Genomic DNA, 113601 nt, shown 5'->3' with positions numbered 1-113601 from the left:
AGGCCGATCGCGTCGATCATGAAGAGGACCCCGGGGTGCGTGCCGGGGCGGTCGGACATGCTGAGGTAGCAGTCAGCGACCCCGTCAGGGGTCGGTACGTCGATCATCGAACCGTTCATGGGGTCAGCTTCGCAGGTCTCCGGTATGCCCGACGTCTGACGGGGACCGGGGCAGCCGGCACATGAGAGTCCTGTCATGCACCCCGGAATCGGCGGCCCCACCTGACATCGTTGGGGCGTGCCCGGAGAACAGTGCCAGCGGATCGGCCACGGCGGCGCGAGCGCGCTCGCGCCCGCCAACACGCTCGACTCCTTCGACGCCGCCGTCGGCGTCGGCGTCGACATGGTCGAATTCGACGTGCGCGCTCGGGGACGCCAGCTTGTCCTCGCCCACAGCCCGCTCGATCTCCACCGCCGCGACTGCCTCACCCTCACCGCCGCTCTCGCCCACCTCAGCCTGCCCCGATTCCACGGCGTCGGGATCAACCTCGACGTCAAGCACGTCGGCTGTGAGGCCGCCCTGCTGGAGGCGCTCGGCCACCGCAACCTGCGTGATCGTGCCCTCGTCTCCTCCCAGGTGAGCGGTGTCCTCGACCGTATCCGGACCCGGGACGAGCAGGTGCTGACGGGCATCTCCATCGGCGGGCGGCTTGCCCGTTTCAGCCGGCGCTGGGCCGACTGGCGCGGGCAGGTGCTCGCCGGGCTGGCCACCCGGCGCTGGGACGCGCTCATGGCCCAACATCGGCTCATCGATCCGGAGCTGCTGGCCGCCATCCGCGACCGGGACGGCCGGCTATATGCATGGACGGTGAACGACCGCGCGAACATCGAGTCGCTACGCGGCCTCGGGGTGGATGGGATCACCTCCGCCGACCCGCGTCTGTTCGCGGCCTGAGAAGGTCATCCCCTCCGCCCCCTGCGGGCGTCCGGCAGCCGTCGGATCCGCGGTGGGCAGGCAGCCCGGCCGGGCGAGCCCGGACGGAGCGCCCCGGCGCTTGAGTTCGGCGAAGAACGGCTCGTGTGCGTCACCGGCGAGAACGGTTTCAGCGTCGGCACAGCGGTGACGGCGGCGCCACCCGGGCCACCCACGCGGACGGATCAGGGGATCACGACGACGAGCTGCGCCGCGGCCCCGACCGCCGCCGCGGTCGCCCCGACCGCCGCCGCGGTGCCGCTGCTGATCGGCATCACCGTCGGGTGGGTGTCGGAGATCATCCGGGCCAACCGTTCGGCTTGGCCCCGCTCACCGGGCCGGTAGAGGACCTGATAGCCGTGGGCCGGGTCATTTTGGAGATTGCCCTCCCCGATCACGTGCACGCGGCGGTGGGTCAGGGCGAGCGCGAGGCGGTGAGCCGCGTTCGTCACCGAACCGGCGTTGAGGACGACGGCGGGGACCGTCGGGACCGCCGGGGCGACCCGCCGTCGGCCGAGCGCTCCGGAAACGGCGAGCGCGGCGAACACCGCCGCGGCGAGCACAACGGCCACCACGAGCACGGCGACGACGGTGGCCCGCCGCGGCAGATGCCGGCGAACCCCGGACCGGGCGATCGGCCGGCTGGCCGGACGGGCCCGGAGGCCGCCGAGTCCCGCCGATCGGGCGGCGGACCCACGCCCCGCCGCGGTGACCGATCCTCGTCCTGCCACCGGGCCCAAGGGCACGGCGAGGCTGGCGAGGTGGCGTTCGAGCACGACCGCCTTGGACACCTGGCCGGCCACCTCCACGCGCATCCGACCGAGTCGCCGGCGGTCGCGGACGGCGACGATGAGGCCGAGGGGCACGAGGATGATCGCAACGATCCCACCGATCCGCCCGAGTGACTGGATGGCCGAGGTGCCGGTGGCCGTCGCCGGCACAGCGACGGTGAAGGGCCTCAGCGTGGCGTGCTCGGGCTGGGGCCGCACCGGGCCGACGGGACGGGTCTGTTCGGCCAGGTCGAGCATCTCCGGGTTGGACACGCCGTTGAGGAGGGTGTTGTGAATCCAGTAGACGGCGCCGTACTGATGCCAGGCGACGGTCGTGAGGTGGCTGCCGATGTAGTACAGCGCGTAGGTGCGTCCGCCGGTGCGGAGCGTCTGCTGAGGGTCGCGCAACAGCGGCGGGTTCGGCCACGTCGTCCCCTGGACGTCGTAGAACTGTCCGAGATCGCCGTTGGAGAACACCTCGACATAGGCGGGATAGGTACGGCGACCGGGAGCGTGGATCAGGTAGTTGCGGATGCAGTCCTGCACATACTCGGTGCAGCTCGGGGCCACCGGGACGATGCTTCCCGCGAGGTCCTGCACCTGGGGGTACTCGCCGGTGAAGGACAGCTTGGCCGCCGACGCCTGCTCGGCGGAGACGTTCGCGGCCAGGGTCGCGGTGACCGGAAGCCCGTGGATCTTGTGATGGGTGATCCCGTGGCCAATCGCGGCGACCTGCCGACGTGGCGTCGTGTCCGTGCCGTAGAGGAAGTTGTCGACGCTGTCCTTGATCTGAGCCGGGGTCGCGGTGAGATCGGCCGGGGGGCAGGTCGTCGTGCAGGGCGTCGTCTGGAAGTGGACCTGCCGGACCGTCAGGTGTGAGGCGGAGATAAGGAGGTTGGCGAGGTTGAGGATCTCGGTCGGGCTGCGCAGCCCCGTGTCGGTTTGGACCGTCTCCCCGAAGACCTTCTCGAATTTGGAGATGTTCCCGGCCAGCTGCGGCCCGTACTGTTCCTTCACCGCGAGCAGGAACGCCTGGTCGCGGGCATCGCGAACCTGGGACGTGTCGGTGTGACGGTAGGAGACGAACTGCTCGGCATCACTCCCGTTGAGGCACTGGTAGCCCGGGAGCAGATTGATGTTCTGATATTGGGCCCCGCCGTTGGCGTTGTTGTGGTAGTAGCGCTCGTCGATGGTCGAGTACACGCACCCAAGCTTGTTGATCGCGTTCTCGAACTGGGTGAAGGTCGTCGCGACCACGTGGCTGACGCTGAGACCGGTGACCTGCTTGATCGTCTTCAGGAGCGTCGTCGTGCCGTAGGTGTAGGCCGAGTTGAGCCGGTTGGTGTAGGTCGTGCCGTTCGGCTCGGTGACGTTGACCCACAGCTCGCGCGGCAACGACATCATCGAGATGTACGGCTTGCCCGGGTCGATCCGGACCATCAGCATCTCGTTGGCGAGGTTGGGGACGTAGGCGTTGTAGTACTTGAACACCGTGCGGGTGTCGTCGCCGATCAGCAGCAGCGTCTCGGGCTGACCGAAGCTCGTGTGGGCGAGGACGCCGGTGCTTACCTTCAGCGCCTTGTTGACACTGATGTCAGCAACGAACGTGTTGACTTGGTCGAGGACGAACACGGCGCCCGCGGCCGCGCTCGCGAGGACGACGATCACGCATCCGAGCAGAACCCGCCACAGGTACCGCCGCCGCGGCGGGGGGGGCGGCCCAGGAGCGAGCTCGCCGCTCCACGAGGGCGGCCCGCCGCTCCCGAAGCGAGCGTCGCCCGCACCCCGGAAATCAGGTGGAGCCGGAGCCGCGCTCCGGGTCGACGCGGTGGAAGTGCCGACGGGCGGGTTCAAGAGAGTTTCTGCATCAGGATCGGGGGTACCTGGGTCCAACCCTGAAGCTACCAGCGGCCCCAGCGGTTCCGACTCCGATAACCAAATCCTAAGCTACCCGGGGAGAAAGGCCGAATCATGAGGCGTGAACGCAGGCGGCTGCGGCCCAAGCACGCAGGGTGGACGCCCGCCGCATACCCGTTCTCGGGGGTCCCACGCCGAAGACCGCCGTCCTGCCAGCTAGCCTGCATGAGCCGACATCCGCTCTGCCCCGCCGCTCGTCCAGCCTCGGGGATCCGCTCAACGTTCCGCCGCCGATGCCACCTCCGCCCCGTCGTCCCCCCCCCGCCCGCTCTCGCCCGCTGCCACCCCCGTCCCGCCGGTCGGCTCCCCCCGGCCGACGCCGGCCCTCGCGGGCAGAGACCGCGCGACGACGCCGGGCCGCCGGAGGCATGATCGCCGGGGTTCTCACCCTCGTCGTCATCGCCGTCGTCCTGATCGGCGCGGGCGGGGCCGGGCCCGTCCGCGTCCGACCGCCCGCCACTCACACCGCGACGAAGACGGCCACCCTGACCGCAACCCGGACGCGAACGGTGACGCCAACGCGGACGACCCCGGCCCGGGAACCGACGAGCTTCGCCGTCGGAGCCAGGAATCTCGTGCTCAACGAGCCCTCCACCCCGTCGGCGGCCACCGGGACGAGCGGCGGTCAACCCGTCCGTACCCTTCCGACCCTGCTGCTGTATCCGACCTTCGGCCGTCCCGGCACGCCGGACCGTACCGGAGCACCTCTCGACCGCGCCGCCGGCCCCTACCCCCTGATCATCTTCTCCCAGGGCTTCGACCAGCCCGTCTCCGCCTACCGGGGGATGCTCGACGCCTGGGCCCAGGCCGGCTTCGTCGTCGCCGCTCCCACCTATCCGGGCACCTACGCGGGCGACCCCCACGAGCTCGACGAGTCCGACATCGTCAACCATCCCGGCGACCTCAAATTCATCCTCAGCACGCTCACCGCCGACACGACCGGATCGGGCGGCCTATCGGGTCTGTTCAACCCGAACGAGGTCGCCGTCGCCGGCCAGTCCGACGGCGGGGACGTGAGCCTCGCCGTCGCCGCCGACAGCTGCTGTCAGATCTCCGCCATCAAGGCGGCGGTGATCCTCTCCGGTGCCGAACTTTCCGGGTTCGGTGGCACCTACTACACCTCCGGGTCGGTGCCCCTGCTCGTCACCCAGGGGAGCGCCGACACGATCAACCTTCCAGGGTGCAGCGCGGAGCTCTATGACCAGGCGCCGGCCCCGAAGTACTACGTTGACCTGCTCGGTCAGGCACATCTCCCGCCCTACACCCAGCCGGGACCAGCTAACGACTACGTGAATGCGGCGGTGATCGCCTTCCTCGATCAGTATCTGCGCAACCGTGCCGGCCCATGGCAGAGGATGGTCGCCGCGGGCGGTCAGACCAACGTGGCGACGGTCACCGACGCCCCCCAACTCAGCGGCGCGTCAACCTACTGTCCTGCCTGACCCCGTCAGGCCGGGCCCGGTTGGAGCCGGCCGGTCTGGCTGCGGCCGGCTCAGGCGGCCGGCTTGGTCGCCGAGACGACGTGTGCCTCCGCGAGAACGTGATCGATCTCCACGTTCTCAAAGCCGATCGAGCGAATCATCTCCTCCCAGGCGGTCGTCCGCAGCGGCTTCTCCTGAAACCGCAGGAGGAACCGTCCGGCGTTCTTGAGGATCCGCCACCAGCCAGCCGGGCCGCGGCCGATCATCGCGCCGACCTTCTGGCGCACGATCACGCGATCCTCGGCGGCGAGCCCGCGTCCGAACATCATGTCGCCGATGACAAGCCGGCCGCCCGGGGCGAGCCACTCATAGCTGCGGGTCATCACGGTCCGCTTGTCGGCGTCACGCAGGTGGTGCATCGCGTAGTTGGAGACGATCAGGTCGACGCTGCCGTGCGGCAGCTCGAGGGTTTCCAGCGGCTGGACGACTCCCTCGATGTTGGTGAGCCCGAGGTCGCCGGCGGTTCGCTCAAGCAGCGCGATGGCCCCTGCGTCGATATCGACGGCCAGCACCTGTCCGCAGGTGCGAGCAAGCGGGAAGGTGACCTGGCCGGAGCCGCAGCCGAGGTCGACGACGACGTTGGCGGGAGCGCCCGCCCGCGCGACGACGGCATCGACGACGCGCGTCAGGCCGACCGACCCCTCCCCCGCCCAGCTCTCCGCGCGGCCGCGCCAGAGCTTGCGGGAGATCCGCAAGGTCAGCTCGGCGGCGAGTGAAGCGCGGGTACGGGAGACGGTGAGGCGAGCGGCCGGAGCGGTCGTCACCGGGCCCGCGGGAGCAGCGCTGGACCCCGCGGGGCTTCCTTCGGCGCCACGGAGACCGTGATCACCGGGAGTCGGCGTGGACCCGGGGGGCGTCATCGGAGCAGTCATTGTCTCTGAGCCTCGGCGGGCTCTCTAACGAGAACGTCTGAACTCGATGAGAAAACGCTCGTCATCGGCATGGCGACAGGCGGTGCCTGCCACGCTCGCGAGACAGACGGGTTCGGCCATTCCAACGTCGGCATCAGCGGGTGATGATGCGGGTGAGCTGCTCGGCCACGCAGACGGGCTTGTCGGCCCCGTCGAGCTCGAAGGTCTGCACGAGCCGGAGCTGGAGCCCGCCGGCGACCTCGTCGACCCCACCGATCGTGAGCCGCAACCGTACCCGTGAGCCAACGGGAACGGGCGCCGGGAAGCGCACCTTCTCATAGCCATAGTTGAGACCGAAGACGATCCCCTCGAGGTTCTCGAGGGGGAGCAACTCATAGAGCATCGCCGGGCCGAGAGAGAGGGTGAGCAGACCGTGGGCGATCGTCGAACCGAACGGCGAGGATCCCGCCCGCGCGGGATCCGTGTGGATCCATTGGTGGTCGGCCGTGACCTCAGCGAAGGCGTCGATCATCGCCTGATCGATCGTCCGCCAGGCGCTGACACCGACCTCCCGGCCGACGTTGGTGCGCAGGTCCTCGACACTCCTGAGCGTGATGGCAGTCATGCCCGGCGAGACTAGCGGGACGACGGTGGGGCCAGGACTCAACAGGTGGGCCCGCCCGCCACGTAAATCACCTGTCCGGAGATGAAGCCCGCACCCTCAGAGACGAGGAAGGAGGCAGTGTGAGCGATATCGGCAGGCTGGCCGACCCGGCCGACCGGAATCTGGGCCGCCGCGCCCGCCTTGAACTCCTCGAAGGGCACACGCATCCGTTCGGCGGTGGCAGCGGTCATCTCGGTCTCGATGAACCCCGGCGCGATCGCGTTCGCGGTCACACCGAACCGTCCGAGTTCGAGCGCGAGCGTCTTGGTGAAGCCCTGCAGGCCGGCCTTCGCCGCCGAGTAGTTGACCTGCCCGCGGTTGCCGAGCGCAGAGGTGCTGGACAGGTTGACGACTCGACCGAACCTCGCCTCGGTCATGTGCGCCTGCACCGCCCGGGTCATCAGGAACGAGCCGCGCAGATGGACTCCCATCACCGTCTCCCAGTCGCTCAGCGACATCTTGAACAGGAGGTTGTCTCGAATTACCCCGGCGTTGTTGACGAGGACGGTCGGGGGACCGAGCCGATCGGCGACCTCGGCAACGGCAGCGCTCACCGCTGCCTCATCGGAGACGTCAGCCCCGACGGCGACAGCCCGCCCGCCCGCAGCCGTGATGCCGGACACGGTCGCCTCACAGCTGGCAGCGTCAAGGTCGATCACGGCGACGGCGAGACCGTCGGTGGCGAGGCGCGTGGCGATCGCGGCGCCGATCCCCCGGGCGGCACCGGTGACGATCGCAATACGGGAGGTGGAGGTCATCGCAGGCTCATTTCAATCGCTGGATACGGTGAGGACGTCTATCTTGCCCGAGGACGAGTGCGACCGCCTGTGTGGGGATGCCCGGCCCGGGTGGGCCCGACGGCTAGCCTGCCCACGATGCCCCGTCGCGCACTCGTGCTCTTCGCCCTGCTGGGGATCATCTGGGGGATTCCCTACCTGCTGATCAAGGTCGCCGTCACCGAGCTCAGCCCGGTGATGCTGGTCTTCGCGCGAACCGGCCTGGCGGCGCTGATCATGGTCCCACTGGCGGCCCAGCGCGGGGAACTGCGCCCCGCGCTGCGCCGGTGGCGTCCACTGGTGGCCTACACGGTCTGTGAGCTCGTCGTCCCTTGGTACCTGCTCAGTTCGGCCGAGGAGCGGCTGCCGAGCTCGACCACGGCACTGTTGATCGCCGCCGCGCCGCTCGTCGGGGTCGGTGTCGGGGTTCTGCTCGGCCGAGCCGAGCCGCTCAGCGGACTCAATCGGATCGGCATCGCCGTCGGCATGGTCGGGGTGGCGGCGCTCGTCGGCTTTGACGTGCACGCCTCCGATCTCGGAGCGGTCGGGGAGGTGGCCGTCGTCACCGTCGGGTACGCGACCGGCCCGGCGATCCTCGCTCGCTGGCTCTCGGAGGCGCCGGCGATCGGGGTCGTCGCCCTGTCGATGGCCGGCACGGCCCTGCTCTATCTCCCGGCCGTCCTCATCACCGGCGCGTGGCCGGCCCACGCCCCGTCCGGCACGACGGTCGCGGCGGTCCTCACGCTCGCAGTGCTCTGCAGCGCCGGGGCGTTCGTCATGCTCGCCGCGCTCGTCGCCGAGATCGGCCCCGTCCGAGCGACGGCGATCACCTACATCAATCCGGCGGTGGCGGTCGTCGCTGGAGTCGTCTTTCTCCACGAGCCACTGACGGTCACGATGATCGTCGGGTTGGCGCTCGTCCTCGGCGGCTCCTGGCTCCTGACTCGCCGGCGCGGTACGCGGCGGGCCGGCCCGCCCGGCCCACTCGGGACACCTGAGGTCGCCCCGGCTCTGGCGACTCAGACCGACCCTTCCGCGGAGCGCCGGCCGCGGGAGCGCAGGCTCGGGCCACCGAGCAGGGCGAGCGTCAGGCCGAGCAGCGCGAGCACCCCGGCGAACACTCCGACCGCGACGGTGAGCGGCGCCCGCGAACCGGTGCCGGGACCGAGCAGCTCAACGACGGGGATCGCGAGCGCCTGACAGGGCAGCTGAATGATCAACCAGCGCCGCAGCGGCGCCAGGATCACCGACGCCTGCAGCCAACCGCGCGCGGGAACGAGCAGGGTCAACTGCGCGAACGTATCGATCAGCGGCACGCCGGCGATGAGCGCAAGGATCCGACCGTCGAGGATCGGCCCGTGGCGGATGAGGTCGACGCTGAGCAGGAGGATGAGCGCCCAGGCGAGCAGGTAGTCGGGGGCGACCGCCGCCGCAATGCTGACGAGCGTCCCGAGCAGCGCCCACAGCCCGCCGGGCGAGATGAGCAGGGTCAGGACGATTCCGAGCAGGGCTACGGCGCCCCGCGGAAGCGTGCCGGGAAGGACCGCGTCGGGCAGCGGACGGTCAGCGGGTGGAATGAGGCCACGCAGGCTCAGCGAGTCACCTCCGCGGAGGCGAGCCGTCGGGGCGGGCGGCCGAGCAGAGCGAGACGGGCGGAGAGGGGAAGCCCGTCGGGCTCGGACCAGGCGAGACGTTGGACGCCGCCGGCGGCGAGGGTCGCTAGCCGGTCGGCCCGCTCCATCATCACGATCCGGTGGGCGATCCGTTCGGAGCGGCGACTCCCCTCCTCACGCGCCGGCGGCAGCGTGTCGATGAGGATGACCCGGTGGCCGTTGGCGGCCCAGGTGAGCGCGAGGGGAAGCATCTCGTCGTCGAGGACGGTGCTGAGCAGGTAGACGAGCGCGCCGGGCGGGATCGTCGGGGTGAGCGCCCGGCGGCCCTCCGTGTCGACGGCGGCGGTCAGCTCGATCGTTCTCAACAATCGCCAGAGGTGCTGTCGGCCGCCCGAGTGGCCGACCATCCGCCGGTGGCTGGAGAGATCGCGCAGCCCGACCCGGTCACCGGCGCCGATGTAGGCCTCCGCGAGGGAGGCCGCCGCCTCCCGGGCGAGGTCGAGTGAGCTGATCCCCTCAGGCGCGGGGCCCTCCGACCCCCACTCGGCGAGCCGTTCGCTCACGTCGTCCCGGCTGTCGATGACGATCATCACCGTCGCATCCGCCTCTGCGTGGCTGCGACGGACATAGAGGTCGCCCGCGTTCTGGCCGTGGCGGGCGCTCGCCTTCCAGTCGATTCGGCGCAGGCGCTCCCCCGGACCGTAGGGGTGGATGTCACGGAACTCCCCGCCGCTGCCCGGCCGGATCGAGTCATGCCCGCCGACGGTGCCCGCGAGCCGGCGCGGCAGCGGCAGGCGGCCCAGCGGCCGGCGGGCCGGAGCGATCGCCCGGCGGGCACTCACCGGCGCGGCGGGCAGCGGACCGAGCAGCCCTCCGGTCCACAGGAACTGGCAGTCGACGGCGATCGGCTCCTGGGGACCGGAGTGGCGGGCGCTCACCGTGCCGGTGACCGGCGCCCCGACCGGGCAGGCGATCGCGCAGGTCCGGACGGGCCCACCGGCGATCCGACACTGGAGGATCGCCGCGTCCGCCCCGGGGGGAGCGGTGATCGCGAGCCGGTAGGTGAGCCGGCCGTCAGGGGTGGCCTCGATCTCGAGGTCGATTGCGTCACCGCCGGCGGGAAGGCGTCGGCGGGCACGGGTCAGGGCGGCGGCGACGGTGAGGGGGAGGCTCAGCAGCGCGATGTCGACGCGACCGGTGAGCAGCCCGATCGCGGCGATCAGGAGCGCGGTCGCCGCCTGGGCGGCTGGTCCCGCCGAGAACCCCCACGCGGGCGGGTCGCTCACCGGGCCGGCGCGGCCTGACGGTGGCCGACGGTCGGCGGGCCGGGGACCTCCTCGACGGTCCGGGCGATCAGGTCCTCCGCCCGCGTGCCCTCCGCCCACGCCTGTGGGGTGAGCGAGATCCGGTGGGCGAGGACGGGAACCGCGACGGCCTTGACGTCCTCGGGGGTGACGAAGTCCCGGCCGGCGATCACCGCGAGCGCGCGGGCGACGAGCATCAGGCCCTGGGATCCGCGGGGGGAAGCGCCGACGGCGACCGCCCGGGCCCGCCGGGTTGCGACGGCGAGGTCGACGCAGTAGCGGGCGATGTCCGGCTCGACGTAGACACGCTCGACCCCCGCCTGCATCGCTGCGAGGGTGGCGGCGTCGATCACCGGCTCCACGGTCGCCACCTCGCGGCGCCGCGCGACCCGGTTGAGGAGGATCTCCGTCTCCCCGTCCCGGCCGGGGTAACCGACCGCGAGCCGGACCATGAAGCGGTCGAGCTGAGCTTCGGGCAGCGCGTAGGTGCCCTCGTACTCGATCGGGTTGGCGGTGGCGATGACGTGGAACGGGGTGGGGAGGGCGTAGCTCGTGCCCTCGACGGTCACCTGCCCCTCCGCCATCGCCTCCAACAGGGCCGACTGTGTCTTCGGTGAGGTCCGGTTGATCTCATCGGCGAGAAACAGGCCACAGAAGATCGGGCCGGGCCGGAACACGAACTCGGCCGTCGCCGGCTGATAGAGGAACGATCCGGTGATGTCGGCGGGCAGCAGGTCGGGCGTGCACTGGAGCCGGCGGAAGCGAAGCCCCAGCGCACTGGCGAGACTGCGGGCCGCGAGCGTCTTGCCGAGGCCGGGGACGTCCTCAAACAGGACATGCCCGCCGGCGAGGACTGTCGCCAGGGCGATCGTCAGCGCCCGGTCCATCTCCACGACGACACCGCGGACCCGGCCGAGCACCGTCTGGGCAGCCCGGGCGATCTCCGCGACGCTGAGGACGCGCTCAGCGCTCATGTCCGCCGGCCGGGTCGAGACGGTCGAGAGCGTCGAGCAGCCGGCAGAAGGTGACCGGCCGCATTCCGAGTACCCGCTCCCGCGTCACCAGCTGGGCGGCCTCATCACCGAGACGGGCCTCGATCGCGGACCGGTCGGCCGGGTTCTCCAGGCTGAGGCCGGCGAGAGCGAGCCGGCGGCGAGCGAGGCGGCGGACGCGGATCTCAACCCGCCGTCCGACGAGCCCCCAGGCCGAGTCGATCGACCAGGCAAGTTCGCTGACGTCCTCGCGCGCCCCCGGACGCTGGGGGCCCTCCCCCACCCTCCACGCAAGGTCCCCATTGTCAGCGCCGGTGACGGCCGCGGCGACCGCACGGACGGCGACGGCGCCGGCCACCCCGAGCGCGAGCGCGTGGGGCCGGTCGGCCCCCGCGAGCAGCGCGAGCCCGGCGAGCATCGCGGCGGTGAGCGCCATCCGCACCGCCGTCGGACGATCCGGCAGCAGCGCCCGGACACGCTCGGCATCGCCCGTCATCTCAGTGCCCGACCACCGCCGGTTCACCCGGCGGCAGGTCGGGAGCCTCCTGCCAGCTCGCCTGCAGCCGTTCCAGCGCCTCCCGAGCCGCGCTGACGTCCGCTGCGGCCGGCGGGCGCTCGGAGAACCGGGTGGCGAGGTAGAGCCCGAGCAGGGTCGTCGTCGCGTCCTGATCGGGGAACGCCCGGCCGAGGACGCGGCGGGTGAACTCCGTCGGGGTTTCCGCGGGGCGGCGGACGATCCCGGACCGTTCCGCGCGCGCCTCAAGGGCGAGCCAGGCCCGGACGATCGCATCGGCAGGCTCACGGGGACTGTCGAGGATCCCCAGGGCGGCGCCGATGCCGTCGCGGAGCAGACGCACGGGCACCTCCTCGACCTCGGGCGCGGGAGCGAGGGAGACCGGGCCGGCCACCCCGGCCGGTGGCCGCCGGCGGGCCGGTGCCCGCCGGCGGCCCCACCAGTAGGCGAACAGACGCCCGAGGGCGGCGAGCACCAGCAGGCCGAGAAGCGCGAGCGGCCAGATGCCGAGGTCGGGACGGTGCACGGACGGGATCGCCGGCGTCGAGCGCGGGGAATGTGCCCCGGCTGCCTGAGCGGGCGACGAAGCCTGGGTGCGGTGGGGAGCAGCCGCCCCTCCCGGGTGTTGGGCGAGACGGATCGGCCCGGCGAGACCGGCTGCGAGGATGACGACGATCGCGGCGATCGCGCTCACAGCGACGATGTCGTAGCGCCCTGCTGTCCCCCGGCCCAGCCGGGCTCCCTGCGGCTCGACGTGCACACCTCTCAAGGTACGGCATGGACGGGCGGGACGGGTTCGGCAAGCAGCTGGCGCAGCCGCTTCAGGCTCGCGCCGGGGCGGGCGAGACTGCCGGGGACGAGTTGGGTGACGCGCACCTCCTCCACAAGCCAGCGCAGCTCGGGGCGTCCAGCCGCCTGGGCTTCGAGCGCCTGCACGTTCGCCATCCGCTCGGCGTCGGCGCGGACCTGTTGAGGCAACCGGTCGAGCCGCTGGGCGGCGGCGGTCAGGTAGCGGGTGATGTCGGGGAGACGCTCGACACCCGCGGCGGTCACCATCCCGGCGAACACGAGACGGCCGAGCTGGCGGGCGACGTCCTCACGGGCGGGCGCCAGCGCAGCCGAGGCGGGGAGCGCGTCGAGCCGCGCGCGAACGGCGTGGGCGGCGGCGAGGATCTCCCCGAGGTCGGTGAGTCCGGCCAGCGCGGCCGGCCGCAGCTCACCGCGAGCCTGCTCGGCGAGGACCGCGAACGCTTCCGCACTCCAGGCAGGCCCGCCGGCCCGGGTGACGATCAGGTCGATCGCGGCGGCGATGACATCCTCGAGGACGGCGTCGAGCCCGCCGTGGGGGGCGCCGGCGAGGCGCAGCGTGAGCTGAGGTCCGAGGCGTCCGCTCAGCCAGTGACGCGGGGACGGGACGGTGAGGCTGAGCAGCCGGCGGGTGCCGCGGGCCATCGTCAGGCGCTGCTCGGCCGGGGTTTCACAGATCCGGATCGCGACGCTGTCGCCGGTGTCCTGGAAGGCGGGGTAGCCGCGCAGACCGCCGGGCAGCTCGACGATGCGCGGGAGGGCCGGCAGGTCAAATCCGGTCATGCCCGTGCGCATCAACTCGGGCATGGAGGCGTCGAGGCGCGTCCGGAGGGTGGGGGCCAGCTGCGTGCGGAGCGCCTGAAGTGAGGTGCCGCTCGCGAGCAGGCGTTCGTCGTCATCCTCGACGGCGAACGTCATCCGCAGGTGGGAGGGCAGGGTGTCGAGGTTCCAGTCGGCCGGGCTCACCGACACCCCGGTGAGCTGGGCGACCCCGGCGGCGAGGACCTCCAGCAGCGGACCCGAGCGCGGGGTGACATGGGCGAGCAGGGCCCGGGCGGTGTCGGGGATCGGGACGAGCGGACGGCGCAGCGGCTTGGGGAGGGAGCGCAGCAGGGTCTCGTAGAGCTCGGCCCGGAACGCGGGGACGAGCCACTCAAAGCCGCGGTCGGCGACGGCGCCGAGCTGGGTGAGGGGGATGTGGACGGTGACCCCGTCAGCGGCCGACCCGGGGTCAAAGCGGTAGCTGAGGGCGAACTCACGCTCGCCCTGGCGCCAGCGGGCGGGGCGGCCGGCGTCATCGGGCGGCGTCTCCCCCGCGATCAGCAGCTCCATCGGGTAGGTGAGCCGGTCAGGCTCCGCGGCCCTCGCCTGGCGCCACCAACGGTCGAACTCGCGGCCGCCGACGATCTCAGGCGGGATGCGTTGCTCCAGGAAGGCGGCCCGACTCGCCTCGTCGGCGAGCAGGTCACGGCGGCGGGCGCGGGCTTCGAGCGCCTCCACGGCCTCGATCCGGCGGGCGTTCTCGGCCATGAACGCGTGCGCCTGATCCCAGTCACCATCGACGATCGCCCGGCGGATGAACAGCTCGCGGGCGCTGGCGGGATCGATCCGACCGTAGGGGACGGGCCGGGAGTTGACCAGCGCCAGGCCATAGAGGGTGACCCGTTCGGGGGCGATCACCGCGGCGCGGCGACGGTCCCAGCGTGGCTCCCCGTAGGAGCGTTTGACGAGGTGCCCGGCGAGCGCCTCGACGCGGCGGACGTCGACGGCGGCGGCGGTGCGCCCCCACAGCCGGCTTGTCTCGACGAGCTCGGCGACCATCACCCAGCTCGGGCCGCGGCGAGCGAGGACGGATCCGGGGAAGATGGCGAACCGGGCTCCGCGGGCGCCGAGGTACTCGCGGCGGTTGCCGTCGCGCATCCCGAGGTGGGAGAGCAGCCCGGCGAGCAGCGCGGTGTGGATCTCCGCGGCCTCGGCCGGCGTGTCGTTGAGGGTGACGCCGACCTCGGTGGCGGCGTCCTCGAGCTGGCTGACGAGGTCCTGCCACTCGCGGATGCGCAGATAGTGCAGCAGTTCGGCGCGGCAGCGCTTGACGAACTGGGAGCGCGACAGCTCGCGCTCGAGCCCGCTGAGGTGGCGCCACAGGTTGAGGTAGGCGAGGAAGTCCGAGCCGGGGTCCCGAAAGCGGGCGTGGAGCTGGTCGGCCTGGGCGCGCTGCTCGATCGGTCGCTCCCGCGGGTCCTGGATGCTGAGGGCGGCGACGATGACGATCACCTCGCGGGCGCAGCGGAGCCGGTCGGCTTCGAGCACCATCCGGCCCAGCCGCGGGTCGACCGGCAGCCGGGCGAGGCGGCGCCCGAGCGGGGTCAGCGGTTCGGGGGCGGCCGGGTCGAGGGCACCGAGTTCGTGCAGGAGGGCGATTCCGTCACGGATCTGGCGGCGGTCGGGCGCCTCGAGGAACGGAAAGCCCTCGATCTCCCCGAGGGAGAGGGCGGCCATCTGCAGGATCACGCTCGCAAGGTTCGTCCGCAGGATCTCCGGATCGGTGTAGCGGGGGCGGGCGTTGAAGTCCTCCTCGGAGTAGAGGCGGACGCAGATCCCCGGGCCGAGGCGGCCACAGCGGCCGGCGCGCTGCTGGGCGGAGGCCTGGGAGATCGCCTCCACCGGCAGGCGCTGGACCTTGAGCCGGGCGCTGTAGCGGGAGATCCGCGCCAGCCCGGTGTCAATGACCGCGCGGATCCCCGGCACGGTCACCGAGGTCTCGGCGACGTTGGTGGCGAGCACGACGCGACGGCGCGGACGGCCCCCGCCGTCAGGAGCGAACACCCGCTGCTGCTGGGCGGCGGCAAGCCGGGAGTAGAGGCTGAGGATCTCCACCTCCGGGCCCAGGCGGCCGCCGAGCAGTTCGGCCGCATCCCGGATCTCGCGTTCTCCGGAGAGGAAGACGAGGATGTCACCGTCCTGTTCGGCGAGCAGATCCACGGCGGTGTCTGCCAGGGCGTCCAGCAGCGTCTCCCCGGGTGCGCCGGACCGGTCAGCCGGATCGTCGCCGGGCTCGGTGGCGCCGTCCGGGTGGGTCGGGCGGGCGGCCGGACCGGCGCCCGCAACAGGCGGCGGGACGTCATCGGCGGGCCCCGGCGCGAGGGCGCCGCCCAGGGGCCGGTACCGGACCTCAACGGGATGGGTGCGGCCGGACACCTCGATGATCGGCGCACCGCCGAAGTGGTCGCTGAAGCGCTCGGGGTCGATCGTCGCGCTCGTGATGATCAGCTTCAGGTCGGGGCGGCGGGGCAGGATCCGGTGCAGGCAGCCGAGCAGGAAGTCGATGTTGAGGGAGCGCTCGTGCGCCTCGTCGACGATCACCGTGTCGTAGCGGCGCAGCAGCGGGTCTCGGCGGATCTCGGCGAGCAGGAGACCGTCGGTGACGAGGCGGACGAGCGTGTCGGCGGACCCCCGGTCATCAAAGCGGATCGCGTAACCAACCGCACTGCCGAGCGGGACGCCGAGCTCCTCAGCGATCCGCTGGGCGACCGTCCGCGCGGCGATCCGACGCGGCTGGGTGTGGGCGATCGTCCCCCGTACCCCCCGGCCGAGCTCGAGACAGATCTTCGGCAGCTGGGTCGTCTTGCCCGACCCGGTCTCCCCGGCGACGATCACCACCGGGTGAGCGGCGATCGCCGCCGCCAGCTCCTCCCGCCGAGCGCTGACGGGCAGCTCCTCCTGATAGTGGATCGCCGGGACGCTCTCCCGGCGCCGGCGGACCCGCGCCTGGGCGGTGGTGAGCTGGTGGGCAAGCCGCTCCTGACCAGCCCGGTCAGAGGCGCGCACCCGGCGGGCCTGGCGGCCGAGCCGCACCTCATCCTGGAGGGTGAGTTCGGCGAGCAGGCCCGGGGTGATCGGACCGCTCACAGCCCGCGACGGACCGGCGCGGATCGGAGACGGGCGGTGTGGAGCGCGGCGGCCACCTCGTCGGCAGGATAGGCGGGGCGCGCGGGGCGCGCGGGGCGCGCGGGGCAGGCGGGTCGGCTCGGTCAGGCGACGGGGAGGCTCCGGGCGCGCATGAACAGCTCTTCGGGCATCAGGACGGGCGAGGACAGCCTCGCGGCGGCACAGCACCCTACCTCGCTGATCTCCGGCCGACCACGAAAGCCACCCGAGGCGGCTTTGGCTGGGCGAGACACGGTTCTGACGTGCTCTGGCAGCAGAAACCCCGCCTGGGCGGGCCTCCTGGCGTCCCCCGCTGGCGCCCTACCGCGGGCCGACCGGACAATCTCCTCTGGCCTGTTCCAGTACCGATTTCCGGCACGCTCTCGAGGGAACTGGCCTCTCAGTAGCGGCGGCAGGATGCGAGCCTGCGACCTTCGGGACATGAGTTCGTCCAGTGCCGCTTTGCCGGGATTTCCTGAGGTCGTAGACACACATTCTGCGGCGTTCCAGGGCTCAGAGTTCAGCTGAGTCAGATCCGATGAGGCGAGACGCACGAACTCCTACTCCCACGGGGGTACATTGGGCCCATGTGCGCCAGAGAGCGGCTGCGCCGGGAGGCTGAGGCGATGAGCAGGTCCGAGGCCGCCCTCGTTCCGGCCCAGATCGAAAGAGCTAGTGGTCACGGGCCCCGCCAGCGACCGCTGGGCCCGTCCGATCAGACCAACACCACGACGTTCTGTTCAGAGCGGCGACTGTCTGCCCGCCGTTCATGCCGGGCCCAGCCCGTTACCGACCCACGCTCCGAGCCGCACTGACCGGCATGCGCCGAGGCGAGATCCTCGGACTGCGGTGGGCCGACGTCGATCTCGACGCCGCCCGGCTCTCCATCCGTCACGCGCTGGTCGCCGTCGGCTACGAAGTGATCGAGTCAACTCCCAAGAGCCACAACGCTCGGGTCGTCGACCTCGACGCCGAGACTGTCACACAGCTCCGTCGCTACCGCCGTGCCCAGCAGGAGGAACGGAAGCTCTGGGGCGCCGCGTACGAGGACCAGGGTCTCCTGGTCTGCAAGGAGAACGGCGAACCGATCCACCCACACACCTTCGGCCAGTCCTTCGAGCGAATCATCGCCAACGCCGGTCTGCGGAAGATCCGGCTCCACGACCTGCGCCGCACCCACGCCAGCCTCGCGCTCAAGGCCGGCGTACCCGTCCAGGTGATCTCGGGGCGGCTTGGTCACGACTCAGCTCGCAGGTCGACGGAGAACTCCGAGAGCTTCGCGTGCGCTTCGGCCGCACGCGCTATCAACTCCTCTACCGACGTTCCAATCAATTCGTAGTACTCCTGCACGTGTTTGAAAAGAACACCGGAGCCATCCCGGCGCGCGACATACGGACAGCCCAGCATCGCTCTGATGACTTCCGTGCGCGGATGGACGCCAAGCCCAAACGTCCGCCACGACCAGCTGGGCGGGATGCTCAATGCCCGGCGGATTTACCAGTCTTGGTAAGCTTGACCCATGAGCGAGTCCTGGATCAGCCCAGCAGGACGAACGGTGGCGGAACACAGCGCGCAACTCGCAGCGCGCAGCGAGGAGTTCCGCGCCGCCGGTGAGGAATACGCCCGCATCCGTGAAATGCGGAAGACGAACCCTGTCGCTGCACATCTTCGTGAGCGCCGGTATGAGCTCGGATTGACTCAGCAGGAGGTCGCCACGGCCGCCGGCACGTCGCACTCCGCGATCTCCAGGCTCGAGAGCGGCACGCACACGCCCAGCCTCGCCACCTTGCAGAAGATCGCCGCCGTCCTCGATGAAGAGTTGCTGATCTGCTTCCAGAGCACGGTGGACGGCGAAGTCGAGCGCGAGTTCGCGGCAGTCGCCTGAGCAGGACTCATTCCCGGTCTGGATAGGGCCGTTCAATCTGGGCAACAAACACTGCCCGCTGGCGAACGGTCGTGGATGAGCGTGCGCCAGCGGACAGTACCGCGACCACCCCCGCCAAGATCAAGCCGGCCTCCCGACGCGTACACCACGCTGTGAGGATCTCCCCTCCGGTCCGGACGAGAATCACAGCCGCCGCCGTGGAGTTCAGCCTCCGGCAGGGCCGATCTGCTGGATCTGTGGCGCGTTCTCCAGCAGCCACGCATCGAGCTCGAACTCGCGGTCGTGGAGCACCGAGGCCGCCGGGGCAGTGATCTCGAGCGCGCGCAGCGCTTGCTTCCACTCGGGCCGGACCACTTACAGCCAGCCCTCAAACCCATGGCCGAGGTCCCAGGCGAAGTCCTTGAGCTTGCTTTCCCGTGCCTCGACCGCCCAGGTCAACCCGTCGGCCGTCCCGCCGGGGTGGCGCCCGAGGATCTCCAAACGTGACAGCTCAAGTCCACGGTCCAGCAGGAACGCGCCGCCAGCCCGCGCCGCCCGAGCACGCGGGCTCGATTCAGCCAGGCATCGACCAGGGACTCGTGGAACTCGGGATCCTCGACGTCGCTCAGAGCCACGTCCGGGAGGTCCAGCACCGACACGCCGATGTGGCCGTGGGTCAGCAACTCACCCAGCACGATCAGAGCGACGGTCGACCCAGAGCGTCGATGACCGGGTCGAGCACCGGATGGACGGATCACGCGCGGCGCGGCCCGCGGCAGGCTCGGGCTGGATGGCATTGACACGCTCCACCGCCGCGTCCAGGTCGTCGCCGTCCTGATGGATCAGGACCGGCTCCGTGATGTGGGCGATCTCCTCATACAACACCTGAAGTGTCCGCCGCGGCTTCAGCGCCTTGCGCAGTGGCGAATTCCAATCACGGCCGGCCACGAGCAGGTCCTGCATCTGCCGCGCCGTCTCGGGGTCGCGGGAGCGGTCGTACTCGATGTCCACGTCCACGTCGCCCACCGCGAGCGCCGCGCGCGACCACGACCCGAGCGCGTAGACGGCCGTCACGCACCGGGCGGCACCCTCGCCAGCACAGATGCGCTCGAGCAGTTCGATGACGTGCGCGGTCGCCCGCTCTCGCGGAATCCGGCCAGCCCGTCCCCGTGCGTTTGACAAACCCCCGAAACGACAAGAGCCCCGGCGGACCGAGACTCTCGAATCGCCAGTGAACACTGGGCTTTTGGAAGTAGCGGGGGCAGGATTCGAACCTGCGACCTTCGGGTTATGAGCCCGATCAAAGGTCCACAATCCCAGCAAATACGGGTAGGTTAGATCGCCAAAAACGGCGTTTTCACGGCGTTTTGAGGCCAGTTTGGTACCCAAAGCGGTACCCACGGATTTTGGTACCCACGTGGTACCCACGGCGGTAAGCTTCAAAGTGTGCCCACCCAGCAGGCCCCGACTGCCGTCTCCCTGGTGGTCCGCGAGAGCAACGGACAGCCCTTCTATGAGGCAAAGTTCCGTGACGGAGATCGGCAGATCAAGCGGCGGATCGGTCCGGCGTGGCTGACCCGTGACCCTGAGTCAGGCCACTGGGCTCCACGGCGCGGACGGGTCCCCGTCGACTGCTTCGACGAGCGGCGCGCCTACGTACGCGCGGCGGAGATCGTGGCTGCCTTTGAGGCGGAGACAGCGCAGGAGCGCGAGCGCCGCGCCCAGGGGGCGACCTTTCGCGAGCTCGCCCACGCGTACCTCGACTGGCTCGAGCACGTCAAGGGTGCGGCACCGTCGACGCTGCGCCAACACCGCTCGGACCTGGCCGAGCCCGGCGTCCCGTACAAACGCGGGAACAAGGTGCTCGCCGGCCACATCATGGGTGCCTTCGGTGACAAGCCGGCGGCGAAGGTCACCGCCGAGGACGTCGACCGGCTGCTCGAGAGCATCGCGGACACGGGGGTGGCCCCGCGGACGGTCAATCGCTACCGCGAGGTGGTCGTGGCCGCCTTCAACTTCGGGATGAAGTCGACCAAGTTCAAGTTGGCGGCGAACCCGGCCAAGGACTCGGACCGTCGCCGGCTGCCCGCTGCCGGCGCGCTCCTCTACTACACGCCTGAGGAGATCGAGGCAATCGCCCGGGCGCTCGAGGACGGCCTGCACCGCGAGCTGCATGAGCGCCACGCCAACCGCTGCTCGACCCGCGCCGGCGGACGCTGTGACTGTGAGCCGACCTACCGGGCCCGCGAGCGGGCGTTCGCCACCCTCGAGGACGCGCGCGCCCACAACCGCGAAGCCCGCTCTGAAGACGAGCTGGCCGAGGACCGTCGCGACGCCGACGCGGTGCGCGTCGCCGCCTACGCCGGACTGCGCATGGGCGAACTGTTGGCCCTACACGTCGAGGACATCGATTGGGCGGGGTCGGCGCTGATCATCAGCCGGGCGGTGTCGGCCGGCGTCGAGCGCGGCACGAAATCCGGTCGCGTCCGTCAGGTCCCCCTCGCCGACCACGCCTCCGGCGCGCTTGCCCGGGTCATGGACCGCGACGACTTCACCGGCCGCGGCGAGTTCGTGTTCTGCAACGCCTACGGGCGCCGACTCGACGGATCGGCGCTTCGCCGCCGTTATGTCCGCGCGCGGGACGCGATCGGGCTGCGGCCGCTGCGCTGGCACGACCTGCGCCACACCTTCGGCTCCCTGCTCGTCGCCGGCGGCATCGACCTGGTCAGCGTCAAAGACGCCATGGGCCACTCCCAGCTGACAACCACCAGCCGCTACCTGCACGCGCGGCCCGCCGCCGAACGCGCAGCGGCATTCACACAGGCCTTCGACACGCGCGCCAGCATCAGGCCAAGCCGCGCGACGCCGCTGCTGGTTCGAGACCGGCCGCGCGACGAATGACCACGCTCGCTTGCGTGCTCGACCCTGACGGGCGGACCGTCCAGCTCACCGCCGATGCCTGGGCGCATGTGCTGGTCACCCACGCCGAGATTGAGCCCTACCGAGACCACGTTCTGGAAGCCGTGGCGAAGCCTGATCACCGCGAGCTGGACCCCCGACCCGGTCGCGAACGGTTCTGGGCGCTCGGTCTCGGCCCAAGCCGCTGGTTGCGGGTCGTCGTAGACTTCAGCGAGGCTCCAGCGCAGGTCGTGACAGCCTTCGGGAACCGCAAAGATCCACCAGGTTGGGCCGCATGAGCGTCACCATCGACAACCTCACCTTCGATCACAGCCACTACGACGCACGGGGCGACGTCCTCTACCTGAGCCGGGGCGGCCGCCAAGCCGCAGCAGAGAGCGAGGGGACCCCGGAAGGACACGTCGTCCGGTTCGACGCCGATCAGCAGATCATCGGCATCACCCTCATCAACGCGCGCTGGCTGCTCGAGCAGCAAGGGAAGATCGAGATCACCCTCCCCCACCACGTCGAGCTCAGCGCCGCGGCACTCACCGACGAACTCGCACCAGCCTGACCAGAGCAGATCCGGACGGACGGAAGGCCTCCGGTGCGGTGGTTGGCTCAGTTCCTGAGCAAGGGCGCCAGCCCTTGCTCGTTGCCGAGTGACAGGTCGTGGAGTGGAGGTCAGGGGAGCCGCGTCAGCGGTGCCCGAAGGGCAGGCCGCAGGCCCGACCTTGACCGCAGCGGAACGACCTGTCACGCCGTACAAGCGGCCCGCGCCGCCGGGCGGTTGACGCCACCAGGGCCACCCGCGCGGTAGCTTCCAGCCGTGACGATGAGCGGTGATCCCACGAGCCAAGAAGCGCCTCGGGCGAGCGTGGTAGCGGCCCGCCGACAGCGCCTTGGAGCCCGGCGGTGAGCAGCCTCGAGAGTTTCTCGTCTGGTCGATCGCGGATCAGCTCCGCGGGCCGTACAAGCCCCATCAGTGCGGCGGCGTGATTCTGCGGTGCTGCTCGATCCGCGCCGGCGGACGCTGTGACTGTGAGCCGACCTACCGGGCCCGCGAGCGGGCGTTCGCCACCCTCGAGGACGCGCGCGCCCACAACCGCGAAGCCCGCTCTGAAGACGAGCTGGCCGAGGACCGTCGCGACGCCGACGCGGTGCGCGTCGCCGCCTACGCCGGACTGCGCATGGGCGAACTGTTGGCCCTACACGTCGAGGACATCGATTGGGCGGGGTCGGCGCTGATCATCAGCCGGGCGGTGTCGGCCGGCGTCGAGCGCGGCACGAAATCCGGTCGCGTCCGTCAGGTCCCCCTCGCCGCCGGCGGCATCGACCTCGTCAGCGTCAAGGACGCGATGGGCCACTCCCAGCTGACAACCACCAGCCGCTACCTCCACGCCCGTCCGGCGAAGGAGCGCGCCGCCGCGTTCACCGCCGCGTTCGGGCCGAACAGCGTGCCAGGCGTCCCCACCCGACAACCGCAGACACCCGCCTGAGCACTTCCGTGCCGCCATTCCTTGTTCTATGGCACCCAGAGGCCGAGAAGGAGCGCGACTCCTCCTGGCCGGCCAAGGAGAAAGCAGCCATGCTCAACGCTGCCGCGAAGCTCGAGGCAGCCGGTCCCAAGCTCGGCCATCCGCACACAAGCGCCGTCCGCGGCGAAGGTGGCAAAGGCTTTCGAGAGCTGCGTCCGCGCGCCGGCCGCAGCCGTTGGCGCCCGATCTACCGTCAGATGAACGCGACGACCTTCGTGATCTTCGCTGTCGGCCCTGAAGCTGAGATCGATGCGCGCGGCTTTAGCGGTGCCGTGACGCGAGCGGCGGAGCGACATGCCCGCTTCGAGGAGGACTGAACGCGATAACACAGGTGGTATCGTTTTGGCCATGAAGCTCAGCGATCTCAAGAGCAACGATGATCTCATCGCGGAGGAGCTGGAGCGTGACCCCGAGTTCCGCGCGTTCTGGGAGCGCACCGCCTTGGGGCGCGCGGTAGCAACCGCGATCGTCCGCTACCGCGGCGAGCACGATCTTTCCCAGCGCGACCTCGCCCGCTTGGTCGGCATGACTCAGCCGCAGATTGCCCGCATCGAACTTGGCGAGACCAACCCCAGCATCGAAACGTTGCAGCGGCTCTCTGCCAAGCTCGGCATCGAGTTCACGATCGATGTGCGCCCTGCTGGCCAGCCCGCCCGCAACCTCACCAAGAGCGCGCAGTCCCGTGACCTCGTCGGCGCCGCGGCAACCGGTGAAGCAGCGCTGCTGGTGACCACGAGTTAGCTGATACACAGGGGAGCCGCGTCAGCGGTGCCCGAAGGGCAGGCCGCAGGCCCGACCTTGACCGCAGCGGAGCGACCTGTCACGCCGTACAAGCGGCCCGCGCCGCCGGGCGGTTGACGCCACCAGCGCCACCCGCGCGGTAGCTTCCAGCCGTGACGATGAGCGGTGATCTCATGAGCCATGAAGCGCCTCGGCCGAGAGGGGCAGCGCCCCGCCGGCAACGCCTCGGAGCGCGGCGGTGAGCAGCCTCGGGACCTTTGTCTGGTCGATCGCCGACCAGCTCCGCGGGCCGTACAAGCCCCACCAGTACGGCGGCGTGATCCTGCCGCTGACGATCCTGCGGCGCCTGGACTGCATCCTGGAACCCACCCGGGACGAGGTCCGGGCGCTGGCGAAGAAGTACGAGGGCGGCGCGCTCGACGTCCAGGTCCGGCGCGCGACGGGGCTGAGCTTCTACAACACCTCTGAGTACGACTTCGGCCGGCTGCTGGAGGACCCCGAGGGGCTGCGGGCCAACGTGATGGACTACATCACCGGGTTCTCGGCCAACATCGACGTGTTCGAGCGGTTCAAGTTCGAGAACGAGCTCGCAACGCTCGATGAGAAGAACCGCCTCTACCTCGTGATGTCGAAGTTCGCCGAGGTCGACCTGCACCCCGACACGGTCCCGAACGCGGAAATGGGCGACCTGTTCGAGGAGCTCATCCGCAAGTTCGCCGAGGCATCCAACGAGGAGGCCGGCGAGCACTACACCCCACGTGATGCGATCCGGCTGATGGTCGACCTGCTCTTCTCTGAGGACAACACGGCGCTGCTCGAACCCGGCACGGTGCGGACGATCTATGACCCCACCGCCGGCACCGGCGGCATGCTGTCGGTCGCGGAGGAACGGCTGCTGGAGCGCAACCCAGGCGCGCGGCTGCGGCTCTATGGACAGGAGATCAACGATCAGTCCTACGCGATCTGCAAGTCCGACCTCATCGCCAAGGGCCAGGACGCCAGCAACGTTCGGCTCGGAGACACGCTCGCCGACGACCTGTTCTTCGACCGCACCTTCGACTTCTGCATGTCCAACCCGCCCTACGGCGTGGACTGGAAGGCCTCCGAAGACGCGGTGAAAGCCGAGGCACTGGCCCAGGGCGGGCGGTTCAGCCACGGACTGCCATCCGTCGGAGACGGGCAGATGCTGTTCCTCTGCCACCTCGCACACAAGATGCGCCCCGAGCATGAGGGCGGTGGCCGCGCCGGAATCGTGCTCAACGGCTCACCGCTGTTCAACGGCGCCGCCGAATCCGGCCCGTCGCGGATCCGGCAGTGGCTGCTCAAGTCCGATCTCGTTGAGGCGATCGTGGCGTTGCCGACGAACATGTTCTTCAACACCGGAATCGCGACCTACATCTGGATCCTCGACAACACCAAACGCGCAGAACGCAAGGGCAAGATCCAGCTGATCGACGCGACGTCCTTCTGGACCAAGCTGCGCAAGAACCTCGGTGCCAAAGGCCGAGAGATCGACGCCGACGCCCGCGACAAGATCCTCGCGCTGTATGACGCCTTCGACGAGGCCGACCCGGAGTACTCGAAGGTCTTCACGGCCGACGACTTCGCTTACTGGACGATAACAGTGGAGCGACCGCTCCTGGACGAGGAGACAGGCGAGCCAATCACGGACAAGAAGGGCAACCCCAAGCCCGACGCGAAGCGGCGTGACACCGAGAACATCCCGTTCACCTACCGCGGCAATGCGCTCGGCCACGACGGACGCGACGCGACCATCGCGGCCTACTTCGCGGCCGAGGTCCTCCCCCACGTCCCCGACGCGTGGATCGACGTGAAGAAGACCAAGGTGGGCTACGAGATTCCTTTCACCCGCCACTTCTACAAGTACGTCCCGCCGCGACCGTTAGCCGAGATTGACGCCGACCTCGAAGCACAAGTCGCGAAGATCATGGGGCTGTTGTCGGAGATCGAAGCGTGACGTATACCCCCGCGTGGCTCGTTTCGATCCCCGAACGCTGGTCGTTAGCCCGAGGCAGCGCAATCGCCAAGCCGATCAAACGAGATCCTCTTAATGAAGACGGCGTGGTCACGGCTTTTCGCGATGGTGAAGTCACGCTCCGCTCACTCCGAAGGACCGACGGGTTCACAGAGGCTTTGCAAGAAACTGGATATCAGGGAGTTCGGGCCGGTGAGCTGGTGATCCACAGCATGGACGGCTTCGCGGGGGCTATTGGCGTCTCCGCCTCTGACGGCAAGATGTCCCCGGTAGTGCACATTTACCGGACCCCCGCGGACAATCCGCACTATGTGGCCCACGCCCTCAGAGTTGCCGCGAGCAGCGGGTTCATCCAGTCGCTTGGCAAAGGGATCCGAGAGCGCTCTACGTCGTTCGACCGAGCGACATTCAAGGACATGCTGCTGCCGCGACCGCCGCGTCGCGAGCAGGACGCAATCGTTGAATTTCTTGATCGTGAGACGGCCCGGATCGACACGCTCATCGAGGAGCAGGAGCTGCTGATCGAGCTGCTGCGCGAGCGCCGGCAAGCGCTTGTCGAAACGTTGACCTACGGCGGCGTGAGTTCTACCGCCCACCGGGAGACACGGGAGGAATGGCTCCCATCGGTCCCCAAACCCTGGCAAGTCATCCAACTTGGATTCGTGGCTGAAACGCTCGCTGGCTGGGCCTTTCCAAGCGACGGGTTTTCCACAAGCTCCGACGACACGCGACTACTTCGCGGGGTCAACGTAAAGCCAGGGAGCACGGACTGGACTGAGACAGTGTTCTGGGATGCGGTTGGTTCGCCCGTGCCGGAGGACTTCTCCCTACACGAGGGTGATCTAGTTTTCGGGATGGACCGACCGTTCATTGGTTCGGGCGTCCGCGTGGCGAGCATCACGTCTGAGGACGTCCCGGCACTGCTGCTTCAGCGAGTTCTGCGGATCCGAGCCGGCGAGCGCCTTGACCCAGATTATCTTCGGTACGTCGTCATGACTCGCGCGTTCCTGTCCTATCTCGAGCCTCTGTTCACGGGCGTGAGCGTCCCCCACGCGAGCGAATGGCAGGTCCGCAAGTTCGTGATGCCGTTGCCGCCGCTTTGTGAGCAGAAGGCGATCTGCGCGCAGCTCGATGAGCAGACCACAAAGATCGGCCAACTGATAGGCGAGGCGGATCTCTTCATCGCGTTTGCCCGTGAGCGCCGCGCCGCTCTTATTACAGCCGCGGTGACCGGTCAGATTGACGTCCTCGACACGCAACCAGTGGCGGTGGGCTGAGGTGGCGCAGCACAACGAGATCGAATTTGAGAGGGAGATCTGCGAGCACCTCGCGGCGAACGGGTGGCGCTACTCGCAGAATGACGAGGGCTACGACAAAGAGCGGGCGCTGTTCCCCGAGGACGTGTTCGGCTGGCTGCGTGAGACCCAGGGCGAGCAGCTTGAGAAGGTCATCAAGCCCGGCTCACCGGACGCGGCGAAGCAGGAGTCGCAGCTGCTCGATCGGATCGTCAAGGTGCTGGACACGCCGCTGGAGAGCGGTGGCGGGACGCTGAATCTGCTCCGCAAGGGCTTATCCTACATCTCGGCCAAGTTCCAGATGTGTGAGTTCCGGCCGGAGTCGACGTTGAATCAGAAGCGCAACGCTGACCACGCGGCCGTGCGGGTGCGGGTGATGCGCCAGGTGCACTTCTCGACCGCTGACGGTCGTTCGGTCGATTTGGTGCTGTTCGTCAACGGTCTGCCGGTGGCGACGTTGGAGCTGAAGACCGACTTCACCCAGACGGTGCAGGACGCGATCAGCCAGTACCGGCAGACCCGCCAGCCGAAGGATCCGGGCTCCGGTCGGGTGCAGCCGTTGTTCGTGTCCGGCGCGCGGGTGCTGGTGCATTTTGCGGTCTCCAACGAGGAGGTGTGGATGACGACTCGGCTCGCGGGCGAGACCACGCACTTTCTGCCCTTCAACCGGGGCACCGAGGACGGCGGCGCCGGAAACCCGCTGAACCCGGACGGTTCGCCGTCGGCCTATCTGTGGGAGCGGGTGCTTCAGCGCGACAGCTGGTTGAACATCCTCGGTCGGCTGATGTACGTCAAGCACGAGACGCGCACCGATCCGATCAGCGGGAAGGTGTCGAAGTCCGCGTCGCTGCGGTTCCCGCGCTATCACCAGTGGGAGGCGGTGACGAACCTGACGGCCGCGGTCAGCGCCGAAGGACCGGGCCATCGGTACCTGATTCAGCATTCGGCGGGTTCGGGCAAGACCGACTCGATCGCGTGGACCGCACACCGGCTGGCGCGGCTGCAGGTCGATAACCGCAAGGTCTTTGACTCGGTCATCGTCGTCACCGACCGCAACGTGCTCGACGCCCAGTTGCAGGATGCGATCAAGCAGATCGACAACGACCAGGGGATCGTCGTCGCGCTCGACCGTGATGCGGCAGCGCACGCGGGCGAGGCGAAGTCCACGCTGCTGGCCAAGGCGCTGAGCGACGGGAAGTTGATCATCGTCGTGACGATCCAGACGTTCCCGTTCGCAATGGCGGAGATCCGCAAGAACAAGGGGCTGAACGGGAAGAGCTTTGCGGTGATCGCCGATGAGGCGCACTCCTCACAGTCGGGGCAGATCGCGGCGAAGCTCAAGGCCGTGCTCACGGCCGAGGAGGTGAAGGAGATCGAGGCCGGCGGCGAGGTCGACGTCGAGGCGGTCCTGGCCGCCGAGGCGACCGCCCGGGCTGGCGCGGAGAACATCTCCTACTTCGCGTTCACCGCCACCCCGAAGGCCAAGACGCTGGAGCTGTTCGGCCGACGGCCTGCCGGGACCGACGAGCCGCCGGTGCCGTTCCACGTCTACACGATGCGTCAGGCGATCGAGGAGGGCTACATCCTCGACGTCCTCACCGGCTATCACAGCTTCAAGCTCGCCTTCCGAGTCGGACAGAACGCCGAGTCCGGCAACGAGGAGGAGGTCGATCAGTCCCAGGCGACCAAGCAGCTGATGCGGTGGGTGAAGCTGAACCCCCAGACGATCGCGCAGAAGTCAGCGATCATCGTCGAGCACTTCCGCGAGAACATCGCCGACCTGCTCGACGGGCATGCCAAGGCGATGGTCGTGACCGATTCGCGCAAGGCGGCGGTCCGGTACAAGCTCGCAATCGACAAGTACATCGCCGCTCAGCAGTACGGCTACGGGACGCTCGTTGCGTTCTCCGGGTCGGTCCAAGACCTCGAATCCGGGCCGGAGGACTTCACCGAGGCGACGATGAATCCTGGGGTCAAGGACCTGCGAACGGCTTTTCGCGGGGACGAGTACCGGGTGATGATCGTCGCGAACAAGTTCCAGACCGGGTTTGATCAGCCGCTGCTGTGTGCGATGTACGTCGACCGGCTGCTCTCCGGGGTCACGGCCGTGCAGACGCTGTCACGGCTGAACCGGACCTACCGGACCCCGTCGGGCGTCGCCAAAACGGCAGCGATGACCCAGGTCGTCGATTTTGCGAACGACCCGCTGGCGATCAAGCAGGCGTTTGAGCCGTACTTCACCGACGCCTACCTCGAGACCGAGACGGACCCGAATCTCGTCCACGACCTGATCGCCAAGCTCGACACCGCCGCGATCTACACCGACGCTGAGGTCGACCAGTGCGCCGAGGCGTTCGTGAAGGGCAAGGGCAACAATGCGATCGCCGCCGCGGTCGGCCCCGGCAAGCAGCGGTTTGCCGACCGCTACAACGCCGCGCTCATCTACCACGGCGGTGAGGGGGACCAGCCCGCGTTGGCGGAGCTGGACCTGTTCCGCAAGGATGTCGGCTCCTTCGTGCGGCTCTATGACTTCATGAGCCAGATCATCGATTACGGCGATCCGGAGCTCGAGAAGAAGCAGATCTACCTGCGCCACCTCGAGCGGGTCATCCGGCCGAACAACTACACCGCCCCGATCGACCTCTCCGATGTCGTCCTGCGCAACGTCAAGCAGGTCGACAAGGGCAGTACTGACGTCAGCCTCGGCGCCCGCATCGGCCTGAAAGGCGGAACGGGAGCCGGCTCGGGACAAGCGCGCGACCCGACGATGGTCGCCTTCCACCAGGTGCTGGTCCGGCTGAACGATCTCTTCGGCAATGAGGACTTCACCGAGACCCAAACGACATCCTTCCTGCGAGCGCTCCTTGAGGCGCTGCTCGCCGACGACGGCCTCGTGCAGCAGGCCAAGGTCAACACCGCACGCCAGTTCGCCGAGTCACCCGACTTCGAGCAGGCCGTCACCGGGGCGGTCGCCGACAACCAGGGCGCCCACGCGAAGATGGCCGACTACTTCTTCACCGACAGCCCCGGCCGGGGACGCTTGATCGCCGACATCGCCACCTGGTTCTACGCGGCTGCCGTCACGGACGCCGCACCGGCGACGGCAGCCGGGACCTGAGAGTCCGTTCGGCGCCTGCCGATCACCCGCGAGCGCCGGGCCAGCGGCGAGCGGGCCGCGGTTGGCTGCTCTGGGGTGGTGGGTCGGACTCGTCGGAGTCCGTCGACGCGCCGACGTCCTCATCGGCTACGAGCGGCTCGAGGTCGTCGTCGAGTGCGCCTTCGAGTTCGTCGTAGGCGTTGGTGTGGTACGCCTCGAGCTCATCGACGGTGCTGATCACCTCGACGGACTCGTTCCAGGCCGTGTTGAAGTGCGCGGCGAGGCGGTCATAGAGGCCGTCGGCGCCGTCGGCCTCGGCTTGAAGGAGCGCGAGGGGCTGGTCGAGGAATCCGCCGAGCGGAGTGGCGATGAGCATCGTGGGTTCGGCGTGGACAAGGTCGACCCCTGAGACGGCAACGCAGCGGAGTTCGAGGCCGGTCTGGCGGACGAGTGGTGCGAGGTTCGGCCGGGGTGCGGTAGTGGCAACCCGGACGCAGTGGCCGGCGCGGGCGCGGGCGATCAGCGCATCACTGATCGGTCCGGCGAGCTCGAACCAGATGTCGTCGCAGAGAATGTCGATCGGTCTGTCCGCGGCGGCGATGAAGGCGACCGGGTCAGGTGCGGAGGGGTCTGAGCTGTCGGCCCAGGCGGTCACCTGGCCGCCCGCAGCAGCGCTGGCGCCGCGGGCGTTGGACGGGTTGCTGGCGGCGGGCGGGGTCGGGGCGTGCTCGGGCCAGAGGACCGTCTCATCGAGAGCGAGGGCTCGGCTGATGGCGGCGCGGTGGCGCGGGTAGGGGGTTGAGGTGCCGGCGATCCAGCGTCCGACGCTCTTGGGGTCGACCGAGAGGATGGACGCGAACTCCTCAATGCTGAGTCCGGCGTCTGCGAGCGCGTTCTTGAGGTTCTGATTGACCGTCATGGCACCGGCCTCACAGGCCGGTGAAAGCCTACAACTGCGGGGCTTTCTGCGGGTTGTCCCCAACTTGTCCGGAGTTGTCCGAGGACGTCTTGGCAGTTGTCCGGAGATGTCCTTGCGATGTCTGGACGGGGTCGGCATGGTGTGGCCCATGGCCGTGGCAGCCCCCGATATTGAGCGTGTCCGCAGCGACCGTCGTCCCCTGAGCCGTGATGAGGTGATGACGGCCGCTGAGGTGGCAGAGCTGTTGCGCCTGCCGGTCTCAACGGTCTACCTGCTGGCGGCCCGAGGCGATCTTCCGTGTAACCGCTTCGGTCGGGCCTACCGCTTCCTGCGGCCCCGGATCGAGGCACTTCTGGAATCCTGATGGGGCAACCGTCGCCGCGACCGGGGAGCCTCCAGGTGCATCACAGCCAAGCGTCAGAGCAGCCATCCTCTGAGCCCCGCCGCGGCCTCAGAGGATGGCTGTCCCCACCCCGACGCCGCACCCCGGCGGCGGGCGTCGTGGTCGCCAAGGGCGAGACGTACAACCCGCTGGATCCGTTGCGCCAGGCGGCCGCCCGGGCGGGTGGCGTGTTCCTCGGCCTCACATCTGATCGTCAGCCGCGGTTCTCACGGGATGAGCGCGCGGTGCTGCTGCTCGGTCCGCCCCGCTCGGGCAAGAGCAGCGCGGTGATCATCCCGGCGATCCTGTCACACACCGGCCCGGTGGTGTCGACCTCGACCAAGCCGGACGTCTACACCGCCACGCGGCTGGCCCGGGTGATGGAGGGAGATGTCTGGACCTTTGACCCGACCGGCCACGCTGGGTCGAGTGCCCACGAGCTGCGCTGGTCACCGGTGCAAAGCGCCCGCTCCTGGGACGGGGCCCAGCTGATGGCCCGGGCGTTGTGCGCAAACATCGGCGCCGGCACCCAGGACCGCTCCCACTGGGCCCTGCGCGCCCAGGCACTGCTCGCGCCGATGCTCCACGCCGCCGCGGTGCACGAGCGGGACATGGGCGAGGTCGTCGGCTGGGTGCTCGCTCACGACCTCGACGCCCCCGGGGTGCTGTTGGAGGATGAGCGCTGCTCCCAACTGGCGTTCTCCACGTTGGTCGGGGTGCTTCAGACCGAGGCGCGGGAGCGCTCGTCGATCTTCTCCAGCGCCGCCGATGCGCTGTCGGCCTATGGCAGCGAGCACGCGTTGGCGGCCGCGCGGGACGTCAACTTCGACCCCGACGTGTTCGTCACCAGCAACCAGACCGTCTACATCACCGCCCCCGCCGATGCCCAGGCCGGCGCGGCCCCGATCGTCTGTGGGCTGCTGTCGGCGATCCGCCGGGCCACCTACCGCGCACACGCCAGCGGGCGGCTGCGCCGTCGCGTGCTGTTCGCCCTCGACGAGGTCGCCAACATCGCACCGCTGGATGAGCTGCCCCAGATCGCCTCCGAGGGCGGCGGACAGGGACTGTTGCTGATGGCCGCATTGCAGGATCTCTCCCAGGCCCGGCATCGTTGGGGCGTCCAGGCCGACGGGTTCCTCACCCTGTTCGGCACCAAGCTGCTGCTGCCGGGGATCGCCGACACCAAGACGCTCGAGACGGTGTCCGCGATGCTGGGTGAGTACGACCGCGAGGTCACCTCCTACTCAGATGGCTACAGCAAGGGGCGCACCGACCCGGTCTTCTCACGCGGCACCCGTCAGCGCAGCATGAGCGTGTCGGCCCAACGCACCCGCGTCATGGCCCCGGGCGAGGTCGCCCAGATCCCGGCCGGCCGGGCGCTGCACCTCGACGGGGTCGCTCGGGAGTTCATCGACCTCGCCCCTGCGCACACGGCCGAGCCGTTCCGCACGATCACCCAGGTCCTCGGATACACCGCACCGTAGGGGCCTGTCGGTTGCGAGAGGGGTCTGTTCAGGTGACGGGCTGTCAGGACATCTTCGGACGTCTTGGCCTCCAGCACCGAGGTGCGTGGGGTGTATGCCTGCAATAGCACTGGGCTTACGCCCAGGTTCAGCCGAGTGAGGGGCGCGTCGGGGCGTGTTGATCCTGGCCAAGATCTCGACGTCTGCCGGTGGCGGCTACGCCGACTACCTCGAGGGCAAGACCCGGGAGTCGGAGCTGGGCGACTACTACCTCAAGGACGGTGAACGGGTCGAAGCACCGGGACGGTGGGCCCAGGGCGCTGAGGTCTTCGGTCTCGATCCTGCCCGGCCGGTGAGCGCGGAGCAGCTGCACACGCTCATGGAAGTCCGGCGACCCGACACCGGCGCACCGCTCCGCCCGGCCGGGGCGGGCGGGACTGCGGTCGCGGCGATCGATGCGACGTTCTCTGCCCCGAAGTCTGTCAGCGCGGTCTGGGCGCTCGCGGGTACGGAGCTGCGGGGCGAGATCGAGCTGGCGCACGAACGCGCGGTCGATGCCGCACTCGGTTATGCGACCCGGCAGGTGCCGATGCTGCGCCGGCGGGTCGGGGTCGACACCGTGGTGCACGAGAAGGCCGGCGGGGTGATCGCCACGAGCTGGCGCCACAGCACCGCCCGCGCGGTCGAGGACCAGGTTCCCGACCCGCAGCTGCATTCCCATGTGCTGCTCCATGGCGCGGTGCGCCGCGACGGCAGGGTCGTCGCGATCGATTCACGGTCCTGGCTGGTGCACCAGCGCGAGGTCGGCGCCGCCTACCGCTCCGTCCTCGCCCAGGAGTTGCACCGGCTCGGGTTCGCGGTCGAGCGCGGCACCGGCCGTGGCGGGCGCTACTTCGAGATCGCCGGGGTGCCCAGGCCGTTGCTGGACCGGTGGTCCAGTCGCCACCATCAGGTCCAGACGGCGATCCGCGCACGGTTAGCCGACCAGGCCCGCGACCTGCAGGCCGTGATCGATGCCGGCGGCCCGGAGGCCGCCGACGCCGCCGGCCAGCTCGCCAGCCTGATCGAGAGCGGGCTCTCACCCAAGCAGGAGCGGCTGATGGGCACGATCACCCGCAGCCACAAACTGCCGGTCACCGCCGAGGACCTCGACACCGCCTGGCGCCGCGACGGCGCCCGCCACGGCTTTGGGCGCGAACGGATCGACGTGCTGCGCCGCGGACACCATGACGACTTGGCACCCGCATCACCACAGGAGGTGCTGGACGCCCTGACCGAGTTCGACGCGACCTTCCCCGCCCGCGACGCCCGGGCGGTCGCGCTCGAACGCTCCGCCGGCACCCCGATCGACGAGGCCCTGCGTGCGCTGGTGACGCTGCGCGAGCAGGACCAGATCCTCGTACTGGCCGACGGCACCGGCACCACCCGGGCCCAGCGCGGCAAGGAACGCACCGTTGTGGCGATCGTCGAGCAGCTGACCCACGACCGGGTCACACCGCTGCCGACCGGCCTGGCCGACACCGAGGTCGACCGTCTCGACACCGAGCTCGCCCAGGTCGGCGGGCGGCTGTCCGATGAGCAGCGCGCAGCGATCCGGCTTGGCTGTGCCGACCGGCCGTTCGTGGTGATCGAGGGGCAGGCCGGGACCGGCAAGAGCACCACCCTGATCGGCATCGCCCGCGCCCACCAGGCCGCCGGCCGCGACATCCTCATCACCAGCACCGCCGGCCTGGCCGCCGAACGACTCGGCAGCGACCTCTCACACGCCGGAGTCACCTGCCAGACCTACTCAACCAGCGCGCTCAGCGCCGCGATCACCCATGGGCGCGTCAGGCTCGGCCCCGAGAGCACCATCATCCATGACGAGGCGGCACTGGCCTCAACCGACGAGCAGGCCGCGGTCCTGGACGCAGTCGCGCACACGGGCGCCCGGCTGATCGCCGTCGGGGACCCCCACCAGAACCAGCCCGTCGGCGCCGGCGGGCTCTGGGAAACCATCGAAACGGCCGCGCGGGAGAGCGACGCCCACGTGGAGCTGACCATCAACCAGCGCGCCCAGGACCCGATGGACCAGCGCGACCAAGCGCACTTCCGCCAGGGACGGGCCGAGCGAGCCCTCCGCGGCTACGCCGCCCGCGACCACATCCACTTCAACGCCGACCGACGCCGCGCCGAGGACGACGCGCTCCTGGCCGCCCACCGCGACCGCGCCGACGGGCTCCACACGCTCGTCGTGGTCCAGACCTCGAACGAGCACCTCGACCAGCTCAACGCCCGCGCCCAGGCCATCCGCATCCAAGCCGGGGAACTCGGGAACGAGCGGCTTCCCGTTCCCGGCCGCCCGTACGCGTTGCGTGCCGGCGATGAGGTCCAGGTCCGCCACACCCTGAAAGGAAACGACACGCGGCCTGTGCTTCGCAACGGAACGGGAGCCGAGGTCACAACGATCGATTCCGAACACGGCGTCGTCGAGCTCCGACTCGCCAGCGGCGACACCGTCACGCTGAGCCGACAGGAGGTGGAAGACGCAGACCTGCGACTGGCCTACGTCCAGCACCCCTTCCCCGCCCAGGGCCAAACCGTCGACACCACCCACCTCATCGTCGCCGACCACAGCACCCAGGAGGGCACCTACGTCGCGCTCACCCGGGCGCGACAGCGCACCGATCTCTACGCCCCGGAGCCGCTGGAGATCGAACCGGGCCGGGATCGCCTCCAACAGCTCGCAGAGCACCTCAGCCGCAGCGAACCGGAGATCCCATCAATCGCCATCCCCCTCGCCCACGAGCACCACGTTGAGCGTGCTGAAGCCGCCGCGCGGGACCTGGAACCGACGCTGGCAGACGCCGAAGAGCAGCGCGTCCTGCCGCACGTCGGTGACCGCACGTGGGCCACGCCGCCCAACGACGTCCACGAGACCGCCGAGCCCGCGGTCACGCTGGAGGAGCCAGTCGAACCACGCCGGTGGCCGACCGCGGCAGGCCGGGACCCGACGCCACGTGCCGCCGAAACCGGGCTCGAGCGAGAGGAAGAACCCGGGTGGGAGATATGACCCGCAGCCCAGATCACGTCCAGGCGATTGGCGACCGCCCGGAGGACGCGGGGCCAGCCCGCGCCAGGTCGGCGCGGGGTTGAGTGCTGCAACGGTGATCTCATGACCGACTCCTACCACTCGAGGTCAGGGTGTTCCCGGCCGGTGAGCGGAAGGCCACGTGGCGCCCTACGAGCCTGCAACCTCCGGACAGGACGTCCTCGCCTCAGCCGACCGTCAGCTCTACGCCTGCGCTGCCGCGTCTGTTGCGAGCCCTCCTACTCGCCGAATCCAGGGCGGGCGGCGTAGCGCTGGGAATCGTGCGGTTGCCTACGCACGGCCGATCTCTGTGGCCGCGAGTTGCACCACGACAGACGACGTGACTATCGCTGAAGCCGCGGTTCGAGACTCGTCCCGGGATCACGATCCTCGTGCGACGCCGAGGGTCCGTTCAGGTCGGCTGCCAGCCGAGCAGCTTGGACCCGGACCAGCGAGCTGAGCTGGCGATGGTCGTCCCAGCGGCGCACCGGCGCTTGGAGTTGAGGATGCATGCCTCGACGGTGAAGGAATGTGCTCGACGGGTCCAGGCGAGAGGCAGCTGCCAGGTTTGCGTGCTCCCGACCGCGGTCACTGTCGTGGCGCGCGTTGGGTGGCCTCGCCGGAACACGGCGAGTTCGACGCTCGCACTTGCCGGGGCATCGAACGTGATCCGGGCTGGCCACCCGTTCATGACTCCGAGGCCTGACAAGGAGGATGCCGTTGAGCCGTGGACCAGCCAATATGCGCCGCCGACAAAAAGCATCGCGATCAAGACAGCCACGTCTCGCTCAGTGCGGCTTCGCGCTCGTCGGCTTCGCGACGAGCTGCGACCTGACCGCGAGCGCTTCGGGCCCCGGGACGGTTGCGGCCGTTGGTGGCTCTGGCCCAAGGGTGAGACGTTCGCTTCGCGGCGACGCGACGGTGTGAAGCGGCGCGGCAGATCGTCAAGGCGAGCCGCTGCCTGCTCTGTTTCGGCCATGAATGCGTCGATCTGGTCGCGATGGACCTTGGGCAGCTCCGCCATCAGGACCGTTTGGAGGTGTTGGATGTCCTCCGGGGTGAGTGGGCCGCCCCGGCCGGCGATTACGCCCGCTGCAGAGCTTCCAGAGAGAACCACGCCGCCCGCGAGTTGAGACACCGGTCGGCCGGGGTCGTCGGCGAAGCACATCACTGCCTGAACACTTGTGTTCCTCACGCTGGCTCGTGCCGCCGTCAGGGCGATCCTGACACCAGCGCGCTGGCGCAGCAGACCTTCGAGCTTGTCGTACTTCTTGCGGGTGCCGACACGCGGGATCCCATCAACGACGCTGATCTCGCCAGTCCAGTTCTTCGCGTCGACAACGGTGATGCCGCCGGGGCCGATGATCAGATGATCGATGTCGCCCCAGTGCAGGAACTGCAGGCTGTTGATCAGGATCGCCCCGGTGTTGGCCAGCGCGACTGCCAGTTCTTCTGACACCCGGCGTTCGCCTTCGATGCCCTTGATGGTGTTGCGTGCAGGACGGCCGCGCGCTTGACTGGAGTCGAATCGTCGCTGCTGCAGGCTGGCGGGCTCTCCGATCGGCTCGAGCCTCAAGGACTCCGGGGTCGCAGCGATATCGGGTTCCGGAGTTGACGGCTTGGGCTTGTCGTCGGCCGGTGGGCCTAAACCCTGATCCACCGATGGGCTGGGTCAGAGTTCTTTTTTGCGGTCGCTGGGCCGGTTCTTGCTTGATGGGAGGTGCTGGCGGGGTTGAGACGGGGTGCCAGGTCTCTCGGCTATCGGGTCCAAAGCGGTTTTCGGGGTCGGTTTGGGGCGGCGGTGATCGCGCCCGGGGTGAGCGGAAGGTCGGCGGGAGTTCAGTGAGGCCGGGACCGGCCGGTCGGCCGGTCAGGCGGCTGGGAGTGCGCGTATCCGTGCGAGTGCGGCGAGGTAGTCGCCGTGCCAGGGCCAGCGGGCGGGGAGGTGCAGGGTCCAGCCGCGTGCGTGTCGGGTCAGCCGTCCGGTGATCTGGATCAGTCGGCGCCGCAGGGTGCGGGCGGCGCGGATGGTGCTGTTGGGCAGCCCGATGATCTGGGTCCATCTGAGCAGGTTGTGCGCGAGTGCGGCGAGCACGGTCCAGGCGGCGTTCGCGTAGAAGTGACCGGAGGGAAAGTGCTGAAGAGCCTGGTCTTTGAGGTCGGCGATGACCTGCTCCACGACGGCGTGGTCACGGTGTTCGGCCTCGACCAGGGCGAGCGCGTCGGTGCGGTTGGTGATGAAGCAGAAGTGTCGCCAGTCCGGCCAGAGCATGAGCTGCTCAGGGTCAGTCAGGCGGGTGCGGCGCACGATGAGACGCCGGTTGTTGTAGAGAGTCTCGGCGATCTGGGCTTCACCGCCGTCGGGGTACTCAATCGACTGCCAGTCACCATCTGCGATCCCATGGATCGCTGTGGTCACAGCCTTGATGTTGCGCACCCCGATGGAGTACTGCCAGCCCTTGGCCTCCAGCAGCTCGAACACCTTCATGTTCCAGAACCCCGAGTCTGCGCGCACGAGCTTTTGCCCGGTCGCACCGGCGCGTTCGACGCGGGCGATCAGTTCCTCACAGAACCGTTTGACACCCTTTTGCGTGTTCGCTGATCCCTTGCGCAGTCGGATGTGCAGCGCCTCGCGGGTATCGGCCCGGGTCGCCAGCAGCGGGTGATATCCAAACAGCTTGGTGTACCCGTATCCCGCTCCCTGTTTCAGTGGGCCGCACACCTCCCCGACGAAGCTGTCGATGTCGATCACCAGCCGGGCGTGGCCGGGGCCCGCGCCGGCCCGCCACGCACGCGCCAGCGTGTCGCCGAGCAGCTTGTCGAGCTGGCGAACATGCCCGAAGGTGAACGCGCGCAGGAACGTGCCCAGCGTCGAGGGCGCCGGCATCCACCCGCCGAGCAGCCGTCCGGTCCGGCCCGCCCGCAGCACCTGACAATCATCGATGCAGTCCGCGCCGAGGACCATCGCGAACAGGACCGCCATGACCTTGCGGCCCGCGTTCGCCGCCCCCGGACGGTCAGACCGCAGAGAGATCAGCCGGCCGGCGAGTGACTCGACCCCAAGGCGCCGCGCGAGCGTGCTGACCAGCGCGATCCCGGCGTCAGACACCGCCCGCTCATCATCAAAAACGACCTGGACGCCGTCCAGTCCGACCGTCGTGGCATCGTTCACCATGAAGGTGACCTCCTGATCGCAGGCCGCGACCGCCGGAATCGGTCGCTTTTAACCTGCTCAGGAGGTCATTCTTCACACGACCCCGGACAGAACCACCCCACAGAATCAGTGGATCAGGGCTAAACCCCAGTCAGGCGGAGGGATCGACGGCATCAGCTTTGTATCGGCCAGCTGCCCAATCCACTGAATATTTATTGGTGACTTCCAACGGGCACCGTTACTGAGATCTCCTCGCCGATAGCGAGGTGGACATCGTCCACCGGCCCTCGAGGTCTTTGCCTACGTGAGCGGCCAGAGCCCTTGGTCAGAGATGGACCCCCGCGATCTGCTGCTCCGCTCCAGCGTCTGCCGAACCGATCTGGACAACTGCTGATACTGCGACGCGAGCCGACCAGTCGTGCGGTCCTGAGGAATGGGCGCAACCTCAGGTTCAGAGAAGGACTCTCCGTCAAGGAATTGCTCGCGGGTGAGGTCAAGCTCAAGTCCTCCCGCCAGCCGGTTCCAGTAGTGAAAGCCCTCTCCGGAACCGTCCGCGTTCCGCGCGTCCGCGATCAATATCTCGCCACCAAGCAGATCGTGGAGCACGAGCGCGGTCACCGCACACTGCCCACGAGCCGGATTCTCTGGCGACCAATTCCTCTCGGCTGGGTCGCAAGTCGCGCGACACCAGCTCGCCCGGACGGCGCTCTCGATCTCATTCAGCGTCCACACCAGCACCCTTCAAGGTTGCCACGTCGAGCCCTTCGGCTTTCTCGGTAGGGATGAACGGTCAGAGAGTCAGTCTTTCCGCTCCTGCTTCGGCGCACGACCGCCCAGCGCAAGCGGCTCTTGGTCAGCGAAGGCGGAGCCTCTTCAGCGGCAATCGACGCGGTCCGGCTGCCAGCGCACTCACTGATGAGCAGGGCTGACGACCGGCTTGGTCTGGGGCCTGCGTTGCGTACGCATCGCCTGCTCGTCTGGCAGCCAGCCGGTAGCCTCCGGTCCATTCCCAGAAGGAGCGACGTTGGACGGCGAGCAGTTGGCGGGAAGTATGGGCAACGGCGGGAACGTGTACCGCCGCGGCGAGGTGGTCATCCGACCACTCGGTCCGCACAGCGAGGCGACCAACCAGCTTCTCCAGGCTCTCGAGCTCACGCCGTTCGTTGCTCCGGTCCCTGTTGGGGTTGCCGCGGGGGTCCAGGAGTTTCGGTGGATCGATGGGGACGTCGCCGTCCCTCCGTTCCCCAGGTGGGTCCTCAGCGATGGTGCCTTGGCGAGTGCGGGACGACTGTTGCGGACCTATCACGAGACAGTCGCTCAGCTTGAGTTTCCCCCCGATCTGGACTGGTCACGGGAAGGCGTGGTTGATCCCCAGGGCGGCCCGGTCATCTGCCACAACGACGTCTGTCCTGAGAACGTCGTCTACCGCGACGGTCAGGCCATCGCTCTGCTGGATTTCGACTTTGCCGCCCCCGGCCGGCCCGTGTGGGATCTCGCCCATATGGCGCGTATGTGGGCTCCGATGCGGCCGCCTGATCTCGTTGCTGAGGGCATGGTCGGTCTCGACCCTTTCCACCGGCTCGCAGTGCTTGTCGACGCCTACGGCCTACAGCCTGACGACTATGAGGAGCTTGTCGACGCGATCGTCGAGAGCGGCCGCGCAGGCATGCATTTTGTGAGGAGCCGACTTGAGGCTGGCGAGCTCGCCTTCGTCCACGCCTGGGAACCGCACGGCGGCATTCGGGCGTTGGATCAGATCCTCACGTGGCTGGTGTCCAACGAGGCGAAGATGCTGGCGGCACTGCGACAAGAAGATCCCTTGTCGCCAACCCGATCGCGCGCGCCAATGGCGTCGTAAAGACGAAAGCGAACTTTTTCTCCCCGCTGGGAGGCTGTCGCACAAAGCGGCCGTTCCGTCCGACCGGTTTAAGACAGTTCGGGGATGGCGCAGAACTTCTTGTCGTGTGATCGTGACCAGTCGTATTTGATGCCGCCATCGCTGCGGGACTGGCTGGCTGAGGGCGAGCTGGCGTGGTGTGTGCTGGACGTGGTGGCCGAGATGGACCTGAGGGCCATCTTTGGGGACTATCGGGCTGATGGTCATGGTCGGGCGGCGCATGACCCGGCGATGATGACCGCCTTGTTGTTGTATGCCTATGCGGTCGGGGAGCGTTCCTCGCGTGGGATTGAGCGGCGCTGTGGGGTCGATGTCGCCTTTCGGGTGATCTGTGCGAACCAGCAGCCTGATCACGCGACGATCGCTCGGTTCCGGGTGCGGCATGAGGAGGCGCTGGCGGGCTTGTTCTCTCAGGTGCTGGGGCTGTGTGCCCGGGCGGGGCTGGTGTCGTTGGGGGTGATCGCCTTGGACGGGACCAAGCTTGCCGCCAACGCCGCAGGGATGGCGACGCGCAGCTATGAACAGATCGTCAAGGAGATCCTGGCTGAGGCCGACGCGATCGATCAGGCTGAGAACGGGCGCTTTGGTGAGCTGCGTGGGGACGAGCTGCCCCCCGAGCTGAGCGATCCGCGGTCACGGAGGGCGCGATTGGCTGAGGCCAAGCGCCAGCTCGAAGACGAGCATCAGGCCGAGTTAGATGCCCATCGTGAGCATCTGGAGGCTCGGGCTCGCCGCGAGGCCGAAGAGGGCAAGAAGTTGAGAGGCCGCAAGCCCACAGCACCGTCGCGACAGCCAGTCGGGAAGGTGAATATCACCGATCCGGACTCCCGGCCGGTCAAGACCCGGCAAGGCTTCATTCAGGGCTACAACGCCCAAGCGGTCACAACCGCCGATCAGATCATCGTTGCCGCCGAGGTGCTGGTCGGCGGCCAGGACCAAGGTCAGCTCGAGCCGATGATCCGCCACACCATCACAGAGCTTCAGGGCGCCGGGATCGCCGCCAAGCTCGAAGTGGCGCTCGCTGACGCCGGCTACTGGAAGGGCGAGCAGATCCAGCGGTTGTGGGCTGAGGGGATCCAGGCGCTGGTGCCACCTGATAGCCGAGACGACGGCAAGACCGCAGATCATCAACGGCGCGGAGGGATCTATGAGCACATGCGTCGCGTCCTTGCCAGCGACCGTGGGAAAGAGCTCTACCGACAACGTGGTCAGACGATCGAGCCGATCTTCGGCCAGACCAAGCACAACCGCCGCGCGGACCGCTTCCAGCGACGAGGCCTGAACGCCTGTCGCTCAGAATGGCGGCTGATCACCGCCACGCACAACCTACTGAAGTACTGGAAGGCCACCACGGCAGCCGTCGCCTGACTGACGGCCGCTGGGCCTCGCAGGCATCAATCTCCTCAGCAGCCCAACCACGCCAGCCGGCTCACCCGCCGGCCCGGTGACCTCAAAACCAACGCCTCGCCGGTCGCCCCGGTCCATCCGGCAGGACCTGACCTTTCTGCGACAGCCTCCTGGTGGCCGCGAAGTGGAGGCCTCGACGTCATCGTGGAGCCGTTGAACCGCCAACGAGAGCCGAATGCGCACCGTGCAGGGGGCGTCGCGTCACAGAACGGCGAGCAACATCGTCCTGTTGATGACGATCAGCAACCGATGGACCCAGGAGATCAGCGGATGAAGACCGATGAGACGATTGTTGTAGGCGGCGGAATCGCTGGGCTGATGTGCGCGGCGAAGCTCGCGAACGCGGGGCGCAGAGTGACCGTCCTTGAAGCCTCTGCGGCGCTTGGTGGCCGTGCCGCAACCTACGAGGAGCAGGGCTACCGGCTGAACTTTGGGGGCCATGCCTTGTATTGGCCGGACGAGAAACGACTGCGCGCGGTCGGGGTTCGCATCTCCGGCGGCCATCTCCGGGCAGACCGTGGGTCGGTCCTGTGGCGTGGTGAACTCTCCGCGTGGCCACTGCCGCCACGAGTAGGACGATCCGCGCTGGGTGTGACCGAGAGAGCCGCCCTCCTGCGCGTGCTCGCTGGCGTCTTGACCCGGCACCCGGAACGGTTGACTGACCAGAGTGCGGCGGACTGGATCGACGCTCACTCGCGGACCCCCGGCGTGGCCGGCATGCTGGGCGCGCTGCTGCGGCTCTCGAGCTACGGCGCACGCCTGGACGCGATGCCCGCCGAGATTGCCGTCGGGATGGTACGAGCGGCCGCCGTGCGGCCGGTTCGTTATCTCGACGGCGGCTGGGTCTCGATCGTTGACGGGCTGGCCGCGCGGGTTCGCGCCGGTGGAGGTCGGATCGAGACCAGCACGCGAGTGACCGGGCTGCTCGGCGAAGAGCAAGTACGTGGCGTCTGCATCGCCGATGGCACCGAGCGTCTGGCGGGATCCGTCGTGCTCGCTGGACTGTCGCCGACGCGCACCGATCGGCTGCTTGCCAATGTGGGCGGGGCGCTGCCGCCGACCGCCACGGTGACAGGCGGGCGGGTGACAGCCGCTTGCTTGGATGTGGCGCTACGGCGCTTGCCAGCGGGCGCGATCAGCTTCGCTCTTGGCCTCGACGAACCGCTGTACCTCTCAACCCATTCGCGGTACGCGACGCTCGCCCCGGGTGAAGGGGCCGTGGTCCATCTCATGCGTTATGACGACGGCCAGCCGCAATCCGATACCGAGATGCGAGGTCACCTAGAGCGACTGTTCGATCTCGCACAACCCGGCTGGCGCGACGAGCTGATCCACGCACGATTCGCTCCGCGCATGATCGTCGACCATCTGCTTCCCGTGCCGGGCGCGGGCCTCGCAAGCCGACCTGACATCACAGACGCCGGCGTGGCCGGCGTCATCCTCGCGGGCGACTGGGTCGGACCAGCAGGATGGCTCGTGGGCAGCTCGCTCGCAAGCGGCGCCGCCGCAGCCGACGCGGTGCTCGCCGCAGCGACGACGGCCCGCCGCCGAGGTTCCCCGACGGCCACTATCACCCAGGCGGCATGATCCGTCCACGTGAAAATGAGCCGCTTGACCCCGCAGACGTGACCTCCGAGGAGTTTTTGGCATTACGCCGGGCAGCGTTCGCCGCGGCCTACCGGATGCTCGGAAGTCACGCGGACGCCGAGGATGCGGCGCAGGAAGCGCTCATGCGCCTGCACCAGGCCGACCCATCACCAAGCTCACCCAGAGCCTGGATCACTGCCGTCACCACGCACCTGTGCATAGACCGGCTGCGCAGCGCACAGATGCGCCGCGAGGCCTACATCGGTCCGTGGCTGCCCGAACCGGCCCTCGCCGATCTTGATCCCGCCGAGAAAGCCGAGCGCGCCGAGTCCGTGTCACTCGCGCTGCTCGTCGTTCTCGAGACGCTGAGCCCAACCGAACGCGCCGCCTTTCTCCTGCATGACGTGTTCGGCTACGACTACTCCGAGATTGCCGAGACCCTTGAGCGCACACAGCCAAGCTGCCGACAACTGGTCAGCCGCGCCCGCCGGAGGGTGCAGGAAGGACGTGTGCGCTACGAGCCAGACCCACAGCGCCGCACCGAGGTCGCTGTCGCGTTCTTCACCGCGTGCGGTGAGGGAAGCGTTCACGATCTCGTCGCTGTTCTCGCGGACGAGGTGGTCATGCGCTCTGACGGCGGCGGCATCGCGCAAGCCTCCCGAGTCCCCATCCACGGCGCCGACCGCTGCGCCAGGGCGCTGGTCGCGCTCCGCGTCAATGCCGTCCACGAGCCCAGCGTCCTGCTTGTCAACGTCAACGGAACCCCTGGGATCGTGATCTACGAGGAGGGGATCCCCAGGTCGTTGATTGGTGTGGATGTCGCCGATGGTCGCGTGGTGGCGATCCACGTCGTCCGCGAACCGACCAAGCTCGCCTCAGCCCTCGCAACCCTCCCGGCCGGCTACCCCGATCCGGTCCCGATGGGCCCGCGCAGTGCCGAGGGCCGCTACAGCACCCCCGACGAACTCACTTCTCAAACCGGCATCGACCAAAAGTAGAGCCAACGCCCTCCGGGCGAGTGGTCGATAGTGCGAGACCTGCTCTGCTCCGGCCGGGAGAATGATGCGAGCGGGCCGTCAGTGGGGAGAAACGATGGCCGCGGATGGGGAGAAACAGATGGCCATTGACAGGCATGCTCGTCGGATGATCAAAACAGGGCCGCGGGACTGCGCGGCGGGACGGATCAGCTTGGGAGGTGTAGAGCGGTTGTGTCGATGTCGAGCAGGTGGGCGAGCCCATGTCGGCCCTCTGGCGTGAGGCACATTGCTCGGCTGGTCGGCGTTGGCTGCAGCCAGCCTCTGCTTGTCAGTGCGGTGAGGACAGCCGCGCCGAGGTGGCCTGCGAGGTGAGGTTGTCGTTCGGTCCAGTCCAGGCAACCTCGGATCATTGGTCGTCTGCTCGGGTTGTGGACTGGGACGTTGAGGCCGAGGTCGGCGAGGAGTGGGTGCGCGGCGTTGAGCAGCGTGCCCTTCTCGCCGGTGACGAGTGGGGCGAAAGCCCCCTCCCGCGTCAGCACATCGGTTAGCTTTATGGCGAGCTCGCCGGCGAGGTGGTCGTAGCAGCTGCGGGCAAAGGCCAGTGCGGAGCCGGCGCGTGCATCGCGTAGTGATCGGACCGCCCGAACTGGGGCGAGCACCTGTAAGGCTTCCAGGGCCCGGGCGACTTCACGGCCGCTGAGGGTGTAGTAGCGGTGCCGGCCGGAGCGGCTAACGGTGGTCAAACCGCCAACGGTCAACCGAGACAGGTGCTCACTGGCGGTCGCGGGGCTGACGCCAGCGGCCCGGGCAAGCTCCCCAGCCGGCAGTGACCTGCCGTCCAGCAGCGCCACGAGCATGGCGGCGCGAGCGGGCTCCCCGATCAGAGCGGCGGGCACCGAGACGTCAGCATCAGCACGCACCAGCCAATCCTACGGCCAACACAATTCGGCCCGCGCCGAAACACTCCTGGTCGATACTCAAGCTGTGTCCCAGACGCCGCGCGACAGTGAAGGAGACGACGCCCGGGGCTCGCTGCTGCCGGGCCCGGGCGGGCTGGATCTCTTCGTGCGCCACCGCCCTGCGTGCGCCAGAGCCACAAGCCAAGGGATGGCGCCCGCGGTGCTCTACGTGCACGGCGCGACCTTTCCCTCCGGGCTGTCGGTGGCCTACCCGTTCGACGGACGCTCCTGGGCCGACGAGCTGTGCGCGACGGGGCTTGAAGTGTGGGCCTTTGACTTCGCCGGCTTTGGCTCTTCACCGCGCTACCCCGCGCAGGACGCCGACCCTACTGGTGTCGCGCCGCTGGGTCGCGCGCCGGAGGCCGCCGCGCAGCTCGTGCAGGTGCTCGAGCACGTGGTCAGCGCGCGCGGCGGCGGCCGGGTGTCGCTGCTGGCCCACTCCTGGGGCACTATCGCCGCTGGTCTGGCTGCCGCTCGCCGGCCAGAGCTGGTGGACCGGCTCTTGCTGTTCGCGCCGATCACCCGCCGCACGCTGTCCGGACTTCCCGATCCGGCCAGTCTCGGTGGCTGGTACTCGCTGACCGTGCAGGCACAGCACGAGCGCTTTGTTGAGGACGTGCCCAGCGGACACCCTCCCGTGCTGACCCGGCAGTTTGATCAGTGGGCGCAGGACTGGCTGGATACCGATCCCACCTCTCGCACCCGCGATCCAGCGAGTGTGCGCACCCCCAGCGGACCCCGGGCCGACATCATCGCCGCCTGGTCGGGCGACCTGGCCTACGACCCGTACCTAATCCAGGCACCTACCTGCATTGTGCGCGGCGAGTGGGACTCTCTGTGCACCGACGGCGACGCTAACGGCTTGCTCGACGCGCTCACCGGCGCGCCGCTGCACCGCGACATCCAGATCGCTGGAGGCACGCACCTGATGCACCTGGAGTCAAGCCGCCACGCCCTCTACCGCGAAGCCTCGAGTTTCCTGCTCGGCACCGAAACCTCACCGGTCGCCTGACCTACCCCAGCCGCGGCCATCAGCCACCCGAAGAGAGACTCATGTTCGTCGTACTGTTCGAGGTCCAACCCTACACCGAGCGGTTCAACGAGTACCTCGCGATCGCCAAGCTGCTTCGCCCCGAACTCGAGGCGATCGATGGTTTCATCGACAACACCCGCTTCGCCAGTGCCCGCACCCCAGGCCGCTTGCTGTCCCTGTCCACTTGGCGCGACGAGAAGTCCCTGATCCGCTGGCGCACTCAGGCCACCCATCACGACCAAGGACAGCAGCGCGGCCGCTTCGAGATCTTCGCTGACTACCGCCTGCGCGTTGCCGAGGTTACCGACGACACCCATCCCCCGACCGATGCTCCGCTGAAGCAGAGCAGGTACGACGAAACCGAGATCGGCGCGGCCAAATCGGCCACCCTGCTCGAGCCGCTCAGCGTTCACGACGCCGACGAGCTTTCCGACTTTCATCCTGCCGACGGGCTCGTAGACCTCGAGCGATACGACGGAATCCTAAAGCCGCATGCCTCTGTAATGCTCGCCTCCTGGAGCACCCTGACCGCCGCCCAGTCGGGCACACCGCCGCTCCCAACCATCCGCGTCCGCCACGCTCGTATCATTCGCGAGTACGGTCTGCAAGACCGCCGCGAGGCGCCCCAGTACTACCCCGACGTCGCCTAAACCCGGTGCCAGCAGCCGCCCCACAGACGGCGAGCGGAGGAGCTCGATCGAGCACACCGGGGCTGCCCGCCAGGTGTCCACCCTTGAGCGCCACCTGCATCACCTGTGGCACGGTACCCCGTGAATGGCAGAGCACGTCTCTGCCGGGGGGATGGGTCCCGCACCCGGTATTCGCCAGAACCAGGTTCCGCTACGGCTGCTTGGTCGCCATAGCAGAGGTCAGCCGTTAGCGGCCGCATCCACGAAAGCGCTCGTCAACTCTTGACTGGCGACGGTCCTCACTGCCAACTCTCGGTTACCGCGCTGGCAGCGGGGCCCCAGACTGTCCGCTGAAGCTCTCGTGATCCCATTCGAGCTTCCAGGACAGCCGCCAGTCCGCGACCGTGAGCTCGCGCTCATCGATGGCGCGCGTCCAGCGGTCGTCATCAAGGTCGAGCTCGGCCGTCGCCCCGGCCGGGAGCGCTTCGATGATCTCCTGGAACTTGTCCTCGGCAGCGGTCTGGATCTGCTGTTCCTGCTCGTCCTGCTCGCCGTCGCTCAGGGTCGGGTCTAGGTGAACCGGGTACACGGCGCGCAATCCCGGCTTTCGGTCGTGCTGGTCGCCATGGAAGATTGCCCATTCGCTGAACAGGGCGGTGAGCTCCCTGTCGCCTTTGATGAGCTTGTAGAGCGGACCGACCACAGCGTTGACGAGTCGGTCGGGTACTGCCGAGCGGGTGTACCGCTGGGCAGCTCGCAGGCCAAAGCGAACGCGCACGGGCCAGTCGGCGGTGTCCCGCGGTAGCGCCTGTTTCGGTTCCAGGTCCAGAAGGTCAAGCTTGCTGAGGAAGTAGCGGTAGCGCAGATCAACAAGATGGGTTGCTCCCGCGCGGGGATTAGCGGGGAACTCCCGCGGCGAGTTCTTCCACGCGTTATCGAGCCGGCTCCTGTCCGTGCAGTAGGTGGCGTGCGCGAGTTCGATCAGCGGCTCGTTCTTGAACATCCCCACGACATCGCACCGCTGCGTGAGAAGGACGAAACAGGGCCCGTCGCCCTCGATCGGCTCGCACTCCCGGCCGCTCGGGAACGGATCTTCGATTTCCGCACGGCGGAACGGCGACCTGCCTTGGAGTCGCTCAAGCAACCGCTGGACGTCCTCCTGAGTGGCGGTGATCAGCAGCTCGGGGTCCGGCCGGATCCAGCATCCGGTCTCCCAGCCCCCACGAAGAAGCTCCGAGAGGAACTGCTCCTCGCGCTGCTGATCGATCTCCTCATAGCGTTGGACGAGGGCTTCGAGATCCATCGGCGGTGATCATCAAGCGTCCGGGAGGCCGCTGTCGTCTCGGCTGGCGCGCAGGTACTCGCGCACCGCGGCCGCCTCCCGCGGCGTCGCACGGCCGGACGGAGGCAGACGGTGCAGGAGGGGTTGGCCGTCGCGGATGGCCGCGGCCGCGCGCTCCAGGGCCGAGCCCAGGCGCTCCTGATCGTCAACGAGTGCAGCGTCGTAGATCGAATCGCCGTTCAGCCTGGCGAGCAGGAGTTGCCGGGTCTGCCGACGATTGCCCCCAGCCTGGAGGCTCACCTGACGGATTGCGTCGGTCATGCGCGCGATACGCGGCGCGCGGCCGTCATCGGTGTTCTGCTCGCCCGAGACGAGGTTGTAGAACTGCCGCCGGCTGATCCCGAACAGGGCCGCGAGGTCTTGGACGGGCAGGCCGGCCTGCGCGCGCGCCTCCCGTAGCGCAGCGGGCACGTCAAGCACAGCTGACAAGGCAAGCTCAGCCGGCGCGGTCTGCTTCACCATAGTCGCGCCGATGTCGCGCCATGCGGTGCGGATGAACTCGGCGATTTCCGCGACGCCCTCGCCCGTGCTTTGACCTCTCACGAACCACGGCCGGTATGAGCTGGGGGTGGAAGTCGGCTCGTTCGGTGCCATCAACACCCGCACGAACGGCGCGTCGGGGATCGTGATCACTAGGCGAACGTTCCTAGGGCGGGAGGGCAGGGCGTTGGCGACGGCGGCCAGCATCGGCGGATCGGAGTACAGGCTCCGTGGCGAAAAGCCGCCGATCATCGGAATCGGCGTGAGACCCGCGGTCGTGTCCGGTTCTTCAACCGCGACCGACTGCCCGTAGTCGTAGCCACCGAGATACCACGCCGGCTGCTCGGTCGACAGCAGGGTTCCCCGGGCCGGCTTGGCGAGCGCAGTCATTCTCGATCCTCCGGCTCCATCGCTTCATACTCGTCACTGGTCAGCGACCAGCGGAAGAGTTCCCAGACGCCGTGATTGAAGGCCCTCAACTGTTCGACGTGCTGGTCGCGGTCGAACGACAGGACACGGTCATCGTAGTAGTCCAGATCCAGGATGTATGCCCCGGCTAGCTCAGCGTCACCGGTCGGCGCGACCTGCAATCCGTGTCTGAGCGTCGCCTTGCCGTCGTCGCCCTTAAGGAGACGGAGTTCCTGGAACGATGTCGCGATGCGGAACTCGAAGCCCTCAGCGCCAGACGGGCTCAGCAGAGTGGGATTGATGCGACCCGCGACCGCATCGAGGCCCGCCTCCCCATGCTCAACCCGAAGTTGGTTCACGTAGCGCAGACCGAGGCGCAGCTGCGTCGCGATCTCGGCGACCGGCACGACGGCCTCCAGCGCCACCAGCCAGCGATCCAGCAGATTCCTGAACCCCTCGTACTGCGGACCGCGCGCTTCAAGCACGAGCGTTGTACCCGTGAGGGCGACGAGGTGGGCGGAGTCGATCGTTCGATAGACCTGCCGCTGCGTCGTCTGCTGCTGGCGCACCGTGCCCTCGGGCGTCAACTCGATCCCAATACCGTGCTCCGTCCCCGGAACCGGGTACACCTCGGCGAGGGCGCGGCGGATCGCCTTCAAGTCCTCAGGCAGAAACACGGCCTCCGGGAACCGGAGCTCGATTGCCGCAAGCTGGAGCGGCGAGTTCTTCAACACTGGTGGATGCCGCTCCATCGCGATGCACACTCTAGTGCACAGTTCGGCATTCCAAGGGCGCTTCCCATAAGGAGGGCCGAAATCTTGCATGCACCCGGCCAAGCCCGCTCGACGCCCGCGTCCGACGCCAAAGAGCGGGGGCCGATGCGGCCTAGGAGGCTGGTGTAGAACGGGCTTGGGAAGGGGTGAGAGCTGACGCTCTCACGGAGTTTCTCTCCGACGAAGACCGGCCGCTGGCGCGGCCTTTGGCTGCGCCGGTGGGGCGATCGGGTCCGTCAGGACCCGGCTTGGTGGTCGCTGAGCAGGCCGTTTCAGCGTTTTCGGTCGGTTGCGCGGGTTCAGGTGGCTGTCACCCATCCGCTTGGCTGGCGGTCAAGTCCGAGGACGCCGAGGCGCGCGAGGTTGACCGCGGCGGCGAGAAGTGAGAAGTCGGCGGCGGTCTTCGTTTTGCCTCGGACTCGGGCTTGCCGGCCGCCGTGTTTGCGGCGCATCAGATGCCCGATTTTCCGTTCGACCTTCGGGCGGGTGCTGGTGTAGCCGGCCTTCCAGTCCGGGTCGGTCTGTTGGGCGCGCGCGGCCTGCAGTTGCCGTTCGTGATGGCCGAGGTGGATGCTGCGTCCATTCCGGCTCGCGGTGCACGCCGTCTTGAGCGGGCAGCCGGCGCAGAGCTTCCCGAACCTGGCGACCTGACCTGTCTTCAACGGCCGCAAACCAACGGTGTGATCAGCGGGGCAGGTCACCGTCCCGTCGTCCAGATCGATCCGAAACTCGGTCTTCGGGAACCGGCCGCCGGGGGCGCGTGGCGGCTGGGTCTTGCAAAACGTCTCGACGCCGGCGGCCTGCAGCGTCTTGAGCAGCTCACCGGTGCCATAAGCGCTATCTCCGTAGACCCGAAGCGGCTCCACGACACTCGTCTCGGCGGTCTCGGCGGTCTCGGCGGTCTCGGCGGTCTCGGCGGGTAGGTCTTGAGCGAGGAGCGCGTCGGCCGCGGCGGCATCCCCGACGTTCCCAGCGGTGACGTGCGTGGAGACGATCACCTCTGAGTCCGGATCGATCGCGACATGCCCTTTGTAGCCGTCGAAGGAACGGGCGGCGGTCTTGTGTCCGTGCCGGGCGTCCGGATCAACGGTTGAGATGATCCGGTCCTTCGCGACCTTCCGGGCAATCCGGAACCGTCCGTCCTGACCAGTTTCGAGGTCTTGGCCGGCCACGGTCGTGAGCAGCTGTCCGGCCTGCTCAAGCGGCTCTTCCAGCTTCAGCCCGTCGAGCAGGGCAAGCACCGCCCGGGCGTCCCTGGCGAGCGCATCGACGAGCTGCTCCCGGGCTGCGTGGTCTTCCCAGTCACACGCCGGCTTCCCGGCCTGGAGGTAGTCGTCATCACGTCTCAGCACCCCTCGGATCTGCTGCTCGGTCTCGCGATCGGCGGCCTTCAACACCCCGCGGATCGCCGAACGGATCAGCGTGACCGTGTCCATCGTCGCGACCGCATCAAACAAAGCGGTCGAGTCAAGCACCCGCTTGCGACCAACCAGCCCAGCCTCCCGGGCCGCCTGAAGCGTGACCTTGAAGATCCGGTCCGGATCCTCAGACGCGGCAAGCCGGGCGCGCATATCGACCAGCACCGTGTGCACAAACCCCGGGTAGTCGAAATCCAGGCCGCCAGCCGCGTACTTCCACCGCAGGTCATAAGCGAACCGATCGACCGCCTCCCGATCAGAGCAGCCCTCCAAACGCTGCAGCACCATCACGACCGCGACGATCATCGGAGGCACCGACCTGCGGCCGACGTCCCTGAACAGATCCTTGAACATCTCGTCCGGGAACAGCTCAAAGCACTCACGGTGCAACAAGCCATAGATCGAACCGGCCGAAACGCGGCTCTCGCAAAAGCTCGTCGTCGTCTGAAACATGTCCGGCTGGCGGGGCGTCAAACCAAGACTCATACCCTCAAGTATGAGTTGAGACTCGGACGTCCTCGCGCAGCCAAAGGCCGCGCCAGCGGCCGGTCACCGTCAGAGACAACATCCGACGCAGCCCGACCCGACACAACCTCAGATCAAGCGCCCGCAGCCGGTCACCAGCGACCGGCTGCGTCCCCTTCCTCAGCCAAAAAACACCACGCTCCTAGCCGGAGGCGTATCCCTCCTGGAACGAAGCAGTTCTCAGCGGCGCTGGCGGTGGTGATCGCGTTTGCGTGGAGGCCTCCGTCGACCCGTCGATCGCATTGGCGACGACGCGAGGCGCGCCAAGCCGGCCGAGGAACAGGAGACTCACAAGCGACGGTCAGTGCGGGCTCGGGACGGTCGCACCGATGAAGTCGCCCCTACGCACCACCAAGCTTTTTCGCTGCGTTGTCGACGACTTGGGTCAGCGCTTGCTGCGAAAGGCCGAACACGAGTGCGTAGCCGTCCGCGCTGGAAGAGTTCACGGTCAGCCCGCTTATGATCCCCGAGCGGACGAGCAGAACGCCGAGGAGCGCCGATGCAGCGCCAGCCGCGATCTTGAGCAGCGCCTGGGCAGTGTTCACGGAGAACGGTCCGGTCAGGTGCGTGAGGCTTCGCCACGCGAGCGCAGTTGTGAGCATGCCTGCCACCGCGCCGATGACGAGGTAGCGGCCACCATGTTGCGCGATCAGCGCCAGCACGCCGGCCCCGATCGCCAAGCCGAGGGTCCACAGGAAGAGATTGTTCCGAAAGCCGCGGGCCTCGCTGTGATCGTCCTCGGCAAAGCGGACATGCTCATGCACAGCGGTGATCGTGCTGCGTTGATCGGCTGAGAGGTCGCCCGTACTGGCGAGGATCGCTTTCATCGCGTCGACCTGCGGGTCGTGCGCAGGATCTGACGATATCGCGACCACACGCCTCAGCAGGCTGGGAAGCTGCGCCCGCACGTTCCCAGATGGCGCGAACCGCAGCATGATTTCCCGACCAGACTGCAGGTGATCCCACGCAGTCTCGACGGCGCTGCCTGTCCACCAATTGCGGAGTGTCACCCAGGACCACGACGAGTCCTCGGCGATGGCGTGCGCAGCGGCGATGCGGGCGCGCGCCTGATTCACAAGCGCGGGCGGCGGCTGCTCGATCGCGTTCTGCGGCATGACATCAAGCTCGCCCGTCAGGCGCTGAGCTTGCTGAAGTACCACCGAGCGCCAGTTACTAGATCCAACCTCGGTGGCAGGACTCTTCGGCTTCCTGGCTTTCGAGCCGGGCGCGACGGGGTCGGTCGGCGCCGTTGGGAGCGTCAACATGTGGCCAGTATCGCTTAGCCTGCGGCGCTTCGCCTGCTGCCGGGCGCTCGTGATCCGCTTTCCGCGATCGCATTCATCCGTGAGGTCTCTCCACCATGCGGCTGCTTTGGCGACATCTCGATCGTCGCGAATGCGCTCCGAACGCCGGTGCGGCGCTTACTCGTTGCCGGTGCTTCCGCCGTTCAACTCGACCTTCAGGTCGCGTCGGTAGCCGCAGAGCAAGCCAGCTTCGACGAATTCCGCCCAGGTGACGACGTGGCGGTCGACCGGGTCGGTTCGGATGATCGGGGGGTACGCGCGACCGGGTGAGCTGCGGCCGTCCAGCCAGTAGCTCAGCGTTCCCCGGGGTACCCGCAAGATCCGAGCCGCCTCGGCTTCGCTGAAGATCTCCCTGTCAAGCACCGATACGGACGTCGTTGCGGCGAATGATCGCACGCACGTTCGCCGCCAGCCCCGGTCGTGCGAGTTCGTGCAGTCGCGCGTCGCGGGCACCCCGGGCGTTGCGTCACGAGCTCGCCCTTCAGGGTCACGCCAACCTTGGGCCTGGGGCGTCTGCCAGCGGCTCGCTCACGGGCCGGTCTTGGCGCAAGGGCCGGCGACCACGGGCTCCTTATTCCTCACGGGCAGCGAACGGCGACTGATGAACCGCGGGCGACTCGGACCCGAAGGCGCGCAAGGCGACCTACGCGGCCGGCGCGACATTTTGGGCCGAGTTTGGTACCCACGAGTGGTACCCATCTTAAGTCGATCAGTCGATAAAGGCCCTCAGGAAACAGAAAAGGCCCGGATTTCCGGGCCTTTTCGAGTAGCGGGGGCAGGATTCGAACCTGCGACCTTCGGGTTATGAGTTCGGCCGGTGTCGTTTTGCAGGGGTTTCCTGGAGTCGGAACGACCGTATTTGCGGGCTTTCAGAGCTCTGAGTTCGGCTGGGTTTTGCTCAGATTGGTAGAAGGATTGGTAGACGCTACCCGTGGTTACATCCGCTTCCTGCCCAGTGGTCAGTGGACCACGCCTCAGGCGCCGCAGCCACGATGGGTTGCCCGCCGCCGGGACGGGCCAACGCTACTTATAGATCTCCCGTAGGGCCCCGACGATACGCCACATCTGGCTACCGACATTCGCGCGGAGGGCTCGCTCGGCTGCTGCCGAGCGCTTCTTGTGCGCGACCCGGATCCGGTCCTTATTCAGCTGCTTGAGAGTGGCGGCAATGACGCTGTCAGAGTGGTTCTGGTTCTGCATGTTGGTGAAATCGATGGCCAACGCGCCCATCGTCATCTTGTCGACCTTGGGTTTTGTGAGCTTCTTGACCTTGCCCGTCTCAGTCAGAACATGAGTCCGCCCAGAGCCGACCGCCTTCCACAAGTAGGTCCGCGCACACGACTCGAGCGCGACACACGCTTCCTCGAACCCTTCGCGCCACTGGTTGCGTTCAAAGTGCTCGTACACCGGACCGAGGACCGTACGCAGACGCTTCGGATCCTTTGCGAGGTCGGGCAATTCGACATTCACCGCGAGATCTTGAGGCGGCATCACCTCGGTCACCGCGCCGGCGGACACCACGAGAAGACCGACACCCAGTGCCTTCAGCGCCGTTTGGCTCTTGCCACTCAGGCTGACGTTGTCCGGCAGCACCAGCAACACACGGGTGTCGGCCTTCGCCGACCGTCCGAACGAGACCCACTCGCTGAGGCGGTCAAGCGCGGCATCCGCACTCACCTCGATGAAGCACGTTGTGGACTGCCGTTTGCAACGGAGGCTCGGCGCGAACGGATACCCAAGTTCGCGCGGCTCTGGAACCACTGCATAGCCGAGACCGTCATAGAACTCTGCCACCGCAGTAGCCGGTCCGAGTAGTTCCTCGGCGACCGTAAGGAACTCCCACTTCGCCAACTCACTGCTCCAGCAGATCGTCAATCAGCGTGCGAAGGCGCTTGAGCGTCTCGGTCAACGCGTCAGTCGCACCGAACTCTTGGTCAAGCTGCTCCTCGAGCCGATTTGCTAACCGTGATGCGAGCTGCTCTGATCCGTGCGAGTAGTCAACCGCAGCGACAGAGCCAGCAAAGGCATCCTGTACCGAGTACTTGGGCTCCTTAATGAGTCGGAGCGTCACTTTCCGAGCCACCGACCTCGGCACCTCATCTCGCTCTACTGCACGCGCAACGCGTGCCAGTTGACGAGGCTCCACGGTGCTGGTCAGGACGCGCGATTTGAACTTGTCGACCAGGGCACGACGAAGCTGCTCCTCCTCGCCCTCATTGATCACATCGCGCTTCCGTAGGGCCTGAGCCCCACGTGTCGCCTCGAGCACGTGGTCGACGGTCAGCGCTTGCTCTGCTCGAGGCTTCTCAAGCTCTTGCATGAGATCTTTGTGGTATTCGTCGGGAAGCCCGAGGATGTTCTTGAGCCGCCTGACCTCACCGCGGCTAATGCTCGCTATCTCCGCTAGTTCGACCTCCGTCGGTGCCCGCCCGTTGTCAGCCTCGAACTCCTCCTCAAGGTCCCGCAGCTTGTAGGCCGTCGGCAGCGGATCCCAGTCTCGGCGCTGATTGTGGATCGCGAACATCATCATGATGTTTTGAAGACGGTCCGGCTTCGGCTGCACGATGACCGGAACCTGAGCGAGGCCAAGCTTGATCGAGCACCGCCAGCGGCGCTCGCCGTCCAACAGGACGTAGCGCTTGCCATCCCGATAAACAGTTAGCGGCACAAGGATTCCCTGGTGCTTGATGCTGTCCTGGAGCAGGGCCAGATCCTCAAGCCGGAAAATGAGGCGAGGGTTCTCGGGGTTTCGGTCCAGCTGCGCCGGATCGACGAGTGTTATGCCTTCAGCCATCCTTCTTCGCCTAGGTCGCGGGGTGGGCTACGTAGATGAGCTCTTCGACCTCGCGCGTGTGCTCACCGTGACGCGCACCAAGGGTCGAATGCACGCTGGGCTTTTGGATTGCCAGCGTCACCGTCCGGAAGTGCCGCCGGAGTAGCGCGGCGAGATCTACGTCCTCGTGCTGAGCGAGCAATCCATTCGATGGGTAGCTCAGGATCAGAGCGCTACCAGTGCTCGCGACGCCTCTGGCGAGACGATCGAATGACGATGCCACCTTGGTCATTAGCGAAAACGGGGTGACGAAGCGGTCTGGGCGATAACGGCCCTTGCCAATCGCTTGGGGATAGTCGTAACGCACGAGCGTGTCCAGCACGTGGTAGTACCGCGAGTAGTGATCCTTTGAATACGGTGGATCGGCGTAGACGACGCCGTTCCTGAACCCACGACGCCTAAGTTCTGGCCAGATGCGGAGCGCGTCCCGTCGCATGACCTGGTTCCGAGACCGCCATTCGCGAGTCCCGAGCGGCGAGATTAGCTCCGCTTCACTAAGGAACTGGTCCCACACATCACGTCGTCTCTGGCTGACGACGCGGACGAGCCCGGATGGTGTACGTGCACCCAGATACTGAGCGAAATGACCAGGGGTGCTCGCGACACAGCTGGCTGCTTGCATGAGCGCGAGGAGTGCTACTCGAGCTTCGTCCGCTGTGAGTGCGCGCCGCGCGCGGGCTCGATCAATCGCGAAGCGAATACTGTCGATTTGCGCAGCTTGGCGAAGACCGAAATACCCCCATGCAAACGTCAGCGTAACCAACCGATGTGGGGGCTCTGGCCGCTGGGCGAGGGCACTAACTTCTCGGCGGCGAGACGGGCTATTGCCGGCGTGGCGCCACCGGGCATGCTCCGCAGCAAACGCCTCGATCTCGGGCCTCTCGAGCAGCTGCCTCTCGCGCGCCATTGCGGCTCGGAAGCGGCCCTGAAGCGCTTCGAAATTCCGCTGGTAGTCCCCAACAAGGGTGTTAGCGAGAGCTTCGGATTCGAGCCGATCGGATGACGTGGTTAGCAGGCATCGTGCGACCGTGGTGGCAGCCCATTGCACGTCATTGCCCCAGACCGCACGCTCGCTTGGCGCAATGGCGGCGCCTACGGAGCACATCCCACAAAAGATGTCGAGGAAAGGTCGTTCGATTGGGAACTCACTGACGATCCCGCTGACGTCGTCGGCCAGTTGATGCTTGTTGCCCATGTACCGGATGCGAATTGGCGCCTCGCCGCTTCCGCTGGGCAGGAGAGGGGTGCCAGGGGGCATCGCGGTGGTGGACAGGAGTTCAGGCAAGCGCTCAATGTTCGCTGAAAGGCCGGACGAGGCGTGTCGCACCTGTCCGTGGTCAGGAGCCTTTGGGCAGCCCTGAGGCAGTCGGAGCGCCCGACCCGAAGGCCCGGTTAGTAAGCGACCGCCCGAACTCCTGATCCGGGGAGAAGTCGGCGTAGATCTCGGTCGTCTGAATGCTCCTATGCCCCATCCACTCCTGCAAAGTTCGCATCGGCGTGCCGGCCGCCGCCATCCGCGTGCCGTAGGTGTGTCTGAGCGAGTGGAACGTGATGCCGTTGTCGCGGCCCACCAGGTGGCCCAGGTCGGCGGCGCGCATGGCGTCGTAGAAGCGCTTGCGGAGTCGGCTGGCGTCGTAGGGCTGGCCTGTCGCCGGATGGGCGAAGACCAGATCGTCAGGTCCGAGGAAGTGCGAAACCTCCCGGTGGGCCTCGAGCGCCTCACGCACCGGGTCGGCCAGTGGCACCGCACGAGAGCCCCGGCGTGATTTAGGAGTGCCCATCTGAGAGCGCGTGAAGTTCCTCCGCACCCGGATCACGCCGGCTTCGGCATCAACATCGCGCCAGCGCAGCGCGACCAGCTCGCCCTGACGCAGGCCGCTCATCGCGGCCGTCACGTACAGCGCTCGATCTGTCGGCCCCAGAAGGTCAACTGGCACGGCCGCGACGAGCGCCTCGAAGTCCTTCAGCGTCAGGTATCGGAAGTCCGGGTTGGCCCCGGGCAGCCTGGGGCGATCGACGGCGGCCACAGGGTTCGTCGTCGCCAGCCCGCGAGAGACCGCAAATCGGAAGACGGCGTGCGCGAACGTCACGTGGTTGGAGATCGTCTTTGGCTTCAAGCCGTCGCGCGCCTTGCGTTCGAGGTAACCGGCGACGTCGTTGGGCGTGATCCGGTCGATGTCCGTCTTGCCGAAGTACGGGTTCAGGTGGGTCTGGGCGATGAGCCGGTAGTCGTGAACCGTCGTGGGCTTGCGGTCCATGACGTTCTTGACGTGGTCGATGTAGCGCTCGGCCACCTCTGAGAAGTCGTGGCGTTGATCCGGCGCGATCACCACGGTGGTCTCGGCGATCATCTTCCGGAGCTTCGCCTCGGCCTGGCTTTTGGTGAGGCCGTCGCGAGTCCCGCGCTCGCGGACCGGACCGATCTTGCGCATGACCTGACGGTCGCCGACGCGCCACTTGCCGTAGTAGCTGTCGCCCTTGACGCTCAGGCTCCCCGTGCCGTAGGAGCGTTTGCCGGCGGATCCGTTGTCAGCGCCCATCTCTCACCTCACGCCCGACGGCGAGCCTGCGCCGTTGTCTCGTGCTCAACGATCCACTGCTCGACAGCTATCAGCCGGAAGCGGATGTAGCGCTCGCCGATCCGAACGGCGGGCAGGTCGCCCCGGCGTGCCAACTCGTAGACGAACGCTCGCGGCACACCGAGGATCTCAGCGACGTCTTCCGCCATGAGTAGACCGCCATGGTCTAGCTGTGTCTCAGGCTCAACTCGGGCCGCTCCGTTGGCCGCGGTCATGGCGTCTGCCTCCGGTAGTCGGCGAGGTACTCGTCGTCCCGTCCGACCGTGCCCTTGACCAGTCGTTGGACCAGGTCGGCTTCCCAGCTGCCGGGGCGGCCGGCCGTCAGGGCATCGGTGGAGCCGAGGTCGGCGGCGGCGCGTGCGAGGACGTCGGCGAGCCAGCCGCCGAAATCGTGCTCTTGCTCAGCGGCGGCACGAACCGCCGCATGAGCCGTCTTGCTGTACTGGATCACGTCGAGTGTGGGCTTCATGTGTGTGCCTCCTGACTCAAGGGGGTGCGGGTGGTGCTGACGGTTTCGAGCAGAACGGCGAGCGGCCAGGCGATCGGCCTTGGCCCGGTGCGGTGCCGGCTCGGGCGGCGGTGCTCACGGATGCGGTCGGTGAGGTCGTAGCCGTCGTCTCGCTCCGCGTCGAGGTCGACGACGTCCACGGAACGGGCCACTCCGGTCAGGTCCCGGGCGATCCGCGTCGCGGCCTCGCGACCGGGCGCGTCGCAGTCCATGACCACCGTTACCTGACGGCCGGTGAATGCCTCTGCCCATTCAGTCCGCCACGCAGCGGCGCCGGGCACCGCGATGGCGGCGACGCCGCTGGAGCGGGCCGCGATCATGTCCGGCGGTCCCTCCGCGAGGACGAGATGCTCGCGCAGGTCATGTGTCGGGTGTGGGATGAGCCCGAGATGGGTCCCGCGGACGGCGAGCATCTTGGACCTGAGCTCGCCGAATGGGTCGTAGCGGAGAAGGCCCTGGAGCCCGCCGTCGGCGTCGTGGATCGGCACGGTGATCCGTTCTCCGTCAAAGCCGATTCCGAGCTCGTGGATTGCCTGTGGCGACCACGCGCGTTCCAGGATCAGCCGCCGCATCAGGCCGTTGTCCGCATCCAGCGCGGCTGCCCACCGATGTACGTCCTGATCGCTGATCTCGAGTCGACGGCGAACCCGCGACGACGGGGAAGCAATGGCGACCGACGGCCGCGCGGGAGCCGATCCGGAGCACCGGTAGGCGGGCTGCCGCGGCTCAACCAGTCCACAGGCGACCATGAGGTCCATGGCGCTGCGCGGGGTGTGGCCTCGGGTGATTGCCGCGTCATATGCGCCGCCGCGGGCGCCGCAGCCCGTGGCACTTCCAGGCGCCCGTGATGACGCTGACCGAGCAGGACGGCCGCCGGTCCCCGTTTTGATGGGCGCCAGAGTCGGCGAAGCAACGGACCGAAGCGTTGAGGTCCGCCCAGTCGGGCAGGTGGATGCCGAGCGCGGCGTAGAAGGAGCGCACGTCGGGGGTCATTCGCATGCCTCCGGCGTCTTGATGGCGATGAACCAGAACTCGCCGTTCAGCAGCGGAACCTCGCCCGGTCGGTGGCGCGCCCACTCCCAGCACTGATCCCAGCTGAGCTGTCCGGCGAGCATCGCCTCGGCTCGCTCGGTCGCGGTCATGTTCCAGAGCTCGACGGGGCGTTGCCGGGGGGTCCTGTCGGGAGCTTCGAGAAGGCTGGTCATGCTCCGCTCCCTCTGAATTCGCGGGACAGGTCTTGCCGGTCGCGGATCCCGCTCTCATGGGCCTCCTCGACGTCCGCGAGCAGGTCTTCCAGCTTGTAGTCAGCTATGGCCAGCGCTTTGACGGATTCCGTCAGCGCGTAGTGCAGCTTGCTGCCGGCGTAGTGGTGATCGAGGGGATCGCGTTCGAGGACGTCAGCGACTCGATGCCCCATGTCCTCGACGTTCTCGGCGTAGCGGACAAGCCAGCCGCCGAGCACCATCCGCATCGCGTGGATCGGGTCGGGGCTAACGCCTCTCTCTGTGTGTGTCGGCTGTTCGATCATGGTGTTCTTCCTGTGCCGGTTGGCTGACAGGCGCCGGCCTCATAGGCCGGCGCCCATGGCTGTCAGTTCAAGCGGCCTCCTCCCCCGGGTCGTCCTCTTCTGTCGAGGGGCTGTCGTCGTTGCGACCGCCGAACTGCACGCGACCGATGACGTGGTGGCGGGAGCGGCGGTTGCCGCTGTCGTCTTCCCATTCGCGGTAGACGAGCCGTCCGGTGACGGCGACCGCCCGGCCCTTGGCCAGGTAGTTGGCGCACGCCTCGGCTTGGGAGCCGAACGTTGCGACGTCGATGTAGAGCGGCGGCTGGCCTTTCTGGTCGTTCACCGCCAGGCGCAGGGCGCAGACCTTGCGGTCATCGGCGAGTTGTTTGAGGACCGGGTCGGCGGTCAGGTGACCGACGAGGGTGACGCTGTTGACTGCGGGTGCTGATGCGCTCATCTTTGGTTCCCTCCTTGTGGGGATCCGGTGGTTGACATAGCCCAAAACGCCGGCCGCTGGCAGGACGCGGAACCGGACCGTTGGGGAGGGGAAGGGAGCTGTGCGACCTTGGAGCGTCCTGCCAGTGGTCGGCGACACTGGGCGGCGGCAACCCAACCGGCTCCCGCAAGAGCGGAGGAATTCGGGTGAGCCGAACGCCAGGAAGCGGTCATCGCTGTTTCCCGGATCTGAGCGTGATCCACGCTGGGGCCAGGCGTCCGTAGACGAGCAGGCTGCTGGACCGTCCGGCTTGGCGGACCTGGTCGGGTGCTGCCAGAGGCCGATGCTCGGTTGAGCGGGTCCTGCCGCCCTGGCTCAAGCCGCGGCGTTGAGTGGAGATGCGCGCGATCTCCTCGTCCCCGAGGATGTTCTTGAGGTAGTCGAGCGTCGCTCGGTCGCCGATGCCGGAACAGAACAGGCGCGCGCGGTGGTTGGCGATGATCGTCTCGGCCCGGTCCCGTCCCCAGCGGTCATAGCCTTGGCTGATGTTCTGCAGGACGCAGAGCAGGTGCACGCCTTGCCCCGGCCCGGTGGAGGCGATCTCATCCAGGTTCGGTAGCGGCGCGATGTTCGCCACCTCATCCAAGGCCAAGAGGAGCGCCGGCTCGATGGGTTTGCCGGTCTTGGCGCTGCGCTCATACGCGCCGGCGACCAGATGGGTGATCAGCGCGGCGAACAGTCCGGACAGGCGCCGCTGGTCATTCGCGGGCGCCACGATGTAGAGGGTGTTCGCGCCGGAGAAGAGCCAGTCGGCGCTGAGCTTCGATTCCCCCATCGTTGCCCCGGCGACCTGGGGTTCCTGCCAGGCATCAAGGGCGGTCGCGATCGTCTGGAGCAGGCTCGAGGTGAACCGTGGGTCAGCGTCTCGGACGGAGGTGACTGAGTCCAGCGCCGGCGTCGGTGTCCCGGCAGGGGCGTCGGACAGGATGTCGATCGGCTCGCTGAAATCGCTGATCGCGATCCAGTGGAGAACGTCGGCCATGGTCATGTTCGCCGCCTGTGAGGCGGCGAACAGCAGCGCCGCGAGGTACCGGGCGCCGGCGGGTCGCCAGAACGCGTCATCGGCGCTGTGGCTGCTGGCGCCGTCGGCGACACCGAGCAGTGCAGCGGCGGTGCGGCGCGCGCCGGTCCACGTCGTCGACGCCGCCAGCGGCGACCACACCGCATGACTGAGCGTCGTGGACTGGGTGGGATCAAAGACACGAGCCTCCCCGAGTTCAGAGCGGGCGGCGAGGGTCGCTTGGAGCAGATCGGTCTTCACCGACGTTGCGACGACCGGTCCCGCCCACTCACGCATTGCGGGAATCACCAGTCCTGTGGTCTTCCCGGACTGGGTCGGCCCGACGACGAGCACCGAGGCGCGCTCCTCGGCGGCGATCAGTGCGCGGCCGTGACGGCCGAGCGTGATCCGTCCCGCCCGCGGCTCCTTGACTCTCAGGGTGCTGAGGTCGCCGCGGCGTGCCCAGTGGGCGCTGCGTTTGCGTGGTCCGGCGTCGCGGAGACGGTCGATCATCGTGACCGCGATGACGAATCCGCCCGCCGCCACGCCGGCAAGCGCGAGCCAGATCAGGTTGACCGGCTGGCTTTTCATGCGAACCCCAGCGGAGCCCGGCTGCCCATCGCTTGGTCGGTGTCGATCAGCTCCCACTCCAGGTCAGACAGGAGGTGACGGACCTCGAAGGAACGGCCGCCGACTCGCCACAGGGCGACGCCCTGCTCGAGTGAGCCGATCAGGTCACGTTCGGTCTCTGACAGCCCGAGCGCCTCGGTGCTGAGTGGGAGTTCCTGGGCGTGCTGGCGGTAGATGATCGTCGTGGAGGCGTCTGCAAGCAGACCCTCGGCGAGACGCTGTTGCCGTGATCCCTCATCGCCGGCGGCGCGGAGGTCAGAGATGCGGTGCAGCACCAGCCAATGCTGCACCCCGGTCTTGCGCGATAGCTTGAACGCCGCCTGGTAGTAGTCACTCAGGCCCGCGATCGGCAGCGCACGCCATGCCTCGTCGTTGATCCGGATCGTCTTCTCGACGTCGTAGCCCAGCCGCTGGGCTCTGTCGGCGCGTTCGACGCGTTTGGCGTCCAGGAACGCGACGGCGCACACCATCGCGATCGCGATCGGCAGGTTCACCGCCGCGACCCCGTCGGTGATCTCGGACAGGTCGAGTGAGAGCACCGGGGAGTCAAAGACGTCCTCTCCGGCGGTTGTGGGTCCGTCGAACATCCCACGCAGCGGACCCTGGCAGAGGCGCTGGAGGGCGAGGGCGACCTCGCGCAGTTCCTCCTGCGCGCTGTGGGGACTGACGCCGAGACGATCTGCCAACTGCGCTGTCGGATGGCGGAGTTGCTCGATGACGTCCGGGATGGACACCTCCGCTCCGTCGCTGGCGAGGTCAGCAGCTTCGAGCGCGGCGGTGAGTCCGATCGCTTCGGCCTGTGAGAGCGGCCGGTTGAGCATCGCCTTGGCGATTGCCTCCAGCAGGTTCTCTCGCAGCTCCCGCCGGCCGATCCGCGTCAACGGATTCAAACGCGTCCCGCCCCCCGGCGTCAGACGGATGACGGTCCCACCCAGGGCTCGGACGAGTGGCTCGTATTCGCCTTTGAGGTCGACGATCTCGCCGCGGCGCCCGAACAGGCGGGATCTGAGCAGCCAGGTCTTGGACAGGCTTGATTTGCCGAAGTCAGGTCGGCCGATGACCAGCGTGTTCGCGTCGTTCAGCACGCCGCGGGCATACAGCAGCCAGGGGTCATAGACGAAGCTGCCGCCGTGCATGTCCCGGCCGATGTAGACCCCCTCAGAGCCCAGCCCGGCCTCGGCGACGGCCGGGTAAACGGCCTGGAAGTGAGCGGTGGTGACCTGATGGCCGGCCCTCTCCCCCGGCACGCAGCAGCGCCGCAACCGGGTGAACGGTGGCTGTGACAGGCTGCGCTTGGGTGGGGTCATTTGAGCCCCCGGCAGAACGGCAGGCTGAAGGTGAAGGCGTTGGCCTGCTGGCCCCACATCCGCTCCAGTCGCAGTGGCGCGGCTTTGGCTTGGAGATCGACGCGGGAGACGGCGGCCTCGAGTTCGTCACGGGCGTCGGGACCGTCAGGAACCGAGACGGTCACGTACGCGCTGTAGCGGACGTTCGCGTGACCGTGGGCGAGCTCAGCCTCCTGCCGCGCCGCGGCGGACTCACGTTGGCGTTGGCGCTGGCTGGTCCGCTGCCCGATCCGGCCACGCAGGCTGTCCTCGGTCGCCGCCTCGGTCATCGCCCGTTCGGCCCGACGGATCGCCTTCGCAGGGCCGAGTAGCTCCATGCACATCGCGACCGTCCGGGTGGTATCGGCGCGCATCAACAGCGGCTGCAAGAAGATCGCACGCACGTCGATCCGTGGCCATTCCGCGACCCACAGCGTGCAGTGCAGGGCACCGTCGGTCTGGAGGTGGGACCAGTGCTCATCACGAGCTGCCGGCCAGGCGGTGTGAGCCGCTGTGCCGGGTTCGGTGTCGCGGTCCTGATCGCGGTGGCGCTGGCGCCGTCCCCACGGGTCATATCCATCCCTCACCGCAGCGGCAAGTCCGCGGCGGGTCAGGACACCCGTCGGCGTGATCCCGGCTCCGTCGAGAAGCTCAATCAGCCGACCGATCTCACCGGCCAGGACGGCCATCGCGCCGATGTCCCCGCCGCCCAAGCGCTGGATCGGCCGCTTGGCCGCCGGGCGACGGGCGTCGACCTGGAGGGCGAACAGCAGCTCGTGCTCCTCGGCGACGAGGCCGGCGCGGCCGATCAGGCGAAGGTATGAGACCAGCTCATAGGGAGGGTCGTCCAATGAAGCGTCCTCGCGCTTGGCGTCCAGCAGGTATCCGCCGAGCGCGTCGGGATCACCCGGGAGGGCGCGCTCGATCCAGCTGATCCGTCGGACCGGTGAGTCATCACGGGCAAGCGAGGCAAGGACCCCGCCGTACTCCTCCAACCGCTGGCGGCGCTCCTCCGGGGACAGGAGCTCGAACGCGCGGCATTGCACACGCACAGCAGCGGTGTAGGTTCGGGCTCGTGTGTCCTTTGCGACGCCGAGCAAGGCGCGGTCATAGGCGGACAGCTCACACTCCAGCAGCTGGATGTCGGCCAGCTCCGCCGGCATCGAGACCGGATCGGTGACGGGCTGGGGATCGAGATCACCGTCGGAGAGCGCGATCAGGTGTCCGGCCTGGGCTGCACGCGCGCGGAACCTGGCGGTGTGACGCCGGCTCGTGAAGCTGGTGATGACCGGCGCCCACTGCTCGATGGTCTGTCCCCGGACCGGGATCAGGACGAGCGTCGCGGCGACGCTGATTATCGCCACGGCAATCAGTAGACCCTCGAGGCCCCCGAGTCGGAGGCAGCCGAGCGCGGCCGCGCCGGCGATGATCAGCCCGAGGATCTGCGGTATCCGCAGCCCAAGAATGAACCCGGCCGACGGGTGCGGCGCGAAGCGGTAGGTCGTCTCCCTCGACGCCTCAGCCATCAGGAGCCTCCTGCCGGACCGACCTCAGACACGACACGCAGCAGTGGACGGGCCGGCCGCAGTGGGGGCCGGACCTGAGGGCCTGGCGCGGGCGCCTTCACTTCCCCACCGGATTGGCCCGCAGCCCCCGGTGACTGCGTTCCGCTTCTTGCTGGAGGAGCTGGTTTGAGGCTGCGCGCCGTGTCGCCGATTCCGGCGGCGACCGCGACCGCGCCCTGAGCCGCAGGGGATTCTGGCCGTATCCCGTCCGCTGGCACCGACCTTGCCGGCGACGTGACCTGAGACATCACCTCGGCCACGGGCGCGCCGGCCGGTGCCGGCCCCGCCGGGCCTGGCCCGTTTGGAACGGAGCGACCGACGGCATTGCCAGCGCTGCCACCCTGGCCACCCGATGGCCGCGGCCCCTGCGGTCCCCTCGAGCCGCCTGGACGGGAGGGACCCAGACCTCTGCCGCCACCTGAGCGTCTGCCGGACGGGCGGTAGCCACCCGAGCGGGTCCGCCCGCTGCCGCTGAGGCGACCGCCGAGCCGACTCGCCCGCGCCGCCCCATCGCTGACAGCATGTCCGGCGGCTGCCCGGAACCCGGCAGCGATCGCCGCCGATTCAGCATCGGCTCCCACGATCAGCATCAGCGCCCACGGCGCCATCGCCGCCAGCGCAAAGATCGCAACCGCGGCGATGATCGTCCCAGCCGCTGGCGCCAGCCCACCGTTCAACGTCAACCCCGCCAGCGCCGCGTTTCCGGCGAAGGCGAGCACGATCAGCGTGACCGGCTTCAGGATCACGAACAGGAACAGAAGGTGAGCCAGACGACTGGTCCAACCCGACAGGCTCGGCCAGACCGACGCCGCCAACGCGACCGGGAAGAACAGCACCGCCAGATAGATCGCCGCGTTTCTCACGGCAAGCTCCACCCAGACGACCAGCCCCGTGAAGATCTGAACGACAGCCATCAACATCGCCAGGGCAGAGGAACCAAACCCACCGAATCCGCTCGATCCCCAGGCATGGGTCACCTGAGACCAGAACGTTTGATGCGAGGTTCCGATCACATCCGCGGAGATCGCGTCTGTGACCTGTAGGGCCAGCATGGTCAGCGCGATCAGCAGCCCGGTTCCCAGCCCTGCGCGGAAGATCCCGACCAGCGTTGCCGCCAGCGCCGAGGGGTCACGGCGCACGGCTGCCGACGCGAACGCGATCAGCGACACCAGAAGCGCGAGCGCAGCGCCAAGCCCAGCCATCGGCGCGAAGGACTTCTGAAACCACGCGGCCCGCAAGTCCGGGCTGCTGGTATTGGTGATCATCGAGACGATCGCGCCGGTCACCTTCTCCGCCGCGGCGATCATCCACTTCGCTGCGAGATCGAACGTCGCCGCGATCCCGACGGCACCCACAGCGGCTTTGGCCAACGTGCTGGCAGCACCGCTGCTACTGCTGCCGCTGCAGATCACCTTCTGGATGACGCCGACACCCTTCTTGACCACACCCCCCACAGCGCCGCCTGCCGCGGCGCCCTCGGCCGTTCCCGCACCGTCGCTGGCCGCGCCCGCCGCCGTCGCGCCCGCGGCGACGCCGGCTCCCTCAGCCACCGTGCCGGCGGCTGACAGGCCCTTGCAGACCAGCGTCTTGCCGACGCTCAGGATCGTCCCTCCGACACCTTCGAGAACATGCAGCGTGCCGGAGACAACCCCGGCCTGGGCGGGAGTCGGTTGGGCGACACACAGCGCAGCCGCCAACGCGAGGACGGCAATCACGCTGCTAGCGGACCGTCGCATCACCGACTCCTGGAAACTCCAACTGGCTGCGCAGCTGCGACAGCGACTCGTCTCCTGAGGATGCAGCGCCGGCGATTGCGCTCACTTTCCAGCCTCCGTCGCGCCACACAAGCGAGACCCGCTCGATCGCCCACACCGCCTCACGAGCCGCGGTCGCGTAGATCCACTCCTCCAGCACGGTCACGTCGGCAGCGCTCGGGGAGTAGCTGACGGGGTCCGTGGCGATGGCGACCCGCCGGAGCGGCACGCCAGATGCGCGTTCGATCGCGATCACCGACGCCGCGTGACCGTCCATCGCGGCCGCCTCCGCCGGGGTGCCGACAAGCCGGGCGACAGACGACGTCCGCTCGATGCTGAGTGAATCCATCGCCCGCTCCAACTCGAGGAGGTCGTGCGCCGCGGCCGCCTCTGCGCCGGGCTCGCTGTCGGCGAACCCAACCGTCACGCCGTCGACCACCCGCGTCGGTCCGGACATGACCGGCCGAGCCTCCCGTGTGACCGTCGCTCGCGAGGCTGCGAAGCCGAGGCAGAACAGAGCCAGCGCGACGGCCACCAGCACAAGCCGCGAGCTGAGCGTGCGCTCGGCCAGCATCAGCCGAGGTTGAAGGCGAAGTTCAGCAGCGTCGCCGCTGCCCCGACCAGGAACGCGACGGCCAGCGACGTGACCATTCCGATCTTCCCCCCCACCGCTGTGTGCTCGTTACCGATCCGACCGCCGATCGCCCACGTCGCCGCACCCAATAAGAAACCAGCGGCTGCGGCCATCAGCGCATAGACCGCGAAGCCGTTGATCGCGTGCTGGATCCCGGCCGCCCCAGGGACGTTGGGATCAGGGGCGACCTTGAACGTGTATCCGGCCGCCGCCAAGAACAGGGACTGCACAGCTCCTCCTTCGATCGCACTGCCGTTTCGGAAAAGCGATGCTAACACCTGTTTTGCAAAACATGCAAACCTTGCGTTCTATGTTTTTACCAAGAGGTCTTTCACCCCTTCTCCGCCGCGGACAGATTTCATGAAGCGGTGGGTGCTGTTCTTCGGAGCGCCCGTCATCGGCGTGTTCTGCGGCGGTACCGCAACCGCGGTCGTCGCTGCGCTGGCAGCCGTCGGTAACTGCTCCTCATCGGCCGCGGCCCCGTCTTCTGCGGCAGCCTCCGCGATCCCAGCCGACCTGCTGTCGATCTACGAGCAGGTCGGCGCCCGATACGGGATCCCGTGGGAGGTGCTCGCGGGGATCGGCCAAGAGGAATGCGACCAGGGCCAAAACCCATCCCCCGCCTGCACCATTCAGCCGGGTTCTCAAGGTCCGGGCACCGCCAACTCGGCGAGCGCGTCCGGGCTCATGCAGATCGGAGTCGGCGGCGCGTCCGGCGACGCCTACGACCAGCTACGTGGAAACCTGCCCGACCCGTCGCTCGGACCCCATGACCCGACCACCAGCATCGAGCTCGCAGCACTGGTGCTGATCAAGGACAAGGGCGCGCCAGCAAATCAGTCGATCAGCGCCTACCTCCCAGCCGTCACCGCCTACAACGGCACGGGTCCTGCTGCGGTCGCCTACGCCCACCGCGTCATCGCAGACGCCACGTCCTATGCCAGCAATGGCGTTTCAGCCGTCTCAGCCTGTGAGACGTCGGACAACAACAGCACCCTGATCATTCCCGGTGATCAAGCGAAGATTCTGCCGGACGGAGAAGCCGAAGTCCCAGCCAACGCGCCAGCTGTGGTTCAGGAGATGATCGCCGCCGGCAACCGGCTCATCCGCTTCCCCTACAGCTGGGGCGGCGGCCATGGTGATCCCGCCCAGACCATGAGTCAGACAGACCCGAACCCGGCTGCGTGGCCCGGCAGTCAAGAGAACGGCGGCGGGCCGGGCTACGACTGCTCATCCGCTACGAGCTACGTCCTTTGGGGAGGCGGTTACGGTGATTCCTTGCTTGGCGGAAGCGTCTGGGATTCCACCGAACTCGAAAATGTGGGCCGACCCGGACCGGGGCGCTGGGTCACCATCTACGCCAACGCCGGACACGCCTACATCGAGGTCGCCCTCTCTGTCAACGTCCGGTGAGACGCTCAGCATCAAGGAATCAATGAACCTTGAGGGCGAGAACGGAGCATGCAGGACATGCCGGAGAACATCACCAACGGGGTCGCCTCCGACCTCGAAATCACCGCCGCCCGCGAAGTCCAGGACGGCGTAGCCGGACTGGGCTTGGCGGGCGGCGGGCGCACCGTTGACAGGGCCGCCAAGGTCCCGGACCCAGAGCTGGTCAAGGTCGCGAAACGTCGCACGTTCACCGCTGAGTACAAGGCCCGGATCCTGGCTGAGGCCGACGCCGCGACCGGTCGTGGTCAGGTCGGTGAGCTGCTGCGCCGCGAAGGGCTGTACTCGTCGTTGTTGACCGAGTGGCGTAAGCAGCGCGATGCCGGCGCTCTGGCAGGGCTGTCTGAGAGCAGGGGCCGCAAGGCCGTGGACAAGCGCGATCGAGAGATCACTGCGCTGAAGCGTCGCGCCGAGCACGCCGAGGCGGAGCTGGGCAAGGCTCGGAAGGTGATCGAGGTCCAGGGAAAAGTCTCCGCGCTGTTGGAAGAGATGCTCGGGACCGACAGCGCGAGAAGTACCGAGAGATGATCGCGAACATGGTCGAGGAGCTCACCCCGATCATCGGGACCCGGCCGGCGTGCCGGGCGCTTGGTGCCTCGGCAGCCAGCATCTACCGTCGCCGTCGACCTCCGGCGCCCCGGCCGTCGCGGCCGCGGCCCGCACCGGAGCGGGCGCTGTCAGCCGCCGAACGCCGGGAAGTGCTGGACGTTCTGCATTCAGAGCGGTTCGTGGACATGAGCCCGGAGGTGTGCTGGGCGACGTTGCTCGACGAAGGCCGCTACCTCTGCTCTCCCAGCACGATGTACCGGCTCCTGCGCGCCCAGCACGGCACCGTGCGTGACCGGCGTAACCAGCTCACCCATCCGCCGGCCGCGCGGCCTGAGCTGCTGGCCCAAGCACCGAATGAGCTTTGGAGCTGGGACATTTCAAAGCTGAAGGGCCCGGCGAAGTGGACGTACTTCTACCTGTACGTGATCCTCGACGTGTTCTCGCGCTATGTGGTCGGCTGGACCGTGGAATACCGCGAGAACGCCGCCATCGCGGCGGCCCTGATCGACCAAGCCGTCGACCAGCAGAACATCGCACCCCACGTTCTGACCCTGCACGCCGACCGGGGGTCAGCGATGCGGTCCAAGCCGGTCGCGCACCTCCTCGCCGATCTCGGGGTGACCAAGACCCACAGCCGGCCCTACACCAGCTCAGACAACCCGTACTCAGAGGCCGGGTTCAAGACGCTGAAGTACCGGCCCGGGTTCCCCGCCCGGTTCGACTCGATCGAGCACGCCCGTCGGCACTGCCGCGACTTCGTCGCCCACTACAACCATGAGCACCGCCATTCCGGGATCGGACTGATGACCCCCGCCGCGGTCCATCACGGCACCGCCGCTGAGCTACACCATCTCCGCGGCGACGTTCTCGACGCCGCCTATGCGACCCATCCCGAACGGTTCGTGAACGCGGCACCCACACCGCCCGCGCTGCCCGCCGCAGCGTGGATCAACAAGCCCCCCGAGCCCGAGAAGGCCGCTCAGTAAATTCACGAACAAAGTGTCTCACCGAGCTTGACAGGCTCCGTCGCCGGGATCTACCTTGACACGGCTGCCGGCGAAGGGAAGCCACCGAACCCGCCGACGACTGGGCCGCGCTGGAGCCCGGTTGGCACCGGGCCAGCAGGCTTCACGGCGCGGCATCCACCAGGCCTCTGAGCCGAGCACCGACCTGCAAACAGCCGTCAGCACCCTTCAATCCGCCTCCGACCTAGGCCGACTCCTTAGGAGCGGGCGCCTCCTACCAGCGCCTCGAGCATCGCTCGGAGCTGAGCCGACCTGGCGGCAAAGAAGTCCGGAAACGCCTCAAACGCCAAGTCCGAGCCCGGAGGGATAAGCGGATCTACCAGAGTCTCCCCCTTTCGGGGTCTTGTGACGTTTTCGTGGGTCAGTTCACCCGCGCTGGCAGTGACGGACAGAGCCCTGAGAGCGTGAGCATCGCCAGTGCGATCAGCGCGTGAGCGGAATGGAACCCGAACGCGCGCCGGGTGATCAGCCGGATCTGGGTGTTGATCTGCTCAACCCGGGCGTTGGACAGTCCGAGACGGACCGCGGCGAGAATCCCCTGCCGCTGGGCTTTGATCGTTCGCGCGAGCTTGCAGAACGCTGGCAGTCGACATCGCCGCGCCCAGGACAGCCAGCCGTCCAGCAGCTGCTCGGCCTCCGCAGGCGTGGCGGCCTGATAGATCTGGCGCAACTGTTCCTTGAGCAGATAGGCGCGGTAGAGCGGCCCGTTGAGCTTCTGGATCTCAGACAGCTTGGCGACTTGGCGGTCGGTGAGGTGCTCAGGGTTCTTCCAGACACAGAATCGGGCGCCCTTGAGATCCTTGGCCAGGGTCAGGTTCTTCTCGCGTCGCGCGTCGCGCCAGAGCTCGCGGCGGACCTCATCCAACGCGTCGGTAGCGAGCTGTATCACGTGGAACGGGTCCACGCACCGCTGCGCCCACGGGACCCGTTCAGCGACCGCGGAGCTGATCCAGCCGGCCATGTCACAGCTCACCGATTCGTCATTTAAACCTCAGCCCCGGACGTCACCCCCGCAGCCGATCGGTGGATTTAGGTTTAGTAACCCCAGGACGACAATTCGCCAAGTGCGTCGCGAACCCGAAGTTCGGCTTGATGCACCTCGCGAACCCTTGCTTCCAGCGCATCCGGAACCTGCGCGTCTGAACTCCATCCCATGAGGTATAGGACTCTCCGGAGGGCTTCCCAGGCCTTCCAGGATGTCTGCAAGTGGAACTCAGCCACGCATCGTCGAGTCGTCGGGGGATGTCCCGAGCCGAGTACGAGATGGAGATGACGTCGGGATCCCTCAACCGTCAACAACGACGTCGCCAGCCGACGTTGAAAGACGAGCTCTCGGATGCGGACGGATCGGTCCATCAGGCCCGCAATGAGATCCGGTAGAGCCAAAATTCCTTGCACGCCCGACAGCCACTCGTCCTGGTGCAAGTTGGCCACGCTCGCCTTAAGGATTCCGTCAAGCTCGCGGCCCGGTGGTGAATTCGGAACTCCGACCTGCCAGTCGCACACGTAACAATCATTGAGCGCCTCCTGAAGTCCATCCAGACGCACCCGGCTGAGACCGGTTGGAAGGACGCGGCGGTCCGACACAATCGCCTCCGAGCCGTCGAGGGCAGTCAGGACGAGAGCGTGTCTGCGGGTGTCGTTTTGACCGAACCAGAATGACTCGGGGAGCCGGTTGATGTCTGGAATAAGGGGTACGGCGCGCCCATCTTCCAACATCGCGCGGCAGAGGTCGAGGGCCTGATGGCCATCGTTAAAGGCCCGCCATGTCGCATCGACACCGAGGTGGCAATGGCCTGACCGAAGATCCCCGGCACCTCGTAGCCATTCTACAACCCCGCGGCGGTCGAGCGAGATGCGAAAGTCGAGAGGCTGCAGGACGGCAAACAGGGCCTCGCCAAATCCCGCTTGATAGAGAACATCTCTGACTGCGCGCGTCCAGCATTCTAGGAAAGAGCCATCAAGGCCCTCGAACGAGTCGAGCGCGGAGGGCTCCCAGGATTTATGAGTCATCACCGATCGTGTAGGCACTGTGGTCGGGCCGGATGCTCACTAAAACGGCCCTGCCACCCCGAGCTTCGGAGAGTGCAGGGCCGCATGACACTACAGGTCTGTTTGCGCTGCGAGCTAGGTACTAAAGAACGCAACGACGTCGTTCATCTTGCGGCTGATGGCGTCTGCGAGACCCGGCGTAGCGGCGTCTGCCTCTGAAAGCCAGTTCTCGAACTGGTCGACCGACAGGCCCGCGGGAATTTCAACGCCCGACTCCTCGAGAACTGCTGACCGCAGGTCTTCTGTGATTGCCAAGCTCATTTGTTCGAATCGCTCCCTGATGTTGTTGCCCGAAGAAGTGCTTGAAGAGCATAGACCCCGCCTCATTCGTTGGCAAGTCGCCGCGTGAGTAACCGGCGTTCCGCCGTTAGTGGGCCTTCAGAGGCCATTTTCGGGCCAAAGCGCCCGTAAACACTGGGGTTACCCTCGCCAAAAGCTGAAAAAGCGTGGGCACACGGTTTTGCCCACTCCGTCCGGAGGGCGCTGTAGAGACCCGTCTATTCGGGCCGGAAATCTTCGAATCCGAGCCCGACCTTCGCTCAGAGACGCAAGACGGCCGGAGGCCGGCTGTAGTTCGTCGCCGGCGGGCGCGGCTTGTTGGGCGGTCCGCCAGGCCTCAGCGAACGCGGTCGGGGTCATCATTCTGTGCGCCCGGTGAGGCCGGTTGGCGTTGTCGTCGATGCGGAAGTCCTCGACCATGACCTGGCCTCAGTGAGACAGGAGAAGCTCTCCAGCGCCAGCAGCTCGTCCCGGACGCGGCTGTTGAAGCTTTCGACAAACGGGTTCTCCCATGGGCTGCCGGGCTCAATAAACGCCGTCCCGGTCCGGCTGAACCTGCACCAGTCACCCAGCGCGTGGGAGGTCATCTCCGGCCCGTTGTCACAACGCAGCAGCTCTGGCCGACGGCCCAGCTCTGAGATGATCCGGTCGAGGATGTCGACGACCTTGTCAGCGTCGATGCTGCGCTCAGCCTCCATCGCCAACGCTTCTCTCGTGAACTCGTCGACGATGTTGAGCAGCTTGACCGCACGGCCGTCCTCGGTCACATCCCACTGAAAATCAAAGGCCCAGACGTGATCGGGCCGCTCTGCCCGGAGGCGGTCCCCGGGGACGGTGGAGTCCCCGCGGCGCTGGCGTTTGCGACGCTTGGGCGGCACTCGCAGCCCCTCCTCGCGCCAGAGCCGCTGGGTGCGTTTGCGGTTGATGCTCCAGCCGTCATCGAGCAGCCGCTGATGGGCTTGGCGATAGCCCCAGCGTGGCCGCTCACGCGAGAACTGACGCAGCTGCGCCCCCAGCACCGCGTCGTCATCGGCGACGGTCACGGGGTGGCGTTGGGTGGAGCGGTGCTGGCCCGCCAGTCGGCATGCCCGACGCTCAGAGAACCCCAGCCGCTCCTGCAAGCAGATCACGGCACGGCGTCTCCGGGACGGGCTCAAAAGTTTCCGGGCATGACAATGGCCGCGGGGACCCTGTCCGGGCTCGTCACCTAGCGTCCGGCGCTCCGGGACATGGGGCTCTTGATCGGAACACACGCAAGCGGGCAGGCCGAGCCGTCACGGGATGAGCTTTGAGCTCGACAGTTTCCATGGCCGCCCCTGCGACTCACCCGGGTGCGCCTCGAGCGCGAATCCGTCCCTGTCGTGTGCCCGCTTTCCGATCGTCTGATGACCATCACCGAGGAAAGGGAAGTGTTCATGACTGGCCGCAGTATCGGCCTGGATGTCCACCGTGACTTCTGCGAAGTCGCGGCCGTCGTCGACGCAAGGGTTCAGCACTGGCCACGAGTCAGTGCCCGGCCCGCGCCGCTGCTTCAGTTCGCAGAGCAGCTCAAGGCTGATGATCGCGTCGCGCTGGAGGCGACCGGGAATGCGCTGGCGATCGCGAGAATCATCCGCTCTCACGTCGCTGAGGTGCTGATCGTCAACACCAACCAGCTGCAGGCGATCGCGAACTCCAAGCACAAGACTGACCGTCACGACGCCCGCACGCTCGCTCAGCTGCTGGCTGCCGGGATGCTGGAGCATTCCTGGCTGCCGGATGAGACCACACGGGTGACCCGCCGTCGCGTCGGCCGACGCGCGAACCTGGTCGTCGCGCGCGCCCGGTGCAAGAACGAGATCCTTGCGGTGCTGCACCGCAACCTCAAGAACAAGCCGCCGATGACTGACGCGTTCGGTGTCGCGGGCCGTGAATGGCTTGCCAAACAGCTACTGCCCGGCGATGAACGCGACACCATCGACGCCGCTTTGCGTCAGATCGACTTCCTCACCGAAGAGATCACCACCATCGAGCACGACCTCGCCAACTTCGTGCTCGCCTCCCCCGAAGCCAGACGGCTATTAAGCGTGCCAGGGGTTGGGATGATCACCGCCGCCACGTTCCTCGCTCAGATCGGAACCGCCCCCGGGGACATCAACCGATTCACTTCACCGCGGAAGCTGATCGGCTACCTCGGCCTGGACCCGCGCGTCCGACAATCCGGCAACGCGCCAGCGAACACCGGGCGGATCAGCAAAGAAGGCGCTTCCGCGGTCCGGCACATGCTCGGCGAGTCAGCGCTGACTGCGATCCGCTCCCCCGGGCCGCTCCGAGCCTTCTATCTGCGGATCCGCAGCCGGCGCGGGCACCCGATCGCGATCGTCGCGACCGCCGCGAAAATGGCCAAGCTGTTCTGGCACCTGCTCGTCCGCGAAGAGGACTACGCCTACACGCTCGCGACCCCGCTCGCGAAAAAGATCCGCACCATCGAGCTCAAAGCCGGCCGTGAACGCCGACGCGGCGGCGACGGCAAACCCGTCGCGATCAACCGCGAGCAACGACGCGCGCTCGAACGCAAGATCGCCGAGCACGCCCAAGCGGCCTATGAGCGCACGATTGCCGACTGGCAACGAGCCGCGGCCGCAAAACCGAAAAACCCGCCGGCACGGACTTGACTTTCATCCGTCCCGACGCCAACTCCTTCAGGCCCTGGATATCCAGGGCCTGATCCGCGACGATCCGCTTGAGCTTGACGTTTCTCGGCCTCGAGCCCCTTCAACCGCTTCACATCCTCGGCCTTCATCCCGCCGAACTGGTTGCGCCAACGGTGATAGGTCACTTCGGCGATCTCCAGACGCTTGAGCACCTCGGGCAACTCGCTGCCCTCCGACAACAACCGGTCGGCCTCTCTCAACTTGCGAACGATCTGCTCCGGGGTGTGCCTGGGACGTGACATGCGATTGCTCCTTGCTCCCATTCTCAGGGATCATCGAAGCTCTCACACCGGATGGACCGATCTCAGGGGGTCCCGCCAGCACCGCCGCGGATCACCGCGCTCACACCCGCTTGAAACCCCGCTGACGGCCCGCTCCCGGGCACCCGGAGCGTGGACACACGGCTCACACGCCCAAAAACGCCCGAAAAGCCCTTATCTATGGGCGATTCGGGCTATCCGTGCGCCCACTAACTGCGGAAGTCAGGCTCATGTTCCTCAGCGAGACGGAGGACCGGCGGCTCGCAGGTGGCGCGGTGCTTGCGCGTGTTGACCTCCGACATCCACTGAAGGCACGCGTCCTCGAGCTCCCCCATCGAGGAGTACTCCTCTCGCAGGTTGTGTTCGGTCGGGACCAAGTCGGCCTTGGCGATCTTCACCGTCGCTTCGCTCCCGCCCTTGCTCCGGGGGTCAGCGGGCATCCACGTCTGGATCGAGATGCCGTAGTGGTGGCCCACAGCGACGATCTGCTGGTTGCGGACCGGGATCCCGCACACATGATCGACTGAGACGGTCTTCTGGTTGTCAGTCAACGCATAGGTCGGGACCCCATCGAAATACCGGAACGCGCGATCCAGCCCAAGAACGACTGAGGGCAGCGTCTTGTCCCACAATGGAACCACGATCCGGTAACGCGACCACGCCAGCCAGGCGCAGAACAACACGACCTTGCGATCATCGATCACCGGCCCGTCGCCATAGTCGAACTGCATCCACAGCCCAGGCTCAGGGATCCACGGCCGGGTGCGGGGGTTATTGTCAAAATGGGTCCTCCATCTTGGTGCAGTAGTCTGAGCCGATCTCTCGTGATTCGCCACGGGTTGGCGTGGACTATCCCGGCTCTGATGCTGCGCTGCGTGCGTGGTTCCCGACTGACGCAGCCTGTCTGGACTATCTCGACTGGCTGCGCTGGCCGGAGGGGTTTCGCTGTCCGATCTGTCGCGGCGAGCAGGCGTGGAAGCTTGATGATGGCCGCTGGTCCTGTGGGCGCTGTGGTCGTCGTGTGTCCGCTACGGCGAACACGATCTTTCACGGAACGCGTACGCCGCTGACAGTGTGGTTCGCGGCGGCCTGGATGATGGTCAGCCAGAAGCATGGGATCTCCGCACTGGGTCTCAAGCGGACCCTCGCGATCGGGTCCGAGCAAACTGCGTGGGCGATGCTGCACCGCTACCGGACAGCGATGGTGCGCCCGGGACGTGAGCGGCTGGGAGGTGTCGTCGAGGTCGACGAGACGGTGTTCGGAGCTCCAGCGCCGGGCCGTCGTGGCCGCGGCGCGGCAAACAAGACGATCGTGGAGATCGCTGTGGAGCAAGGCGATCACGGCATCGGGCGCTGCCGCATGCAGGTGATCGAGAAGATCGACACCGCCGCAATCAGAGAGTTCCTGCTGGCCCACGTCGAACCCGGAGCGACGGTCCTGACTGACGGGTTCAGGAGCTACGGGCCAGCGTGTGGCAGCGACTATGAGCATCGCCCTGAGCCAGTCGGGCCCTCAGGCATGCAAGCCCATGAGCTGCTGCCAGCCGTACATCGTGTCGCAGCGTTGGCCAAACGCTGGCTGCTGGGTACCCATCAGGGCGGTGTCAAGGCACAGCACCTACAGGCCTACCTTGACGAGTTCACGTTCCGCTTCAACCGTCGTCATTCACGCTCGCGCGGGATGTTGTTCTACCGGCTCCTCGAACACGCCGTGCAGAGCGAACGACGTACCTACCGCTCCCTGACCGCCGACAGCGCTTCGGGCACACGCCGGTCGCCAACCCCGCCGCCCGCTGATAAGCGCGTCAGGCCACCGAGCCTCGCCGGCGCTCCGCTCGATCGTCCATGGCGGTCCGAAAGCTGAAAAGGCTGCAAATGGCAGGGCCACTGCACTGACATGGAGGACCCGTTTGTCAAATGTTGTGGATTGGCGTCTGAGAATGCTCAGGCGGCGACCTTCTCCTCTTGTGCTCCCGGGTGCTCGTCGGGGACCCGGATCCCGTCTTTGAACTTCACTCCATCGAGCACGTCAGCGACGAGCTCATGGCCGTTGAACCTGCGCCAGCGGTCTTGGGCGGTCGCCAGGAGCTTGTAGGCCATCGCCAGGGCCGCTTTCTTTGATCCGGCGCCCTTGGTGACCTTGGTCCGCAGCCGGACGGTCGCGAACGCTGACTCGATCGGGTTCGTGGTCCGCAAGTGCTGCCAGTGCTCAGCCGGATAGTCAAAGAATGCGGTCAACGGAACCCAGTCGCGGTCGAGCTTGGCCAGTGCCTTGGGGTACTTGGCGCCGTATTCCTGCCGGAACACCTCGAGCGCGAGGCGGGCGTCCTGGCGCGAGGGAGCCTCGATGATCTCGCGCAGCAACCCCTTGGCTTTGGGGTGCAGGCGTTTGGGGAGACAGTCGATGATGTTCCCGGCGGCGTGGAACCAACAGCGCTGCTCAGCAGCGCCGGGGAATACGTCTCTGAGCGCGGCCCACGCGCCGAGCGCGCCGTCGCCCATCACGAGCCTGGGTTCGTTGAGGCCGCGGCGCTGGAGATCCCGGAACACGCCCGCCCAGCTCTCGGTCGATTCGCGGTAGCCGTCCTCCACGGCCAAGAGTTCTTTGACACCGTCCTCACGAACACCGATCACGATCAACCGGCACACCTTGGCGTCCTCGCCGAGACGGACACGAACGTGGATGCCGTCCATGAACAGGTACGCGTACCGGCTGAACCCGAGCTGGCGCTTGGAGAACTGGGCGTGGTCCTCCTCCCACTCCTTCGACAGCCGGGCGATCGTCGTCGGCGACAGACCGGCCGCGTCCGCGCCCAGCAGGCCCTCCAACGCCAGCTGAAAATCCCCTGTCGACAGCCCACACAAGTAGAGGATCGGGATGACCTCCCCGACCTTTGGTGACCGACGCGCGTAGGCAGGCAGGATCTAGGAGCTGAACTTCTGGCGCTCGCCCTGCTCGTCGACGCGCTTGACATTCACACGCGGCGCCCGGACCGGAACCGTCCCGGACCCGACCGTCACCTTCCGCTCCTGCGCCAAGCCGTTACGGACCACAAGCCGGCGGCCGTGCTCATCCACTGCGCCAGCGTGCCGCTCCACATACTCATCCGCCTCAGCCCTCAGCGCCAGCGGCGATCATCCGCCTCGCGCCTTCCCTCGCGAGCGAGTCCAGCGTTTCCACCATCACTTCGTCGCCCGGGCCCCCCGGGAGCATGCGAACATTCATCATCGGCGTGCCTTCCTTGCCGGCCTGCAAGCCGGCCTCGGTCTTGAATCAACCGGGAAGGTACGCCGCCCTCTTTCTCAACGCCGTCCACAACATTCGGGTATACCCCCGCTTGGTTCAACACCCGACGGATCCATACCTCCATCGGGAACCGACCGCCGATCGAACTCGAAGCCGAGTACCACGCCACCGCCGGTTCCGACGTGCCCCTCGATGCTCAGCTCAGCGTCTCCTGAACGTGCTGATCTCCGGGTACGACCCCTGACGGGGTCGTCTCTGCGATACGGTCAAAGCAGGCCTCCAAAACCCTGAGAATCACTTCTCAGAACCTACAAACCCGGTCTCCGTCGAACTCAGGCCCTCCCAGATCGCGTTGTGGTCGACCCGGAGCGCCTCGGGCGCGAGAGTGACCTTGAAGATAACGTCACCGAACTGTGAGAGCGCCTGACCCGACCAGAGCAAGGCAGAATCACGCTGCCGAAGTGGCCCAATAAACGGCGCTTGTGACGTTTTCGTGGGTGCAGTGACCGGCTGAGAATGGGGCGCACGCCCCGTCGCTTCTAGCCTTTCCGGCTGTTCGAAGGCTGGGATCGACTGGAGGCGAACGAGACGTGCGTAGCATCAGAATATGGGCGCGGCTGCTTGGGCTGCGCGACACCGTCGTAGAAGACGTGAGAGTCAACGACGCTGGGGAGGAAGCAGAGGTCGTCGTGTCGGTCCGGCCCAACTGGCGGACCCGGGACCGCTGCGGGATCTGTGGCCGTCGGTCCGGGCGTTTTGATCGTGGTGGCGGGCGGCGGCGTTGGCGGGCGATGGACCTCGGGACCAGCTTCTGTTGGATCGAAGCTGACGCCCCGCGCGTGTCCTGTGCCCGTCACGGGGTTGTCGTCGCCCGTGTCCCGTGGGCACGCCATGACAGCCGCTTCACCCGCGCCTTTGAGGATCAATGCGCCTGGCTGGCGGTGAACTGCTCCAAGAAGGCTGTCGCTGAGCTGATGCGCTGCTCCTGGCGGACTGTCGGCACGATCCTGGAACGCGTCTGCGGCGAAGCGAGGTTGAAGGTCGATCTGCTGTCGGGGCTGACGAGCATCGGGATCGATGAGATCAGCCACCAGCGCGGTCAGAGATACCTCACCGTTGTCGTTGACCATCACAGCGGCCGGCTGGTGTGGGCCGCCCCCGGCCGTGACCGCCAGACCGTACTTGGGTTCTTTGACCAGCTTGGGGAAGAGCGCTGCAAAGAGATCGAATCGGTGAGCTGTGACATGGCCGGCTGGATCAGCTCCGCGGTCGCTGAACGGGTCCCGTGGGCGGAGCGGTGCGTGGACCCGTTCCACGTGATACAGCTCGCTACCGACGCGTTGGATGAGGTCCGCCGCGAGCTCTGGCGCGACGCGCGACGCGAGAAGAACCTGACCCTGGCCAAGGATCTCAAGGGCGCCCGATTCTGTGTCTGGAAGAACCCTGAGCACCTCACCGACCGCCAAGTCGCCAAGCTGTCTGAGATCCAGAAGCTCAACGGGCCGCTCTACCGCGCCTATCTGCTCAAGGAACAGTTGCGCCAGATCTATCAGGCCGCCACGCCTGCGGAGGCCGAGCAGCTGCTGGACGGCTGGCTGTCCTGGGCGCGGCGATGTCGACTGCCAGCGTTCTGCAAGCTCGCGCGAACGATCAAAGCCCAGCGGCAGGGGATTCTCGCCGCGGTCCGTCTCGGACTGTCCAACGCCCGGGTTGAGCAGATCAACACCCAGATCCGGCTGATCACCCGGCGCGCGTTCGGGTTCCATTCCGCTCACGCGCTGATCGCACTGGCGATGCTCACGCTCTCAGGGCTCTGTCCGTCACTGCCAGCGCGGGTGAACTGACCCACGAAAACTCACAAGACCCCAATAAACCTCGGAAAAGCCATCAGCGTCGAAGGCCAGCTTGTCACGAATCGCGGGTTCGGCTAGGGCAGGGGCTGTTGAACCCTGGTGGCGGCCAGGGCTCGTTGTCCTCCGCATGCGAGACTGCAGCGGGATGGCCCATATTGCCGTATCCGGTCTTGCCTATGCCCACCCTGGCGGCGACGAGTTGTTCTCCGACGTGTCATTCCGCGTCGCTCCGGGCAGACATGTCGGCCTTGTTGGGCGCAACGGTGTCGGCAAGTCCACGCTGCTCAAGATTCTCGATGGGCGGCTCAAGTCCCAGGACGGCGAAGCGACGCACGGCGGCCGGTTGCTGGCGATGTCGCAGGACATCGGGGTCAGTGACGGTGCGCAGACCGTCCGCGAGCTGTTGGTGAGCCTTGCTCCTGACGCTCTGCGTCTGTCCGGCGAGGCGCTGGTCGCAGCTGAGAAGCGACTCAGCGCAGGTGACGATTCAGCCGGCATCGCACTCGGTGAAGCGATCGCCGACTGGTCAGCCTTGGGTGGATACGAACTCGAAGGCCGTTGGGACGCATCCTGTCGTCGCATCGTCCGTGCCGGGCTTGATGAGGTCGCGGGACGGCCGGCGCGATCACTCTCTGGCGGGGAACGCAAGCAGCTTGTCCTCGACGTGTTGTTTTCATCTGACGCCGACGTGCTGCTGCTCGACGAGCCCGACAACTTCCTCGATGTACCGGCCAAGCTGGAGCTCGAGCGGCGCATCCGCGAGTCGCGCAAGACAATCCTGATGATCTCCCACGACCGCGGCGTGCTCGCCGGCGCGACCGAGTCGATCGTCACGCTCGAAGGACACGGTGCCTGGGTGCACGACGGCTCCTACGCGAGCTATCCCGAGGCGCGGCGCAAGCGTCAGGAGCGGCTGGGCGACGCGGTCCGGCGCTGGCACGAGGAGGAAAAGCGACTGCGCGAGCAGGTCCGGATCTGGAAGGAGCGGGCGAAGCTCTCTGACGACCTGGCGTCCCGCGCAAAGGCCACGGAGACCCGCTGGCGGCGGTTCCGGGACGCCGGTCCTCCCCCGGCTCCAGTGACCGACCAGGCGATTGCCGTCCGGATCCGCGGCGGTGACTCAGCCCGGATCGTGCTCGACATGCGCGAGCTGGAGATCGCCGGCCTCCTCTCCCCGTTCTCCGACGAGATCCACTTCGGCGAGCGGGTCGGGGTGATCGGGCCGAACGGCTCGGGCAAGAGCGCCCTCATGAGCGTTCTGTCGGGAACACGGCCGCCGGACCGCGGACAGCTTCGGGTGGGCCCACGGGTGTCGGCTGGCTACTTCACACAGCTGCAGACCCGCGGCGACTTCACCGGCCGTCCTGTTCTGGACATCGTGCTCGAACGGGTGACCGGAACCCAGGCGGGGATGGGTGCGTTGGCGCGCTACGGCCTGGCGGACGCGTCCCGGCGCTCCTACGACGTGCTATCAGGCGGCGAGAAAGCGCGCCTGGAGATCCTAATCCTCGAACTGGAAGGCCACAACCTGCTCCTGCTCGACGAGCCGACGGACAACCTCGACGTCGACTCCTCCGAAGCGCTCGAGGCTGCGCTTGAGGGCTTCTCAGGGACCGTCGTGGCGGTCTCACACGATAGGGCGTTTCTCGCCGTCCTCGACCGGTTCCTCATGGTCCCGCATGACGGCTCCGTCCTCGCCTTCCCGTCATACGAGCCCGCGTTGGAGGCTCTAATGGACCCCGCTCGCGCGACAACGATCCCGCTCGCCAAGACGCTCTAGGCAGGCCATGCGATCTTTGCGGACGTGCAGGAGGGGTCCCCGATGATCGCCTGCCATCGCGGCCCTAGATGTTGAGCGACACGCTCGGTGGTGAAGCGAGCGGGGTTCAGCGTCACGAAGCGTGAGGATGGCTGCGCGTCTGCGAGTCGGTGGCCGCCAGGATGGTGGGGCTCTTGAACATTTGAGGGCTCCCTCACCGAAACCTTGACGCGGCAGAGGCGAGTTGGTCAGCGACGCAGGTGAGGTAGCGCTGGCCGCGGCGGTAGCTGATCTCATCCACGCCGATCGCGACGAGGTTCTCCAGGCGGTTCGAATCGAGGCGGTCAGCGACGACCCGTTCGATGATCTTCCCGACGGTGTTCCAGCCGATCTTCAACAGACGGCGGATCGGGTCCTTGGCCATCTGCTGGGCAGCCACGCGACGAGATCTTCAAAGTCGCGGGTGTGATGGGCCCCGGGCCTGGCCCAGGGAACGGCCTCGGCGTGCACGCCACAGTCCGGGCAACGAAGAAGACGCAGCTCGCACTCGATATGACAGCGCGCGGCACCCAAGTCGAGGTGCCGCCAGCGTTTGACCCGCCGGTCATGGATCTGCAGGTGATCGCCGGTCTGGCCACAGGCCCCGCACACCCGCCGGCGACGGCGCAATCGGACGGTCACGATCACCCCGACCGACGCGAACGCCACGTCGATCACCGAGGCTCCGGGCAGAGCCAACAGGCGGTTGAATGCCGAGCAGACGCGCACGTCGCTCTCCTTTTGAGAGTGATGGCTTCGCTCGGCCCCAGCGCGATGGTGGACTTCAAGCACCCGCAAGCCTGCCGAGAGCGGCGGCGCGTCGCCACCACAAACTGCGCAACGTCCAATCCTGCTGCCGCCGAACGATCTCGCTGCTCAGAGCAGGATCAACGCCGTCAAGTCACCCACAACTCGACCGAAGACCCTGTTGTATTGACGGCGAACCTCAGCGAGTTCGGCGCGGAGCATCTCGGGATCGCGGATGCGATCGATGTGCGGCCATTCGGCTTTGACGTGGGAGAACAGGCTCTCGATCCAGGCCTGGTCGGTCGGGGTGCCGGGCCGGCCGAAGTGTTGAGCGATCGCGCACATCGCCATGAACTCCCGCGTCGAGCCTGACGTCATCTGCGGTCTGTGACGAGCTGTTCTGGTCCTGGGAGATCTTCCAGCACACCCGGGACCGCAAAGAACTCAAGCGCCGGATCCTCGCACTGCGTCGCCAGCTCAAACCGGCCCTGCGCCGCTACGGCGCCAAGGCCCCACGTTATGTACGAACCCGGGGACTGGGGCGGAACCTGATCAAGGTCTGGGATGCGCTCTGAACCTTCACACACATCCAGGGTGTGGAGCCGACGAACAACCATGCCGAACGATCGTTGCGTGGCGCGGTGATTTACCGCAAGCTCTCCCTCGGCAGCCAGTCCGAGGAAGGCGAGACCCGCATCGCGAGACTGCTCTCAGCGCACACGACCTGCCGGTTCCAGCACCGCAGCATGTTCGAATACCTCGCCGAAGCGCTCACCAAGCACGCCTCCGGCGAGCCCGTGCCACTGCTCACCTGAGCAAACACAGGGATCGACGACCAACTGAACGCCTACCCATTCTTGCTTCTGTCCTGCATGTCCAGCGTGCTCCGTTCTCGCCCTCAAGGGTTGACTGATTCCTTGATGCTGAGCGTCTCACCAGACGTTGACAGAGAGGGCGGCGACCGCAACGGATCCCGGCCCGTCAACTCCTTCATCCACCCCGGCGGTCTGCCCATCACAACTCTCCTTCATCGAGCGTTGCGACGACCGGTTGAATCCGCCGTGACATTCTCGATCATTGTGCGGAGCGTAGAGCGGGGTCAAGTCAGATCCGGGGTTCGCGACCACGTCACCGGGTACGGCATGCAGCCCGCTCTACTCGATGGTCAAGTCGAGGCCGCGGTCCGGCGCTCCTGCGTCGCGCCTGAGTTGTCGCTGCCCCCTACAGAGGCTTTCCTCGGCCCGGCGCCACCCGCGCTGCGCATCCCGGTCTCCGGCCGGCTCTGGCCCCAACACAGACCTGTAGTCGATGACGTCATGGTCGATGCGGAAGGCGGCGACGGCCTGAGCTGCGCGGTCCCAGATTGCGCGTGCTGCCGGGGACGCCGGCCGATCGCCGAGGGCGTCCCGCAGCCAGTTGGGTCGCTGGTCGAGGACGCGGTCGACGAGCTTGTCTCTGACATCTGAGTAGTCCTTCTGGAGCTCGGTCAGCGCAGTCTGTAGTCCGTCGCGTTCGGACTTGACCTGCGACGGATCGCCGAGTTCGCGTTCCTGCTGCACGCGACTCTCGCGGAGATCGCCCAGCTCCCGGCGATCCATCGCGACGGCGCGGGCTAAGAACTCGCGCTCTTCAGCGTGCGGGCCATGGACTCGACCGAAGCGACGACCCGGGACTGGCAGAGCATCGAGCCGCTTTTCGTGGCCATTGAGCCGTTCGGTGATCTCGCGCGCGTTGGCGTCGATCTGGTCGAACCGGGTCAGCGAGCGGAGCGGCAGGGCATTCAGACTCATCTGGGTGCGGCTGATCCGGTCGCGGAGGTCGATGAGGCGCTCGATGCTCGCTGGCGGCTCTCGCACTTCCAGTCGGGCAGCACCACGCTCCTGTGACAGCGGCTGGGTGGCGGCGCGGTCTGTGCTGAGCTTCTGATCGTCTGCTCGGCCAGCTGGTGCGAGTTGGTCGACGGCAAGGTCCTCATCGTCGCGGACCAGCATCCGCCTCGCGACCGCCGCCAGCACTGTCGCTCGATCCCGTGCCCCAAGGCCGGGATCGGGCGCCATCTCGGCCCGGCCGTCGTAGTGGCGCTGCTCGTCAGCGATCAGCAGTTTCGTGTCGCCGCGGGCCCGGGACAGGGCGCTGTAGCTCCAGCCGCGAGTCAAATCTGCCGGCGAGGCGACGACGATCGCGCGCTCGACGGTGCCGCCCTGCATGCCGTGACCTGTGAGGCAGTAGGCGTGCTCTACATGGTCGGCGACGTAGGCGGCGGGCAGGTCGCGGTAGAGGCCGCCGTCTGTCTCGAACACGATGGCTTCAGATGCGACGCGGCGGACGGTGCCGCGAGTGCCGTTGTCGACGCCGACGCGCGCGTCGTTGTCACGGCAGATGATCCGGTCACCCACGGCGACCGCGACCGGGCCAAAGGCGTGCTCGTCGCTCAGCTCCCCATTTGCAGTTCGGTGCGCCCGAGCAGCGGCGTTGAGGTGATCTCGCGTCTCGTTGTCGCGGGAGATCATGACGGCGTGACGCGGACCGAGGTCGGCGACGGCGTCGACCCAAGCGCGGATGACATGGTCACGCAGCTCGCTGTGGTCGAGGACATACACCCGCCCGGCCGTCTCGGCCCACGCCAGGAACCGCTCGGGCGCCCCTGCGTGAAGCGCACCGAGCGCGCGGCGTTCCCCGGGGTCGCGCTGTCGCATCCCCTCTGTGAGCCGCACCTCCCCGACGCGCTGCCCGACAGCCTTGAGCCAGCCGCCGGCAAGCACGGACGGCAGCTGGCCTGAGTCGCCAATCGCGATCACTTTCGCCCCAGCCACCTCCGCATGTTCCAACAGGCGGGCGGTGATCCGCGTCGGCGCCATGCCTGCCTCGTCGATCACGATCACGGCGTTGGCCGGAATCGGCCGGGCGTTCTGCTCGATGTCGATCAGCGCCCTGTCGATCGTGCGCGCCGGGATGCCGGCCTCATCACTCAACTCCCGTGCGCCACGCCCGGTCGGTGCGAGGCCGAGCACCTCATAGCCCGCCGACTCATAAGCCTGGCGGATCACCCCAGCGGTGTAGGTCTTGCCGGTGCCCGCCAGCGCCTCGACCACATCCACCCCGTTTCCCGAGGTCGCTACGGAGATGACCACGTCGCGCTGATCAGCTGTCAGCTGCCGATCAGCCCGCGAGACCGTTTCGTCTACGCGTGCCGCGTCGAGAGTCGCGGTGCCGGTCTTCGCGCGTCCTATCGCGGCGCGGATCAGCCGCTCCTCACTGGCCACCAGATCGCTTGTGGTCATCTCGCCGTGGACGGTCGGCAAGACGTCAGCGCGGAGACTGAAGCCTTGGGCCAGTGAACGAACCGCAGGCACCCGCGCGCCTTGTTCTGCGGCGCCCGCGAACTGCTGAAGCACGGCCCGGTCGTCGAACGTGTTGGCTCGCTCGGTGAGTCCGTGCTCGCCTGCCAAACGATCTTCGAGGCCTCCGTCTGACTCAGCATCGACGCCGCCCAGCCCGGCGCGATCCCTACCTTGGCTCAGTAGCCGCCCTACAGCCTCTCGGTCCAGCCCGTGCTCCGCAGCCCTGGCTTGAACCTCCTCCCGCCAGGTGTGCGTGTCGACCCCGTATTGCTTGCGCTCTCTGGTGTCGACGGCCGCCGCCTCGGCCGACCGTTTGCTACCGAGCGAAAAGCCTCCCTTCTCAGCCGCTTTCTGCATCTCATGGCGCCGCCTTGAGAACTCCTCGAGCACGTCCTGCGGGATCGCCTCCAGCTCCGCCGCCCCCTTCTTCACTGGGCCCCAGTTCAGACCCAAGCGCTCACTGACCTCGGCCCGGAGGTGGGCCTGATAGAGGTAGCCAGCGGTCTTGGCCGAGCGGTAGAGCGGCGTGCCGTTGAGCGCCGTGAAGCGACCGTCGGGCCCCTTGGCCATATTCGCGGCGACGACGTGAGTGTGAAGCTGTGGGTCCAGCGCTCGCGACATCCGGTGCCGGTAGGCGGCGGCGATCAGGCCCTCAGCCCGAAACGTCTCCTGGCCGCCTCGACCGCGCCGGACCTCCACAGACGTGTCCTCGATCCACACCAGAGCCGCGCGCACGGCGGACTCATGAGCGGCAACCAGCTCACAGGCAACGGGTTCGTCAGCGACAGCGAACAGGACGCTCACGCTCTTGGGGGCCGAGAAGGTCAGATCAAGCGCGGCGACCTTCGATGGTCGCCACCCCTTGAGCTTGGTCTGAAGATCCCGCGGGTCGGTCCCAGACAGCAGAGCATCGAACTGTGCGGCGTGGACGACGCCAGCCAGACCGAGCGCTTCAGCGCCGTGCCCGACCCACTCACCCGGTGCCTCACCTCGCCCCGAGTAGTAGTCGTCGCCCCCCTGGGCGACCTGCTGGTCGTAGTAGCGCTGCTGGCCGACAACGAGCTTCCCGATCGAGAGCACGCTCCACAGTATTGCATTTGTGAAACAAGACTTTGCAAAAAGTGCAACTGTGTGCGGACCGGAGCGGAGCGACGGGAAGCTGGTTCTGCCTGAGGCCGTTACGGGTCAAGGAGCGGGCTCGGATGCCTGGCGGTCGGCGTGGCGAAACGTCGCGTCGGCCTGGCCTTGGGGAGGGCGTTGGCGATCTCAGGGCGCGCGCCGTGGCTGCGGTGCGCTCGTCTGGCGCGAACGCGACCGCCCGTGCGCGCCCCGGCGCCCATCACACACCGCGGACCGGCCGGCCGCCAGGCGGGAGCGGCCCTGGAGGCCTCCTCCCCCTGCGCGTATCGGCATAGGATGCACAGAGGATGGACCTTCTGCGCGTGCAACTGCAAGTGCCGGCCTCCAGCCGGCGGGCGGTCACGCACTTCTACGCCAGCACCCTCGGCCTCGGCTTGACCGCCGAGGCAGCCCACGAGATCGGCCACAGCACCCTCGCCTTTGAACCTCACACCGGCACGCCGTTCTACCACTTCGCCATCCAACTCCCCGGCGACCGGTTCACCGCCGCCACCCACTGGGCACGCCAGCGCGTCCAAACCCTCAGCGACCCGATCCACTTCAACGCCTGGAACGCCGACGCGATCTACTTCCACAACATCGTCGAACTGATCGCCCACCACGGCCACGGCGAGACCGGCCGCCACGGCCCGTTCAACCCGAGCGAGTTCCTCGGGATCTCAGAGATCGGACTCGTCGGCGACGTCGACACGATCACCACAGACCTCGCCCCACTCGAACTGAACGTCTTCAGCGGCGCCGGAACAGACCTGACGTTCCTCGGCGCACCGACCGGCACCCTGATCATCACCGCCATCGGACGCGGCTGGCTTCCACTCCAACGCCCAGCCCAGCCCCACCCGGTGCACGCCACCATCGCCGGCACCCCCAAGACCGTCATCCACACCGCCGGACACACCGTGCGACGAACCGACTGACGATGCGCGGCCGAACCGAACCTCCCGAGCGCCAGTCCTCCGACGCTCGATCCCCGCATCGCATCCGCGCCACACCAGATGCCCGCGCGGGGGCTCCGGCGGTCACCAACGCGATCGTGCCAACGGTGCCGGCGAGCCTGGAAACCGCGCATAGGGGGCCTGTCGGCATCTGCGCCGACAGACGCGTCCGGACAGCAAAGCGGGTCCGGACGCGGACGATCGCTCGCGTGGCGATGCGCTCGCCCGACGCTACGCCCTTGCATGATGGCTTCGTCGCCAAGGCACTCGTCCGGATCAGTGCGATGCGCGCGATCGCATTCGCGGTTTGTGATCGCTGCCTACGGGCGGTCAATGGGCGGGCGGGCAAGCAACGGCCTCGTCGACGCATCAAAATTCATGAGGCTGGCGCGTTAGGCGCATGAAAGTCGGCGTTTACATCGACGGGTTCAATCTCTATTACGGCGCGCGAGGTCTGTGCGGACGCGGGACCCCTGGTTGGCGCTGGATAAACCTACGATCCCTCGCGAGCGCGCTGTGCCAGTCGACGAGCTGGTCGGACATCAGCATTGAACGAATCGTGTACTGCACCGCGCGGATCAGCGGGGCTGACAACCCCGGTGGCGCACGCGACCAGGACATCTATCTCAAAGCGCTGGTGGCGGCCCAGTCAGTCGATCACATCGAGTACGGAACCTACGTTTCGCGCGTCAAGCGCGCGCCCCTGGCGTTGCCCGACGCCAAGGGTCGACCGATCCTGACGCGCGCCGCGGCGCCCGTGCTGGTCAAGGATTCCTCGGACAACCCAGTGCACGACGCGGTGTTCCTCGTATCGCACGCCCAGCGCGAGGAGAAGGGCTCCGACGTAAATGTGGCGGCTCATCTCCTCTTGGATGTCCTAGAGGGCTCGGTGGAGGCGGCGCTAGTGATCTCGAATGACAGCGACCTCAAGCTGCCGATAGTCGAGGCACGCAAGCGCGTTCCGGTCGGCCTAGTCAACCCATCAAAGACTCAGACCGCCGGAGATCTCCGCGGCGAGAAGTCGGATGGCGTCGGCGGGCACTGGTGGCATCGGCTACGTGCCAACGAGATCCGCGCCCACCAACTCGCAGATCCGGTCGGTTCCTACGGAAAGCCGCAAGGCTGGTAGCACATTGCGACGATTGTTGCAAGCGCTCCTTGCTTTCCGAGTCCGCTGGCAGCTATATTGATCACATACCACCCGGCCCCTTGTGGGCCGGGTTTCTTTTTAGCGTCGCTGGGATCCTCCGAGCCGACGGACCGCAGGCTGACGCATCCGTGGTGAACCATTCGGTCAGCGGGGAGTAGGGCGTAGCAGCGAACCGCGCCGGAGCACTCGCGCGCGCTGCCGTCGAGCTAACGATCGGTTTTCAGGGAAGCGATCGCCCCCACTCCACGCCCGAGACTGGCGTGCGGCGCAAGCTCGCGCGCGCTCGTGATCGCGAGCCCGGCCTACGCGGCCGTGACCGGGCACGGGCGCTCGCCGACCTGTCTCCTCCGCTTGTTAGCCCGACAGCAGTGGTCACGTCGGTAGAAGTGGTGTAACGAGCGCCTGAGGTCGCGGGCCCTGGGAGGGGTTCCGACCACCGTGGTGCTCATGCTCAACGGCTCCGCCAAGAGCAGCAAGAAGGAGTCACCACGATGGTCGAAGTGCAGAGCATGACGGTTGCTGATGTCGTCGCCAGGGCAGCGGACGGATCCCTGGATGAGTTCCTCAAGAACGCGGTCGCGTTCTTTGTCCGCGAGTTGATGGAGGCTGAGATCTGCGCGGAGATCGGCGCGGAGATCGGCGCGGCCCGCGGGCAGGTCGCTCCCGAGAGCCGCGAGACGCACCGGAACGGATATCGGCCCCGGGGGTGGGAGACGCGGGTGGGTGAGATCGAGCTGCTGGTCCCGCGCAAACGCTCGGGGACCGCGTACTTCCCGAGTTTTCTCGAGGCCAGGCGGCCGGCGGAGCAAGCGATCTTCGCCGTCGTGATGGAGGCCTATGTCAACGGCGTGTCGACCCGCAAGGTCGACCGGCTGGTGGAGCAGCTCGGTGTGCACGGGATGACCAAGGACCGCGTCTCAGCGATCTGCCGGGGTCTGGACGAGCGCGTCGAGGCGTTCCGGAATCGGCCGTTGGAGGGCAACTACCCGTATTTGTGGCTGGATGCCAAGCACGTCAAGGTCCGCGACCAGGGCCGGGTGGTGTCCAAGGCCGTCGTGGTCGCCTACGCGGTCCATGAGAGCGGTGTCCGTGAGGTGCTCGGCCTCGATGTCGGCGAGGTCGAGACCGGCAGTTTCTGGGTCGAGTTCCTCCGCGGCTTGAAGCGTCGCGGCCTCGCCGGCGTGAAGTTGTGCATCACCGATCAGCACGAGGGGCTCAAGCAGGCCGTGGCGCGCGTTCTTGGGGTGCCTTGGCAGCGTTGCACCGTCCACTTCGCTCGGGACATGGGCGCCCATGTTCGTCGCGACCAGCGCGGAATGCTCTCAGCCGCGTTGCGCGAGATCTTCCAGGCCGAGCACGGTGACCAGGCCCGCGCTCGGGTCGGCCAGGTGCTCGAGAAGCTCGCCTCAACGGCCCCGAAGGTCTGTGAGCTGCTCGAGGCTGCTGAAGAGGACCTGATCGGCTTCTACGCCTTCCCGAAAGAACACTGGCCGAAAATCCGTTCGACGAACCCGCTGGAGCGGGTCAACAAGGAGATCGGCCGGCGCTCTGACGTCGTCGGGATCTTCCCCAACGACGCTGCAGTGATCCGGCTCTGCGGCGCGTTGCTGCTGGAACAGAATGACGAATGGCTCGTCTCGCGCCGCTACCTCTCCGCCGAGTCGCTCGCGACCGTCCTCGCCAAACCCGAACCGGTCGACCGCACCGTCGAGGAGCTCCCGGTTGCCGCCTGACCCCTCACCCCGGCGCGCCCGCGCGCTCGCGTCCAGGCCAGCCCTCCGGGCTGTCCCGCCCGCCAGCGCGCGGCACAGGAGGTCCTCACTCAGCAGGAGCTGAGACCAGAGAAGTCGCCGAAGAGCGAGTTACGGATGAAAGTCAAACTCTGGGTGGACGATCAAGCTCGAGAGTGAGATTCTCCTCGTCGGTGCGGGTGACTGACTTGGCGAACGGCAGGCTTTAGGAGCTCATGGTCTGCGGCGCTGCCGTGCCCCAAGAGGGCCTCGATGATGCGCGCTCCCGTGTCGCGCCCGCACCACCTTCGCCGGGCCGGTTGGGCTGCCAGTCTTTGACCAATCGTCGATAGGCACTCTCGGCCTGTTCGGTGATCGCGAGCTCATGTGCCTCAAGCGCCGGGTTCTTGCGGATCGGGTTCGGGTTCGGACCGGGTTTGGTGCGCGGCGCGCCGGCTTTGAGCTCAAGCGCCCGATGCTTGCGCCGGACGAGGCTAGGGCGGGCGAAGGCGTAGTCCTCACCCTTGGTCAGCAGATGCCAACAGAGCACCGCGAGCTTGCGGGCGACCGCGACCGTAGCGACGTTCCGGCCACGTCGCGCAGCGGTCCGCTCAGCGAACGCGCGAAGCGGCCCTGGAGACTTGGCCGAGACCCACGCAGCTTCGACCAGCACATGGCGGGCCGCGGCGGACCCTTCCTTCGAAAGCCGTCCGTGATGGGCGGGTCCGTTCCCGGACTGTCGGATCCGTGGGTGCAATCCGAGATAGCCGACGAGCTGCTGAGGTGTCTTGAACCGGTGGATGTCGCCGATCACGGCCATCATCGTCGCGGCGGTCGTGACATCAATGCCGGGGATCGTCATCAACCGCAGCACCTCTGGATTTTGCAACGCGTCCTGGGCGACGAGCTTGTCGATCTGTGCGAGCTCGTCGCCAACGAAGTCGAGCTGACGCAACGCGGCGTCAACCGTGAGCTGCTCATCGATCGGCAGTTCCTGATCCCCGAGCCAGATCCGGCCCTGTTTGCCGAACAGGTCCGAAACCGGCGGGCGAGGCTTCAGATTACGCTGCAGGACCGCCGTGATCTCGTTCTTGATCTGGGTGCGGCGCTTGACCAGCCCCCGCCGGCGCGACACGACCCGACGCATCGCCCGGACCTTGTCATCCCCAACCCAAACCTGCGGGATCAGGTCTGCGGCGAGCAGATCCGCCAGCACGCGCGCGTCGATCTTGTCCGTCTTTACCTTCGCGTGGCTGATCGCGCGAACGTGCCGGGCGTGAGCGATCAACACCTCCTGGCAACGGGGTTCGAGGATCCTCGCGATCGCCAGCGAGTTCCCGGTCGCCTCGAGCACGACCCGGTCATCGGGTCGCAGGCTCATCGCAAGCGCTTTCATGAACCGTCCCGGGTTCTTTGCCGCTTCTATGCGGGGCTGAGCTCGGTGTTGTGTGCTTGGTAGTAGTCGGTCTCGGCTTCGGCGGGGGTCCTCATTCCGAAGGAGCCGTGGAGCCTGCGGTGGTTGTACCAGTCGACCCATGCCGCGGTCGCGAATTCGACGTCAGCGATCGTCCGGTACGGCCCTTGATGGAAGACGGTGGTGCGGATGCATTCGGTCTTGTAGAGGCCGTTGATCGTCTCCATCAGGGCGTTATCGAACGCGTCGCCGACGGTCCCGATCGACGGGGCGATCCCCTCGAGATCGAGGTGGTCGGTGAAGCGAATCGACGTGTATTGAGACCCGGCGTCGGCGTGGGCGATCAGCTCACCGGCGACGACGGGGTGGCCTTGGCGGTCGCGTTCCCAGAGCGCCATCTTGAGCGGGATCATGACCAGGTCGGTGTGTTTGGTGCTCTGGGCGTGCCAGGCGACGATCCGTTGGGAGAAGCAGTCGACGATGAAGGTCACGTACACCCATGCCGGCGACCAGGTCCTCACATAGGTGTAGTCGGTCACCCATACCCGGTTCGGGGCGGGGGCTGAGAAGTTCCGGTTCAACAGATCGCCCGCCCGTCTGCCGTCAGCCGCCGGCACGGTCGTCCGGATGCGCTTGGAGCGGGTGACGCCGGAAAGGCCCAACCAGCGCATCGCCCGGTCCACCGCGCCTCTGGAGACCTCAGCCAGTCCGCGGCGACGCAGCAGCGCAAGCATCTTGCGCCGTCCATAGAGCCCCTCCGGGGTCAGCTGACGACGCTCACGGCCGTCTGGGCCCGTCTGCGTGCTCCAGGCCAGATCACGGATCGCGTCGACGACGATCGCGTCGCTGACCGTCCGCGCGGCGACATGGCCGCTGACCCAGTGCCGATAGGTTCTCGCGGCGATCTGCACACCCTGATCCCTCAGGACCCGGCAGACCGACTCGACCGCGACGCCCTGGGCGCGCTGCTCATCAATGAAGGCGATGATCATCGGTTGCGGGGGTCGAGTTCCCCCACGAAGAAAGTTGTGGCCGCCTTGAGGATCTGCACGTCTTCTCGCAGCTGCTTGTTCTCCGCTTTGAGCCGGCGGATCTCGGCGTGCTCCTCGCTGCTGATCCCAGGTCTGGCTCCGGCGTCGATCTCGGCCTGGGCAACCCAACGACGAACCGACTCACGGCTCGCTCCGACTTGTGCTGCGACCGCTTTGATCGCAGCGAACTGAGTCGGGTATTCAGCCTGGTGCTCACGCACCAGCCTGACTGCACGGTCCCGGACAGCGGGATCGATCTTCTTCGGCATATGTCCTCATCCTTTCACCCACAAAGGACACGGCAAGAAAGCTGGGACGGTTCATTCAACCGATCCGGTGTCGTCGCGACCCGGCCCGCAGACCTGGCGCGGCCGCCATCAGCGACCGCGATCTCACAGAAATCACGGTGCACGTCGAGTCCTATGGATCTGCCCATCACCACCTCCACATCAACGTCGGGGAACAGTGTTGGGAGACGGTGGGTGAGAACGACACTTACGGATTCGCGCTCGCAGCGCACCCGGGCAAGTCGCAGGGGCGGCCAGATACACCAGCGGGCTCGCAGCCCATAAATCGCAGCGGCCTACCCAACCGCGTTCTCCCAGAGCCCCTGGCCCGGAACCCCCGCGAACCTACCGGCGATCGCGGACGTTCAGAGCAACGGCTCGAACGACATTCTCATACCGGTACACCACTACAGACGACTTGACTACAGCAGTTGTCGAGCGCTTCTTTCCCCGTCCGCTTGTCCCGGTCATCGCCTCGACGATCGATTGGCGTGCGGCGTGACCTTTGGCTGGCGACCAAGTCCAGAAGCTGAGCCCCGAGTCACGGTCGCGGCAGCTTCATGAGCCGCGATCGCGATCCTCAAGCTCGGCGAAGACGGCGAGGATGCCGATGAGGCTCGCCATGTGTTCGGTCAACGCGTTCGCAGCATCAGCGGGATCCAGAATCGGCGGATTCGCGCCGGAAACCCGAGGCGACATCGCGGTGTCGGTGCTCTCGAGCACGACCACCCCGCATGCGGGCTGGCCTTGCCGAGGATCGTTCACGCGGCTGGCGATCACTGTCCGAACGGGCATGCGTAGCTCCTCCACGATCTCGCGGGGGAGGTTGCAGTTCATGTGCTGGTGTGTCCATTGTTCGTGATCTTGGTCGCGCGCCACGGTCACGACGACGTGTGATCGGTCACTCTCCCAGGCCTGCCCGAGACAGCCGGTGTCGATCGGATACTCGCGCCGGTCGGCTCCGGTGAACGGCGGGCTCAGCGAATAGCGGGCGACCAGAATGAAGCGATCGCCGCCGGAGGCAAACAGGCTGACGCGTTCGCTGCTTGAGTATCGGAGCGTCTTCGAGATTCGGGCTACTTCGACTCGCGCGAGGCGTTCCAATGCACGCCGCGCCTCCTGAAGACCCGCGTTCGCCTTCCGTCCGGATGCTTCGAGCGCTGGTATCCGGGCTTGTTGGCGCGCTCCAGCGATCTCTCCGGCGAGCGCGACGAGGCCGATCAATATTGCGAGTTCCCAGCGTCGGGGATGCAGAGGCAGGGAGAGCGTGGTGCCCGGGTGCGAGAGGGTCAGAACAGCGAATGCGACTCCGGCGAAGACCACCAGGACCGACGGCCAAAATCGCAAGCCCGCCATGGTCCACCGGACAAGCTTCGATGATGAAGGCTCGGTGTCCGGATCCATGACGGATTGCAAAGTAGCAATCCGTCGGCATAAGTGCAATTCGCCGCTTGTGCGGGTTTAGGCGGCGAGTCCGCCGCCGCTCCGTCGGCGAGCACCACTCATGTTGAATCGCCATCGCATGAGTTGCTCGGAGATGCCCATCCTCGCAGCCGCGTCCGGAATGTCGATTCCGCGACGTGCGCATGCAACGCAGAAGTCATCAAGAACGAGTAGAACGCCACCGAGCCATCTAGCTTCGTCCTCCTGCTCACGATCGAAGCGTGGCGGCACCCCAGCTATGGCTGGATGCGGTTGGTGCAGCAGTATCGCGTGAGCTAGTTCATGGGACAGGTCTGCGCGCTGCCTCGTGATCGCGTGGGCGTCGTTATGAACGACGACGCGTCTCGTCCCGATGAAGGCCAACATTGCTGAGAACGGGCCGCTCGGCGCGTGAAGGGCTTGACTCGACATCGGAGAGAGATTTCCGTAGGAACTGAGCGTCCAGATTGGGATGGCGAGGTGGTCAGCAAGCAACCACGGATCGAGGGGGTCGTGCCTGCCAACGTTGATCTCTGAGCGAACCTCGACGGCAAGTTCGTGCGCCTCCGTCTTGAAGCCTCGTCGCACGATGTGGTCACCTTACGGCTCGCGCCTCAGGCGGACGTAGGTCGCTTTGACTAGTTCTTCGATCGCGGTGGCCGCGTCTGTCGAAAGCTGGGGGTCGCTCCGGAGCAGGATTGAGATTCCCGACAGGGCCGACGGTTGGGAGGGCTCGCTGGGGGATCGAAAGAACCGCTCGGGGTCTAATCCGGCCCATGAGGTGAGGGCAGCGAACGACTCGACGTCCGGGCGTCGCCCTTGCCCGATGCGGGTCAGGGTTGAGGCGCTGACACGAGCTTCACCGGCCACCGCCTTCCAGTGCATCCCACGACTGACGCGCTCAGCATCGAGCGCGGCGAAGAATGCATCGTTGTCGAACACTCGGTCACGTTCGCTGCGGTGGCTCACGGATTCGTCCGGCATCGGATGCTCCTTCGGTGGTGTGGTCTGGCCGGGCCCACGTTACGACGCCGGCCCTTAGCCAAAAATGACAACGGCGCCCGCCCCAGCGCGAGTCGACTGATGGTGCAAGCGAGACTCGTCCATTGTCGATGCGCAATTTCCATGTGGGCCGACGCTTCGGGGATAGGTTGACCGCAATCAGGTGGGCGTGCCCGCATGGACATGCGAGCACCGCCCACTGAGGTGCGTCTGGTGCACCGACGATCGCGATCGCGCGGCGCGGCGGAAGATCGGGCAGTTCGCTGCGCTTCACTGCGATGATTTGTTTGGTGTACCGGGGCGAGGTCCATCCGCGCCGGCGCCACCAGTCGATCATCCGGTCGGTCACGACGGCCACACACGCTGCCCAAGGAAGGCGGTCTGGTCGCCGACCCCCCAGCTGTTGTCATCGCCGCAGATGTGATTAGGGTTCGCAGCGATTTCGCGGCTGGTCATCTTTCTGTCCGCGATTCTGAGGCGAAGCTCTGGTCGAATGTCGTCTGCCCCAAATCCGAAAAGCCGCTCGAGCAGGTCAGCGATCCCCCAGGCAGCGACCATCGTTGTGTAGGCGACCACGGATGGGTCCGGATCGTCCAGTCCGCGGGCATACCCTTCAGCGGCTAGCCGCCGCCGTTCATCGGGTGCGAGGCCTTCGTCGCGAACCCTTTCGGGATCCACGACTCCGCCGCACACTAGGCATCCGGCGCCGGGAGCCACGTATGTCACCCGTCCGGTGATGCTCCGGATGCGGCCGTCTGGCGCGTCAATAACAACGCCGAGATCGATGACGGGGATCAGGTACCAGAACGCGAAACGGGTCAGATTGAAACGCCCCAGATGGTCGTCGGTGCAGCCGAAGATGACGTCACATCCACGCAGCTTTTCGAGCGGCTCGCGGTAGGCGATCCGGCCGTCCCAGCCAGTCACCTGGGTCCCAAGGCCGATTCGGTAGGCGTTGGCCGACGCAACATCTACCTTCGCGCGGCCGACATCACTCAGACCTGAGCCATACACGCGGCTGATGTTCGTCGTGGTGATGCGATCGTCGTCAATCACTACGAGGCTCCGCACCCCGAGCCTCATGAGTTGCTCGGCCACGGCCGAACCTGTGCCGCCGACGCCAACGATCCCGACTCGAAGCTCCGCGAGTGCTTTGTGGCCGTCGGCCCCGAAGGCTCGGACCTGCCGATCGTGGACCGCGGTGCCGCCCGCTTCCGAGGCCGAGGAGTTGAGAGCCTCAAGGATTTGGAGACGCGGGCCAGCGATTCGGATCCTCGTGATGGCGCTCTCCCGATCCGAGTCGTCGACGATGCGGCCGGTGAACGCCGGGCGCGTTGGGTCTCCGCCGATGATCACGCTGCCGTAAAAGCTCTGGCCGGTCCGCACGCGGAAGGGCTTCGCGAGCGCTAGGTCTACCTCGCCGTCGTAGGTCGACGGCGTCGGTGGTCCGCCGGGATGGGTGTGAAAGAAGATGGCACCGAGGCCGGCGTCGGCTGCCTGTTTGAGCGCGGGCACCCATCCTCGGGAAGTGATCTTGAGTCCTAATGGCCCTCGCAGCTCATATTGGCTATCCGGCACCCAGATAACGCGGTTGACGAGGAGCGTGGGTCGGTCCGAGTCGTCTGCGATCCCTGCGAGGAGGACCGCCGCGGTCTCGCGGCTATCTGTGAGCGAGTCGACGAGATCTCCCCAAAGAGTGTGGGGTATGGCAAGCGTGAAGCTATGCGGCATTGGCCGGGCGCTCACGCTCAAGCGTTGCCTTGATAAGCCGAAGATAGCTTCGAAGCTCGTCTACCCCCGGTCTCCATGTCGACATGCCGAAATGTCGTGACCAGCGCTGCCACTGCCGTCCGACGTAGCGCTCGAGCAGGTCGGTTGCAGGGGGTACGACGCCGCCGGCGTATCGTACGGGCGGGTCCATCCAGAACATGTCTGGCGGCACGTCTGGAAACTGCAGCGGGAGCCTCAGGAGCAAGTCTGACCGCTCAGGCTCGTACCCAGCCGGCAGAGCGAACGACTTGATCACAACGCAGATCATGTTGGCCTCGATCACCGCCTCGAAAGCGAAACCCTTGCTTTCCAGGTAGAGGCGGTCGCGGTCGGTCAGGACATCGGACATGCGCCTGGCGTGATGTGACGTGGCGTCGAATAGAAGTGCTCGCCGGGCTTGATTCCGATCGTCTGATCGTCGCCGATCAACTCATCTTCAACGTCCCCATGCTCCTCGAGGTACAGATCCACTTCCGGACCGAGGCCGGCAAGCTGACGGAGCGCGAGGCCGGTGTACGTGGTGTGAGAGACTTGGTACGGCTTTCGATCGATGTGAATGTCGAAGATCTCGTCGGGCTTGGCAGCATCTGACATCGGGAGTTCCTTTCAGGTGGCGAGCAGCAGGCACCAGCAGAATTGCATATCTGCAATCGTCGGTCAAGTATGCAACTATCTTGCTGCTGGGCCTCGCCTCGGCGGATCGGGATCCTCAGGCGGTTCCAGGGATCACGGTGCGATTCAGCCTAGCTACTTGCCCCGGAAATAGTCGGTAGGTCCGTCCGGGGCCTGGGTCATTATTTGGCCTGCAAATCGGGCGATTTGGAGGCTGGGTCATGTTGGTGCTGTCGGGCGGGCAGGCCGAGACGCTGTTTGATTTGGCGTTGCCGGTTGAGGTGATGGACTTGCCGGCGGATCTCGCTGGTATCGACCGGCTGCTGGACGATCCGGCGGTGCTGGCGCCGATCGAAGCGGCCTGGACGGTCACCGCGCGTGATTTCGGGCGGCCGACGATTCCGATGGAGCGGCTTGTCAGGTTGATGGTGATCAAGGCCCGGTCGGGCTGGGGATATGAGACGTTGGTCAGGGAGGTGTCTGACTCCTTGCATCTGCGGCGGTTCTGTCGGATCGCGTTGACCGAACGGGTGCCTGATGAGTCCACCGTCCGCAAGCTGGTCCGCCGCCTTGGTCCGGATGTGATCGAGGAGATCGTGATGGTGCTGATCGGCTCGGTCACCGGCCAAGGCGCGCCAGCGCGCTTCCAGGTGCGCGCCGCCCGGATCGACTCCACGGTTGTTGAGTCTGACGTTCGCTACCCCACCGACATTGAGCTGTGCGAAGACGCGACCAAGATTCTCGCGCGTGAAGCGAAGAGGGTCCGCGGCCTGGCCGGCGACCGCGCTCCCCGCGTCCGTGACCGCTCCCGGTCTGTCACTCAGCGCGTCCGGAAGTTAAACCGGACCCTTGCCGCCCGGACGGGACAGGGCAAAGAGACCGCGGTGAGGCTGACGGGCGAGGCTGGCCAGCTCGCGGCGGTCACAGTTGGTGAAGCTCGCCGGCTCGCGACCCGGTTGCGTGAGCGCGCACGCGGCCGCGGCGCGCAGCGCAAGCTCACAGCCGCCGACCGTCTGGAGGTCTTCATCGAGCGGGCGGCGAAGGTGTGTGATCAGGTTGACCGGCGGATCACGGGCAAGAAGATCACTGACCGGCTCGTGTCGATGAGTGACCCAGACGCCCGGCCGATCCGCAAAGGCAAGCTACGCCAGCCGACGGAGTTCGGGACCGTCTTTCAGATCGCCGAGTTGTGTGAGAACACCCGTCGCGGCGCTCGCGGGTTGATCCTTCCAGCGTCGACGAAGATCGGCTCCCCGAACGAATCAGACCTCCTGCCTCAGACCGGCGCCAAGCTCGACCGGCTCAGTCTCAGGCCACGGGAGCTCGCGTTGGACGGTGGATTCCAGTCAGGCCCCGTCAACCGACATCTCCCAAAGACACAACGCACGTTCATCGCCGGGCACAAGAACGCTGGGAGCCGAAGAACGAACCGGCGCCTTGCGAAGTTCAGGGTCGGGTGCGAAGGGCGGATCAGTCACCTCAAACGCCGCTACGGACTGCGCCGATCCAGACTCAAAGGACATGACGGCGCCCGAACCTGGGCTGGGTGGGCGGTGCTGGCCTACAACCTCGACACCCTCGCCATCCGAGCCGCCTGAGAACCTCCCGGGACGGCGCTCTCCGCCCGAGGCGTCGAACTTGAACGGCCGCGTCTCCGCCCGAGCGCGGCCGTTCCTCATTCTCAGCCATCCCCGTTTATCCGGGGCAAGTAGCTACGCTCGCAGAGACGAGGTCGTTGGCCCAAGGCCATCTGCGGTGGACAGCGAGGTCTGCGAGCACCCGACGCCCGCCACGTCCGTGGCCGTGTCGGCCGGGCTCGCGATCACGTGCGCACGCGAGCTTGCGCCGCACGCCGGTCTCGGGCGTGGAGCGGGGCGATCGCTTCCCCTGAAACCGATCGTCAGCTCGACGGCAACGCGCGCGAGTGCTACGGCGACGAGGGGATGACCCGCATCGGCGTCGCGGGGCGAGCGCGTTGCCGCGAAAGGACTCGCTAACACGATCGTCGTCCGCGCCATCCCTATGGCGACGGAGCAGGCGTAGCGGAACCTGGTTCTCGCGCACCAGAAGTTCTCGTCGGCGACTGAGCCAACCCCGCTCCGAGAACCGGCAGCGCGCCCCACCGCGCTCAACGACATCAAGCCCTACAGATTGCCGAGCAGCAGCTCAGGCGAGCGCTGCCTGGACTGCTTCATCGTCGAGAGCTGCACCAAACGCCGACGGGTGAAACTCGATGACCGTATGGCGCGCCAACTGACGAGCCGCGAACGGATCCTCAGCCACCGCGGCATCGACCTGCGACCGGTCACCGCCCTCAAAGATCACTCCCCCGACCCGCGGCTCACGTCGACCCGAAGCGAGGAAAAGCCCCGACTCATAGTTCTTGCGCAGCCAGCCAGCATGATCATCGAGCGAAGCGTCGATCTCATCCAGGTCGACCAAGTAGTCCAGGATCACGATGAACACACGATCATTATGCGGCACCAGCGACCCACCCCAAGGATCGGCTTCGACACAAGGCGCGACTTCAGTCACGGCGCTCCCCCCTCAGCCGTGATGGCGCCTGGCGATACCAACGACCTGTCGTCAATGACCGGGGACTCATACCGCGCACTTGACGACACCAGGCAACGAGATAACGAAGGAGTAGTTGTGGAACCTTGCGCCGGCCGAGGGCCAGCGCTGCCAGCCCTCGGAGCTGCGCAGCGCCTTGATTGCCTGGCGGCCGTTTTCGCGGTCAGGGGCGCGACGCTCAGCGCGCTACTCATCAGTCAGCCTGAGCGCGCGTCATGACGCACGTCCTTGCGGGGCGGCCGCGGTGTGGGTGCTGTGAAGCATGAGCCCTCCTTGGGGGTTAGCCCGTGCGCAGGGGGCGGGGGGTGTTCCCCGTTCAGGTGCTCGCTCTCGTTCGCGTAGCGGCCACGGACGAACCCCGCCGGGACAATCGTGGGGCGTGACCGGCGGGCGCATGTCATCGGCGACAGGGTATGCAAAGTCAGCCGCGTCCAGATGCAATACAGCCGTGCTGTAGTCCGTTGAGTCCGCCTTGCCGTTCAGTGGCTGCGGGTGCATCAGGGCCATTGCCCGAGCTTTGATCGGACCCGTTCACGGCGATCAGATTCGCATAGGACGGCGTTGGCGGCCTGATCCACCTTGGCGCAGCAACTGCTCGAGAAACCCCTCCGTGAACCGCGGGAGCTCCGAGTCGTTAAGCCCCGGGGTCGGTGTCCATGTGCTTGTTCGCTTGTACGGCCAGAGCCGGTGGGTGTTCGGCGTCTTCATCACGACATCCGTCAACAGGCCGGGGATGTCGGTTCCAAGGAGATGGAACACAACAGGTCCGAACACGACCGTGGAACCCCAAATGTCCCGGGTACCGCGCCCTGGGTCCGGGTCGATGGCCATGTCTGCATCCAGTCCGTACAGATGGCCCAGTGCAGAGGTCTTTATGCCCGTGTAGGCGGTCATCCACACCAGCACATCTAGTGACGGCTCCCGCCGTTGGTAGAGGTGTGCGTACTCGCTCGGTGGGATGACGTATCGCGCTGGCTTCTGCTGATGCTCAACCATCATCGTCGTCTTGAGACCCCAAGCGGCGAGGTCTCGCTGCAGCGCCCTGTGTAGCTCCCGGCCTCGGCCTTCAAAGGCGCCGATGAAGAACGGCTTGACCGTGTTCTCGAGATTTGACATCCAGCCGTTGTTACAGCTGCCGCATACCGTCCCGACTTTCATGTCGAGGCTCCTTTGGAGCCAGGTCCGCTCCTCGTCGTCGCGGCCATCCTGAACCGTCTGCTGAACGTGTGGAACCGGCCGCTTCTCCGAGAGGTAGCTCTGGGACCACTTCGGCCAGATGTGCTCCTTCGTGATGTCCCCGGCGCCGCAGAAAGTGCACGTTCTAGGCATCGCTCGATGTTCCGCCCCTCAGCGGCGGACACGATCTTCATCCGCGCGCTGAGCCGGTTGACGGGGGTCTCCCGGAGGGGCAGTTACGGGAACTTTAGAGATGGCCCAGTGGCAACTTGCGTAGGTAGACGTAGCCGATTGCGTTCAGCCAGCCGAGCCCCGCGTTGACGAGAAGGACGGTTCCGAAGCGTCGTCCCACGCGACTGCGTCATCTGGCCGGCCGACCCGCTGCCAGTGAGCCAGGGCGAGTGATCTGGAGATTTGCGAGGCCCAGGCGCTCCGGCGGCCGCTCTCCCTGGGACGCACCGGCACTCGAGACGTAGCGACCACTACTCAGAGACGTGCTTATGCGGAGCGACGTCGTTTGGCGGTGATGGGCGCGACGAGCAGGCCGGTGGCTCGGTCTTCGCGCTCGATTGCGGTGGCGAGCTGCTCGGCGATTTCGGCGAGGTCTGCGTAGGCGCGTCCGACGGCGCGCATGCTGCGCCCTTCGCTGACTTTGTCGAGTTCATCGACCGCTTCATCGAAGCGTTCCCAGAGATCTTCTGGGCCGCGGCGTCCGCTGCCGGGCCGGAGTTCACACGGCGGTTTGGCGCCGCCGCGGGCGGCCGGCCATTCAAAACCGTCCTGGTGCGCCGCCTCGCAAGCGGCGGCGCGCTGGTTCGCGGCGACGGCGAGCTGGCGCAGGCGCTGTGAGAATCCGGCATCGGGGGGGGCGAGGACGTGGCCACGGAGCGCTTCGCGCCAGAGCTCCCGGGCCTGGTTGAAGGCTTCTTGTGAGTCCATCAGGCGCCGAGCATCCCGTCGGTCGGGTCAGCCGTTGACCGGGCGCCGCGTCGTTGGAGGGGTTTGGGTGGGGCGGTTGAGATGTCCCAGGGACTGTCGCCGTCAATGACGGGTGCGGCGCCGCGGATGCGGTCGATCTCCTGACGCGGGATGAGGAAGCGGTTGCCGATCCTCACCGCATCGACTTGGCCGGCGCGGATCCAGTTGCGGATGGTCTGGCTGGTGGCGCCGAAGGCCTCGGCTGCCTGAGAGACTGTGAGGAGCTCAGACCTGTCCACGACAAGTTGAGTATAGACAAATACGCAAAGTTTGCGCTATCGTTTTGAGATGGCTCTCAGTGGAGGGAGTGGAACGTTGACTCCGGCTGACGGAGAACACGTAGCGAGGGTGATTCCTCTCAGGCGGCGCGGGATCGCGACGCTCGAGCCGCCTATGGCCCGTGAGCCGCTTCAGGCAGAGAACGCCGCCTTTGACCCGGAGCTGGAGCCGACCCGGATCACTCTCCGCAAACGACCGACGCGGCGCCTGATGGCGCCGTTTGCGTTTCTGCTGCCCGGGCGGGTCACGGCGGTCACGCTGAGCGTCGCGGTCCTGAGCGCCGCGGCGCTCGTCGCGACGGCCATCGTCGTGACGGCCCCTTCGGCCAGGCCGGTCAGCCGTCCCGACGCGCTCGCCAGAGCCGAGGGAGGTGCGAGTGTTGAGACAGCGCCCGCAGCCAGACCCGGGGCGGTGAGGATCGAGCGTCACCTCGCGACGGCCGCTGAGCCGGCACGGTCCGGTCGGCGTTCGTCGCGTCACCTCTATCGCTCGAGGGTACGGGCGAGCCACCGCGCGAACCGGGTTGCTGCTGGTCACGCAGACCAGCAGCAGCTGACGCCGCCAAGTGACCCGACGGTCTCTGCGACGCCGCCGGTCACCGACACGCCCACGGTGGCGACGGCGGCGCCGGCCAGCCAGGCCCCGGCGTCAAGCAGTTCGAGTGAGGCGCAGTCTGCGTCGGCGTTCGGGGCGGCGGGGGTGCTTGGACCGGGGAGCTCACCGAATGGTTGACCCGAGCGAGAGGCGAGGTTGCATGTACCGGATCCTGGGGCATCTCAAAGCCAACATGGTGGGCTATGTGGCCCTGTTTGTCGCCCTGGGCGGCACGAGCTATGCGGCGGTGATCCTGCCGGCCGACAGTGTCGGCAGCCGCCAGCTCCGTAACGGGGCGGTCATCAACGCGAAGCTAGCGAACGGGTCGGTCGGGCCGAACAAGTTCGATCCTGCGAGCATCGGCGGGTCGATTCGGGAGTGGGCGTGGATCCGCCAGAACGCGACGGTCGCCTCGGGCAGCCGGGGCGCACGCGTGAAGCTCGCGGGCAATCAGTTCACCGTCAGCTGGGGTACGCGCTTTGGTGCGCGCTGTGCGGTAATCGCGACGCCGGCCTCCGTGGGCGTGCAGCCGCTCGCCTCGAGCATCGGCGTCGGTATCAACGAGCCGTCTTCAAAGCAGGGCAGCACCTCTGTACTGGTCTGGACATATGGCAATGCGGGTCCCATCCCAGCTCCGTTCTACATCGCCGTGGTCTGCTGAACGGCGGGCGCCGGCCCTCCGGCGTGGCGCACCCCGCCGCTGGGTAGCCCAGCTCGGGCTGGTGGCGGCGGTCACTGTGACGGCGCTGAAGTTCGCGGCGACTGCGGCGGCGGCGGGCACGATCTGGATTCAGTTGTGTGGCAGCTACACGCCTGCGGCGGGCAACAACGGCGGGACGGTCGGGGTCGCGCACACGGTGCTGCCCTCCAGCGGGATCACCGCGCCCTTTGACTGCCCCGCCGGTTCGGGCGCGGGCTGGCAGGGCCTCGACGTGCTCGGTTCGGGAACGGCGAGCAACGGCACCCGTGGGATGTGGGAGATCGACGCGCCGGCCGGCTTCTCGATCGTGCACTTCTGGACTGACGGGTCGGGCATGTCGAGTTATGGGGTCAACTCCGGTGGGCCGTGGGGTGGTGGCTGGTACTGGCAGGGCGGCGGTGCTGAGGTGCATGCTGGCGAGGCGGGCTATAGCTCACCGACGCTCGCGACGCCATACATCGGCTGGCAGGTCATCTGTGGCCAGTCGACGTGTAACGGCATCAACAATGCCGCTCAGATCGCCGTGCTCGGTCTCGGGATCGAAGCGACCGAACCGGGCGGGCCGACGCTGACTGCGACCCCCGGCAGCCTCGGTGCCGCCAGCGGCTGGGTGCGCGGAACCTGGCCGGTCGCCTTCAGCGCCGACGGACCAACCGGGGCGTGTGAGATGGACGCGACGCTCAATGGCATCGCGGTCTCTGAACCGCTCGTTCAACCGGCGAATGACACGACCTGGCATCAATGTCCGGCCGGAAGCTTTGACCAGCCATACAACACGGCCTCTGCGCCATCTCAGGCCGGGGTTCCGCTGTCAATGTGGGCCCAGGATGCGGCCTGGGACTACAGCACCAACACACCGATCCGCGGCGATGAGAACCTCAGCGTCAACATCGACAACGACCCCGTCACGGTCAGCCTGACCGGCCCGAGCAGCGCCCTATCGACTGCGGGCACCCAGTATGTGACCGCGACCGGAACGGCCGGCCCCTCCGGGGTCTCGGCGATCACCTGCAGCGTCGATGGCGCCAGCCCGCAAACCTACCCCGGCGCGACAGCGCGGGTGCCGGTGTCAGGCGTCGGCGAGCACACCGTCAGCTGCTATGCGGCCAACAACGCCCGTGACACGGCCGGGGCAGTCGCGACATCGGCGACGGAGTCCTGGACCCTCGATATCCAACAGCCGACGGTCAGCTCGATCGGCTTTGCCAAGGTGCTTGACCCAATGCGCTGTCACAAACGAGCAGAACTCATCGAGATCGCCGGACACTGGGCCCGGATACGGGCCCGGCATGGCCGTAAGGGGGTTCGCAGGTTCGTGCGCGCGCACCGGGCACGTGAGCGGGTGACCGTCTGTCATCCACGGATCGTCAAGGAGCGGGTCGCGGTCTGGAGGACGGTGATCCGACATCACCACAAGGCGCGGGTCAGACGGTATGAGACGCGCCGGGTCGCCGTCGACCCGCATCTCAAGATGCTCTCGCGCCGTCGCGTCGGCTTCGCCAAGACGACGACGGTCAGCGGCTGGCTGGGCAGCGCCACCGGCGTGGCGTTGGGCGGCCAGAGCGTGACGGTGATGGGCGCCGTGGATAACGGCACCGGCCAGTTCCGGGCGATCGCGACCGCGATCACCGCACCGAACGGGACCTGGAGCGCCCGCATACCGAAGGGACCGTCTCGGCTGATCCAAGCCACCTACAGCGGCAACTCGGCCTTCGCGCCGACGAGCTCGGCGCAGGTCAGGGAGGTGGTGCCCGCCCGGGTGAAGCTGTTGTCGGTCACACCGGCCGCAGTTCCGTGGGGCGCGACGGTCACGATCCGGGGGCGGCTCGAGGGCGGCTATCTGCCGGCCGCCGGGGAGCTCGTGCGCCTACGCATCGGCTATAGGACCGCGTACACGACCTACGGCATCGAGGAGCACGTCACCGGCCACGGGTACTTCCACACTACCTACACCTTCGGCGCCGGCGACCCGAGCGTGCTGCGCGCCTACTGGTTCCAGATCGCGTCCCTGCCCGTCGGGGACTACCCCTATCAGCCGGCCGCGAGCCGAAAGGTGACTGTCAGAGTCGGAGGAGATCCGCCGGCTCCCCGACGGCACCGGCACGGGCACCAGCACCGCAGGAGGACCTAAACTTCAGCTATGACCGCCAAGGAGCAGCTTCAGCACGAGATCGACGCGCTCGATGAGTCCCAGGCAGCGGTCGCCTTGGCGCTCGTCAAGAGCGCCCGGGACGGCACGGCGCTCGTTGACATCTACGGGACACCGTGGGGAACGCTGCTGTCTGAGGATGACGCTGACGCGCTCAAGCCCGGTCGGCGTGTCCCCATTCACGTTCCCTCGGGAATCCAGCACATCACGTGAGCCCTGGTGAGGTTCGCGTCCGTGCGGCCCACCGGTCGGACCTGCCCGCCCTGAGCACGTTTCGTTGCAGCACCGGTCTGGCGTGGGAGGACACGGTCGAGGCGCAGATCCGCGGTCCGCTGCCGGGCCGGTATCTCTCCTCACCCCCACAGTTCGACGGCCACCTGCTGGTCGCCGTCACAGCAGCCGAGGACGTGGTCGCCGTCGGCGCTCACCGGATCGAGCCGAGCTTCGTGCCCGACGTCGGCTACGTCGAGGTGGTTGCCGTCGCGCTGCATGCCCGCGGAACCGTGGTGGCGTTGGGGGATGGCGAGAAGGGAACGCTCGGTGAAATGATGCTGCTCACGATCATGTTGCAGATGGTCGACCTCGGGCGCCACCCGAGCACGTTCGCGCGCATCGACCGACGCAACGCGCGAAGTCTGGCCTTGTGCGATCGGGTTGGGCTCAGCGATGAGCGGCCCGAGCCGAACGACCGAACCCTTGTCCGGCGTTGGGGCGATCTGCCGTACTGAAAACGCCTGCCCCGGCCCGGACGCTGAGCAGGTCATGGCAGATTGGCCAGGTATCGCTCGAGGATCGAGCAGTCCATCGGGACGGCGTCGTGCCTGAGTGCCTCTGCGATGTAGTCGACGACAAGGGCCTGCAGCGCGGCATAGCCGTCGCGTTCGAGCTCTCGCTCGACGAGGTAGGCGCGGCCGTGACCGGACGCCGGATTGTCGGTGATGCGAACGACTCCGTCGACGCGTTGGCCATAGAGGATCCGTTGACCGGCAGGGACGCTGTAGCGGGCCAGTTCGGTGCGCTGGCCGACCGCGGGCTTGTGGCCGCGGGTCTCGGGGGTGAGGGTCGCGGTGCTCATGACCGCTCACTCCAGGTCGCCGTCGACCCGTACCCCTGGGTCTCCCAGCGCTGATAGTCGCTGGTCAGCGGCACATCACCATGGGCGTGGCGGGCGCTCTGCTCGGCCTCAAGTTCAGCGAAGCTGAAACCGGTGCTGGCAACCTGCTTGAGGCGCTTGATCTCAGCGCTGGCCTGCTGGACCGTGGCCGGGTAGGTGAAGGTGGTGCCGGTCCGTCGCGCGAGGCTCCGTAGGTAGGAGAACTGCTTGGCGGTCGGCGCCTTTGACTCGGACATCTGGGTGCTCCTTCGGGTCGGGGTGCTGGGCATGCCCGGCCCGTCACCGCGCCGCAGGAAGCTGTCAAGGGATTGGTAATCACCCTCGCCGTACCCGACCCGTCAGGGTCGGGGGCCCCCAATCCCTTGACAGCGAACGAGGACGCGGTAGGGCTACAGGGCTGCCCAGACCCCCGGCCCGTCAGAGCACGCAACAGACCAACGACGGTCCGTCGGTGCATGGATCCGGGCAGGGCCGGCGGCGAGCCGAACGGCCCGCCGCCCAGTCTCATCGCCGCGGTCAGGCGGCGCTGATGAGCTCCAGCGCCCGAGTCTTGACCGCGCCGTCGTCAATGACCCTGGCAAAGCGGTCAGTGCCGGCCCGCAAGGGCCGGTAGTAGTCGTTGAACTCGACGATCGCGTTGACCGCCGCCCACTTCGACCCGGGCGCGTTCCCGACCGTCTCACCGGACAGAAACAGCTCCACGATCCGGTCCTTGCGCTGCTGCCGTGTCCTCGCGACCCTGTCTGTGCCGGCGCTGTCCTCGGTCCCTGAGGGGTACAGCTCATCAAGCACCCCACGCAACTGCCGGTCAGTCATCCGCTCAGACGCCAACTGATCGCCGAGCATCTGGAACTGGGCGTAGTAGTCAACCGACAGCTCCAGCACCCGGCGGGCCTCATGCACCCGCCGGCCGATCTGCTCGGTGTGACGGATGCTGAAACGCTGGCGGGCCTTGGCGAGCCCCCAGTTCAGCGTGTTCTGACACACCACCCGTACCGGTGTGGTCGCCGCGATCACCGCAGTTGAGCCGTCATGGCTGTTCATCAACAACACATAGGCCTTGACCGGGTCGCCGCCGACCTCGATGTGATCAGGCAGGCTCGCCAGCACCCACACCTTGCGTCCGCCATTCAAGCTGCCGGCCGTCTCAAAGTTCATGCTCGTGCCGAGCAGCTGGTCGACGAACTTGAACGCCTCCCAGTTCTGCACGATCCGATAGCGCTCACCGACGATCCCCAGCACCTCCCGGTTGTCCTGCCGCACCGTCGCGTAGTAGCCGGGAATCTCCTGACAACGGGGATCCCAGATGCTGTTGGCCATCGCCACATCACCGCGGTCAACGGCGATCGGCTCCTTCTCAACACCCCAGCCAAGACCGGATGCCGCGATCGCCTCGCTGATCGACCTCGGCGCCTCCGGCAACACGGCCCCGAGGCCGTGCCACGGCGTCTCGCGAACTGAGAACATCGAGTCTGAGCTTGTGAGTCCTGCGGGCATCTTCACCCTCCATTTGGTTGATGGCCTCGCCGGTTGCGGGGCCGGTCAGCGAAGAGGCCGCACGCCCGCCAGGGCGTGCCAACATTGGCCCGACCGCCGGCTCCCGCAACCGGGGTAAAGCCTCTGCTGAGCTCCCGGTGTCGGCTGCCTACAGCGGCCTGGAATCCGGCCAGACGTAGACAGCCCCGCCTTCTACGTCCCGCTCATCAGGCGAACTCGTAGACGTGGCATCCATCGTGCGCGATCACGTCGAGGAATCTGAAGGCGAGAACTTCTGGCGGAGCCGCGCGGTACGGCGGCCCTCACGCCGACCGCGATGAACCAGCGGCACACCACCATCGCCAGCCCACGAGCAAACGGCGTCAAGCAAGATTGGTAGACGATTGGTAGAAAGCCGCACCGCCAACCGTTGCCGAGATTCGCAAAAAGGCCAGCATTTGCTGGCCTTTTCGAAGTAGCGGGGGCAGGATTCGAACCTGCGACCTTCGGGTTATGAGCCCGACGAGCTACCAGACTGCTCCACCCCGCGGTGGGTTTTTACTAATAGCAGGTCCTCGGTGCCGGGTGAGGCGGAGCCGTTGTGATGAAGTTGAGAGGAACCTGTGTTGAGATCGTGATCAAGGGTCCTTGAGTCGTGATGGGGAGCCGCGAGACCCTTGCGGCATGGCACCCATCGATCAGAAGCAGCGCGCGGAGCGCCGAATGTTGGACCTCTTGGCGGACTCGGGCCTTCCTCTCCCCGACGTCGTCGAGTACGGCGAGGCGTGCGTGCGCTTCCTGTGGATGGACCGCAAGGTCGCAGTGATCGTCGAGCTCGAGGACTTCGATGTCATCGACGCCTACGGCGGTTATGACCGCGAGGACGTGGCGGCGTGAGCCGCATGGCTCCTGCCGGCATCCCGGGCGGGAGCCCGCAGGCGTTCTCCCCGCGACCGATCCGGCCCCGGCGTGCCCTCGTTGTGGGGCTGTGGACTCTGGGAGGGTCCACAGCCCCGCCCGGGCCCGCTCGGGGCGACACTGCCGCGGGCCCGGGTCAGGCTCCGCTCGCCCAGCGGGCCGGGGCGACGAGATGCTGATAGCTGTAGACGCGCTGGAAGCCGAGGCGCTCATAGAGGGCGATGGCGACCGGGTTGTCCATCGCCACCTGCAGGTAGATCGACGCTGCGCGAGCCTCCTCGACGAGGGCGAGAACCAACTCACGACCCAGCCCCCGGCCACGGTGGGCGGCGGCGACAACGAGCGAGAACAGGCCCGCCCAGTCACCCTGCCCGTCTTCCACGACGATCCCGCTCGCGACCTCACCGAGCCGGCCGAAGACACCGCGTCCGTCCACGTGCGCGAACACGGTCGCGGCGTGGGCGGCGATCACGTCGGCATCGAGCGAGGGCTCACAGGCGGCCCAGTGGGCGAGCCAGCGGGGGGTCGGCGACCGTTCCGCGCACCAGTCAATGACCGGCTCGGCGGCGCCCACCCCAGAACCGTCGCGGCTCAGACGGTTGCGAGCCCGCCCGAGGGCGAGGACATCGTCTCGGGCGGCGGCCATCACCCAGACCCTCCAGGCGGTCGTCCACCCCGCCGCCCCCAGGCTTTCGGCCAACCCGACATGCAGCTCCAGCGGGGAGACCTGCAAACCCCCGCGGATCCCGTGCAGGGCCGACCAGGCGCGGATCCGCGCGAGCGCCTCAGGCAGTTCGCCGGGCGCGAGCGCGCGCCGCCGTGGGGTCAGGGCATGGCAGGAGCGGCCACGATCGAGACCGGGGGTTGCCCGCAGGATCCAGCCGTCGCTGAGTGACTCGACGATCGTCGGGGGCCACCCGCGCAGGGACGCCTGCTCGATCGCGTCGACGAGATCGAGATCGAGAGCCAGCGGGCCTCGATCTCCGGCTGAGGCGGCTGATCCACTCGCCCCGAACATCAGGCCGCACCGCACATCAGGCCGCGCCGCACATCAGGCCGCACCGCACATCAGGCCGCGCCGCACATCAGGCCGCGCCGCACATCAGGCCGCACCGCACATCAGGCCGCACCGCACATCAGGCCGCACCGCACATCAGGCCGCACCGCACATCAGGCCGCACCGCACATCAGGCCGCACCGCACATCAGGCCGCGCCGCACATCGGGCCGCACCGAAGCTCACCGGGGCTCCGAAGCCCGCCGACAGGACAGCGACGCGACCGTCGCCTCAGTGCGCCCGTCATCACGCAGCACCACCGGTGATCGCGGTCCCGGCTCGCGAA

109 protein-coding genes, 2 tRNA genes and 1 other annotated feature (1 of these 112 running past the window's edge) are annotated in these 113601 nt (G+C 67.3%); of the genes, 40 read left to right on the top strand and 71 right to left on the bottom strand.

Features of this window, described 5'->3' with window-relative positions:
* Positions 1–119, bottom strand: the 5' portion of a protein-coding gene (locus M3M55_RS08015; RefSeq protein ID WP_249012298.1) for a dienelactone hydrolase family protein. The gene continues 631 nt to the left of window position 1, outside the view; the window shows 119 of its 750 coding nt (coding positions 1–119); the start codon lies at positions 117–119; its stop codon lies beyond the left edge, outside the window.
* A gap of 118 nt (positions 120–237) precedes the next feature.
* On the opposite strand from M3M55_RS08015, the gene M3M55_RS08010 reads away from it, so the two are divergent.
* Positions 238–894, top strand: coding sequence for a glycerophosphodiester phosphodiesterase (locus M3M55_RS08010; protein ID WP_249012297.1), 657 nt, complete (start codon positions 238–240; stop codon positions 892–894).
* Between the two features lie 203 nt (positions 895–1097).
* Here M3M55_RS08010 and M3M55_RS08005 read toward each other — a convergent pair whose 3' ends face one another.
* Entirely contained in the window at positions 1098–3350 is a 2253-nt protein-coding gene (locus M3M55_RS08005) for an LCP family protein (RefSeq protein ID WP_249012296.1), read from the bottom strand.
* A gap of 617 nt (positions 3351–3967) precedes the next feature.
* Between M3M55_RS08005 and M3M55_RS08000 the strand changes: the two genes are divergently transcribed.
* Complete coding sequence (locus M3M55_RS08000) at positions 3968–5041, top strand: hypothetical protein (protein ID WP_249012295.1); 1074 nt, start codon at positions 3968–3970, stop codon at positions 5039–5041.
* Positions 5042–5091: 50 nt separating this feature from the next.
* On the opposite strand, the gene M3M55_RS07995 is transcribed toward M3M55_RS08000, so the two are convergent.
* The 3 genes from M3M55_RS07995 to fabG form a co-directional block, all read right to left on the bottom strand.
* A complete protein-coding gene (locus M3M55_RS07995) occupies positions 5092–5844 on the bottom strand; it encodes a class I SAM-dependent methyltransferase (protein WP_249012294.1) in 753 nt (250 codons plus the stop codon).
* Positions 5845–6085: 241 nt separating this feature from the next.
* Complete coding sequence (locus tag M3M55_RS07990) at positions 6086–6556, bottom strand: MaoC family dehydratase (protein ID WP_249012293.1); 471 nt, start codon at positions 6554–6556, stop codon at positions 6086–6088.
* A 38-nt stretch (positions 6557–6594) separates the two neighbouring features.
* Complete coding sequence (gene fabG, locus M3M55_RS07985; RefSeq protein ID WP_249012292.1) at positions 6595–7353, bottom strand: 3-oxoacyl-ACP reductase FabG; 759 nt, start codon at positions 7351–7353, stop codon at positions 6595–6597.
* Between the two features lie 117 nt (positions 7354–7470).
* Between fabG and M3M55_RS07980 the strand changes: the two genes are divergently transcribed.
* A complete protein-coding gene (locus M3M55_RS07980; RefSeq protein WP_249012291.1) occupies positions 7471–8571 on the top strand; it encodes a DMT family transporter in 1101 nt (366 codons plus the stop codon).
* Between the two features lie 391 nt (positions 8572–8962).
* Here M3M55_RS07980 and M3M55_RS07975 read toward each other — a convergent pair whose 3' ends face one another.
* From M3M55_RS07975 to hrpA, 5 genes are read right to left on the bottom strand one after another with little or no spacing between them, the layout of a single operon-like run.
* Positions 8963–10270, bottom strand: a complete 1308-nt coding sequence (locus M3M55_RS07975; RefSeq protein WP_249012290.1) for a DUF58 domain-containing protein — start codon at positions 10268–10270, stop codon at positions 8963–8965.
* Positions 10267–11262 carry a MoxR family ATPase gene (locus M3M55_RS07970; RefSeq protein ID WP_249012289.1) on the bottom strand — a complete coding sequence of 332 codons (996 nt, stop codon included), beginning with the start codon at positions 11260–11262 and terminating at the stop codon, positions 10267–10269. Before M3M55_RS07970 ends, M3M55_RS07975 begins: the two co-directional genes overlap by 4 nt.
* Complete coding sequence (locus M3M55_RS07965) at positions 11252–11776, bottom strand: hypothetical protein (protein WP_249012288.1); 525 nt, start codon at positions 11774–11776, stop codon at positions 11252–11254. The genes M3M55_RS07970 and M3M55_RS07965 overlap by 11 nt, the downstream gene beginning before the upstream one ends.
* 1 nt (position 11777) lies before the next feature.
* Positions 11778–12554 carry a DUF4129 domain-containing protein gene (locus M3M55_RS07960; RefSeq protein ID WP_249012287.1) on the bottom strand — a complete coding sequence of 259 codons (777 nt, stop codon included), beginning with the start codon at positions 12552–12554 and terminating at the stop codon, positions 11778–11780.
* 5 nt (positions 12555–12559) lie between these two features.
* Positions 12560–16510 (bottom strand): ATP-dependent RNA helicase HrpA, encoded by a 3951-nt coding sequence (gene hrpA, locus M3M55_RS07955; RefSeq protein WP_249012286.1) that lies wholly within the window; start codon positions 16508–16510, stop codon positions 12560–12562.
* Between the two features lie 838 nt (positions 16511–17348).
* Between hrpA and M3M55_RS07950 the strand changes: the two genes are divergently transcribed.
* From M3M55_RS07950 to M3M55_RS07945, 3 genes are read left to right on the top strand one after another with little or no spacing between them, the layout of a single operon-like run.
* Entirely contained in the window at positions 17349–17867 is a 519-nt protein-coding gene (locus tag M3M55_RS07950) for a site-specific integrase (protein WP_249012285.1), read from the top strand.
* Complete coding sequence (locus tag M3M55_RS17615; RefSeq protein WP_371878738.1) at positions 17810–18142, top strand: hypothetical protein; 333 nt, start codon at positions 17810–17812, stop codon at positions 18140–18142. Before M3M55_RS07950 ends, M3M55_RS17615 begins: the two co-directional genes overlap by 58 nt.
* Positions 18048–18413: a helix-turn-helix transcriptional regulator gene (locus tag M3M55_RS07945; protein WP_249012284.1), complete on the top strand. Its 366-nt coding sequence runs from the start codon at positions 18048–18050 to the stop codon at positions 18411–18413. Before M3M55_RS17615 ends, M3M55_RS07945 begins: the two co-directional genes overlap by 95 nt.
* A 204-nt stretch (positions 18414–18617) precedes the next feature.
* Here M3M55_RS07945 and M3M55_RS07940 read toward each other — a convergent pair whose 3' ends face one another.
* From M3M55_RS07940 to M3M55_RS07930, 4 genes are all read right to left on the bottom strand, one after another.
* On the bottom strand, positions 18618–18767 hold the full coding sequence (locus M3M55_RS07940; protein WP_249012283.1) for a hypothetical protein: 150 nt from the start codon (positions 18765–18767) through the stop codon (positions 18618–18620).
* Positions 18768–18893 (bottom strand): hypothetical protein, encoded by a 126-nt coding sequence (locus M3M55_RS17420; protein ID WP_256469049.1) that lies wholly within the window; start codon positions 18891–18893, stop codon positions 18768–18770. It abuts the gene before it with no gap.
* A 183-nt stretch (positions 18894–19076) separates the two neighbouring features.
* Positions 19077–19466 carry a hypothetical protein gene (locus M3M55_RS07935; RefSeq protein WP_249012282.1) on the bottom strand — a complete coding sequence of 130 codons (390 nt, stop codon included), beginning with the start codon at positions 19464–19466 and terminating at the stop codon, positions 19077–19079.
* Positions 19467–19646: 180 nt separating this feature from the next.
* A tRNA-Ser gene (locus tag M3M55_RS07930) sits at positions 19647–19713 on the bottom strand.
* 125 nt (positions 19714–19838) lie between these two features.
* Between M3M55_RS07930 and M3M55_RS07925 the strand changes: the two genes are divergently transcribed.
* The 9 genes from M3M55_RS07925 (at position 19839) to M3M55_RS07885 (ending at position 29978) form a co-directional block, all read left to right on the top strand.
* On the top strand, positions 19839–21293 hold the full coding sequence (locus M3M55_RS07925; RefSeq protein ID WP_249012281.1) for a tyrosine-type recombinase/integrase: 1455 nt from the start codon (positions 19839–19841) through the stop codon (positions 21291–21293).
* A complete protein-coding gene (locus tag M3M55_RS07920) occupies positions 21290–21589 on the top strand; it encodes a DUF4258 domain-containing protein (RefSeq protein WP_249012280.1) in 300 nt (99 codons plus the stop codon). Before M3M55_RS07925 ends, M3M55_RS07920 begins: the two co-directional genes overlap by 4 nt.
* Positions 21586–21864 (top strand): DUF2283 domain-containing protein, encoded by a 279-nt coding sequence (locus M3M55_RS07915; RefSeq protein ID WP_249012279.1) that lies wholly within the window; start codon positions 21586–21588, stop codon positions 21862–21864. Before M3M55_RS07920 ends, M3M55_RS07915 begins: the two co-directional genes overlap by 4 nt.
* Before the next feature lie 421 nt (positions 21865–22285).
* The gene (locus M3M55_RS07910; RefSeq protein WP_249012278.1) at positions 22286–22789 is read left to right on the top strand and encodes a hypothetical protein; all 504 of its coding nucleotides are present in this window, start codon (positions 22286–22288) and stop codon (positions 22787–22789) included.
* An 8-nt stretch (positions 22790–22797) separates the two neighbouring features.
* Positions 22798–23145, top strand: a complete 348-nt coding sequence (locus M3M55_RS07905; RefSeq protein WP_256469048.1) for a type II toxin-antitoxin system RelE/ParE family toxin — start codon at positions 22798–22800, stop codon at positions 23143–23145.
* A 31-nt stretch (positions 23146–23176) separates the two neighbouring features.
* Positions 23177–23569 (top strand): helix-turn-helix transcriptional regulator, encoded by a 393-nt coding sequence (locus M3M55_RS07900; protein ID WP_249012276.1) that lies wholly within the window; start codon positions 23177–23179, stop codon positions 23567–23569.
* 238 nt (positions 23570–23807) lie between these two features.
* The gene (locus tag M3M55_RS07895) at positions 23808–25547 is read left to right on the top strand and encodes a class I SAM-dependent DNA methyltransferase (RefSeq protein ID WP_249012275.1); all 1740 of its coding nucleotides are present in this window, start codon (positions 23808–23810) and stop codon (positions 25545–25547) included.
* Positions 25544–26842 (top strand): restriction endonuclease subunit S, encoded by a 1299-nt coding sequence (locus M3M55_RS07890; RefSeq protein ID WP_249012274.1) that lies wholly within the window; start codon positions 25544–25546, stop codon positions 26840–26842. Before M3M55_RS07895 ends, M3M55_RS07890 begins: the two co-directional genes overlap by 4 nt.
* Before the next feature lies 1 nt (position 26843).
* Positions 26844–29978, top strand: a complete 3135-nt coding sequence (locus M3M55_RS07885; protein ID WP_249012273.1) for a type I restriction endonuclease subunit R — start codon at positions 26844–26846, stop codon at positions 29976–29978.
* A gap of 22 nt (positions 29979–30000) precedes the next feature.
* Here the strand turns inward: M3M55_RS07885 and M3M55_RS07880 are convergent, their stop codons facing one another.
* Positions 30001–30876, bottom strand: coding sequence for a helix-turn-helix transcriptional regulator (locus M3M55_RS07880; RefSeq protein WP_249012272.1), 876 nt, complete (start codon positions 30874–30876; stop codon positions 30001–30003).
* Positions 30877–31024: 148 nt separating this feature from the next.
* Between M3M55_RS07880 and M3M55_RS07875 the strand changes: the two genes are divergently transcribed.
* From M3M55_RS07875 to mobF (M3M55_RS07865), 3 genes are all read left to right on the top strand, one after another.
* On the top strand, positions 31025–31240 hold the full coding sequence (locus M3M55_RS07875) for a helix-turn-helix domain-containing protein (protein WP_249012271.1): 216 nt from the start codon (positions 31025–31027) through the stop codon (positions 31238–31240).
* 137 nt (positions 31241–31377) lie between these two features.
* On the top strand, positions 31378–32742 hold the full coding sequence (locus tag M3M55_RS07870) for a type IV secretory system conjugative DNA transfer family protein (protein ID WP_249012270.1): 1365 nt from the start codon (positions 31378–31380) through the stop codon (positions 32740–32742).
* Positions 32743–32896: 154 nt separating this feature from the next.
* Complete coding sequence (gene mobF, locus M3M55_RS07865) at positions 32897–35773, top strand: MobF family relaxase (protein WP_249012269.1); 2877 nt, start codon at positions 32897–32899, stop codon at positions 35771–35773.
* 430 nt (positions 35774–36203) lie between these two features.
* On the opposite strand, the gene M3M55_RS07860 is transcribed toward mobF (M3M55_RS07865), so the two are convergent.
* Positions 36204–37367 carry a nuclease-related domain-containing protein gene (locus tag M3M55_RS07860; RefSeq protein ID WP_249012268.1) on the bottom strand — a complete coding sequence of 388 codons (1164 nt, stop codon included), beginning with the start codon at positions 37365–37367 and terminating at the stop codon, positions 36204–36206.
* A gap of 294 nt (positions 37368–37661) precedes the next feature.
* A complete protein-coding gene (locus tag M3M55_RS07855; protein WP_249011846.1) occupies positions 37662–38966 on the bottom strand; it encodes an IS1380 family transposase in 1305 nt (434 codons plus the stop codon).
* A 1003-nt stretch (positions 38967–39969) separates the two neighbouring features.
* On the opposite strand from M3M55_RS07855, the gene M3M55_RS07850 reads away from it, so the two are divergent.
* From M3M55_RS07850 to sigJ, 4 genes are all read left to right on the top strand, one after another.
* Positions 39970–40803 (top strand): phosphotransferase, encoded by an 834-nt coding sequence (locus M3M55_RS07850; RefSeq protein ID WP_249012267.1) that lies wholly within the window; start codon positions 39970–39972, stop codon positions 40801–40803.
* Positions 40804–40887: 84 nt separating this feature from the next.
* On the top strand, positions 40888–42210 hold the full coding sequence (locus tag M3M55_RS07845; protein ID WP_249010624.1) for a transposase: 1323 nt from the start codon (positions 40888–40890) through the stop codon (positions 42208–42210).
* A gap of 183 nt (positions 42211–42393) precedes the next feature.
* Entirely contained in the window at positions 42394–43836 is a 1443-nt protein-coding gene (locus M3M55_RS07840) for a phytoene desaturase family protein (RefSeq protein WP_371878737.1), read from the top strand.
* On the top strand, positions 43833–44834 hold the full coding sequence (gene sigJ, locus M3M55_RS07835; protein ID WP_249012265.1) for an RNA polymerase sigma factor SigJ: 1002 nt from the start codon (positions 43833–43835) through the stop codon (positions 44832–44834). The genes M3M55_RS07840 and sigJ overlap by 4 nt, the downstream gene beginning before the upstream one ends.
* 185 nt (positions 44835–45019) lie before the next feature.
* Here the strand turns inward: sigJ and M3M55_RS07830 are convergent, their stop codons facing one another.
* The gene (locus tag M3M55_RS07830; RefSeq protein ID WP_249012264.1) at positions 45020–45733 is read right to left on the bottom strand and encodes a helix-turn-helix transcriptional regulator; all 714 of its coding nucleotides are present in this window, start codon (positions 45731–45733) and stop codon (positions 45020–45022) included.
* Between the two features lie 64 nt (positions 45734–45797).
* Here M3M55_RS07830 and M3M55_RS07825 point away from each other — a divergent pair, with 64 nt between their 5' ends.
* Positions 45798–46784 (top strand): alpha/beta fold hydrolase, encoded by a 987-nt coding sequence (locus M3M55_RS07825; RefSeq protein WP_249012263.1) that lies wholly within the window; start codon positions 45798–45800, stop codon positions 46782–46784.
* Positions 46785–46825: 41 nt separating this feature from the next.
* Positions 46826–47455 carry an antibiotic biosynthesis monooxygenase gene (locus M3M55_RS07820; protein WP_249012262.1) on the top strand — a complete coding sequence of 210 codons (630 nt, stop codon included), beginning with the start codon at positions 46826–46828 and terminating at the stop codon, positions 47453–47455.
* A 295-nt stretch (positions 47456–47750) separates the two neighbouring features.
* Here the strand turns inward: M3M55_RS07820 and M3M55_RS07815 are convergent, their stop codons facing one another.
* The 23 genes from M3M55_RS07815 to M3M55_RS07705 form a co-directional block, all read right to left on the bottom strand.
* Positions 47751–48737, bottom strand: a complete 987-nt coding sequence (locus tag M3M55_RS07815; protein ID WP_249012261.1) for a hypothetical protein — start codon at positions 48735–48737, stop codon at positions 47751–47753.
* 12 nt (positions 48738–48749) lie between these two features.
* Complete coding sequence (locus M3M55_RS07810; protein WP_249012260.1) at positions 48750–49646, bottom strand: helix-turn-helix transcriptional regulator; 897 nt, start codon at positions 49644–49646, stop codon at positions 48750–48752.
* Positions 49643–50416: a TIGR04255 family protein gene (locus M3M55_RS07805; protein ID WP_249012259.1), complete on the bottom strand. Its 774-nt coding sequence runs from the start codon at positions 50414–50416 to the stop codon at positions 49643–49645. The genes M3M55_RS07810 and M3M55_RS07805 overlap by 4 nt, the downstream gene beginning before the upstream one ends.
* 320 nt (positions 50417–50736) lie before the next feature.
* Complete coding sequence (locus M3M55_RS07800; protein ID WP_249012258.1) at positions 50737–52341, bottom strand: IS1182 family transposase; 1605 nt, start codon at positions 52339–52341, stop codon at positions 50737–50739.
* Between the two features lie 380 nt (positions 52342–52721).
* The gene (locus M3M55_RS07795) at positions 52722–53645 is read right to left on the bottom strand and encodes a hypothetical protein (protein ID WP_249012257.1); all 924 of its coding nucleotides are present in this window, start codon (positions 53643–53645) and stop codon (positions 52722–52724) included.
* Positions 53646–53801: 156 nt separating this feature from the next.
* A complete protein-coding gene (locus tag M3M55_RS07790) occupies positions 53802–54047 on the bottom strand; it encodes a hypothetical protein (RefSeq protein ID WP_249012256.1) in 246 nt (81 codons plus the stop codon).
* 660 nt (positions 54048–54707) lie between these two features.
* Positions 54708–55535, bottom strand: a complete 828-nt coding sequence (locus tag M3M55_RS07785; RefSeq protein ID WP_249012255.1) for a hypothetical protein — start codon at positions 55533–55535, stop codon at positions 54708–54710.
* Position 55536: 1 nt separating this feature from the next.
* The gene (locus tag M3M55_RS07780; RefSeq protein ID WP_249012254.1) at positions 55537–56478 is read right to left on the bottom strand and encodes a ParB/RepB/Spo0J family partition protein; all 942 of its coding nucleotides are present in this window, start codon (positions 56476–56478) and stop codon (positions 55537–55539) included.
* Positions 56479–56488: 10 nt separating this feature from the next.
* Positions 56489–57802, bottom strand: coding sequence for a DNA adenine methylase (locus M3M55_RS07775; RefSeq protein ID WP_249012253.1), 1314 nt, complete (start codon positions 57800–57802; stop codon positions 56489–56491).
* 52 nt (positions 57803–57854) lie between these two features.
* Positions 57855–58949, bottom strand: a complete 1095-nt coding sequence (locus M3M55_RS07770) for a tyrosine-type recombinase/integrase (protein ID WP_249012252.1) — start codon at positions 58947–58949, stop codon at positions 57855–57857.
* A 116-nt stretch (positions 58950–59065) separates the two neighbouring features.
* Entirely contained in the window at positions 59066–59245 is a 180-nt protein-coding gene (locus M3M55_RS07765) for an AlpA family transcriptional regulator (protein ID WP_249012251.1), read from the bottom strand.
* A 62-nt stretch (positions 59246–59307) separates the two neighbouring features.
* Entirely contained in the window at positions 59308–59565 is a 258-nt protein-coding gene (locus M3M55_RS07760; RefSeq protein ID WP_249012250.1) for a hypothetical protein, read from the bottom strand.
* Positions 59562–60176: a toprim domain-containing protein gene (locus tag M3M55_RS07755; RefSeq protein WP_249012249.1), complete on the bottom strand. Its 615-nt coding sequence runs from the start codon at positions 60174–60176 to the stop codon at positions 59562–59564. Before M3M55_RS07755 ends, M3M55_RS07760 begins: the two co-directional genes overlap by 4 nt.
* Positions 60177–60399: 223 nt before the next feature.
* A complete protein-coding gene (locus M3M55_RS07750; protein WP_249012248.1) occupies positions 60400–60597 on the bottom strand; it encodes a hypothetical protein in 198 nt (65 codons plus the stop codon).
* A complete protein-coding gene (locus M3M55_RS07745; protein ID WP_249012247.1) occupies positions 60594–60809 on the bottom strand; it encodes a hypothetical protein in 216 nt (71 codons plus the stop codon). Before M3M55_RS07745 ends, M3M55_RS07750 begins: the two co-directional genes overlap by 4 nt.
* Positions 60806–61132 carry a hypothetical protein gene (locus M3M55_RS07740; RefSeq protein WP_249012246.1) on the bottom strand — a complete coding sequence of 109 codons (327 nt, stop codon included), beginning with the start codon at positions 61130–61132 and terminating at the stop codon, positions 60806–60808. The genes M3M55_RS07745 and M3M55_RS07740 overlap by 4 nt, the downstream gene beginning before the upstream one ends.
* 67 nt (positions 61133–61199) lie before the next feature.
* Positions 61200–61568, bottom strand: a complete 369-nt coding sequence (locus M3M55_RS07735; protein WP_249012245.1) for a single-stranded DNA-binding protein — start codon at positions 61566–61568, stop codon at positions 61200–61202.
* 208 nt (positions 61569–61776) lie between these two features.
* Positions 61777–63198, bottom strand: a complete 1422-nt coding sequence (locus tag M3M55_RS07730) for a type IV secretory system conjugative DNA transfer family protein (RefSeq protein WP_249012244.1) — start codon at positions 63196–63198, stop codon at positions 61777–61779.
* Positions 63195–64544, bottom strand: a complete 1350-nt coding sequence (locus M3M55_RS07725) for a hypothetical protein (RefSeq protein WP_249012243.1) — start codon at positions 64542–64544, stop codon at positions 63195–63197. Before M3M55_RS07725 ends, M3M55_RS07730 begins: the two co-directional genes overlap by 4 nt.
* A complete protein-coding gene (locus M3M55_RS07720; protein ID WP_249012242.1) occupies positions 64541–66088 on the bottom strand; it encodes an SCO6880 family protein in 1548 nt (515 codons plus the stop codon). The genes M3M55_RS07725 and M3M55_RS07720 overlap by 4 nt, the downstream gene beginning before the upstream one ends.
* Positions 66088–67842: a hypothetical protein gene (locus M3M55_RS07715; RefSeq protein ID WP_249012241.1), complete on the bottom strand. Its 1755-nt coding sequence runs from the start codon at positions 67840–67842 to the stop codon at positions 66088–66090. The genes M3M55_RS07720 and M3M55_RS07715 overlap by 1 nt, the downstream gene beginning before the upstream one ends.
* A 4-nt stretch (positions 67843–67846) precedes the next feature.
* Positions 67847–68455, bottom strand: coding sequence for a hypothetical protein (locus M3M55_RS07710; RefSeq protein ID WP_249012240.1), 609 nt, complete (start codon positions 68453–68455; stop codon positions 67847–67849).
* The gene (locus M3M55_RS07705) at positions 68455–68745 is read right to left on the bottom strand and encodes a DUF6112 family protein (protein WP_249012239.1); all 291 of its coding nucleotides are present in this window, start codon (positions 68743–68745) and stop codon (positions 68455–68457) included. Before M3M55_RS07705 ends, M3M55_RS07710 begins: the two co-directional genes overlap by 1 nt.
* Before the next feature lie 142 nt (positions 68746–68887).
* On the opposite strand from M3M55_RS07705, the gene M3M55_RS07700 reads away from it, so the two are divergent.
* Positions 68888–69928 carry a hypothetical protein gene (locus M3M55_RS07700; protein WP_249012238.1) on the top strand — a complete coding sequence of 347 codons (1041 nt, stop codon included), beginning with the start codon at positions 68888–68890 and terminating at the stop codon, positions 69926–69928.
* 144 nt (positions 69929–70072) lie between these two features.
* Positions 70073–71499, top strand: a protein-coding gene (locus M3M55_RS07695) for an IS3 family transposase (protein ID WP_371878752.1) whose coding sequence is annotated in 2 segments (ribosomal slippage) — positions 70073–70418 and positions 70418–71499 — 1428 coding nt in all. Because the reading frame shifts where the segments join, the coding sequence is not laid out codon by codon here.
* Between the two features lie 400 nt (positions 71500–71899).
* Here M3M55_RS07695 and M3M55_RS07690 read toward each other — a convergent pair.
* From M3M55_RS07690 to M3M55_RS07675, 4 genes are all read right to left on the bottom strand, one after another.
* Positions 71900–72511, bottom strand: a complete 612-nt coding sequence (locus M3M55_RS07690; RefSeq protein WP_256469047.1) for a transposase — start codon at positions 72509–72511, stop codon at positions 71900–71902.
* Positions 72512–72573: 62 nt separating this feature from the next.
* Entirely contained in the window at positions 72574–73551 is a 978-nt protein-coding gene (locus tag M3M55_RS07685; protein WP_249012236.1) for a BtrH N-terminal domain-containing protein, read from the bottom strand.
* 114 nt (positions 73552–73665) lie between these two features.
* Positions 73666–73851, bottom strand: coding sequence for a hypothetical protein (locus tag M3M55_RS07680; protein WP_249012235.1), 186 nt, complete (start codon positions 73849–73851; stop codon positions 73666–73668).
* 377 nt (positions 73852–74228) lie between these two features.
* Positions 74229–75122: an IS3 family transposase gene (locus M3M55_RS07675; protein WP_256469046.1), complete on the bottom strand. Its 894-nt coding sequence runs from the start codon at positions 75120–75122 to the stop codon at positions 74229–74231.
* A 132-nt stretch (positions 75123–75254) separates the two neighbouring features.
* On the opposite strand from M3M55_RS07675, the gene M3M55_RS07670 reads away from it, so the two are divergent.
* A complete protein-coding gene (locus M3M55_RS07670) occupies positions 75255–76523 on the top strand; it encodes an IS110 family transposase (protein ID WP_249012233.1) in 1269 nt (422 codons plus the stop codon).
* Here M3M55_RS07670 and M3M55_RS17610 read toward each other — a convergent pair.
* Positions 76451–76804 carry a transposase gene (locus M3M55_RS17610; RefSeq protein WP_371878736.1) on the bottom strand — a complete coding sequence of 118 codons (354 nt, stop codon included), beginning with the start codon at positions 76802–76804 and terminating at the stop codon, positions 76451–76453. The genes M3M55_RS07670 and M3M55_RS17610 overlap by 73 nt on opposite strands.
* A 227-nt stretch (positions 76805–77031) precedes the next feature.
* On the bottom strand, positions 77032–77553 hold the full coding sequence (locus M3M55_RS07665; protein WP_371878735.1) for a hypothetical protein: 522 nt from the start codon (positions 77551–77553) through the stop codon (positions 77032–77034).
* Positions 77554–77639: 86 nt separating this feature from the next.
* Here M3M55_RS07665 and M3M55_RS07660 point away from each other — a divergent pair, with 86 nt between their 5' ends.
* Positions 77640–78686 (top strand): IS1595 family transposase, encoded by a 1047-nt coding sequence (locus tag M3M55_RS07660; protein ID WP_371878751.1) that lies wholly within the window; start codon positions 77640–77642, stop codon positions 78684–78686.
* An 80-nt stretch (positions 78687–78766) separates the two neighbouring features.
* Here M3M55_RS07660 and M3M55_RS07655 read toward each other — a convergent pair whose 3' ends face one another.
* A complete protein-coding gene (locus tag M3M55_RS07655) occupies positions 78767–79687 on the bottom strand; it encodes an IS256 family transposase (RefSeq protein ID WP_249012231.1) in 921 nt (306 codons plus the stop codon).
* 60 nt (positions 79688–79747) lie between these two features.
* Complete coding sequence (locus M3M55_RS07650) at positions 79748–79921, bottom strand: hypothetical protein (protein WP_249012230.1); 174 nt, start codon at positions 79919–79921, stop codon at positions 79748–79750.
* Between the two features lie 738 nt (positions 79922–80659).
* Between M3M55_RS07650 and M3M55_RS07645 the strand changes: the two genes are divergently transcribed.
* Entirely contained in the window at positions 80660–81913 is a 1254-nt protein-coding gene (locus M3M55_RS07645; protein ID WP_249012229.1) for an ISL3 family transposase, read from the top strand.
* A gap of 154 nt (positions 81914–82067) precedes the next feature.
* On the top strand, positions 82068–83702 hold the full coding sequence (locus tag M3M55_RS07640) for an ABC-F family ATP-binding cassette domain-containing protein (protein ID WP_249012228.1): 1635 nt from the start codon (positions 82068–82070) through the stop codon (positions 83700–83702).
* A gap of 193 nt (positions 83703–83895) precedes the next feature.
* Here the strand turns inward: M3M55_RS07640 and M3M55_RS07635 are convergent, their stop codons facing one another.
* From M3M55_RS07635 to M3M55_RS17600, 3 genes are all read right to left on the bottom strand, one after another.
* Positions 83896–84120 (bottom strand): hypothetical protein, encoded by a 225-nt coding sequence (locus M3M55_RS07635; RefSeq protein WP_249012227.1) that lies wholly within the window; start codon positions 84118–84120, stop codon positions 83896–83898.
* A complete protein-coding gene (locus tag M3M55_RS17605; RefSeq protein WP_371878750.1) occupies positions 84075–84332 on the bottom strand; it encodes a transposase family protein in 258 nt (85 codons plus the stop codon). Before M3M55_RS17605 ends, M3M55_RS07635 begins: the two co-directional genes overlap by 46 nt.
* A gap of 264 nt (positions 84333–84596) precedes the next feature.
* A complete protein-coding gene (locus M3M55_RS17600) occupies positions 84597–84812 on the bottom strand; it encodes an integrase core domain-containing protein (protein ID WP_371878749.1) in 216 nt (71 codons plus the stop codon).
* 251 nt (positions 84813–85063) lie between these two features.
* Between M3M55_RS17600 and M3M55_RS07625 the strand changes: the two genes are divergently transcribed.
* Positions 85064–85282 carry a transposase gene (locus tag M3M55_RS07625; RefSeq protein ID WP_249012225.1) on the top strand — a complete coding sequence of 73 codons (219 nt, stop codon included), beginning with the start codon at positions 85064–85066 and terminating at the stop codon, positions 85280–85282.
* 339 nt (positions 85283–85621) lie between these two features.
* On the opposite strand, the gene mobF (M3M55_RS07620) is transcribed toward M3M55_RS07625, so the two are convergent.
* Positions 85622–88888 carry a MobF family relaxase gene (gene mobF / locus M3M55_RS07620; protein WP_249012224.1) on the bottom strand — a complete coding sequence of 1089 codons (3267 nt, stop codon included), beginning with the start codon at positions 88886–88888 and terminating at the stop codon, positions 85622–85624.
* Positions 88889–89235: 347 nt separating this feature from the next.
* On the opposite strand from mobF (M3M55_RS07620), the gene M3M55_RS07615 reads away from it, so the two are divergent.
* The 3 genes from M3M55_RS07615 to M3M55_RS07605 all read left to right on the top strand — a co-directional run bounded on the left by M3M55_RS07615 (position 89236) and on the right by M3M55_RS07605 (position 92766).
* Positions 89236–89865, top strand: a complete 630-nt coding sequence (locus M3M55_RS07615; RefSeq protein ID WP_249012223.1) for a hypothetical protein — start codon at positions 89236–89238, stop codon at positions 89863–89865.
* Positions 89866–90283: 418 nt separating this feature from the next.
* Positions 90284–91012 (top strand): NYN domain-containing protein, encoded by a 729-nt coding sequence (locus tag M3M55_RS07610; protein WP_249012222.1) that lies wholly within the window; start codon positions 90284–90286, stop codon positions 91010–91012.
* 512 nt (positions 91013–91524) lie between these two features.
* Positions 91525–92766 carry an IS256 family transposase gene (locus M3M55_RS07605; protein WP_249012221.1) on the top strand — a complete coding sequence of 414 codons (1242 nt, stop codon included), beginning with the start codon at positions 91525–91527 and terminating at the stop codon, positions 92764–92766.
* A 223-nt stretch (positions 92767–92989) separates the two neighbouring features.
* Here the strand turns inward: M3M55_RS07605 and M3M55_RS07600 are convergent, their stop codons facing one another.
* The 9 genes from M3M55_RS07600 to M3M55_RS07570 form a co-directional block, all read right to left on the bottom strand.
* The gene (locus M3M55_RS07600; protein WP_249012220.1) at positions 92990–94159 is read right to left on the bottom strand and encodes an IS110 family transposase; all 1170 of its coding nucleotides are present in this window, start codon (positions 94157–94159) and stop codon (positions 92990–92992) included.
* A gap of 26 nt (positions 94160–94185) precedes the next feature.
* Positions 94186–95477, bottom strand: a protein-coding gene (locus M3M55_RS07595) for an IS3 family transposase (RefSeq protein ID WP_249012219.1) whose coding sequence is annotated in 2 segments (ribosomal slippage) — positions 94186–95204 and positions 95204–95477 — 1293 coding nt in all. Because the reading frame shifts where the segments join, the coding sequence is not laid out codon by codon here.
* Positions 95074–95208, bottom strand: a sequence feature (AL1L pseudoknot). It overlaps the preceding gene by 135 nt.
* Before the next feature lie 576 nt (positions 95478–96053).
* Positions 96054–96899 (bottom strand): hypothetical protein, encoded by an 846-nt coding sequence (locus M3M55_RS07590; protein WP_249012218.1) that lies wholly within the window; start codon positions 96897–96899, stop codon positions 96054–96056.
* 57 nt (positions 96900–96956) lie between these two features.
* Positions 96957–97304: an ImmA/IrrE family metallo-endopeptidase gene (locus M3M55_RS17595; protein WP_371878748.1), complete on the bottom strand. Its 348-nt coding sequence runs from the start codon at positions 97302–97304 to the stop codon at positions 96957–96959.
* 213 nt (positions 97305–97517) lie between these two features.
* Positions 97518–97901, bottom strand: a complete 384-nt coding sequence (locus M3M55_RS07585; protein ID WP_249012217.1) for a helix-turn-helix domain-containing protein — start codon at positions 97899–97901, stop codon at positions 97518–97520.
* Positions 97864–98256 (bottom strand): DUF6527 family protein, encoded by a 393-nt coding sequence (locus M3M55_RS17590; RefSeq protein ID WP_371878747.1) that lies wholly within the window; start codon positions 98254–98256, stop codon positions 97864–97866. The genes M3M55_RS07585 and M3M55_RS17590 overlap by 38 nt, the downstream gene beginning before the upstream one ends.
* An 8-nt stretch (positions 98257–98264) precedes the next feature.
* On the bottom strand, positions 98265–99650 hold the full coding sequence (locus tag M3M55_RS07580) for a ThiF family adenylyltransferase (RefSeq protein WP_249012216.1): 1386 nt from the start codon (positions 99648–99650) through the stop codon (positions 98265–98267).
* Positions 99640–100038 carry an E2/UBC family protein gene (locus M3M55_RS07575; protein WP_249012215.1) on the bottom strand — a complete coding sequence of 133 codons (399 nt, stop codon included), beginning with the start codon at positions 100036–100038 and terminating at the stop codon, positions 99640–99642. Before M3M55_RS07575 ends, M3M55_RS07580 begins: the two co-directional genes overlap by 11 nt.
* Positions 100023–100283, bottom strand: coding sequence for a multiubiquitin domain-containing protein (locus M3M55_RS07570; RefSeq protein WP_249012214.1), 261 nt, complete (start codon positions 100281–100283; stop codon positions 100023–100025). The genes M3M55_RS07575 and M3M55_RS07570 overlap by 16 nt, the downstream gene beginning before the upstream one ends.
* A 239-nt stretch (positions 100284–100522) precedes the next feature.
* Here M3M55_RS07570 and M3M55_RS07565 point away from each other — a divergent pair, with 239 nt between their 5' ends.
* Positions 100523–101899, top strand: a complete 1377-nt coding sequence (locus M3M55_RS07565; protein WP_249012213.1) for a transposase — start codon at positions 100523–100525, stop codon at positions 101897–101899.
* Positions 101900–102467: 568 nt separating this feature from the next.
* Here the strand turns inward: M3M55_RS07565 and M3M55_RS07560 are convergent.
* From M3M55_RS07560 to M3M55_RS07545, 4 genes are all read right to left on the bottom strand, one after another.
* Positions 102468–102767, bottom strand: coding sequence for a YciI family protein (locus M3M55_RS07560; protein WP_249012212.1), 300 nt, complete (start codon positions 102765–102767; stop codon positions 102468–102470).
* A gap of 648 nt (positions 102768–103415) precedes the next feature.
* Entirely contained in the window at positions 103416–104204 is a 789-nt protein-coding gene (locus M3M55_RS07555) for a hypothetical protein (RefSeq protein WP_249012211.1), read from the bottom strand.
* Between the two features lie 345 nt (positions 104205–104549).
* Positions 104550–104990 carry a hypothetical protein gene (locus tag M3M55_RS07550; RefSeq protein ID WP_249012210.1) on the bottom strand — a complete coding sequence of 147 codons (441 nt, stop codon included), beginning with the start codon at positions 104988–104990 and terminating at the stop codon, positions 104550–104552.
* Positions 104990–105268, bottom strand: coding sequence for a helix-turn-helix domain-containing protein (locus tag M3M55_RS07545; protein WP_249012209.1), 279 nt, complete (start codon positions 105266–105268; stop codon positions 104990–104992). The genes M3M55_RS07550 and M3M55_RS07545 overlap by 1 nt, the downstream gene beginning before the upstream one ends.
* A gap of 794 nt (positions 105269–106062) precedes the next feature.
* Here M3M55_RS07545 and M3M55_RS07540 point away from each other — a divergent pair.
* The 4 genes from M3M55_RS07540 to M3M55_RS07525 all read left to right on the top strand — a co-directional run bounded on the left by M3M55_RS07540 (position 106063) and on the right by M3M55_RS07525 (position 109479).
* Positions 106063–106563 carry a hypothetical protein gene (locus M3M55_RS07540; RefSeq protein WP_249012208.1) on the top strand — a complete coding sequence of 167 codons (501 nt, stop codon included), beginning with the start codon at positions 106063–106065 and terminating at the stop codon, positions 106561–106563.
* A 61-nt stretch (positions 106564–106624) separates the two neighbouring features.
* On the top strand, positions 106625–108733 hold the full coding sequence (locus tag M3M55_RS07535; RefSeq protein WP_249012207.1) for a hypothetical protein: 2109 nt from the start codon (positions 106625–106627) through the stop codon (positions 108731–108733).
* Positions 108734–108742: 9 nt separating this feature from the next.
* Positions 108743–108964 (top strand): hypothetical protein, encoded by a 222-nt coding sequence (locus M3M55_RS07530; RefSeq protein WP_249012206.1) that lies wholly within the window; start codon positions 108743–108745, stop codon positions 108962–108964.
* Positions 108961–109479, top strand: coding sequence for a hypothetical protein (locus tag M3M55_RS07525; protein WP_249012205.1), 519 nt, complete (start codon positions 108961–108963; stop codon positions 109477–109479). Before M3M55_RS07530 ends, M3M55_RS07525 begins: the two co-directional genes overlap by 4 nt.
* A 32-nt stretch (positions 109480–109511) precedes the next feature.
* Here M3M55_RS07525 and M3M55_RS07520 read toward each other — a convergent pair whose 3' ends face one another.
* From M3M55_RS07520 to M3M55_RS07505, 4 genes are all read right to left on the bottom strand, one after another.
* Entirely contained in the window at positions 109512–109826 is a 315-nt protein-coding gene (locus M3M55_RS07520) for a hypothetical protein (RefSeq protein WP_249012204.1), read from the bottom strand.
* A complete protein-coding gene (locus M3M55_RS07515; RefSeq protein ID WP_249012203.1) occupies positions 109823–110101 on the bottom strand; it encodes a DUF3072 domain-containing protein in 279 nt (92 codons plus the stop codon). Before M3M55_RS07515 ends, M3M55_RS07520 begins: the two co-directional genes overlap by 4 nt.
* A 280-nt stretch (positions 110102–110381) precedes the next feature.
* Entirely contained in the window at positions 110382–111332 is a 951-nt protein-coding gene (locus M3M55_RS07510; protein WP_249012202.1) for a DUF932 domain-containing protein, read from the bottom strand.
* Positions 111333–111817: 485 nt separating this feature from the next.
* Positions 111818–111891, bottom strand: a tRNA-Met gene (locus tag M3M55_RS07505).
* 134 nt (positions 111892–112025) lie between these two features.
* Here M3M55_RS07505 and M3M55_RS07500 point away from each other — a divergent pair.
* A complete protein-coding gene (locus M3M55_RS07500) occupies positions 112026–112238 on the top strand; it encodes a hypothetical protein (RefSeq protein ID WP_249012201.1) in 213 nt (70 codons plus the stop codon).
* Positions 112239–112395: 157 nt separating this feature from the next.
* Here the strand turns inward: M3M55_RS07500 and M3M55_RS07495 are convergent, their stop codons facing one another.
* Positions 112396–113277: an N-acetyltransferase gene (locus M3M55_RS07495; protein ID WP_249012200.1), complete on the bottom strand. Its 882-nt coding sequence runs from the start codon at positions 113275–113277 to the stop codon at positions 112396–112398.
* Between the last annotated feature and the right edge of the window lie 324 nt (positions 113278–113601).

Origin of the sequence: Conexibacter sp. DBS9H8 (assembly GCF_023330685.1) — a bacterium.
Classification (GTDB): Bacteria; Actinomycetota; Thermoleophilia; order Solirubrobacterales; family Solirubrobacteraceae; genus Palsa-465.
Note: the sequence above shows the minus strand (reverse complement) of the source record. Positions and strands in the feature narration are given on the sequence as shown.

Bases quoted from the DNA above. Each gene is read 5' to 3' on its own strand.
- M3M55_RS08000 (WP_249012295.1), top strand. From the start codon at position 3,968: ATGATCGCCGGGGTTCTCACCCTCGTCGTCATCGCCGTCGTCCTGATC.
- M3M55_RS07990 (WP_249012293.1), bottom strand. From the start codon at position 6,556: ATGACTGCCATCACGCTCAGGAGTGTCGAGGACCTGCGCACCAACGTC.
- fabG (WP_249012292.1), bottom strand. From the start codon at position 7,353: ATGACCTCCACCTCCCGTATTGCGATCGTCACCGGTGCCGCCCGGGGG.
- M3M55_RS07980 (WP_249012291.1), top strand. From the start codon at position 7,471: ATGCCCCGTCGCGCACTCGTGCTCTTCGCCCTGCTGGGGATCATCTGG.
- M3M55_RS07970 (WP_249012289.1), bottom strand. From the start codon at position 11,262: ATGAGCGCTGAGCGCGTCCTCAGCGTCGCGGAGATCGCCCGGGCTGCC.
- M3M55_RS07965 (WP_249012288.1), bottom strand. From the start codon at position 11,776: ATGACGGGCGATGCCGAGCGTGTCCGGGCGCTGCTGCCGGATCGTCCG.
- M3M55_RS07950 (WP_249012285.1), top strand. From the start codon at position 17,349: ATGCGCCGAGGCGAGATCCTCGGACTGCGGTGGGCCGACGTCGATCTC.
- M3M55_RS07945 (WP_249012284.1), top strand. From the start codon at position 18,048: ATGAGCGAGTCCTGGATCAGCCCAGCAGGACGAACGGTGGCGGAACAC.
- M3M55_RS07920 (WP_249012280.1), top strand. From the start codon at position 21,290: ATGACCACGCTCGCTTGCGTGCTCGACCCTGACGGGCGGACCGTCCAG.
- M3M55_RS07915 (WP_249012279.1), top strand. From the start codon at position 21,586: ATGAGCGTCACCATCGACAACCTCACCTTCGATCACAGCCACTACGAC.
- M3M55_RS07900 (WP_249012276.1), top strand. From the start codon at position 23,177: ATGAAGCTCAGCGATCTCAAGAGCAACGATGATCTCATCGCGGAGGAG.
- M3M55_RS07880 (WP_249012272.1), bottom strand. From the start codon at position 30,876: ATGACGGTCAATCAGAACCTCAAGAACGCGCTCGCAGACGCCGGACTC.
- M3M55_RS07875 (WP_249012271.1), top strand. From the start codon at position 31,025: ATGGCCGTGGCAGCCCCCGATATTGAGCGTGTCCGCAGCGACCGTCGT.
- M3M55_RS07855 (WP_249011846.1), bottom strand. From the start codon at position 38,966: ATGGTGAACGATGCCACGACGGTCGGACTGGACGGCGTCCAGGTCGTT.
- M3M55_RS07845 (WP_249010624.1), top strand. From the start codon at position 40,888: ATGGCGCAGAACTTCTTGTCGTGTGATCGTGACCAGTCGTATTTGATG.
- sigJ (WP_249012265.1), top strand. From the start codon at position 43,833: ATGATCCGTCCACGTGAAAATGAGCCGCTTGACCCCGCAGACGTGACC.
- M3M55_RS07820 (WP_249012262.1), top strand. From the start codon at position 46,826: ATGTTCGTCGTACTGTTCGAGGTCCAACCCTACACCGAGCGGTTCAAC.
- M3M55_RS07815 (WP_249012261.1), bottom strand. From the start codon at position 48,737: ATGGATCTCGAAGCCCTCGTCCAACGCTATGAGGAGATCGATCAGCAG.
- M3M55_RS07810 (WP_249012260.1), bottom strand. From the start codon at position 49,646: ATGACTGCGCTCGCCAAGCCGGCCCGGGGAACCCTGCTGTCGACCGAG.
- M3M55_RS07805 (WP_249012259.1), bottom strand. From the start codon at position 50,416: ATGGAGCGGCATCCACCAGTGTTGAAGAACTCGCCGCTCCAGCTTGCG.
- M3M55_RS07800 (WP_249012258.1), bottom strand. From the start codon at position 52,341: ATGAGTCTTGGTTTGACGCCCCGCCAGCCGGACATGTTTCAGACGACG.
- M3M55_RS07795 (WP_249012257.1), bottom strand. From the start codon at position 53,645: ATGTTGACGCTCCCAACGGCGCCGACCGACCCCGTCGCGCCCGGCTCG.
- M3M55_RS07780 (WP_249012254.1), bottom strand. From the start codon at position 56,478: ATGGCTGAAGGCATAACACTCGTCGATCCGGCGCAGCTGGACCGAAAC.
- M3M55_RS07770 (WP_249012252.1), bottom strand. From the start codon at position 58,949: ATGCGCAAGATCGGTCCGGTCCGCGAGCGCGGGACTCGCGACGGCCTC.
- M3M55_RS07765 (WP_249012251.1), bottom strand. From the start codon at position 59,245: ATGGCGGAAGACGTCGCTGAGATCCTCGGTGTGCCGCGAGCGTTCGTC.
- M3M55_RS07760 (WP_249012250.1), bottom strand. From the start codon at position 59,565: ATGAAGCCCACACTCGACGTGATCCAGTACAGCAAGACGGCTCATGCG.
- M3M55_RS07755 (WP_249012249.1), bottom strand. From the start codon at position 60,176: ATGCGGCGGCTGATCCTGGAACGCGCGTGGTCGCCACAGGCAATCCAC.
- M3M55_RS07750 (WP_249012248.1), bottom strand. From the start codon at position 60,597: ATGACCCCCGACGTGCGCTCCTTCTACGCCGCGCTCGGCATCCACCTG.
- M3M55_RS07745 (WP_249012247.1), bottom strand. From the start codon at position 60,809: ATGACCAGCCTTCTCGAAGCTCCCGACAGGACCCCCCGGCAACGCCCC.
- M3M55_RS07740 (WP_249012246.1), bottom strand. From the start codon at position 61,132: ATGATCGAACAGCCGACACACACAGAGAGAGGCGTTAGCCCCGACCCG.
- M3M55_RS07735 (WP_249012245.1), bottom strand. From the start codon at position 61,568: ATGAGCGCATCAGCACCCGCAGTCAACAGCGTCACCCTCGTCGGTCAC.
- M3M55_RS07730 (WP_249012244.1), bottom strand. From the start codon at position 63,198: ATGAAAAGCCAGCCGGTCAACCTGATCTGGCTCGCGCTTGCCGGCGTG.
- M3M55_RS07725 (WP_249012243.1), bottom strand. From the start codon at position 64,544: ATGACCCCACCCAAGCGCAGCCTGTCACAGCCACCGTTCACCCGGTTG.
- M3M55_RS07720 (WP_249012242.1), bottom strand. From the start codon at position 66,088: ATGGCTGAGGCGTCGAGGGAGACGACCTACCGCTTCGCGCCGCACCCG.
- M3M55_RS07710 (WP_249012240.1), bottom strand. From the start codon at position 68,455: ATGCTGGCCGAGCGCACGCTCAGCTCGCGGCTTGTGCTGGTGGCCGTC.
- M3M55_RS07685 (WP_249012236.1), bottom strand. From the start codon at position 73,551: ATGACTCATAAATCCTGGGAGCCCTCCGCGCTCGACTCGTTCGAGGGC.
- M3M55_RS07680 (WP_249012235.1), bottom strand. From the start codon at position 73,851: ATGAGCTTGGCAATCACAGAAGACCTGCGGTCAGCAGTTCTCGAGGAG.
- M3M55_RS07670 (WP_249012233.1), top strand. From the start codon at position 75,255: ATGACCATCACCGAGGAAAGGGAAGTGTTCATGACTGGCCGCAGTATC.
- M3M55_RS17610 (WP_371878736.1), bottom strand. From the start codon at position 76,804: ATGTCACGTCCCAGGCACACCCCGGAGCAGATCGTTCGCAAGTTGAGA.
- M3M55_RS07665 (WP_371878735.1), bottom strand. From the start codon at position 77,553: ATGCAGTTCGACTATGGCGACGGGCCGGTGATCGATGATCGCAAGGTC.
- M3M55_RS07640 (WP_249012228.1), top strand. From the start codon at position 82,068: ATGGCCCATATTGCCGTATCCGGTCTTGCCTATGCCCACCCTGGCGGC.
- M3M55_RS17600 (WP_371878749.1), bottom strand. From the start codon at position 84,812: ATGTGCGCGATCGCTCAACACTTCGGCCGGCCCGGCACCCCGACCGAC.
- M3M55_RS07615 (WP_249012223.1), top strand. From the start codon at position 89,236: ATGGACCTTCTGCGCGTGCAACTGCAAGTGCCGGCCTCCAGCCGGCGG.
- M3M55_RS07610 (WP_249012222.1), top strand. From the start codon at position 90,284: ATGAAAGTCGGCGTTTACATCGACGGGTTCAATCTCTATTACGGCGCG.
- M3M55_RS07605 (WP_249012221.1), top strand. From the start codon at position 91,525: ATGGTCGAAGTGCAGAGCATGACGGTTGCTGATGTCGTCGCCAGGGCA.
- M3M55_RS07600 (WP_249012220.1), bottom strand. From the start codon at position 94,159: ATGAAAGCGCTTGCGATGAGCCTGCGACCCGATGACCGGGTCGTGCTC.
- M3M55_RS07590 (WP_249012218.1), bottom strand. From the start codon at position 96,899: ATGGATCCGGACACCGAGCCTTCATCATCGAAGCTTGTCCGGTGGACC.
- M3M55_RS17595 (WP_371878748.1), bottom strand. From the start codon at position 97,304: ATGTTGGCCTTCATCGGGACGAGACGCGTCGTCGTTCATAACGACGCC.
- M3M55_RS07585 (WP_249012217.1), bottom strand. From the start codon at position 97,901: ATGCCGGACGAATCCGTGAGCCACCGCAGCGAACGTGACCGAGTGTTC.
- M3M55_RS17590 (WP_371878747.1), bottom strand. From the start codon at position 98,256: ATGATCGACTGGTGGCGCCGGCGCGGATGGACCTCGCCCCGGTACACC.
- M3M55_RS07580 (WP_249012216.1), bottom strand. From the start codon at position 99,650: ATGCCGCATAGCTTCACGCTTGCCATACCCCACACTCTTTGGGGAGAT.
- M3M55_RS07575 (WP_249012215.1), bottom strand. From the start codon at position 100,038: ATGTCCGATGTCCTGACCGACCGCGACCGCCTCTACCTGGAAAGCAAG.
- M3M55_RS07570 (WP_249012214.1), bottom strand. From the start codon at position 100,283: ATGTCAGATGCTGCCAAGCCCGACGAGATCTTCGACATTCACATCGAT.
- M3M55_RS07565 (WP_249012213.1), top strand. From the start codon at position 100,523: ATGTTGGTGCTGTCGGGCGGGCAGGCCGAGACGCTGTTTGATTTGGCG.
- M3M55_RS07555 (WP_249012211.1), bottom strand. From the start codon at position 104,204: ATGCCTAGAACGTGCACTTTCTGCGGCGCCGGGGACATCACGAAGGAG.
- M3M55_RS07550 (WP_249012210.1), bottom strand. From the start codon at position 104,990: ATGGACTCACAAGAAGCCTTCAACCAGGCCCGGGAGCTCTGGCGCGAA.
- M3M55_RS07540 (WP_249012208.1), top strand. From the start codon at position 106,063: ATGTACCGGATCCTGGGGCATCTCAAAGCCAACATGGTGGGCTATGTG.
- M3M55_RS07530 (WP_249012206.1), top strand. From the start codon at position 108,743: ATGACCGCCAAGGAGCAGCTTCAGCACGAGATCGACGCGCTCGATGAG.
- M3M55_RS07520 (WP_249012204.1), bottom strand. From the start codon at position 109,826: ATGAGCACCGCGACCCTCACCCCCGAGACCCGCGGCCACAAGCCCGCG.
- M3M55_RS07515 (WP_249012203.1), bottom strand. From the start codon at position 110,101: ATGTCCGAGTCAAAGGCGCCGACCGCCAAGCAGTTCTCCTACCTACGG.
- M3M55_RS07510 (WP_249012202.1), bottom strand. From the start codon at position 111,332: ATGTTCTCAGTTCGCGAGACGCCGTGGCACGGCCTCGGGGCCGTGTTG.
- M3M55_RS07500 (WP_249012201.1), top strand. From the start codon at position 112,026: ATGGCACCCATCGATCAGAAGCAGCGCGCGGAGCGCCGAATGTTGGAC.
- M3M55_RS07495 (WP_249012200.1), bottom strand. From the start codon at position 113,277: ATGTTCGGGGCGAGTGGATCAGCCGCCTCAGCCGGAGATCGAGGCCCG.